Here is an 86006-nt window from a genome sequence, read left to right as displayed (position 1 = left end):
CGACGGCGTCCCGCCGGGCACCCGCCATCCGGGCACCCGGCGGTGACCGGGGCCGACGGCCGCCCCCAACCCCCACCACGTGTCCCCCCACCGCGCCGACGACCGCGCGCACCCACCGCCCATCCCCGCCCCACCGGCCATCCCCCACGCGCCCATCGCGCACCCCCGCGCATCCCCCACCGCACACCGGATGACGGCCCGCCGCCGGACGGCGCCCCGCCGGGCGGCGCCGCGCCACGCGGCCTCCGGGACGTCGCTTCCCGAACGGGAAGCCGTACCCCGCGGCCCTTCTCCCCGGGAAACCACCCGGCACCCGACCGACACCGGTCCCGGACCGCCTTCCCCGGTCCGGGGCCCATCCCGCCATGCCCGAGAACACCTCTGCACCCTCCAGGAGAAGTACGACCATGAGTGACGACAGCAGCCGGGGAGCCCGGTTCACCCGCAGGCGCGTCCTGCAGGCGGGCGCCCTCGCCGGAGCAGCCGCCGCGGTCGGCTGGGGCTCCCCCCTGGGCGCGGCCGCCGCCCAGGCCCGCACCCGGACCTTCCGCGGGGACGGCGACCTCGCCGGCTGGTTCGCCAACCCCGGCAGCGCCGTACGGCCCCGGTTCCGCTGGTGGTGGCCGGACGCGAAGGTGGACCTCGCCGAGATCAGGCGCGAGGTCGACCAGATCGCCGACGCCGGCTTCGGCGGCGCGGAGATCGCCGCCGTCCACCACAGCATCAGGGACAAGTCGATCCTCGACGTGGCCGTCAACGGCTGGGGCACCCCGGCGTGGAACGCCGCCGTGGAAGCCGCCCTCGACCAGGCGGCCAAGCGCGGGATCACCATCGACATCACCCTCGGGCCGAGCTGGCCCGCCGCCGTCCCCACCATCACCGCCGACAGCCCCGCCGCCGTCAAGGAACTCGCCTACGGCTCCGTGACCGTGGCGGCCGGCGCCGCCTACAGCGGCCCCGTCCCCGCCCCCGTCGCCGCGGCGGCCCCCGGTGTCACCGCGCAGAAGCTCCTCCTCGTCCAGGCGGTCCGGGTCAACACGGCCAACTCCACCAGGAAGGAGACCGGGCTCGACCTCGCCTCCGTCCAGGACCTCACCGGTCAGGTCGCCGACGGGCGGATCAGCTGGACCGCCCCGGCCGACGGACAGTGGATCCTGCTGTCGTACTGGGAGCGCGGCTCCGGCCAGCGCCCCGAGTCCGACCCGCACACCGACCCGCTCTCCTACGTCGTCGACCACTTCAGCCCGGCCGGCACCCAGGCGGTGATCGACTTCTGGGAGGCCAACCTGCTGACCCCCCGGATCCGTGAGCTGCTGAAGCAGTCCGGCGGCGCCCTGTTCGAGGACTCCATCGAGCTGGAGACCGACGCGCTCAACTGGACGCCGGACCTGCCCGCCGAGTTCGAGCGGCGCAGGGGCTACCCGCTCGCGCCGTACCTGCCGGTGATCGTGCGCCACAACGAGAGCCCGGTCTACTCGTACGAGGCGGAGCTGACCCGGCACGTCCGGCACGACTTCTGGGAGACGGTCTCCGACCTGTTCAACGAGCACCACTTCACGATGCTCCGCGACTGGGCGCACTCGATCGGGCTGCAGCTGCGCGCCCAGCCGTACGGGCTGGAGACCGACGCGATCGCCGCCGCCGCCATCCTCGACATCCCCGAGGGCGAGTCGCTGGGGTTCAAGAACCTCGACGACTACCGGACCCTGGCCGGCGGCCGGGACATGGCCGGCCGGACCGTGCTGTCGTGCGAGGCCGCGGCCTACCAGGGCGGCGCCTACAACACGACGTGGGAGAAGATCCTGCGGACCATGGGCGGCGCGTACGCGGCCGGGCTGAACCAGACCTACCTGCACGGTTTCTCCTACGCCGCCGCCCCCGGCGTGAACTGGCCGGGCTTCGCCGCCTTCACCCCCTACAACGGCGGCATCGGCTACTCCGAGTCGTGGGGCCCCCGCCACCCCACCTGGCGGCACGCCCGGGACGTGTCCGGTTACCTGAGCCGCATCCACCAGGTCATGCAGGCCGGCACGCCCAAGATCGACGTGGCGGTCTTCCGGCAGAAGGGCTACAGCAAGACCGGGATCGGCGCCAACTGGTTCACCGCCACCGGCATCCCGCTCGGCTGGACCCACCAGTTCGTCAGCGCGCCGCTGCTCGACCTGCCGAACGCGACCGTGTCCGGCGGCCGGCTGGCACCCGAAGGGCCCGCGTACAAGGTCCTGTTCGTCGAGGGCGACCTGTTCGCCGGCGGTGAGTGCACGCTCCCGGTGGCCGTCGCCGAGAAGCTGCTCGGCTACACCCGGGCCGGGCTGCCGCTCGTCTTCCTCGGCGACTGGTCCGTGGCCAAGGTGCCCGGCGTCGCCAAGGAGGGCGAGAACGAGCGCCTGCGCGCGGTCCTCACCGAGGTGTTCGCCCAGCCCAAGGTGCGTGCCGTGACCGACAAGGCGAAGGTCGGGGACGCCCTGGCCGAGCTGGGCCTGCTCCCGGACACGGTGTACGGGCGGAGCTCCACCCTGCTCAACGCCCGCCGGGTCGCCGACGGGGTGGACTACTACTACCTCTGCAACGGCAAGCACGCCGAGACCGTCAAGCCGCCGGTCGCCGCGATCGACCACGAGGTCTCACTGACGCGCACCACCCGCGACGCGGTGCCGTACCGGCTGGACCTGTGGACCGGCCGGGCCGAGCGGATCGCCGCCTACACCGAGGAGAACGGGCGCGTCCGGGTGCGGGTGACCCTCCAGCCGAGCGAGACGACCGTCATCGCGCTCGGCCGGCCCGGCCTGTTCGAGGCCGAGGGCGGCCGCAGCCCGCACGTCACCGCCACCACCGCCGGCGAGGCCCGCTTCGTCGACGGCGAACTGGTGGTGCGCGACACCCGGGCCGGCAGCTACGAGAGCGTCCTGTCCAACGGCCGCACGGTCACGACCGTCATCGGCGCCCTGCCCGAGCCCATGACGCTGACCGCGTGGCAGCTGGAGGTCGAGGACTGGGGGCCGGGCGCCTCGGCCACCGAGACGGCCGTCACCACGCGGAAGCCGGCGCTCGACGCCCTCAAGCCGTGGCCGCAGATCCCCGAACTGGCGGACGTCTCGGGCATCGGCCGCTACACCGCCGTCGTCGAGCTCGGCGACGGCTGGACCGGCGGGTACGGCGCCTACCTGGAACTCGGCGAGGTGTTCGACACCTGCCGGGTGACCGTCAACGGCAGGAAGCTCCCGCCCGTCGACCTGATCAACCCGGTCGTGGACCTCGGCTCCCACCTGCGCCGCGGCGGCAACACCATCGAGGTCGAGGTCGCCACCACGCTGAACAACCGCCTGCGGGTCTCCGACCCCGGCGTCTACGGCACCGCGGCCCGCCAGAACTACGGCCTCGTCGGCCCGGTCCGGCTCGTCCCCTACGGCCAGGCCCCCCTCTCGGAAGGGTGACGCCCGATCCGCCTTCCCGCGGGTCCCGCGGCGGGTGACCGCCGCGGGGCCCGCGCCCCACCCGGCCCGCTTCACTTCCCAACCTCATCGCCACCCCCATCAGCCCCACCGCGCGAGGTATGTGTGAACATCCAGAAGCAACGCACCCCCAACACCCCCACCACTCCCGGCACCCCCGCCACCCGGCGATCGGCCCGCGGGATGCTCGCCGCCGCGTCCCTGTCCGCCCTGCTGGCCCCCACCCTGCTGGTCCCGTCGGCCGTCGCCGACGCCGAGCCGGTCTCACCCGCCACTCAGGAGCGGCCCTGGGACGCCTACAACTACTCACCGCCGTCCCGGACCGTGAAACCGGTCGCGATCCACAACACCCAGGGCACGGTGACGGACGCCGCGGCCGTCCTCTCCGGGAAGCCCACCCGCATCAGCGGCGCCGGATCCTACGTCACCCTCGACTTCGGCAAGAACGTCAGCGGCCTGGTCACCCTGCGCTTCGCCGGGTCCGACGGCGCGCAGCGCGTCGGCCTGGCGTTCAACGAGTCGTCGGCGTACGTGGGCACCGTCTCCGACGCCTCGACCGGCGGCCCGCGCAGCCGCGACGGAGCCCTCTACGCCGAGGTGAACGGCGGGACCACCTACACCACGCCCGCCAAGCACCTGCGCGGCGGGTTCCGGTACCTGACGATCTTCATGGACTCCGCCGGCTGGGTCGATCTCGACCAGGTCTCGCTGTACTTCACGCCGGCTCCGAAGATGGCCGACCCGCGGGCGTACGCGAACTACTTCTACTCCAGCGACGAGCTGCTCAACAAGATCTGGTACGCCGGCGCGTACACGATCCAGCTCAACACCATCGACCCGAAGACCGGGCGGATCTGGGAGGCGCCCCCCGTAGCCTGGGACAACAGCGGCGACGTGGGCGTGGGCGACACGATCCTGGTCGACGGCGCCAAACGCGACCGCACGGTCTGGCCGGGCGACCTCGGCATCGAGATCCCCGCGGCCTACGCCGCCTTCAACGACACCGAGTCGGCCCGCAACGCGCTCACCACGGTCTACCTGCACCAGCGGGACACCGGTGAGCTGCCCTACGCCGGGCCCATGCTGAACAAGTACGGGTCGGACACCTACCACATGTGGACCCTGGCGACGACCTGGGACTACTACCTCTACACCGGGGACCGCGGCTGGCTCGGCGGGATCTGGGAGGACTACAAGCAGGGCGTCGACTTCATCAGCCAGAAGGTGAACGACCGGGGCCTGCTGTCGATCACCGGCACCTCCGACTCGGTGCGGATCCTCGCCAAGGGCGAGAACCTCATCGCCAACGTGCTGCTGTGGCGGGTGCTCACCACGGGATCGAAGCTCGCCGAGGTCCAGGGCGACCCGGCGCTCGCGCGGTCCTACGCCGACCGGGCGGCGGCGCTGCGCACCGCCGTCGACACCCACCTGTGGGACGAGGCCACCGGAGCCTACAAGTTCTACCCCACCTCGCCCATCCACGCGCAGGACGGCAACGCGCTCGCGGTCTGGTACGGCCTCGCCGACCGGGCCAAGGCACGCCGGATCAGCGCCTACCTGACCACGAACTGGAACGACGTCGGCTCGACCGCCCCGGAGAACAAGGGGAACCCCGGGGTCTTCTCCGGCTCCATGGAGGTCAACGCCCACTTCGCGGCGGGCGGCCAGGCCGCCGACCAGGCCGGGGTCGACATCATCCGGCGCCAGTGGGGCTACATGCTCAACCACCCGCAGGGCACCGGGAGCACGTTCTGGGAGTCGTACCGGGCCGGGGAGTCCTGCGTCTTCTGCAGCACCTACGTGAGCCTCGCCCACGCGTGGGCCACCGGACCGACCCCCGCGCTCACGTTCTCCGTGCTCGGCCTCAACCCGACCGGCACGGGCGGGCGGAGCTTCGACTTCGTCCCGCACCCCGCCGACCTCACCTTCGCCCGGGGACGGATCACCACCACGCTCGGCCCGGTGGAGGGCTCCTGGCGCGTCGATCGGGCGCGCGGCAGGTACGACGCCGAGCTCACCGTGCCGCGCGGCGCCACCGGCCGGGCCGGGGTGCCGACCTTCGGCAAGGAGATCACGGTCTTCGTCGACGGCAGGCTCGCCTGGAACGGCACCAAGGCCAAGGCGTACGGCGCGTACACGGACGGCGAGTACGTCTACCTCGACGGCCTGACCGGCGGCCGCCACGAGATCAGAAGCCACCGGCACGACGACTGACCGGCCACCGGACCCGCCCCGCCCCGGGCGGGCCGGGCGGTTCCGGCTGCCCGGGTTCCCCCGGTGAAGTGAGCCGGCCGGGCACATGGAGACCGCGCCCCGGATCCGTCCGGGGCGGGCGGTTCCGGCTGCCCGGGTTCCCCCGGTGAAGCAAACCGGCCAGGCACGTAAGACCCATGCTCCGGCCCCGTCCGGGGCGCATCAGGGAGACCCATGAACCCCTTGAACCGTTCAGGCCTGTTCGATCGCCGAGGATTCATCGTGACCGCGGGCGGCGCCGCTGCGGCCCTCGGACTGGGCGGCCCGCTCGGCACCCCCGCCCGGGCCGCCGCCTCGCGGACCCCGGAAACCGCCCTCGCACCGTTCCCCCTGTCCGCCGTCACGCTCCTCGACAGCAGGTTCCGCCAGAACATGGCGCGGACCTGCGCCTACCTGAAGTTCGTCGACCCGGACCGGCTCCTGCACACCTTCCGGCTCAACGTCGGCCTGCCCTCCTCGGCGGAGCCGTGCGGCGGCTGGGAGGCGCCGAACGTCCTGCTGCGCGGCCACTCCACCGGGCACCTGCTGTCGGGTCTGGCCCAGGCGCACGCCAACACCGGCGACGACGAGTACGCCGCCAAGGCCCGCCACATCGTCGGGGAACTCGCGAAGTGCCAGGCCGCGTCACCCGGCAGGGGGTACAACACCGGCTACCTGTCGGCCTTCGAGGAGACCGTCTTCGACCAGCTGGAGGCCGGCGGGAAGCCGTGGGCGCCCTACTACACGATCCACAAGATCATGGCGGGGCTCCTCGACCAGTACCAGCTGAGCGGCAACCGGCAGGCTCTCGACGTGCTGACCGGCATGGCCGGCTGGGTCGACGCCCGCACCGCGAAGCTCGGCCGGGACCGGATGCAGCAGCTGCTGCGGGTGGAGTTCGGCGGCATGAACGAGGTACTCGCCAACCTCTACCTCCTGACACGGGACTCCGCGCACCTGCGCGCCGCGCAGCGCTTCGACCACGAGGAGATCTACGGGCCGCTGGCCGAAGGGCGGGACGCGCTGGCGGGCCAGCACGCCAACACCACGATCCCGAAGATCGTGGGCGCGGTCCGGGAGTACGAGGCCACCGGCGACACCCGCTACCTCGACATCGCCACCTTCTTCTGGGACACGGTGGTCCACCACCACACGTACGTGATCGGCGGGAACAGCAACGTCGAGTTCTTCAACCCGCCGGGCGAGATCGCCAGCCGGCTCGGCGAGGACACCTGCGAGAACTGCAACAGCTACAACATGCTGAAGCTCTCGCGGCTGCTCTTCCTGCACGATCCGCGCCGGTCCGAGTACATGGACTACTACGAGTGGACCCTCTACAACCAGATGCTCGGCGAGCAGGACCCCGACTCCGAGCACGGGTTCTGCACCTACTACACGGGCCTGTGGGCGGGCTCGCGGCGACAGCCGAAGGGCGGTCTGGGTTCCGCGCCGGGCAGTTACAGCAGCGACTACGACAACTTCTCGTGCGACCACGGCACCGGGATGGAGACCCACACCAAGTTCGCCGACAGCATCTACCTCCGGTCCGGCGATGATCTCTACGTCAACCTGTTCATCCCGTCGGAGCTGACCTGGCCGGAACGCGGGATCCGGATCCGGCAGGAGACGCGCTACCCGGAGGAGGAGAGCACCCGCCTCACCGTGACCGGGGAGGGAAGGTTCGCGCTCAAGGTGCGCGTGCCCGCGTGGCTGCGCGAGCACGGCCGCCACGCGCGGGTCCGGCTCAACGGGACCGCGGTCCCGATCACCGCCGAGCCCGGCACGTTCGTGACCCTCGACCGCGGCTGGCACACGGGCGACACCGTCGAGATCACCTTCCCGATGGACCTGGCCTGGCGGAAGGCGCCCGACAACCCCACCACGCAGGCCGTCACCTACGGCCCGGTGGTGCTCGGCGGAGCGTACGGGGACCGCGAGCTGCGCGCGATCCCGGCCATCGACCCCCGCTCCGTACGGGCGGACGGCGACAGGCCGCTGCGGTTCACCGCGACCGCGGACGGCACCGAGGTCTCCCTGATGCCGTTCGCCGACATCCACCACCAGAACTACAACGTCTACTGGACGGTCCCGCCCCGGCGGTCGCGGCCCCGGCTGCTCGCCCGGTACGCCTTCGGCGAGGGACAGGGCACCGTCGCGGCGGACGCGACCGGCCGGATGCCGGCCGCCACGCTGAGCGCGGGCGCCACGTGGACCACGGACGGGGCGGTGGCGCTCGACGGCAAGGGCGGCCACGTCGCCCTGCCCGCGGGGCTGATCACCGGGCTGGCCGAGCTGACCGTCTCCGTATGGGTGCGGCTGGAGGCGATCGCCAACTCCGCCCGGGTCTTCGACCTCGGTTTCCACAAGCAGACCTACATGTTCCTCACCCCCCGGACCGGGCTGGGCAAGGCGCGCTTCGCCATGAAGATCTGCGGCATGGAGGGCGAGGACGTCATCGACGCGGGCGGCCCGCTCCCGGTGGGCACCTGGACCCACGTGGCCGTGACCATCGGCGACGGCACCGGGATCCTCTACGTCGACGGTGCCGAGACCGGGCGCAACGCCGCGCTCGTCATGAGCCCGCTGGTCCTGGGCGCCACCACGCAGAACTTCCTCGGCCGCTCGCAGAACACCAGCCATCCCCACCTGAACGGCCAGGTGGACGACTTCCGCGTCTACAACCACGCCCTCGCGGCGTCCGACATCGCGGCGCTGCACGGCGAGGGCCGGTGACCGCGCACCTCTTCCCCGACCGCCACACCCGTCACCCTCACATCACCCCCTGGAGGCAGTTTTGCTGAAACGCCATGCCCGGCTCGGCGCCTCGGTCGCCGCGATCCTCACCGCCCTGTGCGCGGCCCCGGCACCGTCCGCCGCCGCCGACGCGGGCCCCGGCGCCACCGGGCTGCGCGCCGCCGACCTCCGCGAGGCGCTCGGCATCGACGACACCACCCCGCCCCTCACCTGGCGGCTGCGATCCGGCGCGCGCGGCGTGACGCAGTCCGCCTACCAGGTACAGGCCGCCACCGACCGCAAGCTTCTCGAACAGGGGCAGCCCGACCTGTGGGACACCGGCCAGGTCGACTCCGCGGCCCAGCGCGTCGACTACGCCGGCACGCCGATCGGCAGCCGCACCCGCGTCCACTGGCGGGTGCGTGTCTGGACCGGCGGGCGTCCCTCCGCCTGGAGCGCGCCGGCCTGGTTCGAGACCGGCCTGACCGCCGCCCGGGACTGGTCGGCGGCGTGGATCACCCACCGCGACTGGCAGTTCAAGGCCAAGCAGCCCACCCCGATGGTGGTGCGGCTGCCCAAGACCACCGCCCGCTACGTCCGCCTCGACGTCACCCGCCTCGGCCTGCCCCTGGTGGAGAACCTCCCCGACCCGAGCTGGCGGCTCCGGCTCGCCGAGGTCGAGGTCCGCGACTCCGCCGACGCGGGCGTCAACCTCGCCGCCGGCGCCACGGTGACCTCCTCCGACACCGGCGGCAGGGTGAACCGGGTCTGGGACACGAGGTACCTGACCGACGGCACCCAGACCACCAACCAGACCTTCGCCGGCTGGTCCAGCTCCGCCTACCCGGGGGCGGACGTCTCGGCGAAGCCGATCACGGTCACCCTCGACCTGAAGGCGGTCAAGACCTTCGACCAGGTCCTGCTCTACCCGCGCACGGACGTCCCCGCCGAGGGCGGCAAGGTGCCCAACGCCCCGGTCGACTACTCCGTCTCGACGGCCGACACCGCCGAGGGCCCGTACACCACGCGCCAGACCGTCACCGGCCAGGAACCGCCGGTCTCCCCGGTCCCCGTGGCGCTGCCGATCCTCGCCAAGGACTTCGACCTGCCCGGCGAGATCCGCAGCGCCCGCCTCTACGTGAGCGGGCTCGGCATCCACGAGGTCGCCGTCAACGGCCGCCGCGTCGGCGACACCGTCCTCGAACCGGGCAACACCGACTTCGCCGACCGCGTCCAGTACGCCACCCATGACGTGACCAGGCTGCTGCGCCGCGGCGCCAACACCATCGGCGTCTCGCTGGGCAACGGCGCGTCCAACGTGATCTCCACCCCGGACCGGTACCGCAAGTTCGCCGCCACCTTCAGCGACCCCAAGCTCATCGCCCAGCTGGAGGTCACCCGCGCCGACGGCACGGTGACCCGCCTGGTCACCGGTGACGACTGGCTGACGACTCTCGGCCCCACCACCTTCTCCAACTGGTACGGCGGCGAGGACTACGACGCCCGGCGGGAGCTTCCCGGCTGGGACCGGCCCGGCGCGAAGCGGGACGGCTGGCAGCCGCCCGTCGCGGTCGCCGCCCCCGGTGAGGCGACCGTGCTCAGCGGGCGCTCCGCCGAGCCGATCCGCGTGATCGACACCCTGGAGGGCACCCCCGTGGGCGGCGGCGACGGCTACCAGGTCTTCGACCTCGGCCGGAACATCGCCGGCTGGCCGGAGCTCACCGTCACGGCGCCGGCCGGCACCACCGTGCGGGTCCACCCGGCCGAGAGCCTCAAGGACGGCCGGGCCTACCAGTCGGCCAGCAACGTCGGCGCGCCCATCTGGGACCAGTACACGACGCGCGGCACCGGCGAGCCGGAGACGTGGCATCCGCGCTTCAGCTACCACGGCTTCCGCTACCTGGAGGTCCGCGGCGCCCCCGCCGGAACCCAGGTCTCGGTCCGCGGTCACGTGCTGCACACCGACAACGCCTCCGCCGGGAGCTTCTCCTCCTCCAACCAGCTCGTCAACGGCATCCACTCGCTCATCCGCCGGGCGATCGAGGGCAACATGATGAGCGTCTTCACCGACTGCCCGAGCCGGGAGAAGCTCGGCTGGCTGGAACAGGTGCACCTCGTCTCCGGCGCCCTCACCGGCAACTACGACGTCCAGGCCCAGCTGCGCAAGGTCGTGCAGGACATGGCCGACGCGCAGACCCCGACCGGCCTGGTGCCGAGCACGGTCCCGGACTACACGGTGCTGGCGGGCGCCTACCGGGACGACCCCAACTGGGGCGGCGCCTTCGTGGTGGTGCCCTGGCAGCTCTACCGCACCTACGGTGACACCGAGACCATGCGCACCCACTATGAGGCCATGCGCAAGTACGCCGCCTACCTGGAGGCGCGGGCCGTGGGCGGGCTCACCGACTACAGCCTGGGCGACTGGATCACCCCGGACCGGACCTTCCCCAAGATGGTCTCCGGCACCTACGGGTACTGGCGGGTGCTGGACACCATGTCCAAGATTGCTGAGGTGCTCGGTCACACCGCGGACGCCGCCGGCTACCGGGCCAAGGCCGACGCCAGTGCCAAGGCCCTGTCCGACAGGTACTACGACCCGGCGACCGGCACCTTCGCCGGCGGCGGCCAGGGCGCCGAGGCGCTCGCCCTCGACATGGGCGCGGTCCCGGCCGACCAACGGCAGCGGCTCCTCGACCACCTGATCGGCAGCATCGAGCAGGCCGGCTGGCACCTGCTGCTCGGCGAGATCTCGCTCCCGGCGGCGTTCCGGGTGCTGTCCGAGAGCGGCAGGGACGACGTCGTCTACAAGATCGCGACCCAGACGACCAGTCCCAGCTACGGCTACCAGGTCGTGCACGGCAACACCTCGCTCGGCGAGATGTGGGACGGCACCAGCGGGCAGTCGCAGAACCACTTCATGCTCGGTTCGATCGACTCGTGGTTCACCGGCCGGCTGGCCGGCATCGAGCAGGCCGCCGACTCCGTCGGCTTCCGCAAGCTCGTGATCGCCCCGGCGGTCGTGGGTGACCTCACCGGCGCCTCCGGCAGCTACCGCAGCCCGTACGGCGAGATCCGCACGGCGTGGACGAAGACGGACGGCCGGTTCGAACTGGTCGTGACCGTGCCGCCGGGCAGCACGGCCGAGGTGCGCGTGCCGCTCGCCGACGGCGCCCGTCCGGAGGCGCCGCACGGCGCCACCCCCGTCCGCGCGACGGCCACCGAGGCCGTCTACGGCGTCGGCTCCGGCACCTGGACGTTCCAGGCCGTCACCGGGGGCTGACCCGCGGGCCGGGCCGGTGACCCCGGCCCGGCCGGCGCGGCGAGGGGCTCCGCACCCCCGACGGGGATGGCCGCGTCGGGGGTGCGCTCACGGACGTCCTCGCTGCGGATCGCCAGCACGGCGGGCGGGCTGCCCAGGTCGCCGTACCGGGCGGCGACGGCGGCGGCGATCGCCCGACCGGCGTCGGCGACCGCCTGCCTGGCCGAGGCGGGCGAGGCGGCCGAGGCGGGCACCGACAGGTGGCCCAGCATGGCGGCGAAGCGCAGCTCCTCGGCCGCCGCGCCGGGGAGCTCGTCGTCGACCGGCGGCAGCGGCCGGTCGAGCCAGAAGACCCCGCCCCGCAGCAGGCCGGCGTACACCACATCGCCCCGCTGGAGCGTGCGCACCGAATCGACCAGCAACCGCCCGAACTCCGCCAGGTCCGTATCCGGCGGAAGATCGGTCGTGACCAGCAGCGCAACCCTCAGCGCGTCCACCATGAGCGGCCATCCCTCCTCTGAGGTGGCTCATGGTAGAGGGAGCCACCGACAGTAACGGCGCCTCTGGCGAATCTTGGGGGGCGGATCAGCCGAACCCGGCAGGGGCGGCACCCGGTGAAGCCGCGGAATACGCCGGCCCGGCGGATTCATCCGCTCCTTCCCCCGCCGATCGGCGTCGGCCGCGCTCCTCCCGCCTGCTGATCCGCCGATGCCGGTTCACCGGGCCACGGCTGGCAGAATCGGGCCCATGACGCTGCCGCTGACACCCGACGAACTGCTCACCACCACCCGCGCCGTCCGTAAACGCCTCGACCTCACCCGTCCGGTACCGATCGAGCTGATCCGCGAGTGCCTGGAGATCGCGCTGCAGGCGCCGTCGGGCTCCAACAGACAGGCGTGGCACTGGGTGGTGGTCACCGATGCGGCGAAGCGCGCCGCCGTCGGGGAGATCTACCGCCGGCAGGTCGTCCGGTACGCCGAGTCGCGAGGCTTCGCCGGCCGGCTGTTCACCGACCGGCCCGACCGCGCCCCGGTGCAGCACCGGGTCGGTGACAGCGTCCTGTGGCTGGGCGACCACCTGGGCGACGTGCCCGTGCTCGTGATCCCCTGCATCCGCACCGACGAGTCGTTCCAGGCGGTGAACCAGGCCGGCCTGTGGGGTTCACTGCTGCCGGCGGCATGGAGCTACTGCCTGGCCGCCCGCGCCCGCGGACTCGGGACGGCGTGGACGTCGCTGCACCTGGGCCGGGAGGCCGAGGTGGCGCAGATCCTGGGCATCCCCGAGGGCGTGCACCAGGGCGCGCTGATCCCGACCGCCTACTACACCGGGGAGACGTTCAAGCCCGCCGCGCGCGAGCCCCTGGACACCGTCCTGCACCTCGACCGGTGGTGACCCCCAGGACCGGTTCGATGAAGGTTCCATCGGGGTGACGCGGGAGCGACCGGCCGAACCGCCGCCGAGGACGCGGGCGGACATCCGGGTCACGAACGAGCGTGTGCTCCGGTGACCCGCGGTCTCCCCGGAGCGGCACGCGGGTGCCGGGCGGTCCGAACCGGGAGCCGATCGCGGCGTGGGCACCGGGCGGCCGGGCTCAGAGAGGCCGGGGCGCGGGCAGGGTGATCCGGTCGACGGCCTCGCGGCGGCGCCGTTCGGGGCGGCGGTCGTAGCGGGCCGTGGTGGCGGGGGAGGAGTGGCCGACCAGGGCCTGGGCGGTGGCCAGGTCCACCCCGGCGTCGAGCAGCTCGCCGATGAAGGTGCGCCGGAAGTCGTGCGGGGTGCGCGGCATGGCCCCCGCCTCGGCCAGCCGCCTGGCCAGGATGTCGGCGACCGCCTGGCCCGTCATCGGCGCGGGCCCGCCGTTCCTGACCCGCAGCCGCCCGAACCTGCTGATGGGGCAGAACAGCGCCCCGGCGGGCCGGCCCCGCACGGCCAGCCAGCGTTCCATCCTGCCGACGGCCTCGGTGGTCAGGTAGACCAGCCGCTCCTTGTCGCGCTTGCCCCGCACCCGCAGCGAGCGCGAACCGGGGTCGTAGTCGGCGAGGGTCAGCGCGGCGATCTCGGCGCGGCGGCAGCCGGTGGAGTAGAGCGTCGCCAGCAGGGCGGCGTCGCGCGCCCCCGCGGGGGAGTCGTCGTGGTCGCACGCGGCCAGCGCCGCCCCCACGACCTCGGCCGGGACGTGCTGGCCCGCGGGCAGGCGGGTGTGCTCGATCGTCGGCAGGTCGGCGGCGCGCTGGTACTCCTCGGCGGTCATCTGCCCGAGCCGCCAGGCCTCGCGCAGCACCCGGCGCAGCGCGACCAGGTGCTTGTTGATGTGGGAGGGCGACCAGCCGCGCTCGGTCATCAGGGCGCGGATGCGCACGGTGTGCTCGTACCGGAGCAGGTGCCAGGGCTGGCCTGCGCCGGAGGACGCCTCGTCCCCGGAGATCAGGGCCGCCAGCCGGTCGAGGCAGCCCTGCATGGTGCGGCGGGATTCCGCGCTGGTCAGCGAGTCGAGGTACACCCGGTAGGGATCGCGCGCGGGCTCGACGGCGGGGCCGGGCGCGGGGGATACGGCTGGCACGCTCACCGTGCCGACCTTACCGGTCCGCCGGTAATCTACATAGTAAAGGCGCCGTGTCGGTGTGATCCGTCGCCCGAGCCCCGGACCCCGCGCCGGGGACCGGGAGGACCCGCCTCGTGACGGACGGGCCGGCGACGCCGGCCGCGGTACCACCCGCGCCTCCGGGGGTGACGTGCCCCGGGAGTGACGGCGACGCCGGCCGCGGGGTCAGACCGTCTTGAGCATCCCGCCGTCGACGAAGTAGGTGGAGCCCACGGAGTAGCCGGCCCGGTCGGAGCACAGGAAGACGAAGAGGTCCGCGACCTCCTCCGGTGTGGCGAAGCGTTCGATGGGCGCGTGCTCCCGGGCGACGCCGTCGAGGTACCCCTGCCAGTCTCCGCCGCTGTCCGCGGTGAGCTCCTTCGCGGTCCTCACCCAGTCGGGGGTGAGGACCAGGCCGGGATTGACGCAGTTGACGCGGATGTTGTGGCCGACGACCTCGGCGGACAGCGTCTTGGAGAACATCATGAGCGCGGCCTTGGTCACGTTGTAGATCGGCTCGTACCACAGCGGCTGCACGGCGCAGATCGACGCGTTGTGGAGGATGACTCCGCCGCCGCGCCGCCGCATGCCGGGGACGAGGCCGCGGGCCAGCCGCACGGCCGCCATGACGTGCAGGTCCCAGTAGGCCTGCCATCTCTCGTCGGGCGCGTCGAGGATGGTCTCGTTCGACCCGGCGCCGGCGTTGTTGACGAGGATGTCCGTGCCGGCGAAGGCCTCCTCGGCCGCCGAGGTCAGCCTCGCCGTGCCCTCCGCCGTCGACACGTCGCACGCGACGGGGAGGACCCGCACGCCGTAGGTCTCCCTGATGCCGCGGGACTCCTGCTCGAGGCGGTCGGCGGCGCGTGCCGCGAGGACGAGGTGCACGCCCTCGGCGGCCAGGCCCCGCGCCACGGCGAGGCCGATGCCCGCGCTGCCGCCGGTGATGACGGCGACCTTGTCTCTCAGCCCGAGTTCCATGATGCCTCCCAGGGCGTGGTCCCTCCGTGGTGCCGTGCGGGCGGGGGGACAGCACCAATTATGAGACAGGCCCCGGGCGTCCGGCTCGGGCACCTGCATGGCACCGGCCGGTCGCCTGCCGTCCCCGCGACCGGCCGTCACCCGGTGGCACCCGCCGGTTCGGACGCGTCGGCGCCGCCCCGCCCCGGGTCTCCGGCAGAGGGCCGGGCGTGGGGGTTCCGCGGGGTTGCCGGGATTGTCGGAGGATTATCTATCTGTTAGAAATATCTAACAGATATGGAGGTCGCTGATGGCGCGGCAAGGTCAGACGGAAATGGCGGTCCTCGGGGCCCTGAGCATGCAGCCGATGACGGCGTACGCGCTGCGGGAGGCGATCCGGGACGTGCTCGGGCACTTCTGGAGCGAGAGCTTCGGCCAGATCTACCCGACGCTCGGCACCCTCGAACAGCGGGGGCACGTGCGACGCCGTGAAGGATCACGGCCGGGCTCGTCGATCTTCGTGATCACCGACTCCGGTGCCGCGCGCCTCCGCGAGCTGCTGAGTGAACCGATCAAAGCCGTGCCGCCGCGCAACGGGCTTCTGCTCCGCCTGTTCTTCGGCCGCAACCTGGGGGCGGAGAAGTGCCGGGAGCTGATCCGGGAGGCGAAGGCGGACGCCGAGCGGCGCCTCGCCGAGTACGACACGCTGGCCCGCGCGGTCGCCGTCCAGGACCGGGGCTCGCCGGATCTGCCCTACACCATGATGACCGTCTCCGCAGGCAGGCACGGCGCCGAAGCCGTCATCGCCTGGGCCGCCGAGGCGCTCGCCCTGCTCGACGGCGCCCCCGAGGAACCCGGCGCCCCCGAGGAACCCGGCGACACTCTCACGAACGGAGAGCCGCAATGACCCTGACGACGCCGGTGCCGCCCGCCGGGGAGCGCCGGTCGCCCTCCCGCCTCCGCGCCCGCATCAACTTCGCCGTCTTCGCCGTCGTCACCGTCGGCGGCGGCTGGCTCTTCGTCGCCCTGGACCGGGCCACCGGGCAGATCACCGGTGCCGGGAGCGTGGTCTCCACGAGCGGCAGCACACCCGGCCAGGGGTTGTGGATCCTCGTCCCCGCGCTGACCGCGCTCGCTCTCCACTTCCTCAGCCGGGACGGCGCGGGGCCCCTGGGGCTGACGTTACGGTTCCCGCACCGCGCCCGCTGGTTCACGTTCGCGGTGGTGCTCTTCCCCGCCGCGGCCGCCCTCTGCGTCGCGGCGGCGGTGGCCGGGGGCGCCGCGACGTTCTCCACGACCCCGCCGGCCGGCAGACCGGCCCTCCCCGCGGCCTTCACCGCCGCCCTCGGGTTCCTGGTGGTCAAGAACCTGCTGGAGGAGTTCGTCTTCCGCGGGTACGGCACGCGTACCGCCATGGCGCTCGGCCTGCCGGGCATCGCACCGCACGTGCTCGTCGGCGTGGTCTGGGGGTTGTGGCACATCCCGCTGTACACGGTCTGGATGTCCCCGGCCGACTTCCGCAGCATGACGGCGCTGCCCTGGCTGTGGTTCCTCCCGGTCTTCCTGGCCGGCACCGTGGCGCTGGCCGTCCTCTACGGCGAGATGCGCGTGCTGACCGGCTCGATCTGGCCGGGCGTGGTGCTTCACACGGTCAGCGGCGCGCTGGCGACCCCGCTCCTGGTCAACGGGCACGTGCGCTTCGAGGGACACGCCGACGCGCTGTTCGGCGTCACTCCGGGCTCGGTCGCCTCGATGCTCCTCTTCGGCGGGGTGGGGCTGTACCTCTTCCGCCGCCGGACCCGGAGCTGACCGCCGCGTCCGCAGCCTGCCGCCCGGCGCGGGAACCAGGCCGATTCCAAGTGATACACAAGTGGCCGCGTGCACAGTACGGGTCATGCATACCAAGACGATCACACGGTCGGCGGTGGGGCTCGCCCTGGCGGCGGCCCTGGCCGTCGGGGCCGTCCAGACGCAGGCCGGTTTCGACGCCGTCGGCCGAGGCACCCTGGCCGCGGCCGACACCGATGGAGACGGTCGCGTCGATTACGCCCTGGCCGGCACCGGTTACGACCGCGACGGCGACGGCGACGCCGATTCCGCTTTCGCCCCGGCCGACGCCGACGAGGACGGCTACGCCGATCGCGCCCTGGCCCGCGCCGGTTACGACCACGACGGCGACGGCGACGTCGATCTCGCCCTGGCCCGCGCCGGTTACGACCACGACGGCGACGGCGACGCCGATTCCGCTTTCGCCCCGGCCGACGCCGACGAGGACGGCTACGCCGATCGCGCCCTGGCCGCGGGCAGGGAGTACGACCTCAAGGATGTGCCTCATGTGTGGGCGGGACAGGTGGTGAGCTGACCCCTGACGTGGTTCGGCGCTCCCGGAAACCCTCTGGGGTTCCGGGAGCGCCGGCCGGAGCCGCGGACGGGGGTCCGCCCCGGGCCGGCGGCCGGTCGGCGGTCGTGCCAGGACGGCGACCGGGCCGCGGGCGGTGCCGGCGACCCGAAGCCCGCCGGCCTGGTGCCGGGCACGCAGACTATCGGAATAAATCATTCCGTTCTGGTAGCCTGCCGGAGTCCGGACCCGGCCTCAGGAGAGGACACGCATGCCCGAGGTGCTCAGCCGGCGCGCGCTTAACCGCGCCACCCTGGACCGGCAACTCCTGCTGTCCCGGACGGAGCTGCCCGCGCTGGAGGCCGTCCGGCGCCTGTACGGCATGCAGGCCCAGGCGCCCAACCCGCCCTACGTCGGGCTCTGGACCCGCCTGGCCGGTTTCACCCATGACGAGCTCACCCGGCTGCTCACCGAGCGCAGCGTCGTCCGCCTGGCGCTCATGCGCTCCACGATCCACCTGGTCACCGCCGAGGACGCCCTGGCCGTGCGCCCGTTGCTGGGGCCCGTGCTGGTCCGGCTCCTGCGGAGCTCGCGCGGGAAGGGGCTGGCCGGGGTGGACCTCGGCGAGCTCGCCGAGGCCGGGCGCGCGCTGGTGGAGGAACGCCCGCTGACCTTCCGCGAGCTCGGCGGACTGCTGCGGGAGCGGTGGCCGGAGCACGACGCGGCGGATCTGGTCGCCGGCGTGCGCAACACGCTGGCGCTGGTACAGGTTCCGCCCAGGGGCGTCTGGGGGGTGGGCGGGCAGCCCGCCCACACCACCGCCGAGGCGTGGCTGGGCCGTCCGCAGGACGAGCGCTCCCGCGCGGAGGACATGATCCGCCGCTACCTGGCCGCGTACGGTCCGGCGACCGTGATGGATGTCCAGCAGTGGTCGGGCCTGACCCGGCTGGGAGAGGTCGTGCGGGGGATGGACCTGCGGGCTTTCGCCACCGAGGACGGCGCCGAGCTGTTCGACCTGCCCGAGGCCTCCCGGCCCGACCCCGCCACCCCCGCCCCGGCGCGCTATCTGTCGGAGTACGACAACATGTTGCTGTCGTTCGCCGAGCGGACCAGGACCCGCGTCATGGCGGACGAACACCGGTCCCGCGTCTTCACGGTCAACGGCATCATCAGGGCGACGGTGCTGGTGGACGGCTTCGTGCGCGGCGTGTGGAAGGTGACGCGGAAGCGCGGCGAGGCGGTCCTGGACGTCGAGCTGTTCGCGCCGGTGAGCGCGGGGGAGCGGGCGGAGCTGGAGCGCGAGGGGGAGCGCACACTCGACTTCGTCGTCCCACGGGCCGTGGACCGCGACATCCGCTTCCACGAGGCCTGACCCGCCGCCCGCGTCCCCCTCACCCGCCCGCACGGGCCGTCTCGGCCCCGCCGCCGCGCGTCGCCCGCACGGGCCGGAGTGGCCGTCACCCGAGCCGCCCCGGCCGGCCCACACTCGCCCGGGGTCCTCGGGTGGCTCGGGCGGGAACCCGGCGGGCGGCCGGGTACGGTGCCGCGCGGCCGCTGAAAGGTCATCGAGGTGCGGGCCGGTCTGCGGGAGCCGGGCGATCTCCGTGCCGGGTTCGCCGGTGACCGGAGTGTGGCACGGGGAGTCCGGTGTGTTCCGGGCCAATTCTTGAAATTGGCCATTTCTCCGGCCGGGGGAGGGGGCGATGATGGGCCCATGGTCTCTGCCAGCGCCCTCGTGGGCATCGCCGCGGTCGCCCTGGGGATGGTCCTCAGCCCCGGCCCCAACATGATCTATCTGGTGTCGCGGTCGGTGACGCAGGGGCGCCGGGCCGGCCTGATCTCGCTGGCGGGCGTCGCCGCGGGTTTCCTGGTCTACCTGCTGGCGGCGGTCGCCGGGATCGCCGCGGTCTTCTCGGTGGTGCCCGCGGCCTACACCGCGCTCAAGCTCGCGGGCGCCGCGTACCTGCTCTGGCTGGCCTACCGGATGTTGCGGTCCGGCGGTGAGCCGGTCTTCGCCCCCGGGGCGCTTCCCGTGGACCCGCCGCGCCGGCTGTTCGCCATGGGTCTGGTCACCAACCTGCTCAACCCCAAGATCGCAATCCTGTACGTGTCGCTGCTGCCCCAGTTCGTCGATCCGGCGCGCGGTGACGTCGGTACCCAGAGTCTCCTGCTGGGAGTCACCCAGATCGTCATCGCCCTGTCGGTCAACGGCCTCATCGTGCTCACCGCCGGCTCGGTCGCGGCGTTCCTCGGCCGGCGGCCCGCCTGGACGCGGGTGCAGCGCTACCTGATGGGCACCGTCCTCGCCGGGCTCGCGCTGGGTCTCGCGACCGACCGCTCCCGCGCCGTGGCCGCGGCCTAGCGATCCGGTGACGTTCCGCGATCGTGCCGGAACCCGGCCGGTGGCGGCGTCGCCCGGTCCGGGGGCGACGGCGGCGTCACCGTTTCAGGCCGGCCGCGGCCTGCGGGTGTTCCGGGGCCGCCGGGGTACGGCGCGGTGAGGTCGGCGCCGCGCGGTGCGAGGTAGGGGCCACCGGCGCGCAGGTCGACGGTCCGGAGCGTCCGGCTGATGTCGCCGGGGGTGAGCAGCCCGATCAGGTGCCCGCCGGGACCGAGCACCGCGACCCGCCCGTCGGCGCAGCCGCCCATCCGCAGCAACACCTCGGTGAGGGCTTCCTCGGGCCGCGCCGTCGGCACGTCCTCCGCGGGGCAGGCGATGTCTCGCAGCCGGGTCGTCGCGCGCTCGCCGGGAGCCACCTCGCGGAGGTGGTTGAGCGTCACCAGGCCCAGGAAACCGCCGCGCTCGTCCACCAGCGGGTAGGTCGACAGCCGGTGCCGCATCACGATCCGGTCGACGAGGCCGGTCACCGTCTCGTCGGGGTGGGCGACGATGAGCGGGGCCGACATCACGTCCGCCACCCGGATGCCGTGCAGGGCGGCACCGACCTGCGCCTGCTGCTCCTCCGCGCCGGCGGCGTTGACGAGGAACACGCCGATCATGGCCAGCCAGAGCCCCTGGAAGCCGAGGCCGGCGACGACCTGGAGGAAACCCAGCGCGATGAGCGTGTAGCCGAAGGTGCGGCCGGCCCGGGCGGCGGTGACGGCGGCCCCGACCCGGTCGCCCCGCCGCGCCCACAGTACGGCGCGCAGCACCCGCCCCCCGTCCAGGGGCGCCGCCGGAACCAGGTTGAAGACGGCCAGGAGCACGTTGACCCCCGCCAGGTAGGCGAACATCCCGGCGAGGAGCGGGGCGCCCCCGATGCCGGAGACCAGCCACGCCGCGAGCCCGAACACCACCCCGGCGGCGAGGCTCGTCGCCGGGCCCACGGCGGCGATCTTCAGGTCGGCTCCCGGCGAACGCGGCTCGCCGCGCAGTTCCGCCACCCCACCGAGCAGCCAGAGCGTGATCCCCGACACCTCGATGCCGTGACGCCTGGCCACCACCGCGTGCGCGAGTTCGTGAGCGAGCAACGAGGCCAGGAAGAGCACGGCCGAGACCAGGCCGGCCAGCAGGTAGACCGGGAGTGACAGGCCGGGGAAGGCGACGGGGAAGCGCCCGAAGGCCAGCCCGAACACCAGGATCACGACGATGAACAGCACACTGACGTTGAGCCCGACCGGGATTCCGTCGATGCGGCCGAGACGGAGCGACGAGCGCATCTTGCCCCCCTGAATCCGATGTACCAGTCCGTCTACCCGCCCATCGGCGCTGGTCACATGGGGTTCGCCCGGTCCGGTGCGGCACCCGCTGCCCGGACGTCCCCGGCCCCGGAGACCGGACGTCCCCGGCCCCGCTGCCCGGACGTCCCCGGCCCCGGAGACCGGACGTCCCCGGCCCCGGAGACCGGACGGCCCGCGCACCACGGCCTCCACCGGGCCCTGTCCCCCTGGTCCGGTGCCCCGTCGTAGCCCGCCGGCCTTCCGCTCTATCCTCTCCTGCCATGACCTTCACCGGGACCCCCAGGCCGCCCCTGCGCTGGCACCACGCGGAGACGGAGTTGGACGACTTCGCGATCGTCAGTTACCGGGTGCCCACCGAGGCCGTCGCCCGGCTCCTGCCCGAGGGGTTCGCCCCGCTTGAGATCACCTACGCCGACGGTGTCTCCGCGGCGCTCGTCTCCGCGGTCGCCTTCCGTGACCGGGACTTCCACTTCCGCTTCTTCCCGCCGGCGGCGATGAACTGCGGCCAGATCAACTACCGGGCGTACGTCACGGCGGACGGACGCCCGGGGGTCTGGTTCTTCGGCACCGGCCTCGACCACCCGCTCGTCGCGGTGCCCAAGTGGCTGTGGGGCATGCCCTGGGACCGCGCGCACATCGACGTCGCCGCCGACTGGGACGCCGCCCCCGTGCGCTGGCGCCTCACCGCGGACAACGCCCACTGTGAGGCCGTCGGGCTCGACGCGCCGCCCGCCCGGCTCGACGGTTTCGACGGCGAGCACGAGTGGATGCCCCTGCTCACCCATCCCACCCTCGGCTGGTACCGCCGCCGCGACGGGCACGTGGGCACCTACAGCATCTGGCACCCGCCGATGCGGCCCCGCCATCTGGCCGCCGTGTCGGCGCGGTTCCGGGTCTTCGAGCAGCTCGGCCTGACCACGCCGGAGTCGGTGCCGCACTCGATCCTGGCGCAGCGGCGGCTGCACTTCGACATCCACACCCCGCCGCTGCGCCTCGTACGCCGCCGCTGAGGCCCCGGAAGCGTCCGCCGCCCGCCCGTCTCACACCTGGCCCCGCCTCGCCGCGCAAATACATGCGTTTGCAATTAACAGGCGTCTGCAATTATTGTCGACGCCTGTACTTGTCGCATGTCACTGGAGGGTTCATGCCTCTCGCCCTGCTCGCGCTGGCCATCGGCGCGTTCGGCATCGGCACCACGGAGTTCGTGATCGCGGGCCTGCTGCCCGAGGTTGCCCGCGACTTCGGCGTGTCCATCCCCGCCGCCGGCTACCTCATCTCCGGGTACGCGCTCGGTGTCACGGCGGGCGCGGCCCCGATGACCATCCTCGGCACGCGCATGCGGCGCAAGCACCTGCTCCTCCTGCTCATGGTGATCTTCATCCTGGGCAACGTGCTGTCCGCGCTGGCGCCCACCTACGGGTTGATGATGACCGGCCGCATCGTGACCTCCTTCACCCACGGAGCGTTCTTCGGCGTCGGCTCGGTCCTGGCCGGCGACCTGGTCGCCCCCGACCGGCGGGCCGGCGCCATCGCGCTGATGTTCACCGGCCTCACCCTCGCCAACGTGCTCGGCGTGCCGATGGGCACCTTCATCGGCCAGGCCCTCGGCTGGCGCGCCACCTTCTGGGTCGTGGCGGGCCTCGGCGTGGCCGGCCTCGTCGGCATCGCCGCGCTCGTCCCCCTCCAGCCCCGTCCCGCGGGCACCGACGTCGGAGCGGAACTGGCCGTGTTCCGCAACCCGCAGGTGTGGCTCGCCATCGCGATGACCGTGCTCGGCTTCGGCGGTGTCTTCGCCTCGTTCACCTACATCGCCCCGATGATGACCCAGGTCGCGGGATTCTCCGAAGGGGCGGTCAGCTGGCTTCTGGTGCTCTTCGGCGTCGGGCTCGTGATCGGCAACCTGCTCGGCGGGCGCTTCGCCGACCGCGCCCTGATGCCCAGTCTCTACGCCCTCCTGGCCGGTCTCGCGCTCGTGCTCGCCGTCTTCACCCTCACCTCCCGCGCCCAGATCCCCGCGGCGGTCACGGTGTTCCTGCTCGGCGCGTTCGGCTTCGCGACCGTCCCGCCCCTGCAGAAGCGGGTCCTCGACAACGCGGCGGCGGCTCCGACGCTGGCCTCCGCCGTCAACATCGGGGCGTTCAACCTCGGCAACGCCCTGGCCGCCTGGCTCGGCGGCCTGGTCATCACCGCCGGTCTCGGCTACACCGCGCCCAACTGGGTGGGCGCGCTGCTCGCCGCCGCGGCCCTCGCCCTGGCGGTCCTGTCCGGGCTGCTCGACCGCCGTACGGTGACGGCCACCGCCGACCGGCCCGAGATGCAGCCGGTCTGACCGCTCCGTGAGGCGGGGACCGGGCTGAAGCCGATCCGCCGGGCGTCGGGACGGGCGACCGGGGCTGTGCCGTCCGGCTTCTCTCGCCGACCGCCAGGGAGAGCCGGCGGGGGCACTCCTCCGGAAAGGCGGACGGGGGCCGGGATCGTGCGCCGGGCATGAAACGCGACGGGGGACGGGTGACCTTCCGTTCTCCGGAAATACCAGGCGGCCGACACGCCCGGCCGTGCTCCCGTCCGGCCCGGCGGGGAATCACCCGCCGAATGGGAAAACCGATTAGACGGCACCACCGTTGACAGCTCCGGAAAAGCGGATCTTTCCCTCCGGGGAGATGCGAATAATCCGGTGGTTATCCATCGCCTCCCCGGTCACCTGGCGCGGCGGAACGCGGAAGGGGCGATGACGAGCGCGTTCCCGTGCCCTTCCCGCTGCCCGCGGCACGCCGGATTCGCTGGTATCAGTTCGCGCGTGAAGAATTCTCATGCGCGCGGTCACGCGCCCGGCGTGCTCGGGCGCACGCTGGTCGGCGTCGCCGCACTCGCCCTCTCCACCGCGCCGGTCGTGATCGCCCAGGGCGGCACCGCCTCGGCGGAGACCACCTCGCCGGGGACGCCGCGGGCTCCCCGGGTCGTCTTCGCCGAGGACTTCGAGAACGGCCAGGGCGCCACGCCCGTCCTCGTCACCGGCTACACCGGGGCGGCGCCCGTCCGCCAGACCTACACCGCCGACCCGGCGTGGCTGGCCGACTGCAACGGCTGGATCGTCTCGCAGCAGGCCCCGGCGGCCGTGCCGCCGGCCACCGGCTGCGGCGGGTGGTGGCCCACGGTCAAGCAGCTGGCCGGCTCGCTGGGGAAGTGGGCGGGCGGGGACCCGGCGACCAACCACGCCGTCACCGCGTTCAGCCACGCCGACCCCGGCCCGGGCAGGACCCAGCTGGAGACCGTCACACCCGTCGGCGTCGGCGCCGCCAAGAGGTTCCTCACCTTCTCGGTCGACGCCGCCGAGGTCAACTGCTATGCCAACCACGCCAGGTTCGGCTTCCACCTGCTCGACGGGACGAGGGCGGTGCCCGCCTTCAGCACCCCGATCGAGCCGTGCGCCGACTCCGGCACGGTCGTGAACGGGATCTCGGTGGGCACCTACACCAGCGACAGCCCGGTGCTGTTCGACGGCTCCACGGTCGGGCTCCGGCTGGTCAACCTCCAGGGCAGCGGGTACGGCAACGACGCCGCGTTCGACAACGTGCGGATCCTGGACGTCACACCCCGGCTCGACGTCGGGTTCGACCCCGCGTCGGCCGAGGTCGGCCGGGACTCCACACTGACCTTCACCGTCACCAACACCGATGAGCTGGCGGCGAAGAACGGGTGGACGTTCACCGAGAACCTGCCCGCCGGCCTCACCGTCACGGGCGCCGCCCCGGTGACCGACTGCGCGGACGCGACGGTGACGGCGCCCCCGGACGGCGGGCGCGTCACCGTGACCGGGTCGCTTCCCAAGGGCAAGGCGTCCTGCGCCGCCACGGTGAAGGTGACGGCGGCGAAGGCCGGCACCTACACCGTCTGCGCCGACGACCTTGGCGGCGTCGCCGGGATCGACCCGCCGGAGTGCGCCGGCGTGACGTTCGTCCCACCCGTCCTGGCCTTCGACGCCCACGCCCACGGCGGCCGCCTCACCACTCCGCTGCTCACCGTCTCACCGCTCGCGCCGTCCGACGTCACCTGCACCGTGGGTCCCGCCGGCGACGACGCCACGCTCGCCGCCGCCACGCTGCCGGCCCTGGGATCGCTGGGGGTCGTCACCACCGGGGCCTCGGGGACCGTCGACGCGAACGGCCTCCGCGCCGCCACGGCCACGGCCCGGACGGCCCGCGTCAGCCTGCTCGGCGGCCTGGTGACCGCGGACGAGATCGTCACCACGGCGAAGGCCGAGGACGACGCCTCCGGAAACGTGACCACCGCCGGAGCGGTGAGGCTGACGGACCTCAGGGTCAACGGCCGCCCGATCGCCGACCCCGAGATCGGCCTCAAGATAGACATCCCGCTGGTGGCCACGGTCGTGATCAATGAGCGGATCCCGACCGCCGGCGGCGCCGGCATCGCGGTCAACGCGGTCCACATCCGCACGCTGGCCGGTGCCGACGTCGTCATCGGCCACGCGAGGGCCTCGCTGACCGTGCCCGGCTGGCCCTGCCCCGCCGTCTGACGTCCCGCGTTCTCCCGCGGCGTCCGCGACGGGTTCGTGACGGCGGGAGCCGGAGCGGGCCACCCGCGACCGCGGTGCGGCGATCGGCCCGTATACCTTCTACCTTCGAGGCCGACGCGGACGCCACCCGGCGGCTGCGCGACACCGGATCGCCCGCATGAGCGGCCCGGTGACGGAATCACGAGACTGCGGGCCCCTGGGGCGCCGCACGGAAGGGACAGCAGACGATGACCACGGCACCCGCCGGAAGCCTGACCGTTGTCAACGCCGCCGTGTTCGACGGCGTCTCGGCGGAACCCGTCGAAGGCCCGGTCCACATCGAGGCGGGCACCGTCGTCCAGGTCGGCGGCACCCCACCTCCGGCGGAGCGGGTGATCGACGCCCGGGGCGGCACGGTCGTCCCCGGGCTCATCGACGCCCACTTCCACGCGTACGGCACCAGCCTGGACATGCTCGAACTGGAGGCGAGCCCGCTCAGCTACGTCGCGCTGGCCGCGGGGCGCCGGCTCGCCGCCGCCCTGAGCCGCGGGTTCACCACGGTGCGGGACGTGGCGGGGGGAGATCCCGGCCTGGCCAAGGCCATCGCGGAGGGCCTGACACCCGCCCCGCGGTACCTGTACACCGGGCCGGCGCTGAGCCAGACCGGCGGGCACGGCGACGCCCGCCCGGGAGATCTGGATCTGTGCGCGTGCGGCGGCCACATCGGGGAGGTCGTCGACGGAGTGGACGACCTCCGCCGGGCCGTGCGCGACCGCTTCCGGCGGGGCGCCCACGCCATCAAGATCATGACTTCCGGCGGGGTCGTCTCGCCCACCGACCCGATCCGTGTCCCGCAGTACTCGCCGGAGGAGGTCCGCGCGGTCACGGACGAGGCGGTGCGTCGCGGCAGCTACGTGGCCGCCCACGCCTACTCGCCGGAGGCGATCGTCCACTCGGTGGAGAACGGCGTCCGCTCGATCGAGCACGGCAACCTGCTGGACGCGCCGACCGCCCGGCTCATGGCCGAGCGCGGCGCGTTCCTCGTGCCCACCCTCGCCACGTACGACGCCATGGAGCGGCGGGGCGCCGAGTTCGGGCTCGCCCCGGTCTCCCGGGCGAAGAACCGCGAGGTGCTGAAGGCCGGCCGCGAAGCGGTCGAGATCGCCCGGGTGGCCGGCGTCCGCATCGGGTTCGGCACCGACCTCATGGGCGTGCTGGAGGACGAGCAGCTCAACGGGCTCCGGCTCCAGGTCGAGGTCGCGGGCGTCCTGGAGACCCTGCGTTCCGCGACCTCCGTCAACGCCGACCTCATCGGCCGCCCCGACCTGGGCCGGATCCGGCCCGGCGCCGTCGCCGACCTGGTGATCCTGGACGGCGACCCGTTCGGCGACCCCTCCGTCCTGTGGGCGGGCCCGGAGCGTCGCACGGTCGTCCAGGCCGGGAGGCCCGTCTAGCCGCCCGCCACGCCCGGGGTCACCCCCGGGCCAGGGCCTCGACGCGGGCGTGCAGGGCGTCGACGTAGGTCTCCTGCTCCGGCTTCATCAGCACGCTGCGCAGGATCCGGCCGCCGTCCACGTCGGCGGTCACGTGGGGTGCGCGCCGGGCCAGGTCGGCCGCGCCGACGCGGAGCACGCTCAGGAAGACCGGGTCGGCGGGGGCGTCCATGCCCTCGCGCATGACCCGCCGGGAGGCCGCGTCCACCGCGCTCAGCGTGTCCGCGGCAGGGAAGTAGCTCACGATGTCGAGCTCGGGCCGCTGGTAGAGGTCGAGCACCTCGGAGGACTCGATCATGTCCGCCCAGCGGACCGCGGCCCGGCGCCCCGCGGCGAGGACCCGGCCGAGCCCCTGCGGGGTGGGCGGCAGCAGCTCGAAGGTCAGCCAGAGCGCCGCCGCGGCCGCGCCCGCCCGCGAGCACTCCAGGCTGATCTCGCCCAGGTGCAGCTCGTCGGAGGTGAAGTAGGTGTAGGGCGAGTCGTGCACGTAGAACCGGCCCACCGAGGGGTCGCGGAAGAGCACCGCGCCGCACCCGTAGGGCTGGAGCCCGTGCTTGTGCGGGTCGACCACGACCGAGTCGGCCTCGGCGATCCCCCGCCAGGGCAGCGGGTCGATCGGCTCGGGGCTGTCCTCGGCGGCCAGCAGCGCGAAGAACCCGCCGTAGGCGGCGTCCACGTGGACCCGCGCGCCGTACCGGCGGGCCAGCGCGACGATCTCGTGGACCTGGTCGACGGCGCCGAGCCCGGTGGTGCCCGTCGTGGCCACGACCGTGCCGATCTCGCCGGTGCGGAGCAGGTCCTCCAGGGCGTCCAGGTCCATCCGGCCGATGCCGTCCACCGGGACCCGGCGCCCCTCCACGCCGAGCACCCCGCACATGCGCGCGTGCGTGTAGTGGCTCTCCGCGCTGTAGGCGACGGCCCTGCCGGGGTGGCTCTCCCGGGCGACGAACAGCGCCTCCAGGTTGGCGATGGTGCCGCTGCTGGTCAGGTGGCCGAGGTGCTCGCGGTAGCCGAACACGGCGGCCAGCCGGGCGACGACCTCCTTCTCCATGGCGGCGGTGGCCGGGCCGCCGTCCAGGGCGTGGTTGTTCGGGTTGATCTGCATTGCCGCGACGTAGCCGACGATCGCGGCCGGGTGCGGGGGCTTGAGCATCTGCCCGGCGTAGCGGGGATGGAAGAAGGGGTAGTTGTCGCGCAGCCGCCCGACCAGGCGGTCGAGCGCCTCGCCCATCCGGTCGTCGTCGACGCGCAGGGAGGGATGGACCTCGTACGGGCCGGACTCCTTCTTCCAGCGCTCGATCGAGGAGACCGCCTCGCCCACCCAGTGCCGCAGGTCCATGCCACCTTCCACGGATCGTCCGAGTCCGAACTGCACGCCGGGCAGCGCCACCCGCGTCTCCCCGGGGACCCGGCCTTCCCGTTCGGGTCCGGCCGGACTCCGGTCTCAGGCTAGACCCGGGCCGCGAGGGTCCGGTCCCCGGCCCCGGCCCCGCCCCGGGCCATGCCGGGCCCGGGGGCACGCCGGTGGCCGCTCAGCCGGTCCTGCCCGGCCCCTGACCGGTCATCCCGTCCCCGAGCCTGTCCAGGAGCCGCGCGCGCACGTACGACGGCAGGACGCAGCCGTGGGCGACGAGCGTGACGAGCGCGGGCAGGTCGAGGAGCACGTGCCAGTCCTGCACGTCCCCGCAGTAGGACACGTCGAGGTGGCGCAGCTCCTTCAGGGACTGCAGCGGGGCCAGCGACCGCACGGGGGTGTTCCTGATCGACAGGTGTTCCAGGGCCCCGAGGCCCTCGATGCCGTCCAGGCGGGTCAGCGGCGTGTGCTCCAGGTCCAGCCGCGCCAGCGCGGTGAGGGACGACACCTCCCCGGGGATCCGGTGCAGGCGCCTGCGTGACAGGTCCAGCTCCGTCACCCCGGCGGGCGCTTCCAGCGCGGCCACCAGCGGCGCCGGCGAGGGGAAGGTCACCGGCCGGGGCTGGGCGAGCACCGGCGACCGCCCCGCGGCGATCTCCTCGAGGATGCGCCACCTGTCGATCGGCGCGTTCTCGTCGCCGAGGCGGACGTATCCGGCGGGCAGCCACGGTGCGAGCCGTTCGGCCACGACGGCGTCGCGGCCGTCGGCGCCGACGACCCCGGCCCACAGTTCACCCCGGTGCGCGTACGCGTGCTCGCCCGGGACGAACAGATCGGTCACGATGTCCCCGCCCGCCACGAGGGACCCGTCGTTGCCGGAGCAGAAGACGGCCTGCGCGCTGAGGGTGCCGAGCACCAGGTGGTCGGCCGCGCTGTGGACCGACCGCGCCCGCAGGCTCCCGGCCACCGCGAGGTAGCCGTCGAAGACGTCGCCGTCGTCCAGGAGCCCCTCCACGGTCAGCGAGCCGATCACGATCAGCGGTGCTCGCAGTTCCAGCCATCCCGGCACGCGCGTGTCGCCGTACCAGATCGTGGCCCGGCGCACCGCCCAGCCGACGTCGGTGCGTTCCGCGCCCGCGGGGAAGGACGGGGCCGCCCCGTCGGCGAACGACGCCAGCGCGGCCTGGGCGAACAGCAGGCCGTAGCCGGGCGGCGCGACGTGGCGCGGCCACTCCCGCACGCGCGCCGGGTCCAGGAGCCAGGACCTGATCCGGGGCAGCTCCTCCTCGATGTCGCCGAAGTAGTCCAGCGCCACCGCGCCCTCCCCGGCGCGGGCTCGAAGCGCCGCCAGCGCGTCCTCCAGACGCTCCGCGGCGGCGGCGAAATGCTCATCGGTCAGATCCATGTCGATACCGTACTCATCACACCAAATCGGTGGGCCGTTCCGGTGATGCGCCGCCCGGTGGGCGTGTCGCACCCCGGCACGGGCGGCCAAAGTGGATCTTCACCCCGACCTCGGGTACCGTGCCCGAGGCCGTGGAACGTTTCCGTCCGGCCGGAACATGTGAACGAACGCGATGTCGGAAGGATGATGCACACATGAAGGCCGGAGATCGCCGGACCCTGCGGTTACTCGTCACCGGGGGCGGGACCGGCGGCCACACCTATCCCGCGCTGACCACCGTCATGGCCCTGCGGGACTACGCGATCGGCCGGGGGTTCGACTTCGACGTGCTCTGGGTGGGCACGGAGAGCGGCCTGGAGGCCCGTGTCGCGGTGGAGAACGGCATCCCGTTCCGGGCGATCAAGGCAGGGAAGCTGCGGCGCTCACCCAGCCCGCGCGAGCTGGCCGCCAACGTCGCCGACATGTTCCGCATCCCGGTCGGGGTGCTGCAGGCGTTCGGCGTCGCGGCCCGCTACCGCCCCGACGTGGTGCTGTCCACCGGCGGGTACGTGTGCGTGCCGCTGGGCGTCGCCTCCCGGCTGCTGGGCCGCCCGCTGGTGATGCACGAGCAGATCACCGCGCTCGGCCTGGCCAACCGCATCCTGTCGCGCTTCGCCCGCAGGATCGCGCTGACCCACCCGTCCTCGATCGAGCACCTGCCCGCCGGGGCGCGGGAGCGGGCCGTGGTCACCGGCAACCCGATCCGCCCCCACCTGCTGCGCGGCAACGTCGACGCGGCGCGACGGCACTTCGGACTCTCCGCCGACCTGCCCCTTGTCTACGTGACCGGCGGCGCACAGGGGAGCCGGCAGATCAACACCATGGTCGAGGCGATCCTGCCCACGCTGCTCACCCGCGCGCAGGTGGTCCACCAGTGCGGTCCCGCCTGGATCGACCGGTTCACCCAGGCCGCCGCCGCGCTCCCCGCCGAACTGCGCGACCGCTACCGCCCGGTGGCGTACGTCGGCGCGGAACTGCCCGACGTGTTCGCCGCCGCCGACGTCGTGGTCTCCCGGAGCGGCGCGGGCACCGTCGCCGAGCTGACCGCCGTGGGCAAGCCGTCCGTGCTCATCCCACTGGTGCCCTCCGCCGCCGACGAGCAGCGCCAGAACGCCCGCTACCTGGCCGAGGCGGGCGCCGCGCGGGCGCTCCTGGAGGACCGGCCCACCGCCGACCGGCTCCTGGCCGAGCTGGACGCCCTGCTCCGGGACCCGGCGGCCCGCGCCGCGATGGCCGGAGCCGCCCAGTCCCTCGGCCGCGTCGACGCCGCCGACGCCCTCGCCCGGGTGCTCCTCGCGGAGGCCGAGGCCGTCAAGGCCGGCTGATCCGGGCCGCGCCCCGTGGCTCTGCCGGTTGTGGCGCGGCCGCCCGCGCTCGCCGCCGAGCCGTCCGGGGTGGTCACCCGCGGAGACGGCCCCGGAGCCGGACCATCCTCCCGGATCGGTCGTCGTACACGTCACCGCGAGAACACGCCACGAGGAGGAAACGTGACCGTCGATCGGAGACTCGACCGGGACGGCTGCCACAACGTGCGGGGTCTCGGCGGCCTCCGTACCGCGGGCGGGCGGGTGACCCGCCGGGGCGCCGTCGTCCGCTCGGGCAGCCCGGACGGTCTCCGCACGGCGGGTCAGGCGGGGGACTCCGCGGGAAGCAGGTAACGCCAGCCGACGATGAGGTTTCCCCTGGTCGGATGGGCCAGCAGGGACGACGTGCGGTTCGGGTTCCCGCCGAAGCCGGGCAGGTGCGCGGCGGCTGCGCGGGCCTCCTCGCCGGACAGGTCGTCCGTCTGCGTCCCGCCGGAGCCCGGGGCAGGGTCAAGCCGCGGGGCGCCCTCGGGCCAGTCACCGATCCGGTCCGGGACGTCCTCGGCTGCGGAGTCCGGCAACGCCACGGTCATCACGCGTACGCGGTCCGAGGTGTAGGGGGTGCCGGTCGCGATGCCGGTCAGCCGCGCGTAGGCGTCGTGCAGGCCCTTGGGGTACTTCTCCGGCACCGTGCGGGCGCCGTGGCCGTAACCGTAGACGGAGAGGCGGCGCATGCCCTCGCCGGCCACGTGGACGCCGATGTGCAGGGTCGACAGGTCGCTCGTCGTGGCCACCTCGGGCGGGTTCTCCACCTTGCCGGGCAGCTCCCCGGCGAGGCGTCCGACGAGCTCGCTGGTCTCGGCGGGGGACAGCCGGGTGGATTGCCTGGCCTCCCGGACGACCAGGCCGTCGCTGTAGACGACCAGGTCCGGCGGGCGTAGCGCCTCAAGCTCGTCCCTCTCCCAGTGCCCGGGAACGGTGCGTAACTCCGCGACGACCTGTACGCCTTCGACGCCGTCCAGCGGGGAGGCGGACTGGCGGTCGCATCCGGCGCAGAACGGTAGGAGCAAGCAGAACAGGGCGAAGGCAACCGCTGAGCGTGTCATAGCCGCTTAGATGTCTCCGGAGCCCGTGGAGTTCGCGCCGTTCGCCCCCGGCTGAGGTGTGCTTTCACCGTCGTCTCAGCCGCCGGGAGCTCTCCCTCCGTCAGCCCGCCTCGACGCCGAGGTGTGTGCGGTGGTGCTTCGGGGCGTCGATCTCGTCGAGCAGCGCGATCGCGAAGTCGGCGTAGGAGATACGGCTCGCCGCGCCGGCCGGGGCCGTCCGGTAGCGGCCGGTGCGGGTGCCGCCGTGGTCGAAGTCGCCGGCCGGGCTGAGGACCAGCCAGTCGAGCGGGGTGGACGCGGTGCGCAGCACGTCGGTCCCGGCCGCGTGCCCCAGGTAGAAGGCGCGGTATTCCTGCGGGTAGCCGGGCGTGTCCATCAGGAGCGTGCCGGAGCCGGTCTCCAGCGCGGACGCCAGGCCGAGCGGATCCAGGCGGCCCACCCCGGCCCGCGCCAGCCCGTCGAGCAGCGCGCGGGCGGCGGCGGGGAAGAAGTCGCCGGGCCGCGCGCCCAGGTCGGCGGCGGCGTTGATCGCGGCGTCGTGGCCCACGGCGAGCCGGACCACGACGTCGGCCTCGGTGACGTCACCTGCGACGACGGGCACGCCGTTCGCCGTCCCACCGCCCGCGCTCGCCGCCGAGCCGTCCGGGGTGGTCACCGCAGCGTCGGCCGTCCGGCCCGCCGCGTCGCCCGCGGCGGTCACCGCGCGGTCCGGGGTGGTCACCGTGTCGTCGGCCGTCCGGCCCGCCGCGCCGTCGGGGGTGAGCGCCGCGCCGCCCGCCGCCAGGTCGCCGTACCTGGCCGGGTCGCGCACGACCGCGGTGACCCGGTGGCCGCGCCGGCGGGCTTCCTCGACGGCCGCCCGCCCGGCCCTGCCGCCCGCGCCGAAGACGATGATCCTGCCCATGGGAACACCTCGCATCCGAGTGCCGGTCCTGATCGCCGGTCGCTGTGCGCGAGGCTAGCCGGGCAGGCGGTTACCGCCGGGATACCGGTTACCGTGGAGCGGTGACTGAGCCTCTTGACCCGGAGATGTTCGACCCGCTCTGCCCCTCGGATCTCATGCCGATCCGGGTCGGCGACAAGTGGGCAGGGATGATCATTCGCTGTCTTGGGCACGGCCCGCGGCGGTTCTCGGAGCTGCGGGTCCCCCTGCGGGGGATCACCGCCAAGGTGCTCACCCAGTCGCTGCGGGCGCTCGAACGCGACGGCCTGGTCGCGCGGACCGTGTACGCCGGACCCGCCCAGCGGGTCGAGTACGCGCTGACCCCGCTCGGCCGCAGCCTGCTCGGGCCGCTCGACGTCATGTGCGCCTGGGCGGAGGAGCACTGGGACGAGCTTCTCGACGCCCGCGAGGCCTCCCCGGCGCCCGGCCGCGCCGGTTAGGAGCCCGAGGTGTCCCCCGCGGACGCCGTTCGCCGAGCGCGCCGATTCGCCGGCTTCGGGATCTCGACCGCGGGGTCTTCTCCCGGCGTCCGCCGGGTGAGACGCTGGGGATGTACAGGGCGAACTAGACGCGTTCGTGGTGCGGGCCGGGGCCCCGACCCCGGTTCACCGCGATGTGCGGAGCCGGGAACCCCCGGTCGTCTGTGGCGCCTAGCCGTCTGCGGGGGAGCGGACGATGGTTGGCACGAGGACCCGTTTCACAGCCGAGAAGGCTCCGTGCGGGAGCACTGTGGACGGTGAGTACTACCGGGACGACGACGAGCAGGGCCTGATCATCAGGGACGAGTACTTCGCCTGCGGCTGCCGCAGGGTCCGTCACGAGTACCACGACGGCAGCATCCAGGTGTCGGCCGTCCGGCACGACGGGAAGGCCACCCGGGACGAACTGGACGCGGATCATGGGTCCTGAGGGCGCGCACCCGCGTTCGGCGCGCGGAGCCGGAGACGACATCGCCCGTGAGGTGGCCGTGCGGCATGGCGCTCTCGCATGACGTCCTGATCGTCGGCGGTGGCGGCGCGGGGGTGCGCGCCGCGATCGCCGTCGCGGAGGACGACCCACGGCTGAGCGTGGCGATCGTCTCCAAGGTGTATCCGATGCGCAGCCACACGGTCTCGGCCGAAGGCGGGGCCGCGGGGGTCGCCCGGCCCGACGACAGCCTCGACGAGCACGCCTACGACACCGTCTCCGGCGGAGAGTGGCTGTGCGCCCAGGACGCCGTCGAGGCCTTCGTCAGGGAGGCGCCCGAGGAGCTGCTCCGGCTGGAGCACTGGGGCTGCCCGTGGAGCCGCGAGCCCGACGGGCGGGTGGCCGTGCGACCGTTCGGCGGGATGAAGAAGATGCGAACCTGGTTCGCCGCCGACAAGACGGGCTTCCACCTGCTCCACACGCTGTTCCAGACCTCCCTCCGGTATGAGGGAATCACCCGTTACGACGAGTGGTACGTGACGAAGCTGCTCGTCGACGACGGCCGGGTGGCCGGCGTCGTCGCCATCGAGCTGGTGTCGGGCCGGATCGAGACCATCGCCGCCAAGGCGGTCATCCTGTGCACAGGCGGGTGCGGCCAGGTCTACCCGTTCACGACCAACGCCGCCATCAAGACCGGCGACGGCATGGGCCTGGCGTACCGGGCGGGTGCTCCGCTCAAGGACATGGAGTTCGTCCAGTACCACCCGACCGGCCTGCCGTTCACGGGCATCCTCATCACCGAGGCGGCCCGGGCCGAGGGCGGCTGGCTGATCAACAAGGATGGCTACCGCTACCTGCAGGACTACGACCTCGGCACGCCCTCGCCCAGGCCCGTGCTGCGCAGCATGGAGCTGGGGCCGCGCGACCGGCTCTCGCAGGCGTTCGTCAAGGAGGCCGAGAAGGGCCGGACCGTCGACACGCCGTACGGGCCCGTCGTGCACCTGGACCTGCGTCACCTCGGAGAGGCGGTCATCGACGCCAGGCTTCCCTTCGTACGGGAGCTCTGCCGGAGCTACGAGAACATCGACCCGGTCCGCGAACTGATCCCGGTGCGGCCGGTCGTGCACTACATGATGGGCGGGGTCCACACCGACATCCACGGCGCCACCCCCCTTCAGGGGCTGTTCGCCGCCGGCGAGGCCGCCTGCGTCAGCATCAACGGCGCCAACCGCCTCGGTTCCAACTCGCTGCCCGAACTGCTCGTGTTCGGGGCCCGCGCCGGGCGGGCCGCCGCCTCGTTCGCCTCGGGCGCGCGGGGCACCGGCACCGTCCTGCGGTCGGCCGTACGGGCGCAGGCGGAGGACGAGCGGCGGCGGCTGGAACGCGACCTGCTCGACCGCGGCGACGGGAAGGAACCGATCTCCGCCATCCGCCGGGAGATGCGGGCGACCATGGAGGAGAGCACGGGGATCTACCGTTCGGGGGAGTCGCTGGCCAAGGCCGCCGACAGGCTGGACGCCCTGCGGGAGCGGTTCCGCGCCGCCCGCCTGGAGGACCACAGCCGGACCTTCAACACCGAGCTGGTCGCGGCTCTCGAGCTGTCGTTCATGCTGGACGTGGCCGAATGCATCGTGCACTGCGCGTTGCGGCGGGAGGAGTCGCGTGGGGCGCACCAGCGCGTCGACTTCCCGGCCCGGGACGACCGCAGGTTCCTCGCCAACTCGCTGATCTACCGCGACGCCGACGGGTCACGGCGGGTGGAATACCTGCCGGTGACGATCACCCGGTGGCCCCCCGGGGAGCGGGTGTACGGGAGGTGACGACCATGGTGGACCACATCATCCTGCGGGTGACCCGCTACCGGCCGGAGAGCGAGGCCGAGCCGACGGCGCGGGAGTACGAGATACCGCTGCGCAAGGAATGGTCGGTCCTCGACGGCCTGAACCACATCAAGGACCACCTGGACGGCACACTCTCCTACCGCTGGTCCTGCCGGATGGGCGTCTGCGGGAGCTGCGGCGTGACCGTCGACGGTGAGCCGAAGCTGGCCTGCGCCACCTTCCTGGAGGGTTACGCGCCGGGTCCGGTACGCGTCGAACCGCTGTCCAACTTCCCCGTCGTGCGTGATCTCGTCGTGGACATCGGCGACTTCATGCGCAAGCTGCCGCGGGTCAGGCCCTGGCTCGTCCGCCCGGAGGGGGAACCGCAGGCCGAGGGGGAGTATCTCCAGTTGCCGGCGGAGCGTGCGGAGTACGAGCAGTTCAGCATGTGCATCAACTGCATGCTCTGTTACGCCGCCTGCCCCGTCTACGGGCTCGATCAGGAGTTCATCGGCCCGGCGGCCGCCGCTCTCGCCCAGCGTTACAACCTCGACTCGCGTGACCGGGGAGCCTCGGCGCGGATGGACGTCCTGTCGGCGGCCGAGGGCATCTGGGCCTGCACTTTCGTGGGCGAGTGCAGCGCGGTCTGCCCGAAGGGCGTCGATCCGGCGGGTGCCATCCAGCGTTACAAGCTCACGGCGGCCATGGAGGCGCTCAAGAGCCTCCTGCTGCCGCGGGGGGCGCGATGAGGGAGAAGGCCGATCACACGGAGCTCCGTCCCGGGCCGTACCGGCCTCGTGTATCGATCTTCTGGTGGGTACGGCGCCGCTCGTACCTGCTGTTCGTGCTCCGCGAGCTGAGCGGAGTCTTCGTCGCGTGGTCCGTGGTGTTCCTGCTGCTGGTGGTGGGCGCGGTCGTCCGGGGGCCGGAGACCTACCGGCGGTTCCTGGACGTGAGCGCCACAGCGGGGGTGCTTCTGGTGAACGCGATCGCGCTGTGCTTCATCCTGCTCCACGCCGTCACCTGGCTGTTCATGCTCTCGCCGCGTGCGGTGGCCGTACGGTTGCGCGGCAGGCGCCTGCCGCCGGCCGCGATCGGCGCGGGCAACCTCGTGGCGTGGATGCTCGCCTCGGCGCTCGTGGTCTTTCTGGTCCTGGGGTGAACGATGGCCAGGCGTCCGACGTTGGAACCGTTCCTGTGGCTGTTGTTCAGCGCCGGCGGCGTGCTGTCGGCGCTGCTGATCCCGGCCCTGCTGTTCCTCTTCGGGGTCGCGTTCCCGCTGGGCTGGGTGCCGCCGCCCGACCACGCGCACCTGTCCGCGCTGCTGGGCCACCCGATCGCGCGTGTCGTCCTCCTCGGCCTCTGCGTACTGGCGCTCTTCCACTGGGCTCACCGCTTCCGCTACACCCTGAGTCACGGGCTGCGGCTCAAGCACTTCGAAAGGGTGATCAGCCTGTTCTGCTACGGCGGGGCGCTGGCCGGGTCGGCGGTGGCCGGCTATCTCCTGCTCTCGGCCTGGTGAGATCCGCACCTCAGTAGGCGACGCCGACGACCTGCCGTACCGTCGCCGGGTCGTCCAGCAGGGTGAGGATGGCGTGGGCCAGGTCGGAGCGGGCGATCGTGCGGCCGGCGGGGACGTTGGCGCCGACGACCCGCCGGTAGGTCCCCGTGAGGGGCCTGTCCAGCAGGCGAGGCGGTCGCACGATCGTCCACTCGGTGTCGCTGCCGCCGACGGCTTGCTCCATCGCCCCGAGGTCCGCGTAGACGTCGCGCAGCGACCTCCGCACCAGCGGGAGGATGATCCTGCGGTCGAGGAAGGGATCGCCCTCCGGTGACGGGCCGACGGGGGCCGCGCTCACCGCGACGAAGCGGCGGACCCCGCACAGGGCCATCGCGGACAGGATCGCGCGCGTGGCCGGCGCGACGACGCCGGCGCGTGCCTGCTTCCTGCTCCGCGGGCCGATGCCCGAGACGACGGCGTCCCGCCCCTCCATGGCGGGGCGCAGCGCCTTGGGATCGGTCACGTCGGCGGTCACCACGCGCAGGCCGGTGAGGCCTTCCGGCAGCCGCGCGGGATCGCGGACGACCGCCGTGACCTCGTGCCCCGCCGCCAACGCCTGCCGGACGATCTCCTGCCCGGTGCCCCCTGTCGCCCCGCAGACCGTGAGCTTCATGGTGCTCCCCGCAAAGTTGGTGAGTACTCACTAACCACTAGAGTGGGTGAACACTCACCAACCGTCAACTCGTCGGGAGCGCCCGGTATGAAGCCGACGCGGGTCCGGATCCTGGACGCCGCCCACCAGTTGATGCGGACCGTCGGCCTGGCCCGCACCACCACCAAGGAGATCGCCCGCACCGCGGGCTGCTCGGAGGCCGCGCTCTACAAGCACTTCGCGAGCAAGGAGGAACTGTTCGTGCACGTGCTGCAGGAGCGGCTGCCCCGGCTCGGCGTGCTCCTCGCCGATTCGGTGGCCGAGCCGGACGGGCGCGGCGTCGCGGAGACCCTGGCCGAGATCGCCCGGGAGGCCGTCGCCTTCTACGAGTCGAGCTTCCCGATCGCCGCCTCCCTGTTCTCCGACCCCGCGCTGCTGCGCCGCCACGGCGAGGAGATGACCAGGCTGAACGCGGGCCCGCACGTGCCGCTCGACGCGCTGACCGCCTACCTGGCCGGCCGGCGCGCCGCAGGCCGCATCCGCGCGGACGCCGACCCGGCCGCGGCGGCGGCGCTGTTCCTGGGGGCCTGTTTCCAGCGCGCGTTCCTGCACGCCTTCGCCGGGGACCGCCCGCCGGCGGGCTCGGCCGCCCAGCCGCTCGACGAGTTCGCGGCGGCCCTGGCCCGCACCCTCCTGGACGGCGTCGGGTGACGGTCGCCGGCCCCGGCGCTCGGAGCCCATCGGGGCCCGGACGCGCGGGCGCCCGCGCCTCCCGGGAACTCCGGGCTCCCGGCGGCCGGTCACCGCCCTCCTCAGTATCGGATGACGTTCGCGATCACCGCGAACAGGATCAGCCCTCCGACGCCGACCACGATCATGCCCCGGACCGCCGCCCACGCCGCCGACCTGGCACCCGGGATCTTCTCGGCCGCCTCCGCCGCCGCCTTCACCGCCTTGCCCCAGCCCGCCCAGGTGTCCGCCGCCCGCTGGAAACGCCGGCCGACGGCGAACAGAGCCGTCCCGATCACCACGAGAAGCAGGATCCGGCCGTCCGAGCTGTTCACGGGCACACTCCTGGTCTGGGGGGCAGAGGGCCGTCACCTAGAGTATGCGAGTGACTACGATTCCGGCCAGTGCCGGTTTCCGCCGTCCGCTCTCCCCGTCAGCCCCCGGCGGGATCGAGGGAGGCGATCACGTCCTCGGGGACCCGGCCCAGCCGCTCGCGCTGGGGGAAGTCGCCCACCGGCACGCGCGCGACCTCACGCGCCGTCCCGTAGTCGACGACCGAGATCTCGTTCCTCTCGCTGAGCGACACGAAGCAGCGCCGCCCGTCGGCGCTCGTGGTCGTCCAGTAGGGCAGGCTGCCCGTGTCGTAGTGCACGTAGCCCCGCGCGGTCAGCCCGGGACGGTCGACGATCGCCACGTAGTCGTCGATGGTGCCGGCCACGCAGAGCCCGCCGCCGTCTCCCGACATCGCCATCCCGTGGTGGGCGGAGTTCTGCGGGTAGTCGTCGACGGGCAGCCTCCGGCCCGCCTCGCTGAACGGCAGCTCGACCCTCCGGGTGACCTTCCCGGTGGTCAGATCGACCTCGGCGAGGCCGTTGAGGTAGGAGAACTGCGTGTACATCGTCCGGTTGTCGGGCGTGAACACCGCCGGCCGGATGCCGTACTCGAAGGTGTACTTCTTGAGCACCTTCAGTGTGGCCCCGTCCACGATCGTGAGCTGCCGCGCGCCCTTGAGCGCGTTCAGCGCCCTGGGCAGCGACGTGATGCCGATGCTGGAGTTGTACAGGAACCGGCCGTCGGGGGAGTAGTCGTTGGCGTGCGGATAGGTGCCGGTCGGGATGTTCGTCACGAGCCGGCCGGTGGCGGTGTCGAGCACCTGCGCCGCCGAGGCGGTCGTCGCGGAGACGATGAAGCGCGTGCCGTCGGGGGAGAGCGCGGCGTGGTCGGCCTTGAAGCCCTCGATCTTGTAGCGCCACAGCATCCGCCCGCTCGCGACGTCGAAGGCCACCGCGTCGGACAGGTTGCCGCGCGAGACGTACAGCGTGCGGCCGTCGGGGGAGAGCGCCATGTCGTCCACGAGCTTGCGGTACCCCTGGATGCGGTTGACCGTCTCGTATCCCGCCCGCTCGACCGGGTTCATCGCCCGCAGGCGCTCCGCCAGGTCCGGTACGGCGTTCAGCGAGCCGAGGTTCCGGTAGGTGGCGGCGTCGAGGAAGCTGACCGTGCCGCCCTTGGCGTTGCCCACCAGGAGCACCTCGCGTGCGGATGTCCTCCGGTCGGCCGCGGACGCCTGCGGGGCGGCCGCGGGACCGACGAGGGCCGCCGCCAGCGCGGCCACGGAGAGCAGGATGACGGATTTCACGGGTGATGCGCGCACGGCGTCGCCGTCCTCTCGGTCGATGTGTGCTTCCGCGAGCGTCGCGCCACGAGACCGGCCGTCGACGCGGTGCGCGGGCCGGTGAAACCCGCCGGGCGGCCGGAGTCCGTTCGGTGGAGGACGTTACACGCGCGCACGCGCGGGTGCTTGTAGCGCGGATCAGCCATTCCGCCGCCGGCATTGTCCACCGCTGACAGCCCGGTACGGCGGCGGACTGACGTTCCCGGGGGTCTCCCCGGCGGCGGGTGCCGTGCCGTTCCCGCCTCCACCGGCGCCGTGTTCCACGCCGCGTGGATGGACGCCGTGCTGCGGGGTAGGTCGCCGATCAACGTTTCTGACCGACGTCTTCGACGGGGAGATGACGACTGGATGAGCGAATACGAACGTTCCCGCAGGATCGCCGCGCCGCCGCGGGTGGTGTTCGACCGGGCGGGAGACGTGAACGACCTCGACCACTGGCTCCCGCGGGACCTGCACGTCCGGCCGGAGGAACTGCCCGCGGTCACGGTGCACGAGGACAGCACCGGCCAGGACGCCCGCGCCCTGTTGCGGGCCGCGCCCGACCAGCTCCGGATGGAGTGGGGCACCCGCGACAGCGACCGGTACGCCGGGTGGCTGCAGGTGGCGGGCATCGGCGACGACGAGAGCGAGGTGACGATCCACCTGTCCTTCTTCGACGACGACGTCCCACCGGCCGACGCCGTCAACCGGGCCCTCGACGAGAGCCTGGAGCGGCTGGCCGGGCAGGTGGGCCGGCGCGGCGAAGGCGGCTGAACACCCCGGGCGCGGCTTCCCGGCTCGGGCGAGGGACGAAGGTCCCGAGGGGGAGGGGACCTCGGGGCCGTGGAGTTCGAGCCGTACGGCACTGATCGCGGACTGTAAAGAACGGTCTACTTGAGTTGTACCGAAAAGAGATGAAAAGACGCGACAGAGCCGAAGGAGAGTCGTCATGGCGATCATCGAAGGGCGTCACGCGAACGGCCGCACGAACGAGATCCCGCAGGGCGTGGGCGGCGAGATCCGCCGGGCGACGCCCATCGGCCCGGTCGCGGAGACCGGGCGCCAGGAGGGCGGGGTCCGCGCCGCCGCCCGGGTCTGGGCGGTCACCCGCATCGCTCTGGGCTGGGTCTTCCTCTGGGCCTTCCTCGACAAGACCTTCGGCTGGGGCTTCGCCACCCCCGCCGAGCGCGCCTGGGTCAACGGCGGCAGCCCGACCACCGGGTTCCTCAAGGGCACGGGGGAGAACGCCCTCGGCGGGTTCTTCAGCGGCCTGGCCGGGCAGCCCTGGGTCGACTGGCTGTTCATGCTCGGTCTGCTCGGCGTCGGCGGGGCGCTCGTGCTCGGCGCGGGCATGCGGATCGCCGCCGCCGCGGGCGGGCTGATGCTGGTCCTCATGTGGGCGGCCGAACTCCCGCTGGCCACCAACCCCTTCATGGACGAGCACATCATCTACGCCGTCGTCCTGGTCGGCCTCGTGCTGGTGAAGGCCGGCGACACCTTCGGGATCGGCGGCTGGTGGGGCAGGACCGCCCTGGTCCGGCGCTTCCCCGTCCTCAAGTAAGTGACCGCCCGCCGCCCGGCGGCCCCACCGGATGCTCGGAGCCCGCCCCCCTGGAGAGGGGAGCGGGCTCCGCCCTGTTTCCAGGGTTCGGCACTGGCGAGTGAGAGAAGAAGGACGAAGGGCGGCCGGAAGACCACTCCCTGTTGTGACCTCCCGGCCCTTACACCTGGTACTTCGAGCTCAGGAGGGGGCGCGGTTGCGTTTTTCCGCCGCCTGGTGCGACGGCGCGGCCGTGCCGCGGACACGCCGTCGGGCCGTGCCGCGGACACGTCGTCGTACGGCCGTGCCGCGGACACACCACCGTACGGCCGGGCCGTGGCCGCCCGGTCGCGGTTCCCCGGGGGACGCTCCCCGCGGAGGGACGGACCGGGCCCGGAGGGCGGACGGGCGGACCGGCCGGGGTCAGGTCAGGTATTCGCGCAGGGCCCGCGAGCGTGAGGGGTGGCGCAGCTTGGTCATCGTCTTCGACTCGATCTGCCGGATGCGCTCGCGCGTCACCCCGTACGCGCGGCCGATCTCCTCGAGGGTCCTGGGTCGCCCGTCGGTGAGCCCGAACCGCATCGACACCACCCCGGCCTCACGCTCGGACAGCCCGTCGAGAACCGTGTGCAGTTCCTCCTGGAGCAGGGCCGAGGTCACCGCGTCATCGGGGGTGATCGCCTCGGAGTCCTCGATGAGGTCGCCGAACTCGCTGTCGCCCTCGGTGCCGAGCGGGCTGTGCAGGGAGATCGGCTCGCGCCCGTACCCCTGGACCTCGATCACCCGCTCCGGGGTCATCTCCAGCTCGACCGCGAGCTCCTCCGGGGTGGGCTCGCGGCCCAGGTCGCTGGTCATCTGCCGGTGCACCCGGGCCAGCTTGTTGATCACTTCGACCATGTGGACCGGGATGCGGATGGTCCGCGCCTGGTCGGCCAGCGCCCGGGTGATCGCCTGCTTGATCCACCAGGTGGCGTACGTGGAGAACTTGAAACCCTTGGTGTAGTCGAACTTCTCCACCGCGCGGATGAGCCCGAGGTTGCCCTCCTGGATCAGGTCCAGGAAGAGCATGCCGCGCCCGGTGTGGCGCTTGGCCAGCGAGACCACCAGGCGCAGGTTGGCCTCCAGCAGGTGGTCCTTGGCCTGGCGGCCGTCCTCGGCGATCCACTCCAGCTCCGCGCGCACGTCGGACGGGAGCCGCTCGCCCTCGCCGGCGAGTCGCTCGGCGGCGAACAGGCCGGCCTCGATGCGTGTGGCGAGCTCGACTTCCTGCTCGGCGTTGAGGAGGGGGATCCTGCCGATCTGCTTGAGATAGTCCTTGACCGGGTCGATGCTCGCGCCGGTGCCCGTCTCCAGGGCGACGGGGGCGTCATCGTCGTCGGTGAGGAGCAGTTCGCCCTCTTCGGCGGCGGCTTCCACGGCGGCGGCTTCCATGGCGTTCACCCTTCCCAGGCCTGATCCGTGACAACAACCTGTGCAGTTCAACGTACGTCGCGCGACGGTGTGCTGTGGCGCCCGGCTCGCCGTCGCGCCCTCGCGGGGGGCTGCGTGCGCCCGCGGGGGCGCGACGGGAGGGGATGCGCCGGCCGCGGGGCCGGTCAGGGGGCCGCCGGGCCGCGGGGCGGGTCAGGCCGGGAAGTCGTTCGGGTCCACGCCGCTCGTGCGGGCGTTGCCGCCCTTGACGGGGTTGAGGGTGAGGGACCAGATGGTCGAGGTCGTGGCGGTCGTGGTGAACCTCAGCCGGTCGTCGAACCGCTGGTAGGAGGCGTTGCTGGTGAACCTGCCCTTGGAGACGCTGAACCGGTGGCCGGTGGTGAAGTAGATGCGGTAGGTGCCGTCCCGGACGTCGTTGATGGCGGTCTTCGACCGGGCCCGCACGTAGATGCTGATCGCCTTGGCCCTGCCGCGGACCAGGGTGACGACGGCGTCCTTCGCGGTGCCGTTCTTGATCTTCAAAGTGCCTTGCCCGCCGCTGATGCGGGCATAGAGGATCTTGCCGTTGCCGGGACGCGCGGCTGTCTCGGCCGAGGAGACCGCGACGGTGTCCTGGGTCGCGGCGGCGGCCGGGACCGCGGCGGCGCCGGTCAGGAGAGCGGACGTGAGGATCGCTCCCGCGAGGGGACGTAAAGAGATCATTTCGCAAATATGTACTAATTATCGAGGGCCGGTCAACCGGTTTGCGCCCCGCGGTAAGAGTGTCCGGCGCCCTTCCTCCCCTCTTCGCCCCCGGGTTCCCCGCTCGCCGTTCGCGAGGGGTTGTGACGTACGGGGTCGGCGTGGTCCGGCGGCGTCATCCGCGAAAAGCCGGTTTCGCAACCTTCGTTAACTAAAGACCGAATTAGCCTGGTTCCGTAAATGGAACGATGTCGGTTACAGTGCCGGTGTCGGCCGGTGCCGGGCCCACCGCTCGGGCACCGCCGCATCCTGAACCGTCCCCTGGGGGAGGCACCCGTGTCCCTTGACTCATTCGACCGCTACCCGCTGCTGTTCGGCCCGTCCCCGGTGCACCGCCTCGACCGGCTGAGCGCGCACCTGGGCGGTCCGCAGGTGTGGGCCAAGCGGGAAGACTGCAACTCCGGCATCGCCTACGGCGGCAACAAGACCCGGAAGCTCGAATATCTCGTCGCCGACGCGCTGGCGCAGGGTTGCGACACGCTGGTGTCCATCGGCGGCGTCCAGTCCAACCACACCCGCCAGGTCGCCGCGGTCGCCGCCAGGGTGGGCCTGAAGTGCGTGCTCATCCAGGAGAGCTGGGTCGACTGGCCGGACGCGGTCTACGACAAGGTCGGCAACATCCTGCTCAGCCGCCTGGCCGGCGCCGACGTCCGCCTGGTGCGGGCCGAGTTCGGCATCGGCTTCAAGGAGAGCTGGGACCAGGCCGTCCAGGAGATCGAGGAGCGCGGTGGCAAGCCGTACGCGATCCCGGCCGGCGCCTCCGACCACCGGCTGGGCGGGCTCGGGTTCGCCGGCTGGGCGCGCGAGGTTCAGGAACAGGAACGCGAACTCGGCGTCTTCTTCGACACGGTCATCGTCTGCTCGGTCACCGGCAGCACCCAGGCGGGCATGGTCGCCGGGTTCGCCGCGCTGGAGCAGGACGGAGCCCGGCCCCGCCGGGTGATCGGGATCGACGCCTCGGCCAAGCCCGCCGAGACGCGGGCGCAGGTGGGCAGGATCGCCCGCGGCACCGCCGAGCTGATCGGCGTGCGGCGGGAGATCTCCGACGAGGAGATCGTGCTCGACGAGCGCTACCACGCCGGCGTCTACGGCATTCCCGACGAGACCACCCTGGAGGCGATGCGCCTGGCCGCCCGGACCGAAGGCATGATCACCGACCCCGTCTACGAGGGCAAGTCGATGGCGGGCCTGATCGACATGGTCTCCCGCGGGGAGATCGCCGCCGGTTCGAACGTTCTCTACGCGCACCTGGGCGGGCAGCCGGCGCTCAACGGATACAGCGCCCTGTTCTCCTGACGGTCATCCCGGACCGCCCGCAGCGCCGGCCCCGGTGCGCGGCGTGCCGTACGGTCGTGCGAAGCTCATCCCGAGGAGGGCGTCGCATGAGAGTTGTCATCGCAGGCGGGCACGGAAAGATCGCCCTGCGCCTGGAGCGGCTGCTCGCCGGGCGCGGCGACGAGGCGGTCGGCCTGGTCCGCAGACCCGAGCACGAACCCGACCTGCGGGCGGCGGGCGCCACGGCGGTCCTGTGCGATCTGGAAAGGGCCGGGGCCGACGAGGTCGCCGCCCACCTGGCGGGCGCCGACGCCGTGGTCTTCGCCGCCGGGGCGGGACCGGGCAGCGGCGCCGCCCGGAAGGACACCGTGGACCGGGGGGCGTCGGTGCTGCTGGCCGAGGCCGCCGAGCGCGCCGGAGTGCGCCGCTTCGTCCAGGTGTCGTCGATGGGCGCGGGCAAGCCGCCCGCGCCGGGCTCGGACGAGGTCTGGGCGGCCTACATCACGGCCAAGACCCGGGCCGAGGACGACCTGCGCGCCCGTGACCTCGACTGGACCATCCTGCGCCCCGGGGCGCTGACCGACGACCCCGGAACCGGCCGGGTGACCCTCGCCGGGCCGCCGCTGCCGTTCGGGAAGGTTCCTCGTGACGACGTCGCCGCGGTGATCGTCGCGCTGCTGGACGCTCCCGGCGCCGGTCGCCTCGTCCTGGAGCTCGTCGAGGGCGACAGCCCCGTCGCCGACGCGGTCCGGGGTCTGCCCACCGCCGGATCCTGACCCCGGTGACGCCGGCCGGGCTGAGCGCTCCCGGCCGGCGACGACCCGTGAGACGGCGACGACCCGTGAGACGGCGTCCGCGGCCCGGCCGGCTGTATGCGGTGACTCAGGCGGTGACCTGTGCGATGACCTCCGCGTCCGTACGGCCGCGCAGCTCCGCCACGCTCACGCCGGGCGCGGTCTCCACCAGCGTCAGGCCTTTCTCCGTGACGTCGAGGACACCGAGGTCGGTGATGATCCGGTGCACGCACGCCCGGCCGGTGAGCGGCAGCGAGCACTCCTCGACGATCTTCGGAGAGCCATCCTTGGCGACGTGGTCCATGATCACGATGACCTTGCGGGCGCCGTGGACCAGGTCCATCGCTCCGCCCATGCCCTTGACCAGCTTGCCGGGGACCATCCAGTTGGCCAGGTCGCCCCGGGCCGAGACCTGCATCGCGCCCAGCACCGCCACGTCGATGTGACCGCCGCGGATCATGCCGAACGACAGCGAGGAGTCGAAGAACGACGCGCCCGGGCGCACGGTCACCGTCTCCTTGCCCGCGTTGATCAGGTCCGGGTCGACCTCGTCCTCCGCCGGGTAGGGGCCGACACCGAGGATGCCGTTCTCCGAGTGCAGGATCACGTCCACGTCCGGGGGGAGGAAGGAGGGGATGCGGGTGGGCAGTCCGATGCCGAGGTTGACGTAGTCGCCGTCGCGCAGCTCGGCCGCCGCTCGCGCGACCATCTCATCACGGGTCCAGGTCATGACGTGGTTCTCTTCTCTATGCCCTTGTCGGCGGCCTGCTCGGGGGTGAGGACCACGACGCGCTGGACGAAGACGCCGGGCAGGTGGACCTCGTCGGGATCCAGCTCGGTCAGCTCCTCCACCTCGGCCACCGTGATCCGCCCGGCCATCGCGGCCAGGGGGTTGAAGTTGCGGGAGGCCTTGTTGAAGACCAGGTTGCCGTACCGGTCTCCCCTCGCCGCCCGGACCAGCGCGAAGTCGGTGGTGATGCCGTGCTCCAGCACGTACTCCCGGCCGTCGAACTCGCGGACCTCCTTGGGCGGTGAGGCGAGCGCGACCGAGCCGTCGGGGGCGTGGCGCAACGGCAGCCCGCCGTCGGCGACCGGCGTGCCGACCCCGGCCGGGGTGTAGAAGGCGGGGATGCCGCTGCCGCCCGCGCGCAGCCGCTCGGCCAGGCTGCCCTGCGGGGTCAGCTCGACCTCCAGTTCGCCGGCGAGGTACTGCCGGGCGAACTCCTTGTTGTCGCCGATGTAGGAGGCGGTCACGCGGGCGATACGCCTGGCGGCCAGCAGGACGCCCAGGCCGCCGCCGTCCACCCCGCAGTTGTTCGACACCACGCTGATGCCGCTCACGCCGGTGTCGTAGAGGGCCCGGATCAGCACGTTCGGGATGCCGCTGAGGCCGAAGCCGCCGACCGCGAACGACGCGCCGTCACGCACGTCGGCCAGCGCCTCCTCGGCCGTGGCGACCACCTTGTCTCTCCGCACGACGCTCCGTTCAGCCGGAAGTGTTCGCTATGCGAACTTTGGTTCACTTTGTGAAACGAGTATGCGGAGTGGAAACACTCCTGTCAAAACGTCCCCGTCGATCGGAGGCGGAGCGAAGAGGACCGGCCGGAACCCCGGAGCGCGGGCCGGCCGTACTGCGTGCCGGCCGCCGGCCCGAGCGCCCGAGCCCTGCCCCGGCCGCGCGTGCCGGCCGCGGAGACGGAGGCGGCGCAGGGGCCCCGGAGGATCGCAGCCGGCCCCCAAGGGGGCTCCAGGGGATCACAACCGGCTTCCAGCGAGCTCCAAGTATGTGGACCTACTCTCCGTGCCACCCGGATCTGTACCGATCATGAAACTTTGGAGTTCCCATATGCGCACCGGCATCCGAGCCCTGCTGGGCCTGACCGCGGCCGCGGCCCTCACCCTCGGCGGTCCCACCACCGCCTCGGCTCCCGGCATGCGGCTCCCCGGCTCCGGGAAAGCGGTGCCCGCGGTGGGGCCGACCCCGTGACGCGGAGCGGCGGCCGTGGCGATACGGTTGCTCGCCGCGGACGTGGCCGGCCCGGCGCCCCTCCGGGACGGGCCGGCCCGCGGGGGCATCCGGCCCGCCCGCCACCGGGACGTTGCGACGGCCGCGGTCCACCCCGCGGCCAGGAGGAGGTCTGATGGTCAGCTCGTTCGAGGCGGAGCCCGTGCTGCGGATCCGCGCGGACCTCGGGGAGGGGCCCGCCTGGGACGCCGCGCGTGAGCGGCTCGTCTGGGTCGACATCACCGCGGGTGCCGTACACCTCCTCGACCCCGCCACCGGCGTCGACCGGGCCGTCGACGTGGGCATCCACGTCGGCGCCGCCGTCCCCACCGCCGACGGCGAGCTGCTGCTGGCGGTCCGGGACGGCATCGCCCGGCTCTCGGCCGAGGGGACCGTCCGCATGGTCGCCGAGGTCGAGGCCGACGTGCCCGGCAACCGCATGAACGACGCCAAGTGCGATCCGGCCGGCCGCCTGTGGGCGGGCACCATGCCGTACGAGGCCACGCCGGGCGCCGGCGCCCTCTACCGCTACGACGGCGCGTCCGTGGTCAAGATCCGCGACGGGGTGAGCGTGTCCAACGGGCTCGGCTGGAGTCCCGACGGCACGGTCATGTACCACATCGACACCCGCGCGCAGCGGGTCGACGCCTACGCCTACGACGCCGCCACGGGTGACATCCGGGACCGTCGCACCGCCGTCGGGATCGACCCGGCCGACGGGTCGCCCGACGGCATGACGGTCGACGACGACGGATGCCTGTGGGTGGCGCTGTGGGGCGGGAGCCGGGTCCGCCGCTACACGCCCGGCGGCGTCCTCGACCGCGAGGTACGGCTGCCGGTGACCCAGGTGACGAGCTGCGCGTTCGGCGGCCCCCGCGGGGACGTCCTCTACATCACCAGCGCCGCCCACGGGCTCGACCCCGCCGCGCTCGCCGGGCAGCCGCTGGCCGGCTCGGTGTTCGCCGTCGAGCCGGGCGTCACCGGCCGTCCCGCGGTCCCCTTCTCCGGAGACCGGTGACGAACCGCTTCTCCGAAAGCCCGCGATGAACCGCGTCGCGCGGCCGTCCCGCGTCGCGCGGCCCGGTCGCGATCAAGCCCGGCGAACACCTCGGCGGGCGGCCCTGCCCCGCCTGGTGGTCCTCATGGAGGTTCCTTCCCGGATCACACGGAGCGCCGGATGAAAGCCAGGGCGGTGTCGCACACCTCGCGCCAGCCGCTGTCGATCGTCAGTGAGTGCCCGCGGCCGGGCATCTCGACGATCTCGGTGACGGCGTGCTCGTTGCGGGCCTGCTTCTTGTAGGAGGCGTTGGCGATGGCCCAGGGGACGGTGTGGTCCTTCTCCCCGGAGATGATCAGCAGCGGGCCCCGGTTCTCCGCGGTGCTGTCGACCTTGGTCTCACTCCACGGGTTGAAGTTGGCGATCGCGGCCTGGAAGAGCGGGGCGCCCGGAGCGGGCACCGCAAAGGTCTCGTACAGCTCCTTGGCCTCCTCCTCGGTGACGGCGTTGGCGAAGGAGTAGCGGAACTGGTCGTAGGTGAGCGGGACGGCGCGGTGGACGTTGGCCGGGTTGGTGAGCACCGGTGCGGCGGCCCGCAGCGAGGAGAACGGCAGGGGGAGCACCCCCTGGAACGGTGCGGGGTCGATGGCGACCGAGGCGCACGCCAGACCGCGCCCGGCGAGGATCTGGGCGAGCAGACCGCCGAAGGAGTGGCCGATGATGGCGGGACGGCGGTCGAGCCCGGCGATCAGGCTCTCGAAGTGGTCGGCGACCTGGCCGACCGTCTTGTGGGCGAACACCTCGGGATGCTGCTTGGCCTCGGCCACGGTCTCGGGGTCGTCGGGCCAGCCGGGCAGGACCGGGGCGAAGCCGGCTTCGGTGAAGACGGCGGCCCAGCGGTCCCAGCTGCTGGGCAGGAGCCAGAGCCCGTGGACGAAGACGACAGGGATCCGGCCGGAGGCGTTGGCCTGCTCGATCTGCTGAGCGTCGTGTTCGGCGGACATGGCGTGGGTCCTTTCTCGATGATGATCAGGCGGTGGGGGAGAACGCCGTACGGGAAGGCGATGGCCTGGCCGATGGTGGCCGAGGACGTCACGTGAACGTGCCGTCGTCACCGATCGGCGGTCGCCGGCACCGGCCATGTCCGTCCCGGATGGTGCTGACAGAAGAACGATGACCGCTTTCGCGGAGGTCTCGCATCCTTGAAACCCCTTAGCCCTCAGCGAGGCCGGCCAGGCGCGCTATCTTGTGACCATGGTCCTGCACGGCAGGAAAGCGGAGCTTACGGAGCTCGAAGGCATGCTGGGCAGGGCGAGAGCCGGTCTGAGCGGAGTGCTGGTCCTTCGCGGCCCCGCGGGAATCGGGAAGACGGCGTTGCTGGAGCACACGGCCAACGCCGCGCCGGGGTTTCAGGTCACGCGGGTGGCCGGGGTGGAGGCCGAGCAGGAGCTGGGCTTCGCCGGCCTGCACCGCCTGCTGCTGCCGTTTCTCGGGGACCGCGGCCGGCTGCCCGATCCGCAGCGGGACGCCCTGGAAACGGCATTCGGATTGCGGTCCGCCGCGCCGCCGGATCGCTTCCTGGTCGGGCTGGCGGCGCTGACCCTGCTCGCCGGCGCCGCTGCGGATCGCCCGCTCCTGGCCATCTGCGACGACGCGCAGTGGATGGATCGCGAGTCCCTGGAGGTGCTGGCGTTCGTCGCCCGCCGGCTGTACGCCGACGGGATCGTGCTGCTGTTCGGCGTCCGCGACGGCGACGCCGCCGGGGCGTCCCTGACCGGCCTGTCCGAGCTCCAGGTCGCGGAACTCTCGGGCGATGACGCTCTGGCGCTGCTCGACGCGTCCTTGGCGGCCGGAATCGATCGCGTCATCGCCGCTCGCCTCCTGGCGGAGACCGGCGGGAACCCCCTGGCCATCCGCGAGCTCGCACGCGGCATCGCCGCCGGTGATCTCGTGGACCCCGGGTTCGGCGAGCCGCTGCCGCTGGATCGCAGGCTCGAAGCGCGCTTCCTCCGCCAGGTCCGCGACCTGAACCCGCTCGTCCAGTCGCTCCTGCTGGTCGCCGCCGCCGACTCCAGCGGCGACATGGCCCTGGTACGGCGGGCAGTGATCGAACTGACATCCGCGTCCGAAGCCGACGTCGACGCCGCGCTCGAGCACGCCGAGCGCGGCGAGTTCCTGGCGCCGCGTACCGGCATGGTCCGGACCCATTTCCGTCACCCGCTGATCCGCTCGGCGATCTACGGCGGCGCCTCCGCGGTGCGACGGCGACGGGCGCATGCCGCGCTCGCCGCTGTCACCGACCCCGCGCGCGACGCCGACCGTCACGCCTCACACCTGGCCTCGGCCGTCGACGGTCCCGACGAGCGCGTCGCGGCAGCGCTGGAGGCCAGCGCCGAACGGGCCCGTGAGCGAGGGGGGCACCTGGCCCAAGCCGCCTTGTTGCGCCGTGCCGCCGAGCTCACGCCGCCGGGGCCGCAGCGCGACGGCCGGCTGCTGGCTGCCTGCGGCGCGGCCCTGACCGCCGGTGCTCCCCATCGCGCCGAGGAACTACTCGGCCTGCTCACCCCGGACCCGGGCATCCCGGTCCTGGACGCCCACGCGATGAGGTTGCGCGGCTTCCTGCGCGTCATGCTCGGCCGCGAGGGCGCGGTCGCGCTTCTGCTGCGAGCCGCGCGGATCCTCGCCGAGTCCGATCCGCGTGCGGGCCGGGACACGCTGCTGGAGGCGTTCGACGCGGTCACCGTCGTGGCGCGCATCGGTGTCGGCACGAGCGCTCTACGGGTCGCTCAGGCCGCGCTCGACGCACCTCCTGTGCCGGGTGAGCCCACAGTGGCCGACCTGCTGCTGGCGGCCCACGCTGGCCTGGTCGCCGTCGGATACGAGCCGGCCGTGCCCCTGATGCGGCGGGGAGTGCAGGCGATGCAGGCCGTCGGCGCCGAGAACGGGGACGCGGCCCGCTGGTTCCTGCTCGGGATTCTCCTCGCGCTCGAACTGTGGGACATCGACGCGCTGGGCATCTGCGCGCAGCGCTACTCCGCGGCCGCGCGCCGGCAAGGAGCGCTGCGGATGCTGCAAGCCGGCGCGCACGCGGCGGCCACCTGGGAGTTGCTGTGCGGCCGGTTCGCCGCAGCGGAAGCGCACTTCGCCGAATTCAAGGACATCGCCGCGGCGATCGGCGCCGACCCGCGTTACTCCGACCCGAGCGATGTCATGCTCCACGCCTGGTCAGGCGCGGAAGAGCGGACACTGGCGGCAGTGGCGGCTCAGGCGGGACCCGACGCCGACCGGCCGGGCGGCCTGCAAGTGCAACTCGCCCGCACCTCGTTGGTCCTGCTGGAACTCGGCCACCGCCGCTACGCCCGGGCGCAGGCGGCTGGAGAGATCGTCTACGACGAGAACCCGCCGCACTTCGGCAGCGCCGTACTGCCTGATCTCGTCGAGGCCGCGGTGCGCAACAACGACACCGCCGTCGCCGAGCGGGCGCTGGCTCGGCTGGCCGAGCGCGCCACCGCCAGCGGCACCCCGTGGGCATTGGCCGTCCTGGCCCGCTGCCGCGCCCTCCTGGCCGACGACACCACTGCCGAGGAGCTGTATCTGGAAGCCATCAGTCTGCTGGAGCGGACTCCGCTCGCCACGGAACTGGCGCGCACGCATCTGCTGTACGGGGAGTGGCTCCGGCGACGGCGCCGCCGCGTCGACGCCCGCGACCGGCTGAGAACCGCCCATGACATGTTCCTCGACATGGGCGCCGCCGCGTTCGCCGAGCGGGCCCGGACGGAGCTGGCGGCCACCGGGGAACGCGCCCGCAGGCGCAGCTCCGAGACAGCGCGCGACCTCACCCCGCAGGAGCTGCGTGTCGCCCGGCTCGCCGCCGGAGGTACCACCAACCAGGAGATCGCCAGCGAACTGTTCATCAGCGCGAGCACGGTGGAGTACCACCTCAGGAAGGTGTTCAGGAAACTCGGCGTCACCTCACGCAGGCAACTGCTCCACGCCCTGACCACGTGAGCAACGCCCCGCGGGAACGCGGTTCCGGCCTGCGGAAGCGCAGGTCGTACCGGTGGGTGCGCGGCCCGCGGGCGATGCGGTGCGTCCGCCCGGCGCCCACCGGGGAAACGGCCCGGGAATCACTTCCGAACCGCGTTCGCCTCCACCGGGGACCGGGCCGGGGCGGGACGGCACGGTGCGATCCGTGGGGACGGGTCCTGCGCCGCGTGGACGGGCCGCGCGATCCGCGCGGGTGACCGGCGGCCGTGCGGCCGGGGGCCGGGCACTCTCACCGCGTGTCCGCTTGGTTTCGGATAATTGGGTACGAACACCCATGAAACTGCTCATCGATCCTTTCGGGGGGTACCGATGGCGACACCAGGAGTCAACAAGACGGCCAAGGACGTGATGCACCAGGGGGCCGAGTGCATCGGCGAGCACGACAACCTGCGCATGGCCGCGCAGATGATGCGCGACCTCGGGGTCGGCGCGCTGCCGATCTGCGGAGACGACGACCGGCTCAAGGGGATCATCACCGACCGGGACATCGTGATCAAGTGCTGCGCCGAGGGCAAGGACCTCGAGCAGACCATGGCGGGTGAACTGGCCCACGGGCTGGTGTGGGTGGCCGCCGACACCAGCGTCGAGGAAGCGCTGAACAAGATGGAGGAGCACCAGGTCAAGCGCCTGCCGGTGATCGAGAACCACCGCATCGTCGGCATGATCAGCGAAGCCGACCTCGCCAAGGAACTGCCCGACAGCAAGCTCGCCGAATTCGTCCACCGCATCTACGCCCGAGCCTGACCCGCCCGGCCGGCGTGTTCGCACGCGGCCCGCGTGACGGGGCCCCGGCCGACCGGCCGGGGCCCCGTCGGGGTCGTGGCGTGAGACGGGCGGGTACGCGCCGGTGCGGGAAGGGTGACGTGCCGCGTCCGCTCAGGCGAAGCGCCCGGGCAGCAGGACGGCCGCACCCTCGACGCGGTCGGCGGCGAGGGCGGCCAGCGCCTCGTCCGCGGCGTCCAGCGGGTAGGGCGTGGTCGCCACCCGGAGCGGGTGGGCCGCGGCGATCCCCAGGAACTCCCGCCCGTCGGCGCGGGTGTTGGCGGTGACGCTGCGCAGGGTGCGTTCCTGGAACAGGTGCCGCCGGTAGTTCAGCGCCGGGATGTCGGTGAGGTGGATACCGGCCACCGCGAGGGTGCCGCCCCGGTCCAGGGCGGCCAGCGCGACCGGCACCAGCTCGCCCGCCGGGGCGAACAGGATCGCGGCGTCCAGCGGCTCGGGCGGCGGGTCCGCCGCGTCGCCCACCGAGGCCGCCCCCAGCTCCAGGGCCAGCTCGCGGGCCGTGGCCGACCGGGTGAGCACGTGCACGGTCGCGCCCTGCGCGATGGCGACCTGCGCGGTCAGGTGAGCCGAGGCGCCGAAGCCGTACACGCCCAGCCGCCCGCCCGGCGGCAGGTCGCTGCGGAGCAGGGCCCGGTAGCCGACGATCCCCGCGCACAGCAGCGGCGCCAGCTTCTCGGCCGGGACCTCCTCCGGGAGCCGGTAGGCGAAGTCCTCGGGGACGGTCAGGTACTCGGCGTAGCCGCCGTCGGCGTGCCAGCCGGTGTAGGCGGAGTACGGGCAGAGGTTCTCCGCCGCCCGCGCGCAGTAGCGGCAGCGCCCGCAGGTCGAGCGGAGCCACGCCACGCCCACCCGGGTGCCCGGCGTCAGCCGCCCCGCGCTGGGGCCGGTGGCCGCCACCCGGCCCACGGCCTCGTGGCCCGGCGTGGTCCTCGGGCGCCGCGGCGGCAGGTCGCCCTCGGCCAGGTGCAGGTCGGTGCGGCAGACGGCGCAGGCCTCGACCCGGACCAGCACCTCACCGGGGCCGGGCGCCGGGACCGGCACGCGGACCCGGCGCAGCGGACGCGTGGAGACGGGTCCGGGCCGCGCGACGACCCAGGCGTCCATCTCGACGGGGATCATGCGAGGTTGACGATGCGGCGACCGGTGATCTCGGAGGGGGTGATCCTGACGTAGAGCGTCCGTTCGCCGCCGGCCCACGGCCGGACGCCGGAGGTCTCCATGGCCGCCTGCTCCTCGGCGGAGGAGGCGTGGTGGGCGCCGCCCCGGACGAGCACGCTCCAGCCCTCGCGGTTGGCCTCGTCGATCCGGTCGACCTCGAAGGCGACCTTGAACTCGACCCCCTGCACGCCGGTGCGCAGGTTCTCGTCGAGCGGGCCGCCGAAGGCGGTGCGGAAGATCACCGAGTTGTCGTGCAGGACGTAGTTGACCGGCAGGATCACCGGTCCGCCGGACTCGTTGAAGGCCACCCGGCCCACCCCGCCGGCGGCGATCAGCCGCAGGCACTCCTGCTCCCCCAGCTTCTCCAGGGACGGATGGGGGCCGGGCCCGCCGTGGCCGGGCGGCAGGTCCACCGTCCCGCCCAGCAACGCGTCGACGCCGACGTTCAGGGCCGACGCCAGACGGCTCACGGTCTCGGCGGTGGGTGAGGCCGGAGTCTCCTCCAGGTAGGCGAGGTAGCCGGGGTCGATATCGGCCCGCTGGGCCAGCTGCTCGCGGCTCAGGCCCAGCTCCTCGCGCCGCCGGAGCACCCGGCGGCCCAGGTCGCCGGGGGCCGTCATGCGTCCAGTCATTGGATTCCTCCTGATGAGAGGGTCGACGTCGTGCCGGGTCCGGAACCGCCGGTCCCGGACGCCCTGATCACTCCGGTGCCTCCCCGCCACCGGGTGGCCCTAACCCGGCCTGACCATGTACGGCCTGGTCTGTGCTGGTCCGGCCGGGTCTCCATTCCATCGCCGGGCGGGAGTCCCGCGCAGCGGCCGGAAGTCCCCGGCGCGCGGGCCTTTCGGCTGCCGGACGCGCGCTGCGGCGGGACCAAGGTCCTGGGCCATCAGGGCCCGCGGGCCCTACGGCAAAGCCCGTCCCAACCGGGAGTCTTGCGGAGGACATCACTCGTGAGACGGAGCAAGCATGGACGTCTTGGACCTGTCACGCTGGCAGTTCGGGATAACGACGGTCTACCACTTTCTGTTCGTCCCGCTGACGATCGGCCTGTCGGTCCTCGTCGCCGGGCTGCAGACCGCCTGGCACCGTACCGGCAATCCCAAATACCTGCGGCTGACGAAGTTCTGGGGACGCCTGTTCCTGATCAACTTCGCGATGGGCGTGGTCACCGGCATCGTGCAGGAGTTCCAGTTCGGGATGAACTGGAGCGACTACTCGCGCTTCGTCGGCGACGTCTTCGGCGCCCCGCTGGCGATGGAAGGGCTGATGGCCTTCTTCCTGGAGTCCACCTTCCTCGGGCTGTGGATCTTCGGGTGGGAGAAGCTGCCGCCCCGGGTGCACCTGGCCACGATCTGGCTGGCCGCGATCGGCACCAACCTGTCGGCCTACTTCATCCTCGCGGCCAACTCCTGGATGCAGCACCCCGTCGGCTACCGCCTCAACCCGGAGACCGGCCGCGCGGAGCTCACCGACATCTGGGCCGTGCTGACCAACTCCACCACCCTGGCCACCTTCCCGCACGTCCTGTTCGGCGCGTTCGTCACCGCGGGCGCGTTCGTCGCCGGGGTGAGCGCCTGGCAGCTGCTCAGGAAGCGGCACGTGGAGCTGTTCCGCACCTCGGCGCGCATGGCCATGGCCGTCACCCTGGCGGCCTCGGCCGGCGTCGCCTTCTCGGGCCACTGGCAGGCGCAGATCATGACCGAGCAGCAGCCCATGAAGATGGCCGCCGCCGAGGCGCTGTGGGAGGACGAGACCTCCGCCGGGTTCTCGCTGTTCGCCGTGGGCGACGTCGAGAACGGCCGCAACCACGTCAACCTGCAGATCCCGTACGGCCTGAGCCTGCTGGCCACCAACACCCTGGACGGCAGGGTCGAGGGCATCAACGACATCCAGGCCCGCTACGAGAAGCTCTACGGCCCCGGCGACTACAAACCGGTCGTCGGTCTCGCCTACTGGTCCTTCCGCCTGATGATCGGGTTCGGCATGCTGGCCGCGCTGCTCGCCCTGGCGGGGCTCTGGCTCACCCGCCGCGGCCGGCTCCCGGCGAACCCGTGGTTCCACCGGATCGCCATCGCCGGCATCGCGCTGCCGTTCCTGGCCAACTCGCTGGGCTGGATCTTCACCGAGATGGGCCGCCAGCCGTGGACCGTCTACGGGATCATGCGCACCGCCGCGGCCGTCTCGCCCGGCGTCGACGTCACCGAGGTCGCCGTCACGCTGGTCGGCTTCACCGTCCTGTACGCGGTGCTCGCGGCGATCGAGGTCCGGTTGCTGCTGAAGTTCATCAAGATCGGTCCGGAGGAGGAGCCCGAGGCCTCCCCGGCGGCCGTCGCCCCCGCCCTGTCCTACTGAGCCGTCACCGAGGATCCCATGGAACTCACCACCGTCTGGTTCCTGCTCATCGCCGTACTGTGGACCGGCTACTTCGTCCTGGAGGGCTTCGACTTCGGGGTCGGCATCCTGCTGCCCGTGCTGAGCCGGGACGAGACCGACCGCAGGACCGTCCTGGCGACCATCGGGCCCGTCTGGGACGGGAACGAGGTCTGGCTGCTGGTCGCCGGAGGCGCCACGTTCGCCGCCTTCCCCGAGTGGTACGCGACCCTGTTCAGCGGCTTCTACCTGCCGCTGTTCCTCATCCTCGTCGCGCTCATCCTGCGCGGCGTGGCCCTGGAGTACCGCAACAAGAGCGACAGCGCCCGAGGCTGGGACCGCACCCTGTTCTTCGGGTCGCTGCTGCCGGCCTTCCTGTGGGGCGTGGCCTTCGCCAACATCGTCCGGGGCGTCCCGCTGGACGCCCGCCACGAGTACACCGGAACGCTGTTCACCCTGCTCAACCCGTACGCGCTGCTGGGCGGTCTGGCCACGCTCACGCTGTTCGCCCTGCACGGCGCGCTCTTCCTGGCCCTGCGCACCGACGGGGACCTGCGGGCCTGCTCGGCCGCGCTGGCCGTGAAGCTGGCGGTGGCCGCGCTGGCCGTGGGCGGTGCCTTCCTGGTCCTCACCCAGCTGACCACCGGCAAGCCCGCCACGTGGGCGAGCGCCGGCCTGGCCGCCGCCGGGATCGCGGGCGCCCTGCTCGCCACCCTGCGCGGGCGCGACGGCTGGGCCTTCGCCGCCAACGCGCTCGCCGTCGTCGCCGTCACGGTCACCCTCTTCGGCAACCTCTGGCCCAACGTGATGCCCGCGCTGGACCCGGCCCACAGCCTGACCGTCGACAACGCCTCCTCCACTCCGTACACGCTCACCGTGATGACATGGGTCGCCGTGGTCTTCACCCCGGTCGTCCTCGCCTACCAGGGCTGGACCTACTGGGTGTTCCGCCGCCGCCTGACCCGTCCCGCGCCGCAGACCCCACCGGCGCGGACCCCGGCCGCCGACGTGGCGTGACCCTCCCGGAGCGGGGAGGGAGAGCCGGGCGCCGACCGGCGCGGGTCCGTGACCTCTCACGGGCTCCTCTCCCCGCACGGGGCGGCGTAGGAGGCGCCGGGCAGGAACTGCCGCCACTCGTTCCCGGTGATGGACGTGCCGGAGTTCCGGCAGATCCTCCTCTCGGCCAGCGAGACGTCGGTGCTCCAGAACTGGGCCGTCGTGTCCATCGACGCGGTGGCCAGGGTGCCGTGCCGGGGCGAGAAGACCGCGGTGAACACCGTTCCCCGATGGCCCGCGAGGACCGCCCAGAGATCCGGTTCCGCCGTCTCGTCCAGCTGCCACAGCCGGACCGTCTGGTCGGCGGAGGCGGTCGCCAGCATGCGGTCGTCGGGGCTGAAGGACACCGATTTCACCGCCGCGGAGTGGCCCTGCAGTGTGGAGATCCGTCTCGGCCTGGACGGTGTCGAGACATCCCAGACACCTGCGGTCCCGTCGTTGGACGCCGTGGCCATGCGCCTGCCGTCGGAGCTGAACGTCACCGCGTTGACGTCGATGGAGTGCGCGGTGAACGTCGAGACCAGGGTGAGGTGGCGGGGGTCTGACACGTCCCAGATCGTCACGGTCCTGTCCGCGGACGCGGTGGCCAGGTGCCTTCCGTCCGGGCTGAACGCGAGATCCCACGCCGCGTCGCCGTGCACCTCCCGGTCGAACACCAGCGTCGGGCGTTTCGGGGTGGACAGCTCCCACACCTGGATCGACCCGCACCCGCACGACATGGCCAGCAGCCTTCCGTCCGGGTTGAACGCCACGGCGTCGGCCCTGATGGCGTTGCTCTTGAGCGTCGCCAGGAGCTTGGGCGCCGCCGGATCCCCGATGTCCCACAGCCGTCCCAGCCCGCAGGCGCACGCCGTGGCGAGGAGTTTCCCGTCGGGGCTCAACGCCACTCCGTCGACGGTGTTGTTCTCCTCGGGGAGGGTCGCCAGGGGCGTCGCCTTCCCGGGATCCGCGACATTCCACAGCCGGGCGGTGCGGTCGAGGGACCCGGTCGCGGCGATCCTGCCGTCGGCGCTGAGCGCGAGAGCCGTGACCGCGTTGCCGTGCCCCTTGAGCGCGGCCATCGCCGAGGGCGCCCGGACGTTGGTCATGTCCCACAGGCGGGTCGTGCCGTCCGAGGAGACCGTGGCCAGGGACCGCCCGTCCGGGCTGAACGTGGCCTTCTGGACCTCCGCGAGATGGCTGCCCAGGGAGGTGAGGATCTGCGGCTTCTCGCGGTCGGTCACGTCCCACAGGTAGGCGAGGTTGTCGGCGGAGGCGCTGACCACCATCGTCCCGTCCGGGCTGAACCGCACGCCGTAGAGACGGTCCCCTCCGGGATAGGAGGTGCTCAGCCTCGCCGGGCGGCTCGGGCGCGATATGTCCCACAGCGACATGCCCCAGTCCTCCGAGGCCGTGGCCAGCGTGCGCCCGTCCGGGCTGAAGGAGACGGCGTCCACGGCGTTGACATGGCCTTTCAGCGTGGAGACGTGCCTGGGACGCCTGCCGTCCGAGATGTCCCACAACCGGACGGTGGTGTCGCGGGAGGCCGTGGCCAGCATCCGCCCGTCGGAGCTGAACACCACGTCGCGCACTCCGCCCGTGTGACCCCGCAGGACGGAGAGGGGCTCGGGCCGGTCAGGACGTGAGACGTTCCACAGTCGTGCCGTCCCGTCGCTTGAGGAGGTGGCCACGGTCCGGCCGTCCGGGCTGAAGGCGACGCTGTTGACTCCGTCCTCGTGCCCGGTGAGCACGGCCGTCGTCGCCGGCCCCCCGGGGGCCGTGACGTCCCAGAGCCGGGCCGTGCGGTCGGCGGCGGAGGAGGCGAGCAGGCGGCCGTCCGGGCTGAAGGCGACCCCGGTCACGGCGTCGGAGCTCGCCCTCACCTCCGCCAGGTTCCGGGGCCGGCCCCGGTCGGTGACGTCCCACAGCTGGGCCGTGCCGTCGGCGTAGGCCACGGCGATGGTCCCGCGCCGGGGGGCGAACGCGACCTCGTACGCCTGGGCGTGGTTCGCGGTGATCCTGGTCGGCGTGGGACGGGAAAGGGTCGACAGCAACGCGCCGCGGGCCTCGGGGGTGGCGCTGACGCGGTACGCGGCGAGGCTCAGCTGGGCGGCCAGCGTCCTCTCGGTGAGGCGGTTGCTGATGTCGGAGAGTTTCTGCGAGGTCGCGACGTCGCGTTGCTCCTGGGCGATCCTCCCCTGGAGGAAGGCGTAGACCCCCGCCGCCGCCGCGACCAGGAGAAGCACGGTGAGCGTCGTGATCACCTGGCGGGTGATCCGCGTACGCCGCCGCCCCAGCTGGACGCCGGCGTTCAGAAAGTCGATCTCCAGCTCGTTGAGGTCGCCCTCCTCCAGGCCGGCCGTGACCGTCTGCGCCGCCGCCAGGCGCGTGTCCGTGTAGAGGTACGAGGGGTCGCGGCCATGCTGCTCCCAGGCCGCCGCGTCCTCCAGCAGTTGCTGCTGGATCAGGAGGTTCGCCCGGTTGCCGTCGATCCACGCGCCGAGCTGCGGCCAGGCGCGGATCAGGGCCTCGTGGGCGATCTGGACGGTGTTCTCGTCCACGGTGATCAGCCGCGCGGAGACGAACTCGTCCAGCGCCCGCCGGGCGGGCGCGTGATCGGCCGACTCCGGCGGCGGGAGCAGGTCCGGCAGGGCGACGACGCGGCGGGTGTCCTCGACGTCCTTCTGGAGATGCACCAGACGCGGCAGGATCCGCCGTGCCATCCGCCTGCCGTCGTCGTCCAGCCGGGAAAGGGCCGCGTCCGCGCTGCCGGCGATGGCCCGGTCGATGCCGCCCGTGGCGTGGTATCCGGCCAGGGTCAGCACCCGTCCCTCCCGGTGCTGCCACGTGGCGAGCAGCGCGTGGGAGAGCAGGGGAAGGGACGCCTTCGCGCCGGCGGCCGTCGCGGTGCCGGTCGCGCCGAGTTCGCGGAGCAGGAGATCCGTCAGACCGTCCTGCAGCGCCAGGTCCGAGAGCTCCGCGGGCTTCTCGATCGCGTCACGCAGCTGGGCGGCGGTCATCGGCCCGACCACGACGGGACGCTCCAGCGCCGGGACCAGCTGCGGATACCTGCTGCAGTGGCCGTAGAAGTCCGCCCGCACGCAGACGACCACGGTGGCCGCCGGGCCCTCCGCTCCGTCTTTCCGGCACGCCGCGCATATCGCTTCGACGAAGGACTCCCGCAGCGTCTCGTCGGCGTACGCGGTGAACATCTCCTCGAACTGATCGACGATCAGTATCGGCCTGCCGGCCGAGCGGGGTACCTCACGCAGCATGTCCGCCAGAACACCGGGTTCCTTCCTGAGCCTGCCGGCCAGGGAGTCCGTCTCCGGGGAAAGCCGTGAGACACGTTCGGCCAGCCTCTTCAGCGGGTCGTCGCCGGGGGTGATCAGCAGGTGCGGGCGGCCGGCCTCCCGAACGGCCGGAATCAGTCCCGCCCCCAGCAGGGACGACTTCCCGGAGCCCGAGGGGCCTATCACCGCGAGGGGGACACCGTCGGGCGGCTCCTCCATCGTCCGGGTCCGTATCACCTCGGTGAGCTCGTTCCGGCCGAAGAAGAGGCGCACGTCCTGCGGCCCGAAGGCGGCCAGTCCCTGGTACGGGCTGAAGTCCTCCGGGCCGTCCGTCCTGGCCGGCAGCTCGGGAGGGACGGGAGCCCGGTAGGCGCGGTTGGGGGCCAGCGCGAGCGTGTCGGTGTGGTCCATGGCCTGGCGGCGGGGCCGGGGCAGCCCCTGCCGGGCCAGGGAACGGTCCAGGGACCGGTACAGGGCGTCGAGGGTGAAATCCCGCGGGCCCCGAGGATCACCTTCGGTGAGAAGCCGGATGAGCTCACCGGTGAAGGCGGTGTGCGGCTCGCCGGGGCGGGCCCAGGCGGCCTCGTGCCGGCCCGCTGAGGCGAGCACATAGGTGCCGTGCCGCCATGCCGTGTCGAATACGTCGTCCGTCGCCGTCACCGCCGGCCCGGCGGCCCGGCCGGAGAAACAGCAGTCCAGGCCGACGACGAGGAGGCGGGCCCGGCATCCGGACAGGACCTCCCGCACCGCCGGGTACGGCAGCGCCTGGTGAGCCGCCACACCGCGACGGAGGTCGGCGGTGGCCCGCGTGGCCAGGTGCAGCTCCTTGCCGGGGCCGATCAGGCCGTGACCGACGTAGTAGAAGAGAAGGGTGTCGGTGGCGGATTCCGCCAGGTCCGCCAGGGCCTCGCCGATCTCCTGCGGATTCGCGGGGTCCATGACCTGGGTCAGGTTGCGCGGGTCGAGCCCCGCCCGCCTCACCAGGCAGTCGGCCAGCGCCGTGATCGTCGTCGTGACGGCCGGGACCGAGGTGAGGATCGAGCCGGCGGAGTGCGTGGCCGACCCGACCAGAAGGGCGCGGGAGCCCGCGGCGGCCAGGATGCCCGTCACCTTCACGCACCGCCCTTGTCGTGTTCCAGACGGCGGGCATCACCTTTGTCGCGTTCCAGGCCGTCGACGGTTCGGACGACTTCCGACACGAGTGCCTCGGCGCCCGCGGCGTCGAGGGCCTTCACCCGCTCCGCCACCATGTCGACTCTGGACTCGCCGTCCCTGGTGACGATGGTGATCGTCATCTTGCCCGTCCGGTACCGCAGCCAGGCGACCACGACCGCGGCGAGCACCGTCACCGCTCCACCCGGTTCGAGCGCGACCTGCAGCGCCTCGGCGACGGGGCCGAGGGTTCCGGGCGCGGGCGGGGATTCGACGACCCGGATCCGGCCGGCGAGTTCGGGCTCCTCGACCAGCCACTCGTACAGGTCGCCCAGGGCGTCGGCCGAATCCGGGTCGGAGATGGAGAGTTCGATGTCCATGGCCGCTCGTTTCGCGTTGATCTGGAGAACGCGGCGGCGACGCCGAGGCCGGGCCGTCGCGGAACACTATGGGCGGAACACTGTGGTCACGGGGTGCCTGATTGGGAATTTCCCTCCGGTCTCCGGACTCCGGCGCGTTGTGATTTCCACGCCGGTGACACCGGGACGGGTCCGGATTTATGCATACCTGAGGATGCCGCCGCCGACGTGTTTTGTAAATGGATTCCACGCCACGCGTCCGAGTTTCATGCCGGTGACGCGCGCCGGGGGAAATGCGCCGGGAGCGGAACCCCGCCGGGTGGTGTGCCGTACGGCAGGCACGCCTCCGACGTGGTGGACGGATCGGCGGTCACCTGCCGTTCTCCCGAGATGATCTCCATTGCGCGGCGCGGCGCGTGAGGCCCGGCCTCCCGGGATGGTCACCGAGGCGTCCCGGTCCGGAACCGCGAGAGCGGGGAGCGTATGACGGGCGAGGTGGCCGTTCCGCCGCCCCGCGGATCCGTGGACTGGATCGCGAAACTCCATAGCGCATTCGGATTAGGTAGACGTATTGCCAGATTTGCCCGAATTCTTATGCCGCGCCGTAACGTGACGATCTTTCACGACGCTTTTTCGGGATGCCGGATTTCGCTCCCGGGCGGCCCGGCCGGTCCTGCCGGGTGTACGCCCTCGGCGGCGGCGCGCTGTGCCGGGCTTCCGCCACGCGAGCGCGCGGCCCACGGCGAACCACCGGTATCCGGGCCTCCCCGGCCGGGGGCGAGCGCGGCGGCGGCCGGGTCTCCGGCCGCCGCGTGCACGGGTGGCCCCCGCTCAGGAGCGGGTGTCCTCCTGCTCCGGGCGGTCGGCCTTCATCCGGGCCGCCAGGGCCGCGACCTGCGTGCGGCGCTGCATGTTGAGCTTCGCCAGCAGGTTGGACACGTAGTTCTTCACCGTCTTCTCGGCCAGGAACAGTCGTTCCCCGATCTGGCGGTTGGTCAGGCCCTCGCCGATCAGCTCCAGGATGTGCCGCTCCTGCTCCGACAGGGTCCCGAGCGGGTCCTTGCGCTCGGCCTGCTCGCGCAGGCGCCGCAGCATGGTCGCGGTGGTCGCCGGGTCCAGGAGCGACTGCCCGGAGGCCACGGTGCGGACGGCGCCGACCAGGTCGGAGCCGTGGATCTGCTTGAGGACGTAACCCGACGCGCCCGCCATCACGGCGTCGAACAGCGCGTCGTCGTCGGCGAAGGAGGTCAGCATCAGGCACGCCAGCTCGGGCATGCGCGAGCGCACCTCCCGGCACACGCCCACGCCGCTGCCGTCGGGCAGCCGCACATCCAGCACCGCCACGTCGGGCTTGAGCGCCGGAATGCGGGCGATGGCCGACTCCGCGGTCCCGGCCTCGCCGATGACCTCGATGTCGTCCTCCGACTCCAGCAGCGCGGCGACGCCCCGGCGCACCACCTCATGGTCGTCCAGCAGGAAAACGCGAATCATGGATCGAACCTATCCGCCGCGCGGCCGGGGTGGTAGGGGCCAAGGTCCCGTGCGCCGCGCCGGCCGGTGCCCCGGTGCTCCCGCTCGTAACGCTCGAACGCGACCCGGTGGTCGCCCGCGGCGGCGTGCGCCTCACCGGCCGGCACGTAGTCCCGGGCCCGCATCGCGTGTGCTCCCCCGCCGGCGGATGATGCCGGCTTCGGGGCCGCCACGGAAGCCGGAGAGGTTCAGCCTCACGTGCCCGCCGGGGCGGGCCGCCCCGGACCGTCAGGAGGGCGACGGGAGCACGCCGAACGGGTCGGGCGGAGCCATCGGGTCGGCCAGCCTGTGCAGCTCATACCGGTGGAACATCTCCTGAGCCAGGGTCACCGGCCCGTCCTGCTTGATCTTCATGGTGGCCCGCAGCACCGTGGTGCCGCCCGTCGTCACCTCGTCATGCGAAATGCCGTCGACGAGGTCGGAGAGCGGATCGCCCGAGGTCGTCCTGGCCGCCACGGTGAACTTCCCGGTGAAGGTCTCCTTCACCTGGGGGACGCGGGGCAGCACGCACACGACGTTGACCGCCTGGGCGTCCGGGGTCGCGGGACGGCGCAGGCCCACGCCGTACAGTGCCACGCCTCCGGGCTCCGGGGGCTCCGCGACGATCGCGGCGACCACGTCGCCCAGGCAGTCGGCGACCGCGGCGTGCCCGGGCTCGGCGGCCAGGGAGGGGCCGCCGCCGAGCGCGCTCGCCACGGGAGCGGCCGCGGACCCGGCCACCAGCGCCGAATCCGTCACCACCACCTGGTTGAGCTGGTTCAGCAGGCTGAGCTTGGTGACCTGTACGCTGTCCTGATCGATCGCGTTGTCGGCGGCGAGTGACAGCCCTTCCTGCCCGCCGATCGTGCGTGGCTTGGCGCCCAGGGCGGTCAGCTTGGCGCGGATGGCCGCGGCGTCGAGCGTGCCCTCGACACGGACCGCGGCCTTCGGCGGGATGCCGGAGAAGACCGCCCGATCGGCTCCGTAGACGTTGATCCCGGTCGGCTCGGGCAACAGCGCCGCGCTGGAGGCGAGCTGGCCGAAGCCCGTGCCGACAGCCCGCAGCCAGCGGCTGTCCCCGCCGAGGCCGCCCGAGGTGACCACGCCGAGCTTGCGCCAGTGCGCCATGTCACCGTAGTCCAGATAGGCGGCGGCCGGGCCGTCGGCTGCCAGCTTCCCCATCATCTCGCGCAGCCCGCCCGCCGTCGCGCCGCCCGGGGTGGCGGGGGTCGGGGAGGCGGAGGGCCCGGCGCCGGGGGAGGGCGGGCCGGCGTCACCCGCTTCGGCGCAACCCGCAACCAGCAGACCCGTCACCGCGAGGAACAAACCAAGACCACGCACATGCGAACCCTAGCCACCCCGGCCTTCGGACCGCCACCGCACCCGATCAGGTACCGGATCCGATCCGGTACCGGCCGGGACCCGCCGCCGGCGCCTGCCTGTCTCCCGACCTGCCTATCTCCTGAACAGCACGGCGTTGATCCCGAGAGCCGCCGCGGCGTCGACGTTGACGGCCCGGTCGTCGAGGAAGGTGACCTCGGCGGGTTCGGCACCCAGCTCGCGCAGGACCTTCTCGAAGATGGCGGTGTCGGGCTTGGCCAGGGCCAGACGGCAGCTGTAGAAGCGGTGGCTGAACGCCGCCGCCCAGGGGGCGGCGTCGATGGCCGCGGCCAGCGGCTCGGGGGCGTTGGACAGCAGGGCGAGCCGCCGGTGGCCGCCGGCGGACTCCTCGATCTCGCGCAGGACAGCCGGGTCGAGATGCGACCAGCTCGCGACGTCGGCCTCGGTCAGCCGGGCGACGAGGGAGTCGTCCGCGCCCAGGGACCGGCCCAGGACGTTGCTCCAGTACGCGTGGGGGGCCTGGCCGCGGTCGTAGGGGTCGCGGTGGCGCCAGTAGCGTTCGTGGAAGACCTCCGGCTCGTGGCCGGCGAGCGCGGCCATGGCGGCCGTCGCCTCGGCGGGCTGCGGCAGGGAGATGACCTCGCCGTAGTCCAGAAGCGTCCACATGGGCAAAGGCTCTCCTCGCGGTCGGTGACCGGCGCCGGGGCACCCGTCACGGCGGGCCGGGCCGTCTCCGCGCGCCCGGCCGGACGGGGAGGATCGATGATCGCAGCACGCCGTTTCGAAACCTCCACCCGATCATTCGATCGCATCTCATGTTCGATCGCAAGGCGGGGCGCGACCCGGAGACCATGTGAGATCACGGAAGACACATGCGATCACGGGCGGCGCCCGCGCCCGCGGGGACGCGCGTGCCGCCGTGGAGAGCGGACGCGGTCAAGGGGAGACCGTCGCGAGCCCCCGCCGCCTGGCCAGGGCCACCACCACGACCCCGAACAGGCCGAGTTGCACCGCCGTGCCGGCCAGGCTCTGCCACGGTACGGCTCCCTGCTTCAGCGCCTCCTCCAGGGTGCCGTCCGCCCCGCTGACCCCGAAGGCCAGCACGTTGTTGACCACGTGCAGGGCGATGGCGGCCTCCAGCCCGCCGGTCCGCACGGCCAGCCAGCCCATCAGCGCGCCGAAGGCGAACACGTCCACGATGCCCCAGTCGACGTAGGCGTGCAGCGCGGTGAAGCCGACGGCGCCCAGCAGAATGCCCGGCCAGGGGGTGCGGAAGAAGGAGCCGAAGGCCTGCAGCGCCCAGCCCCGGAAGGCGTACTCCTCGGCGGCGGCCTGGAAGGGCACCAGCACCACGGTGACCACCAGGACCGGCAGGAAGCGATCCCAGCCGACCCAGCCGAACAGGTCGTCCAGGTCTTCGCCGGTGGCGACGTAGGTGACGGCGACCGCGGCCTGGCCCAGTGCCACGGTGACCACCGCCACCCCCGTACACGCGCCCATCCAGCGCCACCGCAGGCGGCCGACGACGGACGAGAGCGTGCCCGGCGGGCGCCGCTGGATCCACGCGGCCAGCCCGTACACCAGCGGCAGGACGACGGCGATCGAGAGCAGGTTGACCGCCAGGTCCAGTACCGGATCGGTGAAGATCCGGTCGCCCGAGTCGCTGATCTTGACGCCGACCAGCGCGGCGACCGTCACGCCGGCGATGACGACCGCCGCACCGGCCAGCATCAGCCCCGCGAAGCCCAGGACCGTGCCCAGCACGGGCCGCCACCAGGCGTGCAGGCGCGTGCGGGCCAGCTGGTCGTACCGGCTGCCCGGCGGGGCCGGCACGATCCTCGGCTCGGGCACCGGCGGCCGGTACGGCGGGGGAGGGGGGAAGTGCGGGCCGGGCTGCCGCTGGGGCACAGCCGCCTGCTGCGGATCCTGCGGGACGTGCATGCTCCTCTTTCCGTTTCGGCGATGTCGTCGCGGAGGGGGACGGCCGACGTGGTGGACGTGGTGGACGTGGTGTTCGACGACTCCGATCCTTCCCGGGATCCGGGGATCCCGGGTTCCTTCCGGTGAAACAGCACCCTCGCGGCCCTTTTCCCGGCCCGTCACCGGAGCGCCCGGCGCTGCTCCCGCAGGCCGCGAAGGAGCGCGTCGAGGCCCAGTTCGAAGGCGCGGTCGGTGGTGGGAACACCGGTGCCGGAAGCCTCCAGGGTGGCGATGACCTCGGTGAAGGCCGGGAACTCGGCGGCGTGCGCCGCCGGGTCGAACATCGCCGGCGGGCCGGTCATGTCGAGCACGGACCCGAGGATGAAGGACTCGACGGTCGTCAGGACCACGACGATCAGGTCGTCGGGCCAGCCGTCCCGGCGCAGCGCCACGGTGAAGTCCTCGTACATGCTCAGCACGCGCGGCGCCCTGACCGGCACCGACATCAGCAGCGGGACGGACCTGGGGTGGCGGGCGAAGGCCGTGCGGTAGGAACGGGCCCACTCCACGACGGCCTCGTGCCACGGGCGGGTCCGGAAGGCCGAGCTGTCGATCGTCTCGGTGACGAGCGTGCGGACCTCCTCGATCAGCGCGGCCCGGTTCTTGACGTGGTTGTAGAGCGAGGAGGTGTGCACGCCGAGGACGGTGGCCACCCGGCTCATGGTGACGGCGTCGCTGCCCTCGGTGTCGATGATCCGCAGGGCTGCCCTGGCGATGAGGTCGACGCTGAGCAGTGGTGTGCTGGGCCGTCCCACGAGGTTCCTTCCGCTGATGGGTGCCGGGAGGGGTCGGCGGCCGCGCCCGCGTGCGAGGGCAGAGGTAACGGGAGAGTCAATTTCGCTACCGGACCTTCCCTGAGCTGGGGCTCTCACCTTACAGTCACCTAAAACCAACGCTGTTGGTTTTTGGTGTTCACCCGGGGTCCGGTGAGATGCCGGGCTCAGGCTGGAAGGACCTCATGCCTGCTGTGACGTTCACCGGCGGAACGATCTGGGGCGGTGCCGCCGTCGGCGACCTGCCACGCCTGCTCGTCGACGGGGGAGTGGTCGTCGAGACCGGACCCGGCGGCGCCGGGGTGCCGGAGACGGGACACGAGACCGAGGTCGTCGACCTCGACGGCGGTTTCCTGATGCCGGCCTTCGGCGACGGGCACGCCCACCCGGTGCTGGCGGGCCTGGAAGGGCTCGGACCGCGGATCCGCGCCTGCCGGAGCGTCCGGGAAATCCAGGACGCGGTGCGGGCCTGGGCGGACGGCAATCCGGAGACGCCGTGGATCCTCGGCGGCAGCTACGACGCCACCCTGACCCCCGACGGCATGTTCGACGCCCGCTGGCTGGACGAGGCCGTCGACGACCGGCCGGTGGTCCTGCGGGCGTGGGACTACCACACGGTGTGGTGCAACTCCGCGGCGCTGGCGAAGGCGGGGATCGACGCCGACACCCCGGACCCGCCGGGCGGCCGCATCGCCCGGCGCCCGGACGGGTCGCCACTCGGCACCCTGATCGAGTGGGACGCCGTCGACCTGGTGGCCGCGGTGGCCGCCCCGTGGAGCCGGGCGCAGAAGGTCGAGGCGCTCCGGCGCGCCACGGGCGAGCTGGCCCGCCACGGGATCACCTGGGTGCAGGACGCCTGGGTCGACCCCGACGACGTCGAGACCTACCTTGCGGCGGCCGCCGCGGACGCCCTGGCCATACGCGCGGACCTGGCGTTCCGCGCCGACCCGCACCGCTGGGCCGGGCAGCGCGGTGAGCTCTCCGCCACCCGCGACCTCCTGGAGCGGGCGGCCCCCGGACGCTTGACGGCCCGCACGGTCAAGTTCTTCGTCGACGGGATCATCGAAAACCGCACCGCGCACCTCCTCGACCCCTACAGCGACCACCGGTGTACCCGCGGTATGCCCGTGTGGGGGGACCAGGCGCTGCGCGAGGCCGCGGCCGAGGCCGACCGGCAGGGCTTCGCCCTCCACCTGCACGCCATCGGCGACGCCGGCGTGCGGTCGGCCCTTGACGCGATCGAGCATGTCGAGCGGGTCAACGGCCCCCGGGACCGCCGCCCGGTCGTCGCGCACGCCCAGCTCGTCTCCCCGGACGACCTGGACAGGTTCGCCGCGCTGGGAGTCGTCGCCTGCTTCCAGCCCCTGTGGGCCCGGCGCGACGCCGTCATGCGCAAGCTGACCATCCCCCGCATCGGGCCGGAACGCGGCGGCGCGCAGTACCGGATCGGCTCCGTCCTGCGCTCGGGCGCCCGGGTGAGCTTCGGCAGCGACTGGCCGGTCACCTCGCCCGACGTGCTGGCCGGGATCGCCACGGCCGTGACGCGGCAGGACGGCGACGGCGAACCGGCCGGGGGATGGCTGCCCGGTGAGCGGATCGACGTCGTCAGCGCGCTGTCGGCCGCCACGGCGGGGGTCGCCTACCAGGCCTTCGCGGAAGGGCGTCGCGGCACCCTGGTCCCCGGCGCCGACGCCGACCTGGTGTGGCTGTCCGCCGACCCGCGCGCAACGCCCCCCGAACGCCTCCACGAGATCCGGGTGCGCGGCACCTGGCTCGCCGGCCACCGCGTTCACTGACCCGCATCCACCGGCCCCCACCGGCCCCGCACATCCACCGGCCCCCACCGGCCCCGCACATCCACCGGCCCCCCACCGGCCCGCGTTCCCCGGTCCGCGGTGGCGCGTCCCCGTCCCCGCCCCTGCCGGGCACGCCGTCTGAAGGAACTCCGCATGGCAACCACACCAGCTCACCCCGACCCGGCACCCGACGCGCTCCGCCGGGTGCTGGGCACGCCCACACTCGTCATCTTCGGCCTGGCCTACATGGTGCCGCTGACCATCTTCACCACGTACGGCTCGGTCACCCAGCTGACCGAGGGGCACCTGCCCACCGCGTACCTGATGACGCTCGCGGCGATGCTCTTCACCGCGATCGCCTACGCCGTGCTCGTACGGGCCTTCCCGTCGGCGGGATCCGCCTACACCTACACGCAGCGGGCGTTCGGGCCGCACCTGGGGTTCATGACCGGGTGGACGCTGATGATCGACTACCTGTTGTTGCCCATGATCAACTACATGGTGATGGGCATCTACCTCCACGACCAGTTCCCGGCCGTGCCGGCGTGGGTCTTCGTCCTGGGCGCGATCGCCGTCGTGACCCTTCTCAACGTCGTCGGCATCTCCGTGGTCAAGCGGGCCAACCTCGTCCTGGTCGGCGTGCAGATCGTCTTCGTGGTCGTCTTCCTGGCGCTGGCCCTGCGCGGCGCCGGGGACGCGCCCTCGCTGACCGCGCCGCTGTTCGGCCCCGACATGCCCTGGGACGGCCTGTTCGCGGGCGCCGCCATCCTCTGCCTGTCCTACTTGGGCTTCGACGCGGTGTCCACGCTGTCGGAGGAGGCGCGGGACCCGCACCGGAGCGTGCCGCGGGCGATCGTGCTGACCACCCTGATCGGCGGTCTGATCTTCACCGTGGTCTCCTACGCGGCCCACCTCGTGATGCCGGACTGGCGCTCGATCACCGATCCCGACTCGGCCGCCGTCGACGTCATGGTCGCCGCCGGCGGCCGGGCGCTGGAGGCGTTCTTCCTCGCCGCGTACATCGCCGGGTGTGTGGCCGCGGCGGTGGCGTCGCAGGTCAGCGTGGCGCGCATCCTGTTCGCCATGGGACGCGACGGCGTCCTGCCGAAGCGGCTCTTCGGCACGCTCAGCCCCCGCTTCGGCACGCCGGTGGGCGCCACCATGGTGGTCGCGGCCGTCTCGCTGCTGGCGCTGGTCCTCGACCTGGGCACCGCCGCCTCCCTCATCAGCTTCGGCGCCCTGTTCGCCTTCTCGCTGGTCAACCTCACGGTGGTCAAGCACTTCGTGCTGGACCGGGGGCGCAGGTCCCCGCGTGACCTGCTGCTCTACGCCGTCGTGCCGGTCGTCGGCTTCGTGATGACGGCCTGGCTCTGGCTGAGCCTGTCGGAGCTCGCGCTGGTCGTCGGGCTCGTCTGGTTCGGCCTGGGCCTGGCCTACCTCGCCGTGCTGACCGGAGGGTTCCGCCGCCGCCCGCCCCAGCTGGCCCTCGACGACTCCGGCGCCGCCGGAACCGCAGGGAACAATGGGACAGAAGACACCGGACGGGGCGCTCCCGCGGCCCGGCCGGTCGGAAGCTGAGGAGCCGAACATGCACCCCCAGACCACCTTCGACTTCTTCGAAACGGCCGGCCTGCCCACGCCCAAGATCGGCGTGGGGCAGGCCCGTGACCTGGCCCGCGAGCTCTTCGGCGTCGACGGTGACGCGGAGGAGCTCGGCAGCCAGCAGGACGCCAACTTCCTGGTCACCACGGCCGGCGGCGCGCGGCACGTCCTGAAGGTGGCCAACCCGGTCTTCGGCCGCGTGGAACTGCTCGCCCAGGACGCGGCGGCGGCGCACGTCGCCGACCGGGAGCCCGGACTGCTGACTCCCCGGGCCCGGCCGGGGGCCGACGGCGAGACCGTCCAGCGGGCGGTCCTGGGAGACCAGGAGCTCCACATCCGCCTGCTCGACTACCTCGACGGGCGGACGCTGAGCGGCCGCGGCTACCTGGCCCCCTCCGTCGTCGCCGCCCTCGGCGACCTGACCGGCCGCGCCGTCCGCGGGCTGCGCGACTTCCGGCACCCGGGCACCGAACGCGTGCTCCAGTGGGACCTGCGCCACGCACCGCGCGTCGTGGAACTGCTCGCCGAGCACGTACGCGGCGACGGGCGCGCCGACCTGGTCCGCGCCGCCGCGCGGGCGGCCGGTGAGACCGTCGACCGGTACGCCGGCGAGCTGCCCGTCCAGGTCGTCCACGGCGACATCACCGACGACAACGTCGTCTGCCGGCGCACGCCCGCCGGGCGCCGGGAACCGGTCGGCGTCATCGACTTCGGCGACCTGACGCGCAGCTGGGCCGTCGGGGACCTCGCCGTCACCTGCGCCTCGATCCTCCGTCACCGCGACGCCACGCCCGCGGCGGCCGTACCGGCCGTGCGGGCCTTCCACCGGGTCAGCCCGCTGTCGGAGGCGGAGGTCGAGGCGCTGTGGCCGCTCGTCGTGCTGCGTGCCGCGGTCCTGGTCGTCAGCGGCCACCACCAGGCCGCCATCGACGCCGGCAACGGCTACGCGACGACCGCCCTCGACCACGAGTGGGAGATCTTCCGCCAGGCGACGTCCCTGCCGGCCGAGGTGATGACCCACGTGCTGCGCGACGCGCTGGGCCTGCCCGCCCGCCGGGCCGCCTGCCCGCGCCCCGGGGCGGCCCTCCTGCCCACCCTGGCGGGCGGGACCCTGGCGACGATGGATCTCTCGGCCACCGGCGACGAGCTCCACGACGGCCGCTGGACCCTGCCCGGCGCCGAGCGCGACGTCGCCGCCGCGCTCCGCCGCGGCGGCGTGGACGCGGCCGTCACCCGCTACGCGGAGCGCCGCCTGACCCGCTCGGTGCGTGACAGCGCCGTCTCACCCGCCACCGTCGCCCTCGCCGTCGACGTCCACCTCAGGGAGCCGGCCCCCGTCCACGCGCCCTGGGACGGCACGGTCGAGACCGCCGCCGGGGGCGCCGTGGTGCTCCGGTCCGGCGGCGTCGACCTGCTGCTGGACGGCCTGCGCCCCGCCGTCTCCGCGGGCGACCGGGCCGGGGCGGGAACGCCCCTGGGCGAGGTCCCCGATGGCGGCGACCGCGTGCTGCGGGTGCAGTTGTCCGCCCTGGACGGCGCCACGCCGCCGCCCTTCGCGCAGCCGGAGCTGGCGGCCGGGTGGGAGGCGCTCTGCCCCGACCCGACCGCCCTGCTGGACGCGGCCGCGGTGGCGGAGGAGACGCCCCCGGGCGACCTCCTGCGGCGCCGGGACGCCTCCTTCGCCACCGTGCAGGAGCACTACTACGCGGACCCGCCGCGCATCGAGCGCGGCTGGCGCCACCACCTGGTCGACACCGAGGGCCGCGCGTACCTGGACATGCTCAACAACGTCACGGTGCTCGGCCACGGCCACCCGCGCCTGGCCGAGGCGGTCGGGCGGCAGTGGCGGCTGCTCAACACCAACTCCCGCTTCCACTACGGCGCGGTCGTCGAGCTGTCGGAGCGGCTCACGGCGACGCTCCCCGAGCCCCTGGACACCGTCTTCCTGGTCAACAGCGGGACCGAGGCCAACGACCTGGCCCTGCGGATCGCCTGGGCGTGGACGGGCCGGCGCGACGTGGTCGCCATCCGCGAGGCCTACCACGGCTGGTCCGACGCGACCGACGCGATCTCCACCTCGGTCGCCGACAACCCGGACGCCCTCGGCACGCGCCCCGCCTGGGTGCACACGCTGCCCGCCCCCAACGCCTACCGGGGAACCCACCGCGGCGCGGACGCGGTCCGCTACGGCCCCGAGGCGGCCGGGGCGATCCGCGAGCTCACCGCCGGCGGGCGGCCCCCGGCGGCCTTCATCTGCGAGCCCTACTACGGCAACGCCGGCGGGATGCCCCTGCCCGACGGCTACCTGCCGGCGGTCTACGAGGCGGTGCGCGAGGCCGGCGGGCTGTGCGTCGCCGACGAGGTCCAGGTCGGCTACGGGCGGCTGGGGGAGTGGTTCTGGGGGTTCGAGCAGCAGGAGGTGCTGCCGGACATCGTGACCGTCGCCAAGGCGATGGGCAACGGCCACCCGCTGGGCGCGGTCATCACCCGGCGCGACATCGCCGAGCGGTACCGGTCGCAGGGCTACTTCTTCTCCTCCGCCGGCGGCAGCCCCGTCAGCTCCGTGGTGGGGCTGACCGTCCTGGACGTCATCCGCGACGAGGGACTGCAGGAGAACGCCCGGACGGTCGGAGCGCACCTGCGCTCGCGCCTGCTGGAGCTGGCGGACCGGCACGAGCTGATCGGCGCGGTCCACGGCACCGGCCTGTACCTCGGCGTCGAGCTCGTGCGCGACCGCCGCGACCTCACGCCCGCCGTGGAGGAGACGGCGGCGATCTGCGAGCGGCTGCGCGAACTGGGCGTCATCGTCCAGCCCACCTCGGACCGCCTGTGCGTGCTGAAGATCAAGCCGCCGCTCTGCCTGACCCGCGAGAGCGCGGACTTCTTCGCCGACATGCTCGACGTGGCGCTCACCGAAGGGTGGTGACGGGGCCGGTCCGCCCGGCGGCGGCTCCCGCCGCCGGGCCTCCGGTCAGGCTCCGGTGCGGTCGCGGTCGTAGCTCTCCTGCGCGCGCAGCACCTCCGCCATGTTGGCCTCGATGTGGGCGATGAGATCCAGAAGCTTGGCGGCCGTCTCCCGTCCCAGCGGGGTGAGGCGGTACTCCACGCGCGGGGGGATCGTGGCCTGCGCCTCGCGGTGGACGAACCCGTCGCGTTCCAGGGCGTGCAGGCTCTGGGCGAGCATCTTCTCGCTCACCCCGTCCACCCGGCGGCGCAGCGCGTTGAAGCGCATCGGCCCCTCGTGCAGACCGCCCAGGATCAGGATGCCCCAGCGGCCGGTGACGTGTTCGAGCGTGGGCCTGGAGGGGCAGGCGCGGGCGAAGACGTCGAACGCCAGCGCGTCGATCGCGCGGCCCTCCTCAACCTCGGCGGTGCTCGTCTGCGTGTCCATCCGCCCATGGTATCGAGACGAAAGCACTATCTAAAAGTTTGTGCTCTCTAATAGAAAGTGTATGGTGTGGCGACGTCCGGCGGCCGGGTCCGGGCGCAGCCGGGCACAGCCGCGTGCCCGCCGCACCGAAGGAGAACATCGATGATCGTCGTCACCGGAGCCACCGGGCAGTACGGGCGCCTCGTGGTGGAGAACCTGCTGGAACGGGGCGTGCCCGCCGCCGACGTCGTGGCCGCGGTCCGCACCCCGGCCCGGGCCGCCGACCTGGCCGAGCGCGGCGTGACGGTGCGCGAGGCCGACTACGACCGTCCCGAAACCCTGGTCCCGGCGTTCACCGGCGCCGACCGGCTGCTCCTCGTCTCCGCCAACGGGCCCGACGACCGGCGTGTCGTCCAGCACCGCGCCGCGGCCGCCGCCGCGAAGGAGGCCGGGGTGGGGCTGGTCGCCTACACGTCCCTGTTCGACGCGGCCGGCAGCCCGCTCTCCCCGGGCCGGGTGCACCGCCCCAGCGAGGCCGCCGTCATCGCCACCGGCCTGCCCCACGTGCTGCTGCGCAACGGCTGGTACACCGAGAACTACACGGCGACCCTGGCCGGCGCCGTCGAGCGCGGCGCGATCGTCGGCTCGGCGGGTCAGGGCCGCATCGCCTCCGCCGCCCGCGCCGACTTCGCCGAGGCCGCCGCGGTGGTGCTCGCCGGGGAGGGCCACGCCGGAAAGGTCTACGAACTCACCGGCGACACCGCGTGGAACCTGCCGGAGCTCGCCGCCGAGGCCGCCCTGCAGTCCGGCAAGGAGGTCGTCTACACCGACCTCCCCGCCGAGCGGTACGCGGAGATCCTCGCCGGCGCGGGCCTGCCCTCCTTCCTGGTCGATACCCTCGTCGACGCCGACGTCCACATCTCCCGGGGGGCGCTGGAGCCGGTCACCGGCGACCTGGCCGGGCTGCTGGGCCGGCCCACCACCCCGCTGGCCGCCTCGGTCGCCGCCGCTCTGCGGGGCTGAGCGGCCACCGGATCCCGGCCCCCGCCGGAGCCGGGACCGGGGCGGTCACTCGGCGGCCAGCCGCTCCGCCTCGGTGTGCAGCGCCTCGACCAGGACGAGTTCCAGCAGCAGGTGCTCGTCCCCGAGGGCGTCGGGTTTCGGCATCTCCCCTCCTCGGCGTGGGGACGTCCCGTCCGCGCCGGGGGTTGACCGGCCATACGGCGCCGGTCTGGAGGGGAGGGCCGGCCGCCGTCAGTTCTCGGCCAGGGGCAGGTAGATGCGCCCGCCGCGCTGCGCGAACTCCTCGGACTTCTCCCGCATGCCCGCCGCCAGGGCCTCGGCCTCCGGCATCCCGTTCTTCTCGGCGTAGGCCCGCACGTCCTGGGTGATCCTCATCGAGCAGAAGTGCGGGCCGCACATCGAGCAGAAGTGCGCGGTCTTCGCCGGGGCGGCGGGAAGGGTCTCGTCGTGGAAGGAACGCGCGGTCTCCGGATCGAGCGAGAGGTTGAACTGGTCCTCCCAGCGGAACTCGAAACGGGCGTCGGACAGCGCGTCGTCCCACGCCTGCGCCCCGGGATGCCCCTTGGCCAGGTCGGCCGCGTGTGCCGCGATCTTGTAGGCGATCACGCCCGCCTTCACGTCGTCCCGGTCGGGCAGGCCCAGGTGCTCCTTCGGGGTCACGTAGCACAGCATCGCGGTGCCGTACCAGCCGATCATCGCCGCGCCGATGGCCGAGGTGATGTGGTCGTAGCCGGGCGCGATGTCGGTGGTCAGCGGGCCGAGCGTGTAGAACGGCGCCTCGGAGCAGAGCTCCATCTGCAGGTCGACGTTCTCCTTGATCTTGTTCATCGGCACGTGGCCGGGTCCTTCGACCATGACCTGGCAGTCGTACTCCCAGGCGAGGTGCGTCAGCTCTCCCAGCGTCCGCAGCTCCGCCAGCTGGGCCTCGTCGTTGGCGTCGTGGATGGAGCCGGGCCGCAGCCCGTCGCCCAGGGAGAAGGTCACGTCATAGGAGGCGAAGATCTCGCACAGCTCGCGGAAGTGCGTGTAGATGAAGTTCTCCTCGTGGTGGGCCAGGCACCACGCCGCGAGAATTGAGCCGCCGCGCGAGACGATCCCGGTCTTGCGGCGGGCCGTCAGCGGCACGTACGGCAGCCGCACACCCGCGTGCACCGTCATGTAGTCGACGCCCTGCTCGCACTGCTCGACCACCGTGTCTCGGAAGATCTCCCACGTCAGCGCCTCGGGCCGGCCGCGGACCTTCTCCAGCGCCTGGTAGATGGGCACCGTCCCGACCGGTACGGGGGAGTTGCGCAGGATCCACTCGCGAGTCTCGTGGATCCGCGACCCCGTGGACAGGTCCATGATCGTGTCGGCGCCCCAGCGGGTGGCCCAGCGCATCTTCTCGACCTCCTCCTCGATCGAGGAGGTGACGGCCGAGTTGCCGATATTGGCGTTGATCTTCACCAGGAAGTTCCGACCGATGATCATCGGCTCGCTCTCCGGGTGGTTCACGTTGGCGGGCAGCACGGCCCGGCCGGCGGCCAGCTCGTCGCGGACGAACTCCGCCGTGACGCCCTCGCGCACCGCGACGAACTCCATCTCCGGAGTGATCTCACCGCGCCGCGCCCGGGCCCGCTGCGTCGTCCCGTGGGACTGCACAGCGGGCCCGGAGGACGGCGACGTGCCGGGGGACGGCGACGTGTCGGAGGACGGCGCCGCGGCGGGGGAACGCCACGCCGCCCGCAGCCGCGGCAGGCCGCGGTTCAGGTCGGGCGCGTACGCCGGATCGGTGTAGGGCCCCGAGGTGTCATAGAGCACGACGCCGGACCCGTTGCTGAGCGAGATCTCCCGCATCGGCACCCGGATGTCCGGGCGCGAGCCGCTGAGATAGATCTTGCGGGCAGGTGAAACCATTGGACGACTCCCTACGCCGGCATTACCCGGTCAGGTTCAAGCGGTCGGTGGCTGCGTCAGCCGCCCTCTCAGCCCGGTGCGCCGGGCTCCCGCGTTCGGTCCTCCCGACATTAACCCGACGCCGCCCCGTTGCCGCAACCCCGGGTCCTGAGGTATTCGCGCCCGCGGGGAAAAGCGGAAAAGCGGACGCGCCTTTCGCGCGGGGGGTCGCGCCCGTCCCGGCGTGGTCCGATTTCCCGCCGGCCGGAAACCGCCCGGCCGGTGGGAAGGGGCCCGGAACCGGTGGGGAGGCACCGGAGCGCGGGGCGGAAATCGGTCTTCCGATTATCTGTCGTCTTATGAAGATTAATATTATGAGGATATTCGAGAGGGTGTGGGAGGCGGTGCGGGCGGGGGGCGGGCGGCTCCGTGGTGGAATCGTGCGGAGAGGCCGGTTCCGACGTTTCCCGGCGTAGTCCGGATTCGCACGGATCTTCCCTGGTTGCGGTCCCGGATCGTCGCCCGGAATCTCCTGGTGTACCGGCCTTCGCGTTCCCGGGAACGGTCTCGTGTTTCCCGTGACGGGCCCAGGTGTTCTCGGGGGCGGGGCGCCGTGCGCGCTCTCCGGAAAACGCGGCCCACGCCCGGACGCCGGGCCGGTCGTTTTTCGGTCGTCCGCACCGCGATGGCATACTCGGCGACCGCTCGGCGCCATTCATCTGTTTCTCCAAGAATCACATTGTGTGAATCACGGGAAGCGCGGCCGTCCGGAAGGCCGTACCGGGGGCGCCGGGTCGCGGCCGTCCGGGACGTCGCGAAGGCGCGAAGGTGCACGGACCGGCCGGGAGGATTGAGTGACCGGCCCGCGGCGCTCGGGAGCGGCCCGCCGCCGTCCCTCAGCGGAGCCGGTCGACCCGGCCTTCGTGCCAGACCGGCTCGGCGCTCTCGTAGACGGTGCCGTCGGCGCCGAAGACGAGGAAGCGGTCGAAGTCGGCGGTGAACCAGCGGTCGTGGGTGACGGCCAGCACGGTGCCGGAGAAGGCGGCCAGGCTCCGCTGCAGGGCCTCGGCGCCGGCCAGGTCCAGGTTGTCGGTCGGCTCGTCGAGCAGCAGCAGCGTCGCGCCGGACAGTTCCAGGAGCAGGATCTGCAGCCGGGCCTGCTGGCCGCCGGACAGCGTCTCGAACCGCTGGTCGGCGGCGGGGGCGAGTTCGTAGCGGGCCAGCGCGGCCATCGCCTCGTTCAGGGTGAGCGCGTGGCCGGTCATCACCAGGTCGGCCGGGGTGCGGCCGTGCAGGTCCGGCCGGGTGTGGGTCTGCACGAAGCGGCCGGGCACCACCCGCGCACCCAGCCGTACCGATCCGCTGTGCCGCACCGTGGGCGTCGCGCCGTCCGCGGCCTCGGCCAGGAGCTTGAGGAAATGGGACTTGCCCGAGCCGTTGGAGCCGAGCACCCCGATGCGTTCGCCGTACCAGATCTCGGCGTCGAACGGCCGCATCAGGCCGGTGAGCTCCAGGTTCTCGCAGACGACGGCGCGTTTGCCGGTGCGTCCGCCGCGTAGCCGGATCCGCACGTTCTGCTCCCTGGGCGGGCGTTCGGGCGGACCGGCCTCCTCGAAGCGGCTCAGCCGGGTGCGCGCGGCCCGGTAGGCCGAGGCCACCGCGTCGTTGCCGGCGGCGGTCTGCTGCAGGGTGCGCACCAGCCGCCTGAGCCTGGCGTGCTCGTCGTTCCAGCGGCGGCGCCGTTCCTCCAGCCGGGCGGCGCGGTCCCGGCGGCCCTGGGCGTAGGTGGCGAAGCTTCCGCCGTGGACCCAGACGCCGCGTGCCTCCACCGTCACGATGCGGTCGGCGGCGCCTGCCAGCAGCTGCCGGTCGTGGGAGACCAGCAGCACGGTCTTGGCCGTGGCCCGCAGCCGTTCCTCCAGCCACTGCTTGCCGGGCACGTCGAGGTAGTTGTCCGGCTCGTCCAGCAGCAGGACCCCGTCCGGGCCACGCAGCAGCGCCTCCAGGACGAGGCGTTTCTGCTCGCCCCCCGACAGGGTGTTCACCGGACGGTCCCGGACCGCGTCGTAGGGCAGGCCCAGGGCGGCGGTGGTGCAGGTGTCCCAGACGACTTCCATGTCGTACCCGCCCGCGTCGCCGTAGTCGGCGAGCGCCTGCGCGTAGGCCAGTTGCGTCGTCTCGTCGTCGCGGGCCGCCATCGCCGACTCCGTCCGCTCCAGGGCGGCGGTGGCCGCGCGGACCCGGTCGGGCGCCACCGAAAGCAGCAGGTCGTGCAGGGTCCGGCCGTCGCGGACACTGCCGATGAACTGCCGCATCACCCCCAGCCCACCGGAGGAGACCACGCGGCCCCCGGCCGGCCGCGTATCCCCGGCGATCAGCCGCAGCAGCGTGGTCTTGCCCGCGCCGTTCGGCCCGACCAGCCCGGCCTTGGCCCCCTCGCCGATCCGGAACGACACCTCGTTCAGCAGCAGGCGCCCGTCCGGCAGCACGTAGGTCAGGCGATCCACCTCGATGTGCCCCATGCCTGCCCCGCCGTCCTCGGACGCCATCCGACTCGATCGTTGATCCGGTACCGGATCGTTGTTCCGGTACTCGAACAACATACTAGACTCTTCGCCGTGAACGAGAGTCAGGCGCGACAGGCGACGGCGGGGGACGTGTGGCTGCGGCCGTCCCGGGCGCAGCGCGAGGCGGCCCCGCTCAGCAGGGACCGGATCGTCGAGGAGGCCGTGGCCCTGCTGGACGAGGAGGGCGCCGAACGGCTGACCATGAGGCGGCTCGCCGAGCGTCTCGGCACCGGTTCCACCACCCTGTACTGGCACGTGAAGACCAAGGACGACATCCTCGATCTCGCCCTTGACGCGGTGTTCGGCGAGGTCGAGCTCCCGAGGGGGGAGTCCCGCGACTGGCGGGAGGACGTCACCGCCCTGATCCGCGGATGGCGATCGGCTCTCCTGGCCCACCCCTGGTCCGCGGCCCTGCTGGGCCGCCCGCTGCTCGGCCCCAACGTCCTGGAGCGCAGCGAGTTCCTGCACGCCACCCTGCTCGCGGCCGGATTCGCCGAACCGCATCTCACCGCCGCGGCGTACGGGCTGTCCAACTACGTCATCGGCTCGGCGTTGATGCAGGCCACCTGGCAGGCCCGGGACGAGGAACAGGCGAGCCGGGCCGCCCGGGAGCACCTCGCGGCCCGCCGCGACCGCTATCCCACCCTCGCCGCCCACGGCCCCCTCGTCGGCGACGACTGGGACACCGCCTTCGCCCTCGGCCTCGGCTACCTCCTCGACGGCATCCAGGCCGGCGGTACCGCCCGCTCCGCCCCGGAATAGCCGGGGGAGCTGCGGCGTTACCGACCGATCACAGGGAAGAGATCGCGGAGGGAGACGGCACAATGAAGATCGGACTGATCGGCGCCGGGCACATCGGCGGAACCCTCGCCCGGCTGCTGTCCCGGGCCGGCCACGAGGTGGTCGTCTCGAACTCCCGGGGGCCGGACACCCTCCGGAAACTGGAGAGGGAACTCGGCGGCGGCGCGAAGGCGGTCACCGCCGAGGAGGCGGCGGCCTTCGGGGACGTCGTGGTGGTCTCCGTCCCGCTGGGCCGCTACCGGGAGGTCCCCACCTCGGTCCGGGACGGCGCGACGGTGATCGACACCAACAACTACTACCCGCAGCGCGACGGGGCCTTCCCCGAACTGGACGCCGACCGCACGACCTCCAGCGAACTGCTGCAGGCGCATCTGCCGCAGGCCCACGTGGTCAAGGCGTTCAACGCGATCTACTGGGAGCGGCTGCTGAACGACGGGCGGGCCCCGGGTGCCGCCGACCGGCTGGCCATCCCGATCTCCGGTGACGACGAGCGGGCCAAGCGGGTGGTCGCCGAGCTCATCGACCAGATCGGCTTCGACCCGGTCGACGTCGGGGGCCTGGCCGACGGCGGTCGCCGCCACCAGCCCGGCACGCCCGTCTACGGCGCCGACCTCACCGCGGCGGTGGTCCGCGAGCGCCTGGGCCTGTAGCGCCCGGGTCCGTAGGGCGGGCCCGGGCCGTACGGGGAGGCCGGGGCTCTGCTCGGCGGGTCGCCGGCCCGGTGACCCGCGTGTCCGGCCGGGGCGCGGCCTGCGGGTGCGCTCCGCGGACCGGGAGGGACGCGCACGAGCACGCCGGTGGGGCGGGCGTCGGTGACGGTGCCCTTCGCCGGGCGGGAAGACCGCCCGGTGGGGCGTCGCCGGGCTGCTAGTGCGCCGCCTCGTACTGCTCCACCACCGTGCTCGCGATCCGCCCGCGCTCGCTGACGTTCAACCCCTGCCGCCTCGCCCACTCGCGAATTTCCGCGGCCTTTTCCCGTGTCAGAACGGCTTTTCCGCGGCGGCTCCGGCGCTTTTCGGAAGCAACCTTGCGGGCGTTGGCAACAAACAGCTCAAGGGCATCGCGCAGCTTCTTCGCGTTCTCACCCGACAGGTCGATCTCGTAGGAGGTGCCGTCGAGCGCGAAAGCGACCGTCTCGTTCGCCTGCCCGCCGTCCAGGTCGTCGATGAGAATCTCTTGAATCTGCTTTGCCATCCCGATACTCCTTGAGAAAGTTATGCGATGCTCCTACGATAGCGGATCTCCTGACTTATTCGCAGAATAATGATCAATCGGTTTCCCGGCGTCTAATGTCCGCTTGGCGGCGCCGGTCCGAAGTGTCATGAGAAGGGCCGGCCGGGCGGCGGGCGCAGGGTGCACCGGTCGCAGCGGGGCCATCCCGGCCGGCCGGACCACGTCCCGGATTCCGGAACGTAGGCTACGTCTGCGGCTTGGACTCGATCTGGATGCGCCTGCCCTCCTCCTTGGCCTCGGCCAGCTTGATGGTGATCTCCAGGACGCCCTTGTCATAGGTCGCCTTGATGTCGTTCTCGTCCACCCCGGGGGGTAGTGTGAGCGAGCGGGTGAAGGAGCCGTAGCGGAACTCCGTCCGGCGCTGATCCCTCTGCTCTTCGCGCCGCTCGGCGCGGACGGTCAGAACCCCGTGGGAAACGGTGATCTCGACGTCTTTCTCCGGGTCGATCCCCGGCAGTTCGGCCCGCAGCACGTAGCGGTCGTCCTTGAAGTAGTCCTCGAACTTGATGGGCTGTGCCGTGGGCGCCATCGATGGCCGCAGCGCGGCGAAGGGGAGCTCCAGCCAGTCGAACAGGTCGGGGATGAGGCCGCGCTGCTCGCGGCGCATGGGCATGCTCATGGGTTCCTCCGAGCCTCCTCGGGATTCCTTCCCCTTCCATTGGACCGCCGGACCGGCCCGCGCCACAGAGCCGGAAGTCCCAAATGTCCAGGTCATTCGTGGCTATCGGGATGGTCGGGAGGGGAAGACCCGGTAGCCGGGAAGGCGTCGGCAGGAGGCAAGGAAGGGAGCAAAAACGGGCAAGGAGGATGACATGAGAGCACACGTGGTGGTGGGTACGGACGGTTCGCCGTTCTCGCTGGCAGCGGTCGAATGGGCCGCCGCCGACGCCGCTCGGCGCCGGTGCGCCCTGCGGATCGTCCACGCGTACGATCCCCGTGCCTACGACATCCCGGTGCGCACGCCGCCGGGCCTTCGCGACTCGATCCTGGAGCACTGCCAGGGCCTGCTCGACACGGCGGAGAGCACGGCGCGCGAACGGGCGCCCGGAACCGAGGTGCACACCCGGCTGGAGGCCGGCCGGCCGGTCGAGGTGTTGCGGCGCGAGGCCGAGGACGCCGCGCAGGTCGTGGTGGGCGGCCGGGGGCGCGGCGGGTTCGCCGAGCTGGTGCTCGGCTCGGTCTCCCTGGCCCTGGCCGGCCACGCGGCGGCGCCGGTCGTGGTCGTCAAGGGCGGCCCCCGGGAGACACGCGGCGAGGTCGTCGTCGGGTTCGACGCCTCGGCCCACTCGGCGGCGACGCTGGCGTACGCCTTCGAGGAGGCCTACCGGCGCGCCGCCGGCCTGCACGCGGTCCACACCTGGCAGATGCCCGTCCTGGGGCCGGGGGCCATCGCCTACACGCCGCTGGTCGAGGACATCTCCGTCACCGAGCTGCGCCTCGCCCGCGAGGCGCTGGCCCCGTGGCGGGAGAAGTATCCCGAGGTCGACGTGGTGGAGACGGTGGTGCGCGGCCATCCGGTCCCGGCGATCGAGAAGGCTTCCGCCACCGCGGACCTGGTCGTGGTCGGGTCGCGGGGGCGGAGCGCGCTCGGCGCGGCCCTGCTGGGATCGGTCAGCCACGGGGTCCTGCACCACGTCCACTGTCCCGTCGCCGTGGTGAGCGTCCCGGACGGGGCGTGACGGAGCACCCGATCCGGGCCCGCCGGGATCACCCCGGGTCGCGGGAACCGGCCGGAGCGGCGGGTGCGGCGGCGGGGTGGGCGGCCCGTCAGCGACGAGGCGCGGCCAGGCGTACCAGGTAGCCGACGAACTGCAGTTCGCCCAGGTCCGGCGTCCGCCCGTCGGCGTGGGTCACCGCGGAGAAGACAGCCGAATCGTTGACCGGGTGCAGGGTGCGGGGGTCGTCATGCGCTCTGGGGGCGTACCGGCAGTGCACCGCGGTGATGGCGGTCACGGTCGCCTCGGTGGCCGGGGTGTCTTCCGGCAGGTCGCCGTGATGGTCTTCGACCCGGTCGACGGTGGCGGCGGTGTTCTCTCCGAGCACCGGGGTCAGGGCGTCGGCGTCGGCGGGACCCAGTGTCCACGCGATCCGCGACCCGACGCGGAACGACGCGCCGCAGCATTCCATCTGCCAGCCGTCGACCCAGACCAAAAGATTCACGGCCTCAGTATCGAGCACTCGCGCGGGACGCATCGCGCCCCGGCTGCCGGGAGCAGGTGCCTTCGGCGGCCGGGTCCGGCTCGCCGGGTGCCCGCCTCAGGACGTCGCCGACGTCGTCGTCACCGGCGTCGTCGTCACCGAGGCGGGCGTCGACCGCGGCGAGGACACCGTCAGCGGTCGAGGGAGAGATCACCCGCCCGGGGGCGGACATGGGCCGTCTCGTCCGGCGCGGGAAGCGCCAGGGACGGCAGCGGCGGGATGACCTGCGCGAGCCACCCGCCCGGGTCGGCGGTGAAGTGCGGGGCCGCCTCGGACACCCACCGGGAGCGGACCGCGAGAGT

At 72.8% G+C, this 86006-nt stretch carries 72 protein-coding genes, 1 pseudogene and 1 riboswitch; of the genes and pseudogenes, 40 read left to right on the top strand and 33 right to left on the bottom strand.

Annotated features, from left to right (window positions below; genetic code table 11):
• Positions 1-407: 407 nt before the first annotated feature.
• The 4 genes from ABD841_RS23125 to ABD841_RS23110 all read left to right on the top strand — a co-directional run bounded on the left by ABD841_RS23125 (position 408) and on the right by ABD841_RS23110 (position 11697).
• Positions 408-3434 carry a glycosyl hydrolase gene (locus ABD841_RS23125; protein WP_344975483.1) on the top strand — a complete coding sequence of 1009 codons (3027 nt, stop codon included), beginning with the start codon at positions 408-410 and terminating at the stop codon, positions 3432-3434.
• Positions 3435-3557: 123 nt separating this feature from the next.
• Positions 3558-5666, top strand: a complete 2109-nt coding sequence (locus ABD841_RS23120; RefSeq protein WP_344975481.1) for an alpha-L-rhamnosidase-related protein — start codon at positions 3558-3560, stop codon at positions 5664-5666.
• A 261-nt stretch (positions 5667-5927) separates the two neighbouring features.
• A complete protein-coding gene (locus ABD841_RS23115) occupies positions 5928-8417 on the top strand; it encodes a glycoside hydrolase family 127 protein (RefSeq protein ID WP_344975478.1) in 2490 nt (829 codons plus the stop codon).
• 61 nt (positions 8418-8478) lie between these two features.
• The gene (locus ABD841_RS23110) at positions 8479-11697 is read left to right on the top strand and encodes a family 78 glycoside hydrolase catalytic domain (RefSeq protein WP_344975474.1); all 3219 of its coding nucleotides are present in this window, start codon (positions 8479-8481) and stop codon (positions 11695-11697) included.
• Here ABD841_RS23110 and ABD841_RS23105 read toward each other — a convergent pair.
• Positions 11646-12176 (bottom strand): hypothetical protein, encoded by a 531-nt coding sequence (locus ABD841_RS23105; protein ID WP_344975471.1) that lies wholly within the window; start codon positions 12174-12176, stop codon positions 11646-11648. The two genes, ABD841_RS23110 and ABD841_RS23105, sit on opposite strands and share 52 nt — an antisense overlap.
• A 247-nt stretch (positions 12177-12423) precedes the next feature.
• Between ABD841_RS23105 and ABD841_RS23100 the strand changes: the two genes are divergently transcribed.
• Positions 12424-13068: a nitroreductase family protein gene (locus ABD841_RS23100; protein WP_344975468.1), complete on the top strand. Its 645-nt coding sequence runs from the start codon at positions 12424-12426 to the stop codon at positions 13066-13068.
• Between the two features lie 199 nt (positions 13069-13267).
• Here the strand turns inward: ABD841_RS23100 and ABD841_RS23095 are convergent, their stop codons facing one another.
• Entirely contained in the window at positions 13268-14242 is a 975-nt protein-coding gene (locus ABD841_RS23095) for a tyrosine-type recombinase/integrase (protein ID WP_344975465.1), read from the bottom strand.
• Positions 14243-14443: 201 nt separating this feature from the next.
• The gene (locus ABD841_RS23090) at positions 14444-15235 is read right to left on the bottom strand and encodes an SDR family NAD(P)-dependent oxidoreductase (protein WP_344975462.1); all 792 of its coding nucleotides are present in this window, start codon (positions 15233-15235) and stop codon (positions 14444-14446) included.
• A 313-nt stretch (positions 15236-15548) separates the two neighbouring features.
• On the opposite strand from ABD841_RS23090, the gene ABD841_RS23085 reads away from it, so the two are divergent.
• From ABD841_RS23085 to ABD841_RS23065, 5 genes are all read left to right on the top strand, one after another.
• Positions 15549-16121 carry a PadR family transcriptional regulator gene (locus tag ABD841_RS23085; protein ID WP_344975459.1) on the top strand — a complete coding sequence of 191 codons (573 nt, stop codon included), beginning with the start codon at positions 15549-15551 and terminating at the stop codon, positions 16119-16121.
• Complete coding sequence (locus ABD841_RS23080; RefSeq protein WP_344975456.1) at positions 16118-17023, top strand: CPBP family glutamic-type intramembrane protease; 906 nt, start codon at positions 16118-16120, stop codon at positions 17021-17023. The genes ABD841_RS23085 and ABD841_RS23080 overlap by 4 nt, the downstream gene beginning before the upstream one ends.
• 85 nt (positions 17024-17108) lie before the next feature.
• Positions 17109-17576, top strand: coding sequence for an EF-hand domain-containing protein (locus ABD841_RS23075; protein WP_344975453.1), 468 nt, complete (start codon positions 17109-17111; stop codon positions 17574-17576).
• Between the two features lie 247 nt (positions 17577-17823).
• Positions 17824-18924: a winged helix DNA-binding domain-containing protein gene (locus ABD841_RS23070; protein ID WP_344975450.1), complete on the top strand. Its 1101-nt coding sequence runs from the start codon at positions 17824-17826 to the stop codon at positions 18922-18924.
• Positions 18925-19266: 342 nt separating this feature from the next.
• Positions 19267-19914, top strand: a complete 648-nt coding sequence (locus tag ABD841_RS23065) for a LysE family translocator (protein WP_344975448.1) — start codon at positions 19267-19269, stop codon at positions 19912-19914.
• Here ABD841_RS23065 and ABD841_RS23060 read toward each other — a convergent pair.
• Positions 19911-21212 (bottom strand): site-2 protease family protein, encoded by a 1302-nt coding sequence (locus tag ABD841_RS23060; protein WP_344975445.1) that lies wholly within the window; start codon positions 21210-21212, stop codon positions 19911-19913. The two genes, ABD841_RS23065 and ABD841_RS23060, sit on opposite strands and share 4 nt — an antisense overlap.
• A 281-nt stretch (positions 21213-21493) precedes the next feature.
• On the opposite strand from ABD841_RS23060, the gene ABD841_RS23055 reads away from it, so the two are divergent.
• From ABD841_RS23055 to ABD841_RS23040, 4 genes are all read left to right on the top strand, one after another.
• Positions 21494-22243: a DUF2071 domain-containing protein gene (locus ABD841_RS23055; RefSeq protein WP_344975442.1), complete on the top strand. Its 750-nt coding sequence runs from the start codon at positions 21494-21496 to the stop codon at positions 22241-22243.
• A gap of 134 nt (positions 22244-22377) precedes the next feature.
• Positions 22378-23562 carry an MFS transporter gene (locus tag ABD841_RS23050; RefSeq protein WP_344975439.1) on the top strand — a complete coding sequence of 395 codons (1185 nt, stop codon included), beginning with the start codon at positions 22378-22380 and terminating at the stop codon, positions 23560-23562.
• 468 nt (positions 23563-24030) lie between these two features.
• Entirely contained in the window at positions 24031-25767 is a 1737-nt protein-coding gene (locus ABD841_RS23045; protein ID WP_344975436.1) for a choice-of-anchor P family protein, read from the top strand.
• Positions 25768-25994: 227 nt separating this feature from the next.
• Entirely contained in the window at positions 25995-27200 is a 1206-nt protein-coding gene (locus ABD841_RS23040; protein WP_344975433.1) for a metal-dependent hydrolase family protein, read from the top strand.
• 19 nt (positions 27201-27219) lie between these two features.
• On the opposite strand, the gene ABD841_RS23035 is transcribed toward ABD841_RS23040, so the two are convergent.
• Complete coding sequence (locus tag ABD841_RS23035; protein WP_344975431.1) at positions 27220-28578, bottom strand: pyridoxal phosphate-dependent decarboxylase family protein; 1359 nt, start codon at positions 28576-28578, stop codon at positions 27220-27222.
• A gap of 193 nt (positions 28579-28771) precedes the next feature.
• Complete coding sequence (locus tag ABD841_RS23030; protein WP_344975428.1) at positions 28772-29998, bottom strand: leucine-rich repeat domain-containing protein; 1227 nt, start codon at positions 29996-29998, stop codon at positions 28772-28774.
• Positions 29999-30192: 194 nt separating this feature from the next.
• Between ABD841_RS23030 and murG the strand changes: the two genes are divergently transcribed.
• Entirely contained in the window at positions 30193-31362 is a 1170-nt protein-coding gene (gene murG / locus ABD841_RS23025; RefSeq protein ID WP_344975426.1) for an undecaprenyldiphospho-muramoylpentapeptide beta-N-acetylglucosaminyltransferase, read from the top strand.
• Positions 31363-31377: 15 nt separating this feature from the next.
• Positions 31378-31695 (top strand): tyrosine-protein phosphatase, encoded by a 318-nt coding sequence (locus ABD841_RS40900; RefSeq protein WP_425582029.1) that lies wholly within the window; start codon positions 31378-31380, stop codon positions 31693-31695.
• Here the strand turns inward: ABD841_RS40900 and ABD841_RS23020 are convergent.
• A complete protein-coding gene (locus ABD841_RS23020; protein ID WP_344975423.1) occupies positions 31665-32447 on the bottom strand; it encodes a hypothetical protein in 783 nt (260 codons plus the stop codon). The genes ABD841_RS40900 and ABD841_RS23020 overlap by 31 nt on opposite strands.
• 100 nt (positions 32448-32547) lie before the next feature.
• Complete coding sequence (locus ABD841_RS23015; protein ID WP_344975420.1) at positions 32548-33351, bottom strand: NAD(P)-dependent oxidoreductase; 804 nt, start codon at positions 33349-33351, stop codon at positions 32548-32550.
• A gap of 101 nt (positions 33352-33452) precedes the next feature.
• Here ABD841_RS23015 and ABD841_RS23010 point away from each other — a divergent pair, with 101 nt between their 5' ends.
• From ABD841_RS23010 to frdD, 6 genes are all read left to right on the top strand, one after another.
• Positions 33453-33830, top strand: a complete 378-nt coding sequence (locus ABD841_RS23010; RefSeq protein ID WP_344975416.1) for a winged helix-turn-helix transcriptional regulator — start codon at positions 33453-33455, stop codon at positions 33828-33830.
• A 235-nt stretch (positions 33831-34065) separates the two neighbouring features.
• Positions 34066-34299 (top strand): hypothetical protein, encoded by a 234-nt coding sequence (locus ABD841_RS23005; protein ID WP_344975413.1) that lies wholly within the window; start codon positions 34066-34068, stop codon positions 34297-34299.
• A 65-nt stretch (positions 34300-34364) separates the two neighbouring features.
• A complete protein-coding gene (gene frdA, locus ABD841_RS23000) occupies positions 34365-36116 on the top strand; it encodes a fumarate reductase (quinol) flavoprotein subunit (protein ID WP_344975410.1) in 1752 nt (583 codons plus the stop codon).
• A 5-nt stretch (positions 36117-36121) separates the two neighbouring features.
• Complete coding sequence (gene sdhB / locus ABD841_RS22995) at positions 36122-36865, top strand: succinate dehydrogenase iron-sulfur subunit (RefSeq protein WP_344975407.1); 744 nt, start codon at positions 36122-36124, stop codon at positions 36863-36865.
• Positions 36862-37278: a hypothetical protein gene (locus tag ABD841_RS22990; RefSeq protein WP_344975404.1), complete on the top strand. Its 417-nt coding sequence runs from the start codon at positions 36862-36864 to the stop codon at positions 37276-37278. The genes sdhB and ABD841_RS22990 overlap by 4 nt, the downstream gene beginning before the upstream one ends.
• A gap of 3 nt (positions 37279-37281) precedes the next feature.
• On the top strand, positions 37282-37638 hold the full coding sequence (frdD, locus tag ABD841_RS22985) for a fumarate reductase subunit FrdD (RefSeq protein ID WP_344975401.1): 357 nt from the start codon (positions 37282-37284) through the stop codon (positions 37636-37638).
• Positions 37639-37648: 10 nt separating this feature from the next.
• Here frdD and ABD841_RS22980 read toward each other — a convergent pair whose 3' ends face one another.
• Positions 37649-38290 carry an NAD(P)-dependent oxidoreductase gene (locus ABD841_RS22980; RefSeq protein WP_344975397.1) on the bottom strand — a complete coding sequence of 214 codons (642 nt, stop codon included), beginning with the start codon at positions 38288-38290 and terminating at the stop codon, positions 37649-37651.
• 87 nt (positions 38291-38377) lie between these two features.
• On the opposite strand from ABD841_RS22980, the gene ABD841_RS22975 reads away from it, so the two are divergent.
• Entirely contained in the window at positions 38378-38980 is a 603-nt protein-coding gene (locus tag ABD841_RS22975; protein WP_344975394.1) for a TetR/AcrR family transcriptional regulator, read from the top strand.
• Positions 38981-39081: 101 nt separating this feature from the next.
• On the opposite strand, the gene ABD841_RS22970 is transcribed toward ABD841_RS22975, so the two are convergent.
• Together ABD841_RS22970 and ABD841_RS22965 are read right to left on the bottom strand one after the other, a co-directional pair.
• Complete coding sequence (locus tag ABD841_RS22970) at positions 39082-39333, bottom strand: hypothetical protein (RefSeq protein ID WP_344975392.1); 252 nt, start codon at positions 39331-39333, stop codon at positions 39082-39084.
• A 98-nt stretch (positions 39334-39431) separates the two neighbouring features.
• Complete coding sequence (locus ABD841_RS22965; protein WP_344975389.1) at positions 39432-40652, bottom strand: YncE family protein; 1221 nt, start codon at positions 40650-40652, stop codon at positions 39432-39434.
• A gap of 369 nt (positions 40653-41021) precedes the next feature.
• Between ABD841_RS22965 and ABD841_RS22960 the strand changes: the two genes are divergently transcribed.
• Both ABD841_RS22960 and ABD841_RS22955 read left to right on the top strand, forming a co-directional pair.
• Positions 41022-41426: an SRPBCC family protein gene (locus ABD841_RS22960; RefSeq protein ID WP_344975386.1), complete on the top strand. Its 405-nt coding sequence runs from the start codon at positions 41022-41024 to the stop codon at positions 41424-41426.
• 175 nt (positions 41427-41601) lie between these two features.
• A complete protein-coding gene (locus ABD841_RS22955) occupies positions 41602-42213 on the top strand; it encodes a hypothetical protein (protein ID WP_344975383.1) in 612 nt (203 codons plus the stop codon).
• Between the two features lie 402 nt (positions 42214-42615).
• Here the strand turns inward: ABD841_RS22955 and ABD841_RS22950 are convergent.
• Positions 42616-43578: pseudogene (locus ABD841_RS22950) on the bottom strand (RNA polymerase sigma factor); the annotation flags it as partial.
• Positions 43579-43815: 237 nt separating this feature from the next.
• On the bottom strand, positions 43816-44325 hold the full coding sequence (locus ABD841_RS22945; RefSeq protein ID WP_344975380.1) for a hypothetical protein: 510 nt from the start codon (positions 44323-44325) through the stop codon (positions 43816-43818).
• A 315-nt stretch (positions 44326-44640) separates the two neighbouring features.
• On the opposite strand from ABD841_RS22945, the gene ABD841_RS22940 reads away from it, so the two are divergent.
• Positions 44641-45660, top strand: a complete 1020-nt coding sequence (locus ABD841_RS22940) for a 1-aminocyclopropane-1-carboxylate deaminase (RefSeq protein WP_344975377.1) — start codon at positions 44641-44643, stop codon at positions 45658-45660.
• An 86-nt stretch (positions 45661-45746) separates the two neighbouring features.
• On the top strand, positions 45747-46415 hold the full coding sequence (locus tag ABD841_RS22935; RefSeq protein ID WP_344975374.1) for an SDR family oxidoreductase: 669 nt from the start codon (positions 45747-45749) through the stop codon (positions 46413-46415).
• 106 nt (positions 46416-46521) lie between these two features.
• On the opposite strand, the gene ABD841_RS22930 is transcribed toward ABD841_RS22935, so the two are convergent.
• A complete protein-coding gene (locus ABD841_RS22930; protein WP_344975371.1) occupies positions 46522-47163 on the bottom strand; it encodes a CoA transferase subunit B in 642 nt (213 codons plus the stop codon).
• On the bottom strand, positions 47160-47909 hold the full coding sequence (locus tag ABD841_RS22925) for a CoA transferase subunit A (RefSeq protein WP_344975368.1): 750 nt from the start codon (positions 47907-47909) through the stop codon (positions 47160-47162). Before ABD841_RS22925 ends, ABD841_RS22930 begins: the two co-directional genes overlap by 4 nt.
• A 370-nt stretch (positions 47910-48279) precedes the next feature.
• On the opposite strand from ABD841_RS22925, the gene ABD841_RS22920 reads away from it, so the two are divergent.
• Both ABD841_RS22920 and ABD841_RS22915 read left to right on the top strand, forming a co-directional pair.
• On the top strand, positions 48280-48420 hold the full coding sequence (locus ABD841_RS22920) for a hypothetical protein (RefSeq protein ID WP_344975364.1): 141 nt from the start codon (positions 48280-48282) through the stop codon (positions 48418-48420).
• 154 nt (positions 48421-48574) lie between these two features.
• Positions 48575-49456 carry an SMP-30/gluconolactonase/LRE family protein gene (locus ABD841_RS22915; protein WP_344975361.1) on the top strand — a complete coding sequence of 294 codons (882 nt, stop codon included), beginning with the start codon at positions 48575-48577 and terminating at the stop codon, positions 49454-49456.
• Between the two features lie 143 nt (positions 49457-49599).
• Here ABD841_RS22915 and ABD841_RS22910 read toward each other — a convergent pair whose 3' ends face one another.
• Positions 49600-50439 carry an alpha/beta hydrolase gene (locus tag ABD841_RS22910; RefSeq protein ID WP_344975356.1) on the bottom strand — a complete coding sequence of 280 codons (840 nt, stop codon included), beginning with the start codon at positions 50437-50439 and terminating at the stop codon, positions 49600-49602.
• A 250-nt stretch (positions 50440-50689) separates the two neighbouring features.
• Between ABD841_RS22910 and ABD841_RS22905 the strand changes: the two genes are divergently transcribed.
• Both ABD841_RS22905 and ABD841_RS22900 read left to right on the top strand, forming a co-directional pair.
• A complete protein-coding gene (locus tag ABD841_RS22905) occupies positions 50690-53443 on the top strand; it encodes an AAA family ATPase (RefSeq protein WP_344975353.1) in 2754 nt (917 codons plus the stop codon).
• 348 nt (positions 53444-53791) lie between these two features.
• The gene (locus ABD841_RS22900; protein WP_344975349.1) at positions 53792-54226 is read left to right on the top strand and encodes a CBS domain-containing protein; all 435 of its coding nucleotides are present in this window, start codon (positions 53792-53794) and stop codon (positions 54224-54226) included.
• 132 nt (positions 54227-54358) lie between these two features.
• Here ABD841_RS22900 and ABD841_RS22895 read toward each other — a convergent pair whose 3' ends face one another.
• Both ABD841_RS22895 and ABD841_RS22890 read right to left on the bottom strand, forming a co-directional pair.
• Complete coding sequence (locus ABD841_RS22895; protein ID WP_344975346.1) at positions 54359-55384, bottom strand: zinc-dependent alcohol dehydrogenase family protein; 1026 nt, start codon at positions 55382-55384, stop codon at positions 54359-54361.
• Positions 55381-56055 carry a pyridoxamine 5'-phosphate oxidase family protein gene (locus ABD841_RS22890; RefSeq protein WP_344975343.1) on the bottom strand — a complete coding sequence of 225 codons (675 nt, stop codon included), beginning with the start codon at positions 56053-56055 and terminating at the stop codon, positions 55381-55383. The genes ABD841_RS22895 and ABD841_RS22890 overlap by 4 nt, the downstream gene beginning before the upstream one ends.
• A gap of 337 nt (positions 56056-56392) precedes the next feature.
• Between ABD841_RS22890 and ABD841_RS22885 the strand changes: the two genes are divergently transcribed.
• Both ABD841_RS22885 and cydB read left to right on the top strand, forming a co-directional pair.
• Positions 56393-57778 carry a cytochrome ubiquinol oxidase subunit I gene (locus tag ABD841_RS22885; RefSeq protein WP_344975340.1) on the top strand — a complete coding sequence of 462 codons (1386 nt, stop codon included), beginning with the start codon at positions 56393-56395 and terminating at the stop codon, positions 57776-57778.
• A gap of 18 nt (positions 57779-57796) precedes the next feature.
• Positions 57797-58813: a cytochrome d ubiquinol oxidase subunit II gene (gene cydB, locus ABD841_RS22880; RefSeq protein ID WP_344975336.1), complete on the top strand. Its 1017-nt coding sequence runs from the start codon at positions 57797-57799 to the stop codon at positions 58811-58813.
• A gap of 56 nt (positions 58814-58869) precedes the next feature.
• On the opposite strand, the gene ABD841_RS22875 is transcribed toward cydB, so the two are convergent.
• The 8 genes from ABD841_RS22875 to ABD841_RS22840 form a co-directional block, all read right to left on the bottom strand.
• Positions 58870-63240, bottom strand: a complete 4371-nt coding sequence (locus ABD841_RS22875) for a caspase, EACC1-associated type (protein ID WP_344975333.1) — start codon at positions 63238-63240, stop codon at positions 58870-58872.
• On the bottom strand, positions 63237-63656 hold the full coding sequence (locus ABD841_RS22870; RefSeq protein ID WP_344975330.1) for an effector-associated constant component EACC1: 420 nt from the start codon (positions 63654-63656) through the stop codon (positions 63237-63239). The genes ABD841_RS22875 and ABD841_RS22870 overlap by 4 nt, the downstream gene beginning before the upstream one ends.
• A gap of 810 nt (positions 63657-64466) precedes the next feature.
• The gene (locus tag ABD841_RS22865) at positions 64467-65126 is read right to left on the bottom strand and encodes a response regulator (protein ID WP_344975327.1); all 660 of its coding nucleotides are present in this window, start codon (positions 65124-65126) and stop codon (positions 64467-64469) included.
• A complete protein-coding gene (locus tag ABD841_RS22860) occupies positions 65123-65290 on the bottom strand; it encodes a hypothetical protein (RefSeq protein WP_344975324.1) in 168 nt (55 codons plus the stop codon). Before ABD841_RS22860 ends, ABD841_RS22865 begins: the two co-directional genes overlap by 4 nt.
• A gap of 103 nt (positions 65291-65393) precedes the next feature.
• Positions 65394-66485 carry a hypothetical protein gene (locus tag ABD841_RS22855; protein WP_344975321.1) on the bottom strand — a complete coding sequence of 364 codons (1092 nt, stop codon included), beginning with the start codon at positions 66483-66485 and terminating at the stop codon, positions 65394-65396.
• Between the two features lie 114 nt (positions 66486-66599).
• Positions 66600-67151 carry an HAD-IA family hydrolase gene (locus ABD841_RS22850; protein WP_344975318.1) on the bottom strand — a complete coding sequence of 184 codons (552 nt, stop codon included), beginning with the start codon at positions 67149-67151 and terminating at the stop codon, positions 66600-66602.
• 270 nt (positions 67152-67421) lie between these two features.
• On the bottom strand, positions 67422-68426 hold the full coding sequence (locus ABD841_RS22845; RefSeq protein ID WP_344975315.1) for a CPBP family intramembrane glutamic endopeptidase: 1005 nt from the start codon (positions 68424-68426) through the stop codon (positions 67422-67424).
• Between the two features lie 158 nt (positions 68427-68584).
• Positions 68585-69220, bottom strand: a complete 636-nt coding sequence (locus ABD841_RS22840) for a TetR/AcrR family transcriptional regulator (protein ID WP_344975312.1) — start codon at positions 69218-69220, stop codon at positions 68585-68587.
• A gap of 203 nt (positions 69221-69423) precedes the next feature.
• On the opposite strand from ABD841_RS22840, the gene ABD841_RS22835 reads away from it, so the two are divergent.
• The 3 genes from ABD841_RS22835 (at position 69424) to ABD841_RS22825 (ending at position 75562) form a co-directional block, all read left to right on the top strand.
• Positions 69424-71034 carry an amidohydrolase gene (locus ABD841_RS22835; protein ID WP_344975309.1) on the top strand — a complete coding sequence of 537 codons (1611 nt, stop codon included), beginning with the start codon at positions 69424-69426 and terminating at the stop codon, positions 71032-71034.
• A 153-nt stretch (positions 71035-71187) separates the two neighbouring features.
• Positions 71188-72612, top strand: a complete 1425-nt coding sequence (locus tag ABD841_RS22830; protein ID WP_344975306.1) for an APC family permease — start codon at positions 71188-71190, stop codon at positions 72610-72612.
• Between the two features lie 10 nt (positions 72613-72622).
• Positions 72623-75562: an aminotransferase gene (locus ABD841_RS22825; protein WP_344975303.1), complete on the top strand. Its 2940-nt coding sequence runs from the start codon at positions 72623-72625 to the stop codon at positions 75560-75562.
• Positions 75563-75607: 45 nt separating this feature from the next.
• Here ABD841_RS22825 and ABD841_RS22820 read toward each other — a convergent pair whose 3' ends face one another.
• On the bottom strand, positions 75608-76027 hold the full coding sequence (locus ABD841_RS22820; RefSeq protein ID WP_344975300.1) for a winged helix-turn-helix transcriptional regulator: 420 nt from the start codon (positions 76025-76027) through the stop codon (positions 75608-75610).
• Positions 76028-76168: 141 nt separating this feature from the next.
• Here ABD841_RS22820 and ABD841_RS22815 point away from each other — a divergent pair, with 141 nt between their 5' ends.
• Entirely contained in the window at positions 76169-77029 is an 861-nt protein-coding gene (locus ABD841_RS22815; RefSeq protein ID WP_344975297.1) for an NAD(P)H-binding protein, read from the top strand.
• A 231-nt stretch (positions 77030-77260) separates the two neighbouring features.
• On the opposite strand, the gene thiC is transcribed toward ABD841_RS22815, so the two are convergent.
• Both thiC and ABD841_RS22805 read right to left on the bottom strand, forming a co-directional pair.
• Positions 77261-78925 carry a phosphomethylpyrimidine synthase ThiC gene (gene thiC, locus ABD841_RS22810; protein ID WP_344975294.1) on the bottom strand — a complete coding sequence of 555 codons (1665 nt, stop codon included), beginning with the start codon at positions 78923-78925 and terminating at the stop codon, positions 77261-77263.
• Positions 78918-79028, bottom strand: a riboswitch (TPP riboswitch). It overlaps the preceding gene by 8 nt.
• A 772-nt stretch (positions 79029-79800) precedes the next feature.
• Positions 79801-81426: an ABC-F family ATP-binding cassette domain-containing protein gene (locus ABD841_RS22805; protein WP_344975486.1), complete on the bottom strand. Its 1626-nt coding sequence runs from the start codon at positions 81424-81426 to the stop codon at positions 79801-79803.
• A 96-nt stretch (positions 81427-81522) separates the two neighbouring features.
• Here ABD841_RS22805 and ABD841_RS22800 point away from each other — a divergent pair, with 96 nt between their 5' ends.
• Positions 81523-82233, top strand: coding sequence for a TetR/AcrR family transcriptional regulator (locus tag ABD841_RS22800; protein WP_344975292.1), 711 nt, complete (start codon positions 81523-81525; stop codon positions 82231-82233).
• 62 nt (positions 82234-82295) lie between these two features.
• A complete protein-coding gene (locus ABD841_RS22795) occupies positions 82296-82922 on the top strand; it encodes an NADPH-dependent F420 reductase (RefSeq protein ID WP_344975289.1) in 627 nt (208 codons plus the stop codon).
• A gap of 217 nt (positions 82923-83139) precedes the next feature.
• On the opposite strand, the gene ABD841_RS22790 is transcribed toward ABD841_RS22795, so the two are convergent.
• Positions 83140-83466 carry a histone-like nucleoid-structuring protein Lsr2 gene (locus ABD841_RS22790; protein WP_344975287.1) on the bottom strand — a complete coding sequence of 109 codons (327 nt, stop codon included), beginning with the start codon at positions 83464-83466 and terminating at the stop codon, positions 83140-83142.
• 223 nt (positions 83467-83689) lie between these two features.
• The gene (locus ABD841_RS22785) at positions 83690-84124 is read right to left on the bottom strand and encodes an Hsp20/alpha crystallin family protein (protein ID WP_344975284.1); all 435 of its coding nucleotides are present in this window, start codon (positions 84122-84124) and stop codon (positions 83690-83692) included.
• A 193-nt stretch (positions 84125-84317) separates the two neighbouring features.
• On the opposite strand from ABD841_RS22785, the gene ABD841_RS22780 reads away from it, so the two are divergent.
• On the top strand, positions 84318-85184 hold the full coding sequence (locus ABD841_RS22780; protein WP_344975281.1) for a universal stress protein: 867 nt from the start codon (positions 84318-84320) through the stop codon (positions 85182-85184).
• Positions 85185-85272: 88 nt separating this feature from the next.
• On the opposite strand, the gene ABD841_RS22775 is transcribed toward ABD841_RS22780, so the two are convergent.
• Both ABD841_RS22775 and ABD841_RS22770 read right to left on the bottom strand, forming a co-directional pair.
• Positions 85273-85665, bottom strand: a complete 393-nt coding sequence (locus ABD841_RS22775; protein WP_344975278.1) for a DUF6578 domain-containing protein — start codon at positions 85663-85665, stop codon at positions 85273-85275.
• 4 nt (positions 85666-85669) lie between these two features.
• Positions 85670-85876, bottom strand: coding sequence for a hypothetical protein (locus ABD841_RS22770; RefSeq protein ID WP_344975275.1), 207 nt, complete (start codon positions 85874-85876; stop codon positions 85670-85672).
• Between the last annotated feature and the right edge of the window lie 130 nt (positions 85877-86006).

The sequence above is a fragment of the Streptosporangium fragile genome, from assembly GCF_039534445.1.
Taxonomy (GTDB): Bacteria; Actinomycetota; Actinomycetes; order Streptosporangiales; family Streptosporangiaceae; genus Streptosporangium; species Streptosporangium fragile.
Note: the sequence above shows the minus strand (reverse complement) of the source record. Positions and strands in the feature narration are given on the sequence as shown.

Excerpts from the sequence above, each read along its gene's own strand:
- ABD841_RS23100 (WP_344975468.1), top strand. The coding sequence starts at position 12,424 with ATGACGCTGCCGCTGACACCCGACGAACTGCTCACCACCACCCGCGCC.
- thiC (WP_344975294.1), bottom strand. The coding sequence starts at position 78,925 with ATGGTTTCACCTGCCCGCAAGATCTATCTCAGCGGCTCGCGCCCGGAC.
- ABD841_RS22845 (WP_344975315.1), bottom strand. The coding sequence starts at position 68,426 with ATGCACGTCCCGCAGGATCCGCAGCAGGCGGCTGTGCCCCAGCGGCAG.
- ABD841_RS22795 (WP_344975289.1), top strand. The coding sequence starts at position 82,296 with ATGAAGATCGGACTGATCGGCGCCGGGCACATCGGCGGAACCCTCGCC.
- ABD841_RS22955 (WP_344975383.1), top strand. The coding sequence starts at position 41,602 with ATGGCGATCATCGAAGGGCGTCACGCGAACGGCCGCACGAACGAGATC.
- ABD841_RS23080 (WP_344975456.1), top strand. The coding sequence starts at position 16,118 with ATGACCCTGACGACGCCGGTGCCGCCCGCCGGGGAGCGCCGGTCGCCC.
- ABD841_RS22935 (WP_344975374.1), top strand. The coding sequence starts at position 45,747 with ATGAGAGTTGTCATCGCAGGCGGGCACGGAAAGATCGCCCTGCGCCTG.
- ABD841_RS22870 (WP_344975330.1), bottom strand. The coding sequence starts at position 63,656 with ATGGACATCGAACTCTCCATCTCCGACCCGGATTCGGCCGACGCCCTG.
- ABD841_RS22885 (WP_344975340.1), top strand. The coding sequence starts at position 56,393 with ATGGACGTCTTGGACCTGTCACGCTGGCAGTTCGGGATAACGACGGTC.
- cydB (WP_344975336.1), top strand. The coding sequence starts at position 57,797 with ATGGAACTCACCACCGTCTGGTTCCTGCTCATCGCCGTACTGTGGACC.
- ABD841_RS23055 (WP_344975442.1), top strand. The coding sequence starts at position 21,494 with ATGACCTTCACCGGGACCCCCAGGCCGCCCCTGCGCTGGCACCACGCG.
- ABD841_RS23060 (WP_344975445.1), bottom strand. The coding sequence starts at position 21,212 with ATGCGCTCGTCGCTCCGTCTCGGCCGCATCGACGGAATCCCGGTCGGG.
- ABD841_RS23035 (WP_344975431.1), bottom strand. The coding sequence starts at position 28,578 with ATGGACCTGCGGCACTGGGTGGGCGAGGCGGTCTCCTCGATCGAGCGC.
- ABD841_RS22835 (WP_344975309.1), top strand. The coding sequence starts at position 69,424 with ATGCCTGCTGTGACGTTCACCGGCGGAACGATCTGGGGCGGTGCCGCC.
- ABD841_RS23125 (WP_344975483.1), top strand. The coding sequence starts at position 408 with ATGAGTGACGACAGCAGCCGGGGAGCCCGGTTCACCCGCAGGCGCGTC.
- murG (WP_344975426.1), top strand. The coding sequence starts at position 30,193 with ATGAAGGCCGGAGATCGCCGGACCCTGCGGTTACTCGTCACCGGGGGC.
- ABD841_RS22820 (WP_344975300.1), bottom strand. The coding sequence starts at position 76,027 with ATGGACACGCAGACGAGCACCGCCGAGGTTGAGGAGGGCCGCGCGATC.
- ABD841_RS23090 (WP_344975462.1), bottom strand. The coding sequence starts at position 15,235 with ATGGAACTCGGGCTGAGAGACAAGGTCGCCGTCATCACCGGCGGCAGC.
- ABD841_RS22825 (WP_344975303.1), top strand. The coding sequence starts at position 72,623 with ATGCACCCCCAGACCACCTTCGACTTCTTCGAAACGGCCGGCCTGCCC.
- ABD841_RS22770 (WP_344975275.1), bottom strand. The coding sequence starts at position 85,876 with ATGTCCGCCCCCGGGCGGGTGATCTCTCCCTCGACCGCTGACGGTGTC.
- ABD841_RS22980 (WP_344975397.1), bottom strand. The coding sequence starts at position 38,290 with ATGAAGCTCACGGTCTGCGGGGCGACAGGGGGCACCGGGCAGGAGATC.
- ABD841_RS22790 (WP_344975287.1), bottom strand. The coding sequence starts at position 83,466 with ATGGCAAAGCAGATTCAAGAGATTCTCATCGACGACCTGGACGGCGGG.
- ABD841_RS23075 (WP_344975453.1), top strand. The coding sequence starts at position 17,109 with ATGCATACCAAGACGATCACACGGTCGGCGGTGGGGCTCGCCCTGGCG.
- ABD841_RS22975 (WP_344975394.1), top strand. The coding sequence starts at position 38,378 with ATGAAGCCGACGCGGGTCCGGATCCTGGACGCCGCCCACCAGTTGATG.
- ABD841_RS22945 (WP_344975380.1), bottom strand. The coding sequence starts at position 44,325 with ATGATCTCTTTACGTCCCCTCGCGGGAGCGATCCTCACGTCCGCTCTC.
- ABD841_RS23070 (WP_344975450.1), top strand. The coding sequence starts at position 17,824 with ATGCCCGAGGTGCTCAGCCGGCGCGCGCTTAACCGCGCCACCCTGGAC.
- ABD841_RS22890 (WP_344975343.1), bottom strand. The coding sequence starts at position 56,055 with ATGACTGGACGCATGACGGCCCCCGGCGACCTGGGCCGCCGGGTGCTC.
- ABD841_RS22895 (WP_344975346.1), bottom strand. The coding sequence starts at position 55,384 with ATGATCCCCGTCGAGATGGACGCCTGGGTCGTCGCGCGGCCCGGACCC.
- sdhB (WP_344975407.1), top strand. The coding sequence starts at position 36,122 with ATGGTGGACCACATCATCCTGCGGGTGACCCGCTACCGGCCGGAGAGC.
- ABD841_RS22785 (WP_344975284.1), bottom strand. The coding sequence starts at position 84,124 with ATGAGCATGCCCATGCGCCGCGAGCAGCGCGGCCTCATCCCCGACCTG.
- ABD841_RS22860 (WP_344975324.1), bottom strand. The coding sequence starts at position 65,290 with ATGCGGGCCCGGGACTACGTGCCGGCCGGTGAGGCGCACGCCGCCGCG.
- frdA (WP_344975410.1), top strand. The coding sequence starts at position 34,365 with ATGGCGCTCTCGCATGACGTCCTGATCGTCGGCGGTGGCGGCGCGGGG.
- ABD841_RS22780 (WP_344975281.1), top strand. The coding sequence starts at position 84,318 with ATGAGAGCACACGTGGTGGTGGGTACGGACGGTTCGCCGTTCTCGCTG.
- ABD841_RS22905 (WP_344975353.1), top strand. The coding sequence starts at position 50,690 with ATGGTCCTGCACGGCAGGAAAGCGGAGCTTACGGAGCTCGAAGGCATG.
- ABD841_RS22830 (WP_344975306.1), top strand. The coding sequence starts at position 71,188 with ATGGCAACCACACCAGCTCACCCCGACCCGGCACCCGACGCGCTCCGC.
- ABD841_RS23065 (WP_344975448.1), top strand. The coding sequence starts at position 19,267 with ATGGTCTCTGCCAGCGCCCTCGTGGGCATCGCCGCGGTCGCCCTGGGG.
- ABD841_RS22815 (WP_344975297.1), top strand. The coding sequence starts at position 76,169 with ATGATCGTCGTCACCGGAGCCACCGGGCAGTACGGGCGCCTCGTGGTG.
- ABD841_RS23015 (WP_344975420.1), bottom strand. The coding sequence starts at position 33,351 with ATGGGCAGGATCATCGTCTTCGGCGCGGGCGGCAGGGCCGGGCGGGCG.
- ABD841_RS22930 (WP_344975371.1), bottom strand. The coding sequence starts at position 47,163 with ATGACCTGGACCCGTGATGAGATGGTCGCGCGAGCGGCGGCCGAGCTG.
- ABD841_RS22910 (WP_344975356.1), bottom strand. The coding sequence starts at position 50,439 with ATGTCCGCCGAACACGACGCTCAGCAGATCGAGCAGGCCAACGCCTCC.
- frdD (WP_344975401.1), top strand. The coding sequence starts at position 37,282 with ATGGCCAGGCGTCCGACGTTGGAACCGTTCCTGTGGCTGTTGTTCAGC.
- ABD841_RS23050 (WP_344975439.1), top strand. The coding sequence starts at position 22,378 with ATGCCTCTCGCCCTGCTCGCGCTGGCCATCGGCGCGTTCGGCATCGGC.
- ABD841_RS22920 (WP_344975364.1), top strand. The coding sequence starts at position 48,280 with ATGCGCACCGGCATCCGAGCCCTGCTGGGCCTGACCGCGGCCGCGGCC.
- ABD841_RS22900 (WP_344975349.1), top strand. The coding sequence starts at position 53,792 with ATGGCGACACCAGGAGTCAACAAGACGGCCAAGGACGTGATGCACCAG.
- ABD841_RS23040 (WP_344975433.1), top strand. The coding sequence starts at position 25,995 with ATGACCACGGCACCCGCCGGAAGCCTGACCGTTGTCAACGCCGCCGTG.
- ABD841_RS22805 (WP_344975486.1), bottom strand. The coding sequence starts at position 81,426 with ATGGGGCACATCGAGGTGGATCGCCTGACCTACGTGCTGCCGGACGGG.
- ABD841_RS23020 (WP_344975423.1), bottom strand. The coding sequence starts at position 32,447 with ATGACACGCTCAGCGGTTGCCTTCGCCCTGTTCTGCTTGCTCCTACCG.
- ABD841_RS23005 (WP_344975413.1), top strand. The coding sequence starts at position 34,066 with ATGGTTGGCACGAGGACCCGTTTCACAGCCGAGAAGGCTCCGTGCGGG.
- ABD841_RS23085 (WP_344975459.1), top strand. The coding sequence starts at position 15,549 with ATGGCGGTCCTCGGGGCCCTGAGCATGCAGCCGATGACGGCGTACGCG.
- ABD841_RS22990 (WP_344975404.1), top strand. The coding sequence starts at position 36,862 with ATGAGGGAGAAGGCCGATCACACGGAGCTCCGTCCCGGGCCGTACCGG.
- ABD841_RS23105 (WP_344975471.1), bottom strand. The coding sequence starts at position 12,176 with ATGGTGGACGCGCTGAGGGTTGCGCTGCTGGTCACGACCGATCTTCCG.
- ABD841_RS22915 (WP_344975361.1), top strand. The coding sequence starts at position 48,575 with ATGGTCAGCTCGTTCGAGGCGGAGCCCGTGCTGCGGATCCGCGCGGAC.
- ABD841_RS22960 (WP_344975386.1), top strand. The coding sequence starts at position 41,022 with ATGAGCGAATACGAACGTTCCCGCAGGATCGCCGCGCCGCCGCGGGTG.
- ABD841_RS22850 (WP_344975318.1), bottom strand. The coding sequence starts at position 67,151 with ATGTGGACGCTTCTGGACTACGGCGAGGTCATCTCCCTGCCGCAGCCC.
- ABD841_RS23030 (WP_344975428.1), bottom strand. The coding sequence starts at position 29,998 with ATGGATCTGACCGATGAGCATTTCGCCGCCGCCGCGGAGCGTCTGGAG.
- ABD841_RS22865 (WP_344975327.1), bottom strand. The coding sequence starts at position 65,126 with ATGATTCGCGTTTTCCTGCTGGACGACCATGAGGTGGTGCGCCGGGGC.